This is a genomic window from Algoriphagus aurantiacus, assembly GCF_035156405.1.
Classification (GTDB): domain Bacteria; phylum Bacteroidota; class Bacteroidia; order Cytophagales; family Cyclobacteriaceae; genus Algoriphagus; species Algoriphagus aurantiacus.
This window is the reverse complement of sequence record NZ_JAXRUT010000016.1, coordinates 1-115,343: the sequence shown is the minus strand read 5'-3', so window position 1 is coordinate 115,343 and position 115,343 is coordinate 1. Positions and strand designations below refer to the sequence as shown.

Genomic DNA, 115,343 nt, shown 5'->3' with positions numbered 1-115,343 from the left:
TGAATATCCAAAGGGACTTCCTCCTTGTAGATTGATCGTGAACGATAGTAAACCGTAGGATTTCCATTCTGCCATATGACTCACAAACTCATCAGTATTTCGATCTGCATCCCACTCCTTGGTGTCTGGATATTCCCAGTTCTTGACAGTTTCCGGATTTAGGTCATCGAAAATCCCCTGAACCATCCTGGAATTCATCAGCAAGCCTTCAATCGGATTTCCTTCCCAAGTCTGACCAGCATAGGTCAACTCATTATTGATATAAAATTTATCAGAAGAGATCCTGACTGTCGTCTTTCGTGTAGTTTGACAAAAAGCAGTAAATACTGAAAAAACGTAAATGACAAATAAAAAGAATAAGGACTTGAGTTTCATAAGTGCTGGATTTTGGGTCAATGTTGCATTCCTAATTTCCAGTTTCTTTTGGACATCAGCCTATTATGCGCAATTTTTTTTCGCATCAAGGGCCAATATTATCTAAAGATCACTTCACAGGACATATTGATAAACTAAGCTTAACTCGCTTCATGAGTTGGAGCAATCGCTTTTTTCTACTTTTGAGACGTACAGCAACTTTTTAACTCCTTGCATTTATTTTTCGCCCCGATTCATTTCGGGGCATTTTCGCAAGGTGCACTTTCATCCTTTGGCTTTTTACTTCCTTCCCGTACCTTAGGATGGAAATCTTTGTTCCATGGAAATCACTACCCAAACACTAGCTTTTGACCGCAAAAATCTATCTGACAAAAAGCTGCTGGAGCTTTATGAATCACTTATAATACCCAGAAGAATCGAAGAAAAAATGCTGATTTTGCTTCGTCAAGGTCGGATTTCCAAATGGTTTAGCGGCTGGGGTCAAGAAGCAATTTCTATAGGGGTTGTAAATGCCTTGCAAGCTGATGAGTTCATCCTTCCAATGCATAGAAATCTTGGGATTTTCACTGGTAGAAACATGCCTTTAGAGCGGCTATTTGCTCAGTTCCAAGGAAAAAAATCTGGCTTCACTAAAGGCAGGGACCGCTCTTTTCATTTTGGATCTATTGAGCATCATGTAGTGGGAATGATTTCACATCTTGGCCCACAATTGGCAATCGCAGACGGAATTGCTTTGGCAGATAAACTTGCTAAGGAAAAGAAAGTGACTGTTGTCTTTTCTGGGGATGGAGCAAGTTCAGAAGGGGATTTTCACGAAGGCTTGAATGTGGCTGCGGTCTGGAAGTTGCCTGTGATTTTTGTGGTAGAACATAATGGCTATGGGCTGTCTACGCCAAGTGAAGAACAGTTTGCGTTCAAACATTTCACTGAAAAAGGACCTGGATATGGAATGGAAGCGATTCGAATTCAGGGAAACAATGTGCTGGAAGTTTATACTGCGATCAAAAGACTAGCTGAAGATATCCGTGAAAATCCCCGTCCGGTTCTGGTGGAAGCCATCACTTTTCGAATGCGAGGACACGAGGAAGCTTCTGGGACTAAATACGTCCCAAAACAGCTCATGGAAGATTGGAGCAAATTGGATCCCGTGGAAAACTACGAGAGCTATTTGGAAGAAATCGGGGTTCTAGATGAAATAGCAAAAGAACGCATCAACATACATGTTAAAAAAGCAATCAACGAAGCCTTAGAAATTGCTTTCGCAGAGGAAGCCATTTCTCCACATCTAGAAACTGAGCTAGCAGATGTCTATGCTCCTTTTTCTCAACACGTGATTTCCCCACCAGAAAATGGCGAAAAATCTGAAAAGCGCTTTGTAGATGCGATCAGCGATGGCCTACGCCAATCCGTGGAAAAGTACCCAAACCTTATTCTCATGGGACAGGATATAGGAGAATACGGGGGAGTTTTCAAAATCACGGATGGATTTAAAACTCAGTTTGGAGCTGACCGGGTGAGAAATACTCCGCTTTGCGAAAGTGCAATTATCGGTGCTGGACTTGGTTTGTCAATCAGGGGCTTTAAGGCGATGGTTGAGATGCAATTCGCAGATTTCGTAAGTGTAGGCTTTAACCAAATCGTGAACAACCTCGCCAAAATTCACTACCGCTGGAGCCAGCAAGCAGATGTAGTCATCAGAATGCCAACGGGCGCAGGAATGGCAGCAGGGCCTTTTCACTCCCAATCCAACGAGGCCTGGTTTTTTCATACTCCAGGTCTTAAAATCGTCTACCCCTCAAATCCCTATGATGCAAAGGGCTTGCTGAATGCAGCCTTCGAAGACCCAAATCCTTACCTCTACTTTGAGCATAAAGGAATGTATCGATCCATCTCCGCAGAGATTCCTGATGACTATTATACGGTTGAGATTGGCAAAGCGGCTTTGTCTGAAGTAGGAAACCAACTCTCTGTCATCACTTATGGAAAGGGCGTTCATTGGGCTACCAGAGCTGTGAAGGATTTAGCTATTTCTGCTGATATCCTGGATTTGCGTACTCTTTTACCTTGGGATAAAGAAGCGGTAACAGCAACTGTGAAAAAGACTGGAAAGGTTATTTTTCTTCAGGAGGACTGTCTGACAGGAGGAATCGGAGCTGAGATCTGTGCTTGGATTTCGGAGCATTGCTTTGAGTACTTAGATGCTCCGGTGATGCGTGAAGGAAGTTTGGATACTCCTGTTCCTTTTGCGCCAGCATTAGAAAAGCAATTTCTCCCTGTGGAAAGGTTTACTAAAAAGCTGAAGGATTTGATTGCTTATTAAGCCCACCTTTTCTAATACTTTAAATCTGAGCTCTGAGCAGTTCCAAAAACTTCCTGTCTAGCTTCTCTCCGTACCAATCTTCATAATCCACATCCTTTCGGCCAGAATTCATTACTCCGAAAGCTCCTGAAAATTCCCAGATCCCAAAACCAATTCCATTTTCCTTCAATACTGTAAGTACATCACCAAACCAACTTAAGAACACCTCATGTGGGGTTTCATTGTAACAACCGCATTCTCCACAATGCACACCTACTCCCTGATCGATCAAGGCTTTCCAAGGAGCATAGTATTCACGGATATTATCGATTCCCAAAACTCTTTCACCCTGTGTTAATGGCCAATCTACTGGCGGAACACTTTCCGGATCTTTATACACCCATCCAGCTTTGTAATGTGAAATCGGGAAAGGATGATATCCTCGACAGCTTTGCGCCAGCTCTAAATCCGCCAACTCAGGCATAGCCGTGCCCCCTCCGCCATTTCCATCTGCAATCACCAATCGCGATTTTTTCACGGATCTAATAGTATCCAAATCCGCTTCAGCTACGCGATGGTAATCTACCACATCCACTGGTCCTCCTGGACTATGCTGATCATTTGGATCTTCACGCTGATAAGGTTCATTGACTAGATCAAAGCTCAATTTCTTCTTAGAAATCCCTTTGTATCGGTTTGCCCACATTTCCCAATGTGCACAGAATGCATCTTGGGCCTCCTGATCTTTCCAGAGATTATAAGGCTCTTCGAAGCCGGCATTGATACAGAAACCAGGTGCCCTATGAAGATTCAAACTCACATGCAACCCCTGAGCGATACATCGCTCTACTAGTTCATCTACCTTTTCCAGTCGACTTTCATCAAAATTCAACACCTCATCCGGTCGAATCGGTCTAGATCGATCTATATCCAAATAGCTAGGATAAGAAATGGGAATGCGGGCAAAATCAAACCCCCAATCTGCAATCCATTGGATATATTCGGGTTTGGTAGGTCTACCCGCATTTGGATCATGAGAGAAAAAATCTAAAAGATTGAAGCCTTTCCATGCTGGAAGCTTGTTTTTGGACTTGATAACTTCGGCAAAAGCCTGAAGTGAAGAACCAGCAGCCAAGGTTAGTCCTGTGCCGAGCAAAGCTGATTTCTTAAGAAAATCCCTGCGGGAATCTGAGGTAGTCATGGGTTATTGTAGGTTTGAATGGCTCAAGATAATAAAGTCGTTCAGATCAGGCAGGAATTTCAAGGACAAATAACCGCACCTAGCATGATTTTATAAATCAACTAAACAAACCCCTATAGTTATCCCGTATGTAATACAAATTACTTTTTATGCGAAAACCTATACTTTTCTTTATCTGTTTCATTTTATCAACTCCGCTCCTCGCACAGTTCTTTATTGCAGGAGGACATTTAAACGGAGGTGTGCCGGTATCCGTTCTTAAAAAAGAAGTGGGTTATTTATTTTTCCCTTCCATTTCCGGGATAGCATTATATGAATTCAGGGATCACCCTATTCAGGTAGGATTAGAGCTAGTCTATGGAGTGTATGGAACCAAGGTAGAGGTGCGGGACGATCTTTACCCAGGATTTACAGAGAAATATAGGATCAGGCGAAACAATAATTATACTTCAGGAATGGCTGTATTCCGATACCTACCTTCTGTGACCAGCAGGATCACGCCTTTCGTTGAAATCCAAGCGGGAGCAAATTACTTATACTCAAGATTCAAAATACGCCCATCCTTATTTGAGGAACCAGTAGAAGCAGGCAAAGACATGGAAGATTGGTCATTTGGCTACAAGATCGGCGGAGGTGTTCAGTTTCCGATTCCAGGGATTGATGGAGGAAAGCTAGAATTGAGACTTAACTATCAAGATGGAGGAAATATGCGGTTCTTAACCAAAGATGACACTATCTATTTACCGGATAAAGGCAATGGAGAATTCGATTATAATCCCCGTCAAAGCCCACTTCAGCTGATCAATGCTTCCGTGGGGATAGTGGTGTATGATGCGTTTAGGTAAAAAAAACAGTTACCACTTGCGGTAGTCTGATTTGGTACGCAGACATAATGAAGTTGCAGTTAATCAACCAAAACTGGAAACTAAAATCATATCGGATCAACAGACACTAAGTAATACTTAAAAATATCCTCATCAGGATCTTTGGAAGATTGTATCAAGATTTTTCCTTCTACAGTTATATGGAACCATTTCAGATCAGGCTCGATAGCTGTGAGGTCAAACTCTCCAACTTTGTCAAATGAATTGTCAAATAACTCCAAGAATTTTTTATGGGAATCTTGTTGACTTTCAAAAACCATCCGGCACATCAACTTATCATTTAATCTGAATACCGCGTCGTAACTAACATCATTATCCCACTTGGATTTTATATCGAAAAACTCCTCCCAATCATTGATCCCACTAGTTTTTCCAGGTTGGTCTTTTTCAGTTTTAAATAGTTTGGATTCGTATTGAAAATCTGACTGCTCCAAGTCACCCAACTCAATCATATTTATTTTATTCATAAACGGATAGGATACGATAAGCATGGAATCAGAGAGAGTTAAATAAGGGGAAAAAGCATTTGAAACAGTAGTTCCCTTAGCGAAGTCAAAAGAAATCATGTGCTTAGAAATCTGCTCGGAATCAAATGAAAAAGAAATTTCTTCAAAGGATTCAAAATCATACTTCCACAGAGAAAACTTTTCCGTTTCATGATCTTCAATAATTACAGAAAGGAATTCTCCAGTAAATGGAGCTACCTGAAATACTCCATTTCTCCCTGCCCCTTTAATCGCCTTTAATGCTCCACTACCATCATCCAATACTTTGGTGATCTTTAAATGTACAGTCTCCCCATCTTTGAGATAAAAGATTTCATTTGGTGTAAAGAAGATAATTCTTTGCTTTGTGTAGTTGAAATGATAAAAACTAGGAATACTACCCGGCCCTTCGCGGGGAATCTCTAAACCAGGCACAAGTCGCTTTTTCTCTGGACTAAAAGAAACAGTATCCAATCGCCGAAGGAAGGTATTAAAAACCAAGAAAGACTCATTCTTCTTATCCAGTGGAGAAATAGAAAATGGCAGTTGCGAGGACATACCCACTTTGCCAAAGTCCAAGCTCATTTCCTCGCTGAAGGAAATTTGGTATTTAGGTACTGTGGATTTCTCCTCAGTGCACCCAAAGACAAGGGTGATAAATCCTAAATACAACAATATCTTCATGTACTTCTTACTCAATCAGCCAAAAATATAAGTAAAGCAAACTAAAGATTTTTAAAAGGGAATTAACTGTCGAGCAATTAAAATTTCTTTATCGCGAAAAATAAATTCACTCCTCCACTAACCTAATCTCATAAAACAGATTGTAATCCCGCTCTACTTCTCCATCAGCAGCTTTGACAATCAAGGTGCCATCCGGAAGACCCAAATTCACATTACCTTCTACCGGAAGTTCATTGAGGATTCCTATTTGCAGGTCCCCTTTTACAACTATATATCGTGGATTTCTATGCTTAGCATGTGCTTTTCTGTACTCTGGATCTTGTTGGTAATTCTCCCCTTTTGACCTATACTCATTATAAACATCTTCCGGAATTGCGGTATAAAAAATCGCCAAATGATACTCTCCAAAACTTTTCACATCGCTGAATGATGGATAGAGTAGGTATTCTCGAGATACATCAGGGATTTCCTGATCTCTATCAGGATGGGATAATTTTACTGATTTTTCATTTATCAATGAATTTCCTTCCAAATCATAAAGGAAAAGTTGATCTCCCATCGGAGGAAGAATTGCGGCTTTGTTCCGTTTAGTGTCAAATGTCAAAAATGGAAAACTTTGACCAATCCAACGTTTAGTCGTTCTTGGCACCCATGCTTCTGGATATAAATTCAAATAGGTAATAGAATCGCGATCTAAATCATAGAAATATCCTGTCTTCACTTGGTTATAAAATTCACCTCCAATTTTATCAGGATCTGCATCAGCAGGATTATAGGAATTCACTTCCTCACCAAGAATAAAATCCTTTCCGTCCTCATTCCAAATAGAGAATGTCTGTCGGTAAAAAGAAACAAAAATCGCATTCAAACCCACAGCTGGTCCTTTAATCTTTTCTATTTTAAGGAAGTCCCGATCAAACAAATGAAAGTCCATCGTAGCAGACAATTCTTTGAATATAAACCTATCCTTACCCAAAAACCTTCCTTCCCAAATCATCGAAACTTGGTTGGGACCTTCTCCTGCAAGTGCCACTTCTTCTATCATTTCCCCTTTTCCATTTACTATGAAAACTTTACCGCCACGACGCTCCTTCATAAGATATTGATCAAGATCATCTTGATAATCCAAGATCACCAAATCTTCCAATACGTCCACCATGATAGAATCAACCACTTCAAACTGAAGTTCTTGAGTTGGGCTAGTTGGAGTTGAAGTCGCTTCTTTTTCGGAGCAGGAAAAAAGCGTGATAGCAAAAAGTGTGGTAAGGATAAGAAAAAGGGATTTATTCATAGTAAGGAGTTAAAGGTTTTATGGTTAGTCGGGAAATGTGAAATTTATAGGACAAGCGCTCCGACATAAAATGAATCATCCCTGCAAATTTAAAATTGAACTTTAAATTTGCAGGGATGACAGGGCTAACCATTTATTTCAAATCTCGCGTCGAAATACCTAAGATATTAAATTTAACTGGCCAGTGTCCACTATATCACATTACAATTTTAGCAATACATCATTTCTCTACAAGCTAGTCCAAAAACTCCTGATAGTTTGGGAAAGATGGGTTTCCCACTGATTTCACGGGTAGAATTTTTTTCATTACTTGTGGTTTATTCCATATTGTAAACCTCTATTTTACTATTTACTTTATTGAATGCAAAAAGCTTGTTTTCTACGGCTGAAACGCTCAAGTATACTTTATCTGGTAAATCGTAGTAATCTGTAATTTCCCCATTTTCAACGTTTATCTTAATTATTTTATTAGGAGAAAAACTATCTGTATTTTTAATAATTCTACTAGTTAATAATAAATACAAATAATCATTGTCTAGGTATGAGTTTTGAATCATTACATATGAATCTGACCTTTCTCTTGATGTTTGTTCCAGGATTGCTATATTTTCTTTAAAATTTGATAATAGGTTTGGATAAGTGTAATTGTGGAGTAGCGATCCATCTGAAGTGTAAATGTTTATATTGCTGTTTTGACAATTAACAGTCAATATGTCTCCTTTTTTTGTTAGATGGAGGTTAGTTAAAGCATCATTCATGAATATCGAATTCCTATCATTAGTATCACCTGTATAATTGCCAAAATAGGATTTTGCATCTGTCTTATAATTGTATTTTATTATTGAATTGGCCCCGTCTAATGTATGAAAGTAGAAATAGGTACCATTTTTTGTAAACTCCCCATTAGCTAATGAAAATGGTTCCGGAGTTTTGAAGCTCAATAGGTAATTTCCATCTAGGTTATAAGCGTTTATTCTTTGGTTTCCAGAGTCTCCAACCCATAGCGTATCATTTTCAAATACTATCCGTTGTGGATCGTAATATTGACCTGGGCCGTCTCCCATTTCTCCAATTTTCTCTTTTAGAGCATAACTTTCTGATACTAGATATATAGTGTTTCCTGAAGTGTTTACTAATAGAAAGTTATCTTTATAAGCCACTATGTTTCTTATATCAAATAGATATGTTGAGTCATTTAAACTTTCATATTGAATAGTTGGACTTAATTGAGTCCAGTTTTCAAATTCTCTGTTTTTTGTCATACAACTTACTATACAAAATAGCAGTAATATTGAGTAGGTTTTTCTAAACATTTTAATATTAGGTTTAACACCAAGTGGATCTACCATCACAACTTACACTTGATCCTGAAAATCTATAGCAGACTTCTGTTCCAGTACATGAAATTGTCTTTTCAGCTGAACATATCACTGTGACACTACAAGAATAACCGCTTGAACTTGAACTAATTTGGGCAATTGCATCATTTGATATGGTTAGAAATGGATCTGTTGAGGCTTACTTTTACATTCATACATAGTGCTATCTCCACAGCCAAGCAACGCTAAAAATGCAATTACTAATACCTTCCTCATTGTTATAGATTTCTAAATTTTAACCGCTACCGATACCCATCGGGAGGTGCAAATATGCAGTTGTTGCGTTTTGGGAAATTTTAAAACACACATACAAAACCTTCGAAGTTCAAAAAACCTCAACCATTATCCAAAGCTTCCCCGCCGCGTCGCCGCGAGAATAACCCAATCACCCCTTTGCGCCTTCGCGGCTTTACGGGAGAGACATCCTTCACTACCGCCAGAGACTTCTTCCACAGCAATACCGGTAACACCCAAAACACCCCCAGCATACTGAACATCAATCCGCCAATTGTTCCAATGGCAAGTGAGAACCAGAAAACCTCATTTTGTCCTTCCATAATAAATGGAATCAAGCCAAAACAGGTGGACATAATCGTGAGCAAAATCGGAATCGCTTTTCCAGCTACAGACTTCAGCACATTTCGATTATATAACCCTTGGCTTCTATTGTTTAAGTCATTGACAATAAATATTCCGGCATTCACAGCCAGGCCTCCCAACATCACAAAAGCAGCATACCCTCCCTGATCAAAGTAAAAATCAAAGAGTGAAAAGATCAGAAACAAACCAATGAAACTAATCGGGATGAGCACGATGATGTAAATCGGCTGCTTTAGGTTCTCAAACAATACAGAACAAATCATAAATACCCCTATAATCAACAGCCCCAACAAGGAATATTGAAGCTTCTGCTGATCGTAGTTCCAGCTATAAGCATCCTTCTTTGCTTCATATCCTATCGGCATCGACACCTTCATTTCATCCAGCACTTCATCAAGGTACTCATCACCAAATTTCCTTGAACCCATGTATTCGAAGGCCACAATCCGGATGTATTGCCTATTTTCTTTATGTAGCGAATTAGTCGTGGTTTCTTTGGTTAGCGTTCCATAATCAGAAACTTTATAAATCTTATTTTCTCCTCCTATCAGACCTTTTTGCTCCATGTCAAACTTACTGAAGTCCTTTGATCTACGCTCTCGTATCATGAGCCCATAGTTTTTTTCCTCCAATGTCAAAAATGTCGATGTTCGCTGTGGTTTGGACATATCCTGAAGTGCGGTAAGTACTTCAAACTGATTTGTGTGCCCAAGCGCCATTCTATTCTGGTCGAGCCGAAGTACATATTCCTCCGTTTTCTGCTCACCATATCCTGCCCTCTCATTCGTTTTCACTTCCTGAATACGTTTGTGAAGCAAAAGCTTTTCTGCCAATACATTTGCCTGTCGCTCCAATTCATCAAAATTGTAGCCTTTCATTTTCACCCGATAGCTTGGAATCTGATCACTGGACCCTCCGGTGTAAAAACCTTGTCCTACTCCATAGATATTCCACTGAGCTCCACTCCAATCCGTAGATTTCACAGAAAGTTTCCCCTTCAGTTGGTAAGGCAAAGCTCCTGTTTCATATGCTTCTTCGAAGGTGATTTCTATACTTCCCTGCTGGCCGCTATAGACTGAAGTCACATACTGATCTATGCCTTGCACCCCCTTCAGGTAGGACTCAAACTCCCGCATAATAAAGTCCATTTGATCCAAAGTATTGCCAAATGGTAATCGGCAGTAGATATAAAGTTTTGTCTTAGCAGCCTCTCGGTAGCCGCTTTTCTCATACACCCCCCTTACAAACATTCGCATCGATCCGCCCAAGGCTTTGTCAACATATGGACGAATCTCTTCTTGATAAAAGGTATTCCCTACTGTCTTGTTGTACCACTCATGTTCATCCCATTTGGCAGGTAGAAAGAAAATCGGCAGCCCAAAAAGCAAGATAAGTAGTGAAATAAATGTCTTTCTATATTTCGCTGTCCAACCTATTCCTCTTTCATAGCTTCGCAAAGCTTTGACCCGCTTTCGCAATTTTGGAATAGTCAGTTTTCTCCCTTTGTTTATCGATTCTTTGAACAATACCTGATAAAAAGCTGGAGTGAAAACCAAGGCTATCAAAAGGGAAATTCCCAGCATTACGGAAACGACGATGGAGAATTCAGTGAGATTTTTTCTTTGTTCTTCAGGGAGAAAAAAGACAATCATTAATGCTGCTATGGTCGTCAGTGAGGCTGCCAAAAGTGCCAGGAATACTCGACGGTTTTTGTGCTTGTGCAGGTGGTCGATCATTATGATCGCATTGTCTACGATCAACCCAAAACTGATCGTCAATCCTGCCAAAGAATACATGTGAATATCCACTTTCAAGAAATATAACACAATGGCACAAAGGCTTAGATTAGCCAAGATTCCCAAAAAGAGAATACTCAAGTATTTAATATTTCTATTGATGAGAAAAATAAAAACCACCAAAATCAAGATTGAAAGTCCCGATCTCTTATAGATTTTATTCAGTTCCTTTTCCAAAAACTCGGTATCATCAGACTCCAAACTTACTTCAAAACCAGCAGGCAATGAGTTTTGAGCATCTTCTATAGCAAGTTTTAGCTTTTGTGCAAGCAATACCTTATTGACTCCATCGCGATTGTATACCGTAAGTGTGACCGAATTATTTCCATTTATTCTGTAATACCGGGTCGCTTCGGCTTCTTCCAAGGTCATACTCGCTACATCGCGGAGGCGTACCTCCATTCCTCCCGTTTCACTGATGACCAAATTCTCAAGCTGATCTTTGTCCTGAAGTGAACGATTTACCTGAACAAAGAGCGTTTCACCTTCATTATTCATCACAGCCCCTGGAAATGACAACCCAAATGCATTCCCAATACTTCTTTCCAACTGATTTTTAGTGACTCCAAAAGATTGCATTTTTTGGATATCGTAGGTCACAAAAAGCTGTAGATCATTTGCCCCGAGTACTTCCACTTGCTCTACATCTTGATAGCGAGTAAGTGCAGGTTTGAGAATATCCTCAGTTATTTTCTTGATTTCAAAAGAAGCAAAGGGACCATTTACACTATAGGTCAAAATCGGTGATTTTTCCTCCGATCTTGCTTGAGGAGATTGCGAAACTACAGGATAACCTACCCGCTGATCCATTTGTGGATAAATCTGCCGGATCATAGAGGAGATTTCAAACTTCTTCATCTCCATATCAGCCTTTTTGTCAAAGGTCAGGGTAATGGAACCATTGTTATAATTAGAACTAGAATTGATTTCTTTAAGCTCTGTCAATTGTGAAAAAGCACCTTCCAGTGGAGAAGTTGCAAGTTTCTCAACTATTTCCGGGGAAGCATTTGATATATTATACCCGACGGATAGAATAGGTGATCGCTCCCTCGGATTAAGATCTATAGAAAGCATAGGAATGACCGCCAATCCAAGGATGGAAACGACTACAAAGACTATCAGAATTCTGAAAGGAGTCATATTAAGTCGTTTTCAGAGATTTCTTAGAAACAGTAAACCAGTAAGCCAAAGGCACAAAGTACAAAGCTGTAAGGGTGCCTATAGTCAGACCACCGATTACCGCAAACACTAAAGGACGCTGCAAATCTGCTCCCAAACCACTGCTAAATACGATTGGTATCAGTGCTAAAATCGTCGTGATCGAAGTCATCAAAATAGGCTTAAGACGAATCTGCCCAGCTCTGTGAAGTGCCATTTCCAGTGCTTCAGTGGCCGAAACCGTATCTGACTCCACATAGGTTGCGCGGAGACGGTTGATCGTATCGATCTTGAGAATCGCGTCATTCACCATAATTCCCAGCATCACCACCAAGCCTATGGCAGACATCACATTGAGCGAAGCTCCAAAAAGCAACAGCACCAAAAATGCACCTCCAATTCCCAGCGGAAGCGTGAATACCACAATTAACGGCTGGATAAAACTCTCAAATTGCGCAGCCAAAATAAAGTACAGCAGCAAAACTGAAATCAATAAAATCCCGATCAACTGACGGACATTTTCCTTGTCTTTGAAATACTGCCCGACCATAGACACGCCGAGATTTTTTTCCTGACCCCAACGGATGTATTCACTTGCATTTTCATCAGGATTCTCGCTGGCCACATTGAGGGATTGATAAATCCCACCCTTATCAGCCGTCACATATTTGTAATGATCCTCGTATTGATACTCCACAAATTCCCCTAGAATGTAGGAAGTCGTATCAGAAGCAATCACTCTGGTATTACGCAAAATATCTTCAAATCGTGCATTTGTCTCTTTCAAACGGATTGGGGTGATCTCCCCAAAGCGTCTAATATCTGTGATAGTAAAGCTTCCAAATAGCCTAGAAATCTGGTTTTGTACTGCATCGACAGGAATCTGGTATGTTGCCATTTTATCTGCGCGAAGTGTAAAGACTACCGAAGCTTCCTTCTGCAATCCAGGACCACGTTCCCATTCCTGGGTCGGAAATTGGCTTAGCCAAGGATCCATTTTACTTTCAGGCACAGGTTCTTTTGCTTCTAGATCTTTCCATCTCACTTCGTAAAAAGGTATGGAGGAATTGAATAATTGATCAAAAGCATTTGGAGCATCGCCTAGCGTGAAAGATGCTTCCGGATAGTTATTTTTCAGGTAAGCCTCCAATTCCTTTATGGCAGATTCTTTTTCTTCTACCGTAGGAAAAAGGAAATAAAGCAAAGACTGCTGTATGGAATTCTCCCCATCGAAAAGTAAGAATTGCTTTACCCCTACATCCGCTTCAACTTGCGAATAACTTCCTTCCAGGCTCTTCAAAAGCGTAAGTACACGGTCTCTGTTTTCTGCAGCCGAAATCGGTTCACTCCAGTCCACATCCAGCGTTGCATCCAGTTTTTCGATTTCTGGCAAACCAGTAGTTTTTAGCACTAGACTGACTGCCAATCCAAGAGGGATTAAGAGAAAAAACACAAGCATAGCTATTTTTCTATTGCCTGTAATTTTGCGATAGCCAAATTCATACAAACCTAGAACCTTGCTGAAAAACGCGCCTTCTCCGTCATTGTAAGCTTTTTTGCTTCTCGAAAACATCAAGAAGTAAAGCATAGGAAGTAAGATAAAAGCCACAGCAAGGGAAACCGACAGAATCGCTGTCACTGCCACAGCCTGATCGAAGAATAAGGCTCCGGAAATTCCACTTAAAAAGACTAGCGGCACAAAAACTGCCAGAGTCGTAAGGACGGAACTGACCAGTGCTCCCATTACTTCGTCCACTCCTTCCACACATGCTTCGAAAAGCGGCAAGCCACTCTCCCGCTTTCGGGTGATATTATCCAAGACAATGATCGCATTATCAATCAGCATACCTATTCCGAGTGCCAGACCCGAAAGAGAAATGATATTGATAGAAAGATCAAAAAAGTAGAAAATCAAGAAACTGATCAATAAGGAAGACGGCAAGCTCACACCAATAATCAGCGGAAGCCTGTAATCTTTCATAAAAAGAAAAAGCACAGCAAATGCAAACACACCCCCAAATAGCAAGGAAGTTTCCAAGTTGGAAATCGCAGCATTCAGCAGGTTTGACTGATCTTGGGTAAGCTCAAACTCTACCTGAGGGTAATCCTCCCTGAACAATTCCAGAGATTTTTTCAACTCAGGTATCAGCTCATTCATTTTGGCGGAAGCCTGCTTGTGAACCGTAATTACCAGACTTTCCTGCATACCGAACAGGTGATAACCCAGTGTTTCCTGAGTCTCATAGCTCACTTCAGCCAGCTTTCCAAGAGGAATAATCACGCCCGAGGATGCTGCGACCGGCAAGCTCTCAATATCAGCAGGGGTATCTACTCTAGTCGCAAGGCGAAGGTAGTAGCGAAATTGACCGTCTTTTACAGAGATCCCAGGTAGTTCAGAATTACCTGATTGTATCGCAGAGATCACATTTTGCTGAGTCATTCCAAGAGCGGACAACGCCTCCTCATTTGGCTTTACAGTGATAATGCGCTCCTTCTTACCATTGATATCTACCAAAGAAACTCCCGGCAACTGTTCAATTCTTTTCTTCAGAACATTTTCTGCCAAAAGACTCACCTCAACTTCATCAGCACTTTCCGTGGGAACTACTTGAACACGCGCTACCGGAATATCAGAAGTGTTGATCCGTATAACTTCCGGGCGTCCCAGATCTTCGGGCAGACCATTTGTTAACCGGTCTATTTTTTCATTGACATCAATATAGGCCAACTCCATTTTCGTGCTGTAGTCGAAAGTCAATCGGATAGTTCCTACTTCTGAACCTGCTTTGGAGTCCATTTCTTCCAAACCATTTAATGTGATCAACCCCTCACGGATTCGACTCAGTACATTTTGCTCGATAGCTTCCGGAGAAGCATTCGGATAGTTGACTTTCACCACGATCTGCGGAACATCGATCGGTGGCAAAAGCGAAATAGGCAGCGTGCGTAAGACAATGAAGGCAAATACCATCAGCGCCATAAAAGTCATAAAAACTGCAATCGGCCGGGCCAGTAAAAATCTAACCATGGCTTATTCTTTTACGATTTGAACCGGAGCTTGATGGGCAAGTTGAAGGTTGTTGGAGGTGATTACTGTGCTATTATCTTCGATACCATCCAGAATCTCCACTTCTTCCCCATTGTCTTTACCCACTTCCACGTAGTTCCATTTGGACTCGTCATTTTCTATAGTAAATACCACTGCCCTACCCGATCTATAGACCAAGGCATCTTTTGGTACTACCAAGCTATTGTTTTGCGGAGCTCGAATTATGGCTCGTGCATTCATCCCAGGAAGAAGATTTTTATTTGCTGCCAAAGTGATAGAAACCTGCACTAGTCCGCTTTCATCTACTTTAGGATTGATACCCGTAACTCTTCCGTTTAGGGCTGTTTGTGTATCTGAAATTGGGTAAACTTCTGCTTTTTGATTAATGGATATAAGGCTTATGTCTGATTCCAGCACTTTTACTTTGAGAATAAATTCACTGGTGCCTAAAATCTGGCAAAGCTCTGTACTTGCCCCGACCAAACTTCCAGCCTTATACTTGAGGTCAGCCACTTGGCCTGAGATTGGAGCTTTTACCACACTACGGTCAAAACTCATCTGGGCTTCTTTAAGCTCAACCTCGCTCAGAAAAAGACCTGATTTTGCACGTAGCTGCTCATCCACCACAGCTTTTTGATCTGAGTTATCTGACTCAAACAAAGTTCCAAAACCCATCTTCATGGATTCATATTCAGCATTTGCATTGCGGAGGGAAATCTTTGCTTTTTCAAGTCTAAACTCCGCTTCAGTAGGATCAAGTTTGGCAATGACATCACCTTTTTTGACGTACTGTCCTTCCCGGACATTTACTTCAAGTAGATAACCGGCTTGCTCTATTACAGCCAGAACTTCCGCGTCAGCTTCAAGTTTGCCAGTGGCATTGATTAGATAATCGAAGCTTTTGCGTTCCGCTGAAGCAATATTGACTTCTGTTGCAGCGACTTCATTTCGAAAGGATTCAGTGGGAGCTTCTTCGACCTTTTCCTTATCTTCTTGACAGGCAGAGAAAAGGACTATTAAAAAACCGAAAAGTAGGAGAGTAGATTTTTTCATTTAAATAGTAGTTTCAGCAATTAAGAAACTAACAATTTCTTCAATGTCAAAATCTTTATTGCTGAAAGGATGTTAAAAAACGTAAAGATTTGAAAATTCAATGAAATTGTATCTGGTTGGCTATGATCGGTAATTGATTTTGGAGAAATATCAATTCCAGTCAGATCACCTACCTCAGACAGAAAAATCCAAATACCTACAGGCCATCTTTTAGCTTAAACTTCATGATGATGGTCTCTTCTAAATCTGTCTGTTTTAATAAGCTTAATAAATCCTCATCATAAACAGAACCAGACTTAATAGTTTCCATAATGTAATCATAATAAATTCCTACACTTTCTATATTTGATGCAATTAAAAAACTTTCAGACTCCTGTGAATAAGAAGCCATATTGTATGGGCCTTTGAAAAACAGTTGAAGGTACAAATCATCAAACTTTCCTTTTGCGGCATGTTTCATATTCAAATGCCCATATGTTTCACCATTTGCCAATCTTACCCCAAACGTGTAGCCATTGGATGAGCCTTCTCTAAAATGATAATAACATATAAATTCACCTTCCCCACCCAACTCGAACTTGGTCAATATATTCTCATTATTTTTATTTCTCTCACTTTCCTTAAATGCCATATAATTTGAAGAGGAAGACTCTGGAAATCTACCAGGAAAATTAATTTCATATTTAACAGAATCATCATCAGGCCCCTCACCTATTTTATAAATAATAGAGGATAGTGGATACGTATAATAATTACCATTAATAAAACCTGTGTAATTCATTGCCTGATAGTTTCCATCTTCAGCATAGGCCATTCGTTTATCTATCAAAACTCCATCTGGGTTATAAATATTGATATTAAAATTATCGTCTCCTTCAATCATATAGGAGTATAGAGCCACATTTCCGGAATTTAAGACACTTATTTGTGTTCCCCAGTCTTCCAGTTTTATTGTGCGGATAAATTCAAAATTTGAGGAGTCAAAAATATACACAGAAAAATCCCCTCTTGAATAAATATAAATCTGATTTTCGTGAACATCGAAATCAGATACTTCACTGAATTCAGCAGGCCCCTCACCTTGGTTGCCCACTAAGCTTAGAAAGTTTCCAGCTTTACTGAATGCAAAAACAACTCGCCTTTTGTGATCTAAGATAAAAAGCTTATTTCCTATTTCCCTTATTTTACTTGCCATTGTGATTTTCAGAGAATCGGGAGTTTTAAGTAAAAAAAACTCAGCTTCTGAAAACAACTCTCTAGGTGAAATCAAGGAATCAGTTTCTACAACTTTTGCAAAATCAATTACTTTTTGCTCAACCTTACTTTTCTCATTAGCTTCTTTTCTGCAGGAAGAAAATAGCGCAATTAAAAAACCGAATAATAAGAGAGCCGAGTTTTTCATTGAAGAAGTAGTTTCAGCAGTTAATAAACTAACTGTTCCTTCAAATAAGAAATCTATTCTGTATCAAGGAAGTTAATGATTCTAAAATAATGGAATTGACTTATCCATTTCCAATGGAGTAGGTATAATAGCATCTTCCACAGGTCGTAGCCGCATAGTAGCTGGTGGATCATCTCCAAAATATTCGATAAGTCGATCTATTTCATTAGGATTTTCTACTTCTATAGTTACTGTAGTAATTCCATCGTGGAGAAGACCTAACTGGGTACCGGCGGCTCTCGATAAATCAATAATACGCCTGGAGTTTTTTGGAAGTCGATCATTCACTCTTACCCAGACAAAATCGCCGGTGTCTGTCCGTGTGACTTTGACCCGGGTGTCGAATGGAAGAGTTTTATGTGCTGCCGTAAGGCTGTCCATATGAAAAATCTCGCCACTGGAAGTCTTTTTTAAATGAAATCGGCGACCATAAAAACTAGCAGTACCTTCTTGAATGACCAAGGCATCAAGAGCCATATCAGGCTGAGAATACTCCGGTATAAGTGACGCAACCAAAATAAGGAGCCAATTCCACATAGTATATCCTGAATTATCGCCTGCCATGTCAATAAAGATGCCAATTAATGTCATTTATATCAAATGGCTTGGAGCAAGTCAATCACAGAAGTACCTTAGTTATTCATTCATTTTTAGACACGGCATGATCAAAATTCTCCACACAGCAGATTGGCATTTGGGAAAAAGACTTCAGGAATTCTCCAGACTAGAGGAGCAAAAATTGGTTTTAGAAGAAATCAAAATTATCGCTGACAGGGAAAATGTAGATTTGATTTTACTGGCGGGTGATATTTTTGATACATTTAATCCAAGCCACGAAGCTGTAGAATTGCTTTACAAAACACTACGCAGGCTCACAAATGGAGGAAAGAGGCCAATTATTGCGATTTCAGGAAATCATGACAGCACACAGTTTGTCGAAGCTCCAGATCCATTGGCCAGAGAAATGGGTATTTTTTTCTATGGAAAATATGACACCGTAATCCCTACTGGAAAACTTGACAATGGTATAGAAATCACGCATTCCGACTTAGGTTTCGTAGAAATGAATCTCCCGAAATTTGATTTTCCTATCCGAATTATTTTGGCACCCTATGCTAATGAAGTCTCAATGAAAACCTACCTAGGAGAAGGAGATCGAGAAGAAGAATTCCGCAATCTGCTGGGAACAAACTGGAAGAAAATAGCTGATCATTTTTGCGATGAGAATGGAGTGAATTTATTTGCAGGGCATTTTTTCTTTATGAAAGAAGGAGAAAAACCAGAACCAGAACCAGAATCCGAGCGCCCAATTCTTCACGTAGGTGGAACACAGGCGCTTTTCACCCGCAATATTCCTCCACAAATTCAATACGCAGCTTTGGGACATTTGCATCGCTACCATGCTGTGGGACATGAGCATTGTCCCGTGGTCTATTCCAGTTCTCCTCTCGCCTACTCCTTTAGCGAAGCGGATCAACAGAAGCAAGTTGTAATCATCGAGGCAGAACCTGGCAAACCTGTCAATTATCACCCTATTGGATTGACTGAGGGCCGGCCACTCTACCGCAAAACCTTCAATAATCTTCCCGACACCTTAGCTTGGCTGGAGGAGAATGCTTACTGCTTTGTGGAATTGACTTACATCACAGAAAGCTCCATAGAAGCAGCTACCCGAAAAGCAATTATGAAAGCCCACGATGGTATTGTCAACTTAATTCCCCAGATCAAAAACCCTTTGGGACGTGAAAATCAAAGTTTGCAAGTGGAAGATTTGGGAAAGGACATGGAAAGTCTCTTCAAACTATTCTATGAAAGTGACAAAGGTCAGGAGCCCAATGCGGAGCTGCTCACAATCTTCAAAGAAGTCATCAGCCAAAACGACGAAGCATGATCCCAATTAAACTCGACATTCAAGGATTGTATTCCTACAAAGAGAAGCAGACTATTGAATTTGACAAGCTGACAGCGGCAGGACTGTTTGGGATTTTTGGTGCAGTCGGCAGTGGTAAATCTTCTATTTTAGAAGCTGTTCTTTTAGCATTATATGGCAGTACAGAGCGACTCTCTGATCGAGGAGAGAAAAACAGTATGGTCAATCTGCAAAGTGACTTATTGCTTATCAATTTCGAATTCAGCTCTGGTAGAAACAATGTAAAAACCTATTTGGCCCGCTATGCTGCGAAGAGAAATTCCAAGAATTTCGAAGATATCCGGACTGCAGAACACACGTTCTATGAAAAAGTAGATGGGAACTGGGAGCCGATAACTTCAAGAGCTGAGGAAATCGTCGGTATGAAAAAAGAACACTTCAAGCAGACTGTGATCATTCCGCAGGGAAAATTCCGTGAGTTCATCGATCAAAAGCCGTTGGATCAGGCGAAGATGATGAAGGAACTGTTCGGCTTGGAGCGATTTGACCTTTCATTTAAAGCAGGAATTCTCTTAAAATCCGCCAAAGAGCAAAAAATCCGACTTGAAACTCAATTGCAAGGTTTAGAAGATTTTACAGAGGATATACTCACAGAAAAATCAAATCAATTTTCTGATCTTAAAATCCAATCCGCTGAAGCTTCAGTGAAGCTAAAAAGTGCAGAATCGGATGTTCGCCTACAAGAAAACCTACGGGCTAAAAATCAGCAATTATTAAAATTCAGAACCGAGCGGGAAAGTCTTAATCATCAGCGCCCAGAAATAGAAAAGCAGCGTCAGTTACATTCAGAATTCATCAAAGCAAAAACCTATCTCCGCCCCGTTTGGGAACAGATTCGCGATACTAAAGCAGATTTTGAAAAGTATAAAGTAAGCGTGATTGACTGTGAGCGATTCAAAATTGAGTTTGCCAAGGAAGTAACGGAGTTGGAAGAACAAGAAGCAGAGCTCAAAAAGAAGAATCAGGAAAGGTCTCAGCGGGAAAGTAAAATCAGAGACCTGAAGAAAGTCATCGAAATTCAAAAACTGGAAACTCAAAGGGAATCGGAGAATTCCACTCTGGTAAATTTACAGCCAATCCTAGAGAGTAAAAGACAAGCTCAGAAGTCACTGGAAACAAAAATTGTTGAACTAGAAAGTGAAGCCGAAAATATCAACGCCTCTGACAGTTCTGATTTAGCACATCTGATCAGTTCTTCAAAAGAATGGAAGACTATTGAAAATCAATTGAGTAAAATTCAATTTGAAGCCAAAGAAGTAGATCAAGAACTAAATGTCTGTAAAGGAAAAAACACAGCGCTAAAATCTTCAATTCCCACTAATGAAAGTTCTTTCGAAACCTGGATAGCGACTCAGAAGACAACTATTCAAGAATTAGAAAAGCAACGGGATCTTTTGATGCAAAAGCAGGGACTTGCCGCACATGTGCATTTGCTTCATACTGGAGAAGCTTGTCCACTTTGCGGAGCATTTGAGCATCCAAGTCCACTTGAAGGTGATACTGAAAGTGGTTTGGAACAAAAAACTAGTCAAATACAAGATGCAAAGTTACTTCTTGAGCAAACCCAAGCTTCTAAAGCTGCTCACAATGAATTAGTCTTTCATCTAGAAAATCATCAAAAAAACCTAAGTTCTAAGGACAATCAAATACAAGATTTGAAGCAGAATCTTGCTGAAATAAAAACCAATTTATCACAAAGCAACATTGATTCGCAAGAGAGCTTGCTAGCTAAAATTCAAGCACAGGAGCAAAGCAATCAGACTCGTGAGCGACTTTCGCAAGAAGTGAAATCCCTACGGAAAACTTGGGAAACAGAGCGGAGATTTATTGATCAATCAGAAAAGGAGCTGCAACACGCACAGCTAAAACTACAATCAGTACTATCCAACATCTCCTCAAAGAAAGAAGAAATCAGAGACATGGCTTTCTGTAAACAATTTTTCAGCAGGGATTCTTCGCAAATCCAATCAGCAATAACCAAAGTAGAAAGAGATATTGAAGAAGCCCTTCAACTACTCGAAGGGAAACAAAAGCATCTTCGAGAGATACGCAGTAAGAGAGATATTAACCTGGCCGATTTGGAGAATTTCATAAATCACCGGGATGAAAGCCAACTCAAACTGCAAAAGTTGAATTCTGATTTTGAATCGCTGAAAATTCAGCATGGATTCACAGATGAAGAACGGTTGATCCGTTTATTCCATCACTCGATAGATGCGGAAAAAGTAGCTCGTGAAATCAATCAGTTTGATCAGGCGCTGGCCATCGCCGAGAATAGGATTCAAGAACTGGAAGCCGAAAATGGAGTTGTTGATTTTCAAGAGCAAGCATTCCAGGAGCTATTCTCATTCTTTGAAGAGCTGAAGATCAATGCAGAATCTCTGCAAAAAGAGGTTCATCTACTCGATAAGGAAATTCAGGAAGCCACAGCTAAACTTGCAGAAAAGAAGCTTCTTCAGGCTGATTTTGCCAAACTGGAGATCAGAGAAAGCTATTTGAAAGAGCTGGACAATATGTTCCGAGGCAGTGGTTTTGTGAAATTCGTGAGCTCGATTTACCTCAAAGAACTTTGCAATACTGCAAACGTCCGCTTTATGAAGCTGTGCAAAAACCAACTTAGTTTGGAAATCGACGACAACAATACATTTTGGGTGATTGATTACTTAAATGGTGGTAAAAGGCGATTGCTGAAAACACTCTCGGGAGGACAGACTTTCCAGGCATCACTTTGTCTTGCTCTGGCTCTGGCAGAGAAAGTAAAAGCGCTAAATCAGGCAGATCAAAGTTTCTTCTTTATGGATGAGGGATTCGGGGCTTTGGATAAAAATGCACTACGTGTAGTTTTCGAAACACTGAAGTCACTCCGTCACGAAAATCGGATCGTCGGAATCATCAGCCATGTGGAAGATCTACAACAGGAAATCGGAGTTTTTGCAACGATAGAATTAGACCCAGAGCGAGGGTCTCAAGTGAGCTATTCGTTCCGGTAAATATTCAACTTCGCTCACTGAGTAAATTTACTCAGAGTATTGAGTAAATTATTTATATCGCTTATTATCTATTGAAAATCAGTAATTTATAAGATAATTTTTAATACAAAAATCATGTAAATCGAGCTGTATACTACTTGTCTAGGATAATTAGCCTTTCAATTAAAAAAGACAGCCATTAGACTGTCTTTTTAACTGTATAAATCTAGCACATCCATCTGCAAGAACTCCTCCCAAGGAATACCATCCGAACCTATAACAAGTGACTTTTCTGGATGGTAGATTTTCGTGAAAGCATTTAGCCCCGTTAATCCGCCTACTTTAGAAGTCTTGACCTCAAGAGCAATTACACGCTTTTTATACTCCACGACGAAGTCAACCTCATCATTGCTTTCCCGCCAATAGTAAATATGCAACTTTCTCTCTTTGAAAGCCTGATTTATCAGATGCGCACCTATATTTATTTTATTATCAGGTATTTATGTAATAATTTTAAGTGATTTTATGTAAAAAAAAGTTTTGTTTCGGTTGTGGACAAAAAAATCCTCTAACAAGCTGCCAGAGGATTTTTTGAATTATAGAAAACCTATTTACAATATATTTTCGTTTACCCAATCGATTTCTTCCTTGCGGATGGTGTGATTTGAGTCTTTGAAAATCATCAATTTCATTTTTGCACCCATCCTGCTCAGTAGGGTTTCCGAATCATTTATTCTAGAAAGAGGCACGTGAATATCTTTTTCACTACTTCCAATAAAGATTTTAGTGCCTTCAAAATCACCAGAATATTTCTCCTCTTGAATCTCTTCGCCAATCAATCCTCCCGTGAAAGCAATAACTCCACCTAGCTTTTGGGCATTATGTGCAGCAAATTCAAGACTCAGACAAGCTCCCTGAGAAAAGCCAATCAGCACTACCTTTTCTGCAGAAATACCTGCTTGAGCGACTTTATTCCATGCTCCCTTTATCGTCTCCAACGACCCTGCTAATGCAGACTGATTTGCCTCATCTGGAGCCATAAAGCTATAGGGATACCACGTGCCCTCATCAGCTTCAGGAGCTAAAAGCGCATAATCATCTAACTTAAGGTACTTCGCTAGCGAAAGAATACTCTCTGCACTTGCACCTCTTCCGTGAATTAGAATCGCGGCCTTTTTTGCTTGTGCCAATGGAATTCCTCCTGTTATTATATCAGACATAAGATTCAACATTTAGCGAAACTGGAGTTAAACTTGATTCTAGTTTTTCTCTATTAGGTTCTGCCCAGTCAGGCAATTTGATCAATTCGCCCAAGTGAGCTTCGTCCTCGTCAATGGCAAATCCAGGTTCATCAGTAGCTACTTCGAAAAGAACTCCTCCTGGCTCTCGAAAATAGATGGACTTGAAGTAATTTCTATCCTTTACTTCAGTCACTTGATATCCATTACTCATCAAGAGCTCCTGAACTTGAAGTTGCGACGCGGCATTCTCTGTTCTGAAAGCAATGTGGTGCACAGTTCCAGCGCTTTGTGAGCCTCGGTTCCCAGATTTATCAATTACGATGTCCACAATATCACCAGGCTTGCCAGCTGTGCCATAACGGAATCTGCCATTTTCTTCCCCGATGAAATGATAATCCATGTGCTCAGTGAGCAACTTCTCAGTCAAATCTTTTGCCCGAAGATTTAATGTAGCTCCGTAAAAACCTCTAATAGAATGCTCGATTGGCACTTGCCCATAAGACCAGCCACTTCTATCATCCTGATCATTCGCTACCAGCTCAATCCCCATGCTGTCATGATCTTCGAAACGGATCAACTTATCACCAAATCGCGTCAGAGCATCAGACACGGGAATACCATATTTTTTTAACCGCTCTATCCAAAACTCCAAGGATCCCGCTGAGACAGAAAAGGCGGTATAAGTAACTTCACCAGCTCCTTTAGTTCCTTTTCTAGCACCAGTAAATGGGAATGTGGTAAATACAGTACCCGGTCTTCCCAACTCATCTCCAAAATAGAAATGATATACACCCGGTGCATCGAAATTGATAGTCTTCTTCACCAGTCTCAATCCAAGAATCCCGGTGTAGAAATCGATATTTGCTTGTGGATTGCCAGCTATCGCAGTGATGTGATGGATTCCAGTGATTAATGGTTTCATATGATTATAATTTGTCTTTTAAAGGCCATATGGAATCTCGCCGGATTTTAAAATCATCCCTCTGTGTGTCGGTTATGACATGCTCGATTTCATCTGTTTAAAATTTGTTTTCCAATGGTCATGTGGAATGCCCTATATAATCATCCCCCTGTGTGAGAAGTTTTTCTCATGGGCATTTCATAATAGTTATGGAAAATGGTTTAAGAAATTTTCAACCCTTCGGGGGCTATAATCTCCTCAGGTATTTATTGAGACCTTCGAGTACCTGTATCGGTACTCAAAAGTCTTTTTGCTAATTAAGCCTGCTTTACAAGCTGAACGTTCAAGATCAAGCGAACTTGATCACTTACGACTACACTTCCTGCTTCAGTCACTGCAGACCAAGAAAGTCCGAACTCTTTTCTATTGATTTTACCCTCAATCTCAAACCCTGCTTTAGTTTGTCCATAAGGATCACCAGCAACTCCACCGAAATCAACGTCTAGTTCAACGTTTTTAGTGGTTTCTCTCATTTTCAAATCACCTACTAACTTATAATCTCCACCAGAATTTTTGATTTTACCAGAGAAAGTCAATTTAGGGTGATTCTCTGCGTCGAAGAAATCAGCAGATTTCAAGTGATTGTCTCTGTCCTTTTGGTTGGTATCAATACTATTGATATCTGCGGAGAAAGAAACAGTTGCTCCATCGAAATCCTCAGAATCGCTCTCAGCAGATCCTTCGAAAGTCTTAAAATAACCTGTTACTGTAGAAATCACTAAGTGCTTTACTTTGAATGACACTTCAGAGTGTGTAGGGTCGATTGTCCATTTTGTAGTACTCATAATTTTTGTTGTTTTAGTTGATTTTTAGATTGTATTAATATTAAATGTATATACACGTAATAGTGCAAATTTTTTTAGCCTCTTAGTTTGTCAAGAAGATCATTCATCATAACCACCTCTTCCTGATTAAGTTTAACTACTTGATTATTGAATCCTTCCATATGAATCTGCAAATCATTCAGTATTTGAAGCCCTTTTTCAGTAATCAAAATATCCACTTGACGTCGATCACTTGGGCATTCCCTTCTTTCTACCAAATGCTTTGCCTTCAACTTGTCCACTAATCGACTAGCATTAGACATTTTATTGAGCATTCTATCCTGAATAGAAGACACTGTAGTAGGCTCCCCATTTTGACCTCTTAAGATCCTAAGCACATTATACTGCTCTGGAGAAAGATCAAAAGGCTTTAATATCCCATTTTGCGCTGACACCAAATAGCTGTGCGTATAGAGGAGATTAACCACTAATTTATTGTACGGGTCTTTGAACTCCTTCTGCTTGATTGCTTCTTCTAGGCTTCCCATATCTTTTGTTATTGTATTTAATGTATATACACATAAGTGTAGTAAAAGGTTTCAATTGTTGAAATCTTTTTTGAAAACAATTGAAAAATGACCTAGAATGAGGTCATTGGAGAATGAATTGAATTATGAAATACCCAAATCAGCTTCTCTCGATTAACCAGTCTCCTATCAGTCGATTGATTTCTTTAGGCTTTTCAATACAACTACTGTGACCAGCCCCCGGAATACTGTGCAGTTTCGATTTAGGAATTCCCATTTGAATAAATTTGGCTTTTACCGGCGTGGTGGCTACATCTTCATCCCCCACTATTATCATTGTAGGACAAGTAATCCCGCCCAGTTCATTTTCCACACCTTTCCTATAGATCACACCTTCCACTGCAGCAGAGATAGTTCTCTTATTCGATTTCAATTCTGATTTCCAATAATCTATTTTCTCAGAATTGAGCGAATTTTTGAGCCAGCTTTCCGCGAACATGATTTTCATGACTTTGCTTGATACTATAGGCATTATACCAAACCATTTCACTATTCCATTAAGGGTTTTGTACTTGGGAAGGTTTTCTACAGGCTCAGAATTTGCTGAAGTTTCCATAAGAATCAAGCTTTTAATCAGTTGTGGGAATCTGGACGCCAACCTCAGCCCTATAAAGCCACCCATCGAAAGACCAGCAAAATGTACTGGACCATCACATAATCGTTTGATCAATTCCGCTGCATCCTGACAAAGTGTATCCATATCAAATGGACCGGTTACTTCACTTTGACCTTGACCTCTATGATCATATGCAATCACTCGAAATCTCGATTGAAGGAATTCGATTTGATCTCTAAACATCTTATGACTCCAAAGCAAGCCATGTGAAAAGACGATCGTTTCCTCCCCAATTCCTTGGTCCGTGTAGAAAATATCAACTCCGTTTACATTGATTTGGGGCATACTGTTTTTTATTTGCGAGTGATCAACCCATTGAAGTATAGGCTGCGACCACTCTGTTCTAATTCAAACTCTGTTTACCAATCCAATCCCGGCTGCGTGATTGTAAAATTTTCTTTCTCTTTTTGCTTATCTACAATCGCTTTTACATCTTCCAAAAGCTTTTTAGCATCATAGACTATTCCGTCCTTCACTGTGTACTTTACTCCACCTACCCGTATCGGTTCATTATTTTCATCGATTCTTATTGCACCTGTACCATACAGAACCTTTAGGTTTTGTAATGGATTCTCCTCCAAAATCACAAAGTCAGCTAACTTCCCTACCTCCACAGATCCTATTTCTCTATCCATCCCAAGTAACTCCGCTCCGTAAAGAGTAGCAGATCGAAGCACTTCTAGAGGATGAAAACCAGCCTCTCTGAGCAATTCCAATTCACGTATATAGGCAAATCCATAAAGCTGATAGATAAATCCGGAATCAGATCCCGCGGTCACTCTACCCCCTTTATTCTTGTATTCGTTCACAAAAGTCATCCAAAGCTTATAGTTTTCCTTCCACAAAACCTCCTCCTCTGTAGTCCAATCAAACCAATAAGAACCATGGGACTGGCGACTTGGAGCGTAGAATCTCCAGAGTGAAGGAAGTGTATAGACTTCATGCCACTCGGCAGTACGAGCCCTCATCATGTCACGATTTGCTTCATAAATGTTAAAAGTAGGATCAAGAGTAAAATCCAATTCAAGCAATTCATTCATCACTTTATTCCAATGATCAGATCCCGGTTGGGCAGCTTGCTTCCAAAGTTTTCCAGCCTCGGCAAATCGATGCTGCTCATTTTGGTAATTGTAATCTAATCTGAAATCCTGAATGGTTCGATTCTCAAACAAGGCCTCGGGCAAACCATACCAATGCTCCATAGAAGTCAAACCAGCCTTAGCAGAATTCATTACATTCCAACGCGCCACATCCAACTGCTGATGATGCATCGCCGAGCGAAGTCCAATTCTTTTATTTTCCGATATTGCAGCTTCCATCACATTTGGATTTGCTCCAAAAAATTTAATTCCATCAGCACCTTTTTCCGCATTTTCATTTACCCAAGCTTTCGCTTGCTCAGCTGTTGTAATTGGAGATTCAGCTCCTTGCCCAAAACTGGTATAGGCCAGTATCCTCGGAGCGGTAATTTCATTAGCGGCTGATCTTTTCTTTTGATCCAGCACCCAGTCCAGACCGTTTCCTGCTGAAGGATCACGAATAGTGGTAATGCCATGCGCCATCCAAAGTTTAAAGACATATTCCGCAGGAGTGCCTTGACCTCTTCCGCCGATGTGTCCGTGAGAATCTACAAATCCGGGAAGCAAGTAGTGCCCTTCCAATTCATATACTTTATCGTCCGGACCTGCTTTTGGTCTACGGTTTTCATTGATAGGCATGCCAGGATAGCCAACTACCTGAATGTGGGCAATCCTATTTTTCTCCACTACAATATCTACTGGCCCCACAGGAGGTGCTCCTGTACCGTCAATCAGGATTACTCCTCTCAAAATCAATCGACCATATTGCCCATCTCCTTCGACTCTATCAGGAGCAGATTCTATTTGTGAAAAAGATGAAAAGGAGAGATATAAGCCAAAAATAACTAAGAGTAAAAGTCTTTTTTTCATAGGTGATGGTCTCATTCAGCCAGATAAGTTAAGTGAAATGTATCAACATAAAACCAAAAAGGATGTAGTTTAGGCACAAAAAAGCCCTGAGGGATTTCCAAAGGGCTTTTTTGAGAATTGTTGGTAGTTTTTATAAGTCTTTAAACTTCTCCATGATGTCTTCAGAAATTCCAGTAAAGGAATATCCACCATCATGAAAGAGGTTTTGCATTGTAACTAATCTGGTGTAATCAGAAAACATGGTCACGATATATTCTGCACATGCTTCTGCAGACGCATTTCCTAGTGGAGAAAGGGATTCTGCAAAATTGTAAAAAGAATCAAATCCACCAATTCCTGTTCCTGCCGTTGTTTTGGTAGGCGACTGAGAAATTGTATTTACCCTTACTTTTTTCAATTTTCCAAATCTATAGCCATATCCACGGGCGATGCTCTCAAGCAAAGCTTTGGCATCAGCCATATCTGTATAAAAAGGAAATACTTTCTGTGCCGCTATATAAGATAGGCCCACGATGGATCCCCACTCGTTCATTACATCTTGCTTCTCTGCCACTTGCATCATCTTGTGAAAAGAAACAGCAGAAACATCGTATGACTTCATAGCCCAATCATAGTTCAGATCGCCATAAGACCTTCCTTTTCTGATATTTGGAGACATCCCAATGGAATGCAAAAGGAAATCAAAATTTCCTCCAAGATACTCTTTGGCTTCTGTGTAAAGTTTTTCGATATCTTCTATACTTGTAGCATCCGCAGGAATCACTATGGTATCACATTCTTTTGCAAGGTCATTGATGGCACCCATACGCATGGCGATTGGAGCATTTGTCAATACAAATCTGGCACCTTGCTCTTTCGCTTTAAGCGCTGTTTTCCATGCAATTGAGTTCTCATCGAGAGCACCGGTAATGATTCCAAGTTTTCCTTTTAGCAAATTTTCTGGCATATAGCTAGGGGGTTATTTTCAAAAATATTGCCCAAAAATAGGAAAAAATAATCATTCAAGACCCGAAAATGCTGTAAGGCAAGAATTACCGGCGTAGCAGCTCCTTTGCGCTTTCTATAGCTGATGCAGATGGTGAGGCTCCCGCGATCATTTTTGCAAGCTCGAGCACCCGACCTTCTTGATCAAGAAGTTTGATTTTACTCACAGTTTTATCGGAAGAATTATCCTTGTAAACAAAATAATGAAGGTCGCCTTGTCCTGCCACTTGTGGCAAATGCGTAATGCAAATCACTTGGTGCTTTTTAGAAATATCCTGCATCATCCCGACCATCTTTAAGGCTACTTCACCGGAAATTCCTGTATCAATCTCGTCAAAGATCAAGGTAGGCATCGCCATTTTATCCGCCATCAAAAATTTAATAGCAAAAAGTAATCTGGAAAACTCGCCTCCTGAAGCCACCTTTTTTAATGGCTGTGGAGAAGATCCTTTATTTGCAGAAAACAGCAATTCGATTTCATCCATTCCATTTGCAGAAGGCTCAATTGATTTATGCTCCATTACAACTTTGGAATTCTCCATACCCAGACCCGCCAGCAGATCTTCCAGAGAACTTTGGAAATTCGTAAAACTTCCTTGTCTTTTTTTGCGAAGGACTTTTGCTGAATCGATTACTTGTGCTTTACTATCTTCCAGTTCTAGCTTTGCCTTTGCTAGCGTTTCGTCCAAATTTTGCACCTGAAACACTTTATCTGCCAGCTCCCTTTCCAGCTCCATCAACTCTTCCACTGACCCAACACCGTGCTTTTTCTGAAGTTGGTAAATCTTGCTGAGTCTATCCCTGATTTCATCCAGTTTCTCAAAATCAACCTCTACCCGACTATCCTCATCACCAAGTGTCTCTTCTATATCTTTCAATTCAATATTAACTGCCTGAAACCTCTCTTTCAGTGCAGCAAAAACATGCGCCAAACGCTCCAGGGATTGCATACCATGCTGAATTTGAGACAAACCTTGTATGATCCCGAACTGCTCATCCTGAAAAAGATTTAGCATTTCATAAATCTTTAATTTGATCTCTTCTGCATTCTCAAGGATTTCCTGAGTGGACTCCAGCTCAGCTTGCTCATTTTCCTTTAATCCTAATACGCTTAATTCTTCCAATTGAAATTGATTGAAATCAGCCTCCTTTTGCAATTCAATAGCTTTTTTACTGAGTTCTGTGTATGCCTTTTGTGCTTTTTGAAAAGTTTTATAATCAGTTCTGTACTTTTTAACTTCTTCTTTTGTCTGGGCAAATGCATCTATTAAGCTCAATTGGTAGCTTCCCTCCCCAAGCTGAAGCGTATCATGTTGGGAATGCACATCCATCAAATAGCTCCCCAAAGTTTTTAAAGCATCCAAAAGCACGGGCGTATCATTCACAAACGAACGGGATTTCCCAGCTGGGCTGATCTCTCTCCGTATGATGCAGGTAGGCTCGTAATCTAGCTCTGCTCGATCAAAAAAGTCTTTCAAGCCATAATTAGCAATATCAAATACTCCCTCAATGACACACTTTTTATCCTCATGAAGCAAAACCTTCGTATCAGATCTATTCCCAAGCAGCAAGCCAACAGCACCAAGCATAATGGATTTCCCCGCACCAGTTTCGCCGGTAATCATACTGAGTCCTGAACTAGGCTGCATATGCAGTTGGTCGATCAGAGCATAATTAGAAATGCTAAGAGATTTGAGCATGGTCAAGAGTTCGTTTGGGCAAAACTAAAAAATCGAGCTTAGCTTTTCAGCAGCTCATTGTACTTTCTCGCATTATTTGGATCAACTTCCAAAAGTAATTCGACAATCTCTGTCCGAATCTCAAGTGAAGCATTTTTCATAATTGAAGCAATTTCATCACTTTTGGCATCCATAAACGCGATAGTAAATATTCCATTCGGCTGAGTTTTATTGGCTTCTGCCAATATCCGGATTGCTTCTAAGATATTAGTGTATGCTTCTTCCGGCCGAATCTGGAGAATATCCAATCCCTGACGGTGATATAAATAATAGGCATCGCGAATCACAGAAAAAACCGAAGACGTATATATGTCATTATTTAAGGCATATCGATTCCGCCGATCTGAGGTACTTTGCCCCCATCCAGGCCGACCTGATTGCTGTGCATTGTTTACTATGTCATTTGCTGCCGCAAAGAATTCATCTCCACCACGACTTTCGTACGTGTCATAATCCAAGCCTAAAGCGATTTGCGCATAGAATGCCAGCAAAGAGCTGATATTATTCAAATAAGTAAACCGATTGAACTCCAGTGGTTGAGATTCTATATAATCAAAATTCCAGTTTCTGTCTGCAAAGTTAAAAACCAAACTCTCGTAGTTAGTCCCGTAAATGGGTCTAACGGTCTGGATCTGCACAGTTGCATTATATGTCCCAACTTGTGGGACATCATTGATCGTGATAAGTAGGTTTCCTTTAATTCTTTCCTCAGGACGAAATTCGTCTGTAGTCCAGGATCTACCATTGAGGAATTGCTCGAAGCTGGTCTTCATTTGCCTAAACACATCGGTATTCTGAATTCTTGCGCGGTCACTATTGATGATTACGGTAAAATTCAGCTCTTGAGAATATCCAATGAATGAATAGCAAAAGAAGAGTATAAGGAAAACCCCTTTTTTCATGTGATTATAATTGTTTTTCAAAGGTCATCCCGATAGCTATCGGGAGAATCTCTCAAGATAAATATCATACCACTTTGTATCCCTCTTCGTTATGCTCGATTTCATAGAGCTAAAATAGGAAATACAAAGGCTCATACCCAAACTGGGATATTTTTGATTTGATCTAGTATAAGATCTGCAATTTGATTTTTTGGAGCAACTTTCGATTGTACCGACAAGCCAGATGCATGAAAAATATGTACTTTATTTGTATCTAACTGAAATCCTGCTCCAGATTCATTCATTGAATTCAGAACAATCATGTCAAAATTCTTCTTGTTCAACTTCGTTTGAGCATTTTTAGCTTCATTTTCTGTTTCTAAAGCAAAGCCAATATGAACTTGGTTTTGCTTTTTCTTTGTGCCTAAGCTAGCAGCGATATCTACATTTTTGATTAAATCTATGGAAAGCGTGGCTTCGCTTTTTTTAATTTTCTCTGGAGATACTTTTGCAGGAGCATAGTCTGCTACAGCTGCCGCAAAAACACAAATATCCATTTGTCCGTGGATTTCATCAGCAGTTTGATACATTTCATTAGCTGATTTCACATCCTGCCAATGAAAGTTATCCTTGTTTACTTTCAATGAAATCGGACCAGATACCACAAACACTTCGGCTCCTCTAGAAAGAAAAGCATTGGCCAATGCAAGTCCCATTTTCCCACTCGAATGATTGCTAATATATCTCACCGGGTCAAGCGCCTCTTGCGTCGGTCCCATAGTGATCAACACTTTCTTCCCACTAAAATCAGACTTTACGGTAAAAAACTCTTCAACAATCGACATAATATGCTCTGGCTCCATCATCCGACCTTGACCCGATAATCCACTTGCCAGTTCCCCTGATTCTGCATCAAGGACAATATTCCCAAAAGAAGATAATTTTTGAATGTTTGATTGCACAGAATGATGCTGGTACATGTCCAGATCCATCGCAGGAGCCACCATCACTGGACATCTGGCAGATAAGTAGGTAGCAGTAAGGAGATTATCACAGATACCATTGGCAAATTTCGCAAGGGAATTCGCACTGATAGGTGCAACTAAAAATAAATCCGCCCAAAGTCCAAGCTCCACATGATTGTTCCAAACACCGGTTTCATCCTTTTGAAATTGGCTCAGAACAGGTCTCTTGGAAAGTGTGGCTAGGGTGAGTGGGGTAATAAAGTCAAAAGCAGAAGTGCTCATAATAATTTGCACTTCTGCTCCTGCTTTAATTAATAAACGAGTAAGAAAAGAAGACTTGTAAGCAGCAATGCTACCAGTGACTCCTAAAATGATTTTCTTACCCTTTAGGCTCATAGTATTATTCGCCTGTTGGTTCTTCTGGAAGTCTATGATATATTTTACCTTCCATGAATTCTTCCATAGCCAGTGTACTTGGCTTTGGCATTCTTTCATAGAACTTGGAGATTTCGATTTGCTCCTTGTTTTCAAATACTTCTTCCAAATTATCAACAGTAGAAGCAAATTCTGAAAGCTTAATATTCAACTCCTCCTTCAAGGTGTTGGAGATTTGCTTTGCTCTCTGCCCTACTACATGAAGAGACTCATAGATATTCCCTGTCTTATCAGCGATTTTATCAAGATCTCTTGTAATGATGGATGGATTAACTGCCATATTCTTATTTGATTATAGTTCTATTTAATTTCTACTTTTTCTAAAGGCTTATTCTCTAAAGCTTTTGCTTGTTGCTCAGCTAATCGATCTGCATATTCTTTTTGAAGAACGGTGTGCTCCTCCAACTCTTCTTTCGCGTTCGCTTCGATTTCTTTTACTTTGGCAGAATAGCCACTATTGGGATATCTGCGATAAAAAGATGTAGCAAAGCCTAACGCATCTTTCAATCTTTCTTCCTTTTTCAGGAAAGTACTATTCTCAGCATATCCAGTACTCACTTCCACAAGTTTGTAAGCAAGCTCTTCATTATGCTCACTGTCTGGGTAATCCTTTGCAAAGTTCTGAAAGTTAATAATGCATGCACGATAGTAGTCACCTGGATACAGTCCATCTTTTAGTCTGTAATACATAGATGACTCCATATACGCTTTCTGCTCAAATCTTCCTTGCAAATCAACTAGCATTTCCATTGCCCGCTCATAGCTTGCAGAAGCTGGGAATTTGGTCACAAACTGCTGAATCGCGGCAACTGCTTCCTGAGAACTCTGCTGATCAAGATTGGCGTCAGGAGCATCAAGGTAAAGAGCATATGCATTCATAAATAATGCTTCTTCTGCCAATGGGCTTCTATTGTATGTTCGATAGAAGTTGCTGAAATAACCAGCTGCCTCGATGTATCTCTTAGTCTTGAAATGGCAGTTAGCATAATTGTAATCAGCCAACTCAGCTTTTTCACTACCTCTAATTACCGGTAAAACCTTGTCATAAAGGATAATGGCCTTATTATATTCTCCTTCCTGATAGTATTTATTTGCACCTGCATACAGTTCCTCCCAGTTTGTGCTTTTCTCAAGCTTGTTGAATGGACCACAGGAACTTGCGGCAATTATAATAATAAGTAATAGAATGGATTGTACGCGCATGTTCATTTTCAAGACCGCAAATATACGGGTTAATTATTCGGATTCAAATGGATGATTGCTGGATAGACAAGTCTTACTTCTTGACAACGAGCTTCTTGGTCACAATATTTTTATTGTCCAAGAAAAGTGTGTAGAAATATATCCCAGGATTGAAATCAGAAACATTAATTGGCAAGGTGTTTCTTTTGGGATCAAGTTCGTAATCTGCTATTGGATTGCCAATGAAGCTATTTATTGCAATTCTAGCCTTAACAGACTGATTTTTTATGTTATAATCAAATTGAGCTATTCTCACACTAGGATTTGGATAGACGTCGCTAAGTACGATGTCCTTGTAGTCAAACTCATCAACTTTATTTGCCGGATCATCTACTTCATACCTAGCTTCAACGACAAATAAGTCTCTCAAATTGCTCTCACTTACAAATGATAAATCAAAAGACCCTCTAGTTTCAGCTATTCCCATATCAAAAACCAGATATAAATCTGTCAATAATTCACCTGGCTCTAGAGTCAGTTTAATCTTAGCAAGATCTTTTTTGGGATCGTAGCATTGATCTCCGATGCAAATTCTAACTCTCTGAGAAGATCCGATGTTTCCACGAAGACTTTTAAGAAGATATGTTTTGACTTGATTGGTTTCGTTTTGAATGATTACTGTTTTGCGTTGGGTTGATCCCAAATCGCCCCGAAATTCTATCCCATCACTCAGCACACGCACTTGTTGTGCTTCCGCAAATACGGGAACAAACAGCCAAAGCCATGTAAAAAATATGAGTAATTGTTTCATGTAAAGTTTTAATCGATAAGCCTTCAGTTGTTGTAACTGTATTAAATATACGGACAAAATTAAGCCAATGGCTATGCATTTTAAGAAAAATGCGGTTAAAATCTGTTAACCCTTATGAAATTTTTTTACTAGAAGCACGTTACCTATAGTCTCAAGGCTCCAATAGCGGCAATGGACTCTTTTTTTCTGGTTTCCAACCGCGTTTTTCTAGTGACTTTAGTATTTCTTCGTCGGTTGGCAAAATCAATTCTACCTCTGGAAGATTGAATAAATTTTCTGCTTCAAGATCAATTTCTTCAGGTTTTCTCCAAGCATTTATATCATCCATAGTTGGCCTTTCTTCAAATCTCCAATTAAACCCCTCTAGCCTGGAATTTTCTTCATTGATGAGTTGAAATGGAGTGAACTTTCCATCAGGTTTAATACCATAAGTTACACGCTGAATCGCACCATCTTTGAATCTGAGTTTGATATTGGCACTTAGAGTTTTATTGATTCCCTGAGAGAGCGTATCTGCCTGCAAAGCAAAGTACAGCGATTCTCCATTACCGTCTATGTCAATCTTGTCCATTTGACCATCTACAAAATAGCCAACCATACTTCTGCCCTTCATTTGATTGAAGTTCTTTATTGTATCCTGCGTGATCACAAAAACTTTATCCTTCATAAACACACGATCCAGCTCCTCATTAGCAATGTAAAAAACCATGCTATCGGCTGTAATCTGGCTTTTTTGATTCCACATTACCGGGTCTTTGTAAAGCTGAATAGACGAATCTGAATAATTATAAACCAATGAATCCGCTACACCAGACATATCTGTTTTCACCAACTTCACCTTACGAAATGCCAACAAATATTTCATTGAATCAGCTTCACCATCTTGAGAAATCAATGAGTCTGAAGCCATATATAGGGTGTCTTTTTCGAAATACCTTCTTACCAATGCATTTCCATGAACCAAACTATATTTTCGCTCATCCCAATACTCTCCCACATCTCCAAATACCTCTACTTGCCGCTCTTTATTGAGCACACTCACATTTTCTTTTCCTTCGTAGTATGCATCCAACTCACTGTAGAACAATTCCTTTGCTTTTATTCTACTCGTTTCTGTCTCTACAACTCCATCATAAAACCTAAACTTTTTTGCCTGAGTGTCATAAAAACTACCGTTTTGGGCATCAAGCGTATTGCCATCCTTTGAAATTAGATTCGTCAGCCCCTTTGTTTCCGCTGTTTTAGGTATTGTCATGTAAACCAAATCATTGGTTTTCATGGTGTAGTCGGGATTGACAAGCACCACATCCTTTTGGAATGTTATCCGTTCAATATTCACCTCATATTTACCACGCTCACTCGTCAAAACATTGACCGAATCGACTACTTTCCCATCGTTAAAATAATAAGCAATATTGCCAGCACGGTCATAATCCAGGTATTCGGTAGTCAGAGTGGTTTCTTGATTTGTAAAAACAACGCGATTTCTAAGCTTTGCCATTTTGGTATTGCCATCATACTCTGCATAGCCACTAGTCGTCTGCACAGGATCTTCTGTATCGACTATTCTCACATTCCCGAATAGACGTGCTTTGTTTTCCTTTCTGAAAAAATGTAAAGAATCACAATAAATCAATGTTTGCTGATGTTTCATCTCCACTGATCCCAAGAACCGTTCATATCCCTTTACCCCATCTCCGGCTAGTTCATCTGCTTTGTTAATCTCCAAAATGGATTTTTCCTGTGCCAGAGATGAAGCGGAAATCACCCAAAAAGACAGAAGGAAGAAGGAAATACGAAATAAGGCTGAAGTCATAGTTGCACGAATGTGGGCAAAATTAGCAGAAAATGATATTTTTGATCAATGGTTGAAGCTTTTATCCGGCATATCCGGAACAAATCAATTTTAGAACCCTCCAAAACTTACTTATTGGCAAGCAGTGGCGGAATGGACAGCATGTGCCTGGGCAATCTTCTTACCAAAGCAGCTATTCCTTTTGAAATAGCACACGTGAATTTTCAATTACGTGGAAACGACAGCGACGAAGACGAAGCATTTATCAGGAAATGGGCGAAGACTGAAGGCAAAATTATCCACGTTCATCATGCTGACACTTCCTCATATGCATCAGAAAGAAATATCTCTACGCAAATGGCAGCAAGAGAGATTCGTTATCAGTGGTTTGAAACCATAAGATCAGATCGAAACTTGGCAGGCATTATCATTGCTCATCACGAAGATGATCAGATAGAAACTATTTTTCTCAATCTACTTCGTGGCACTGGCATCGAAGGAATCTATGGAATGGCAGAGCGCAGAGGCTGGCTGATCCGGCCTATGTTGGCTTTTGGAAGAAAAGAAATCCAAGAATATGTCCTCGCTAATCACATCGAGTGGAGAGAAGACAGTTCAAATGAAAAGACCGATTACAAACGGAATAAGCTTCGCCACATCAGTTTACCCGCGATCTATTCTGTAAGCGATGATGCAAAATCAAATCTGCTGAGCAGCTTTGCAAGATTAAAAGACACTGGAAAGGCATTCAATGGACTATTTGAAAACTGGAAAAATGAAAAAATCAAAGAATCAGATGGGTTACAAATCCTTTCTACAACTGATATTCTAAGGGCCGCTGGAGCGGCATCGCTTCTGTACTTCTGGCTTCGTCCGTACGGCTTCAATTCTGATCAGGCGCAAGATGTTTTGGAAAGTTGCCAGTTAGGCGAATCTGGAAAGCTATTCGAAAGCCCAAGTCATTTACTCAATCTTGACCGTGATCAATTAATATTGGCACTTTTACCAAGTAAATTTTCTTCTATCTCTATTTCTCAAAGTGATATTGAGTTTCTTTTGCCTGAAGGAAAGTATGAAATCCTCAAATTAGAAGGCAAAGAAGACCTAGATAAAACACGACAAAATGCCATGCTCGATCTAGAGCGACTAAGTTTTCCTTTAGAAATCCGAGGCTGGCAAGAAGGTGATCGATTTATTCCTCTTGGAATGAAAAATGCCAAGAAAATCTCTGACTTTTTGATAGATTTGAAAGTACCTGTGGTAAAAAAACAATCTGTAAAAGTCTTACTTTCAGATGGGCAAATAGCTTGGGTTATTGGTTATAGAATCGCTGATTGGGCAAAATCAACAGCATCTACCAGAAAATTACTGTATTTAAAAAAGCGATAAGCAATGCGGAATCCATTTTCCAAAACATACACCGAGGCAGAGGAACAAATGTTCCATTTTCTTGGACAGATTAAGTTTTTCGAAAGCTTAAAAGAAAAGGAAATGGCTCGATTTATCCCTGCAATGCATCATCGAAAGTATGCGAAAGATGAAGTGGTTTTCTTCAGTAAAGACCCTAGTCAAGCACTTTACTTAGTCAAGAATGGGGAAATCAGCCTAACTATTGACATCAAAGACAATTTCGAGACTATACTTGAAATCAAAAAAGGTGAAGCATTCGGAGAAAACTCATTACTCGAAAATGCAAAGAGGACTTACACCGCACTAATTGTTTCTGACGAGGCCGAATTAATTGTAATTCCTCACTTTGCGATGCAGGAGATTTTTGACAGCAATCCTAAGATCAAAGCAAAAATGATGACCTCTCTCACAGAATACTACAACCTCAACAACCAGCGACTTTTCCGATCTTATAGGGAATCATTCGGCTTCTTTAGCCTTCGTCAAATGTTTGAATAAGCTGATTCAACTCACAAATCTCGCTTTTGTCAAAATACCTTAATTACTTCCAAACTATTCAGAGGTCTGTTTCGAATCCTAGGCATAGTTTAATAACTTAGCGCCGCTTTTAACGCAATATATTCAAATAATAATCTATAAATCTAATGAGCAAAGTAACCGTAGTAGGAGCTGGTAATGTAGGCGCAACTTGTGCCGATGTATTGGCTTATCGCGAAATCGCTGAGGAAATCGTTTTAATTGACATCAAAGAAGGAGTAGCTGAAGGTAAAGCACTTGATATCTTCCAGAAAGCACCTATCAACCAATACGATAGCCGCACCATAGGAAGTACTAATGATTATAGCAAAACTGCTAATTCCGACGTAGTAGTGATCACTTCTGGTCTTCCCCGTAAGCCAGGCATGACTCGTGATGACCTGATCGAAACCAACGCTGGCATCGTGAAGTCAGTGACTGAGAATGTAATCAAGCACTCTCCAAATGCAATAATCATCGTGGTATCTAATCCACTTGATGTGATGACCTACCAAGCTCATATCACTGCTGGTATATCTAGAAATAAAGTAATAGGTATGGCTGGCATTCTGGATACTGCACGTTACAGAGCTTTCCTAGCGGAGGAATTGAACATATCTCCAAAAGAAATCCAGGCAATCCTAATGGGTGGTCACGGTGATACCATGGTTCCTCTTCCTCGCTATACTACAGTCGCTGGTATTCCGGTAACTGAATTAGTAGCTAAAGACAAGCTTGATGCAATCATCGAAAGAACTAAGTTCGGTGGTGGTGAGCTAGTGAAACTAATGGGAACTTCTGCTTGGTATGCTCCGGGAGCTGCAGCTGCTCAAATGGTTGAGGCAATCTTGAAAAATCAAAGAAGAGTATTCCCGGTTTGTATCAAACTGGAAGGCGAATACGGTATCGATGATTGCTACCTTGGTGTGCCCGTGATTCTAGGCAAAAACGGTGTAGAGAAAGTATTGGAACTCGACCTAAATGAGGAAGAGAAAGCACTTCTTGAGACGTCTAGAGGTCATGTAAAAGAAGTAATGGAAGTTTTGAACAAGCTAGGTAAGTAATCCTAGTGTTTTTATATATCAGACCTGAGATTCTCTTGCGTTGACTGGGGTTTCTTAGGTCTGATTTTTGTGTAATATCGTCTGAATCATCCTTGAGCCTGTGAAGATCTGGAAAAGCCTACTTATACTTTTTATCTCCCTTATCCTTTTCGGAGGTGCTTTCTGGATCTACAAATCATACTTTTCTTCCCGCCAGGTCAATAGCTTGGAGGTTATCAGTCAGAATTCAGTATTCGTCTTTGAAACTTACGAAGGTGCCGATCAATGGAATAGCCTTGTCAATGATCCTGTATGGGAGATTCTAAAATCATTTCCAGCATTCCAAAGATTATCTGATCAACTCATCACGCTAGACAGTCTAAATGGCGGTTCTGGAGAAATTGCTAAATCCCTCAATGGTCAACAAGCAACTATTAGCCTTCATTCAACGGGTATTGAGACGTTCGAACTACTTTTTACCCTAAATCTCAGTCCATCAACCGCCACAGGATTCGTAGAAGAGATTAAATCACGTATTCCATCTGGATCACGATTCCAAACGAGGCAATATTCAGATAAAGATGTACTGGAATACTACGATTCGGAAAACAACCGTCAATGGAGCATTTCATTACTTGGCGATTTGGCTGTAATTTCTTCTTCTTCCTTCTTGGTTGAGGAAGCCATCCGATTCTATGTGAATGAAGATCAGCAAAGCTTTTACTCCTTATTTAAATCAATAGATTACAATTCTGATTCAAAAGGAAGATTATTACTATCTGGCAAGGGGCTTGCTAGCCTGTTGAAGGGAATCGGTGGACAAAGAGAAAGTACGGCGATTGCAGGATTGCAAATAATGCCTGGTGTAGCAGCTTTGGATTTAAATTTGGAAGAAAATCAAATGGTTTTCAAAGGCACAGTAGTCTATGAGGAAGACGTTGATTTCACCCCTTCCATTCAAGCCAACCTTGCTGCTATCGAAGAAGTAATCTCTAATCGTACGCTTGCACTCACCCAGATCAATCTAGAAAGCATATATGAGACTCAAAAAATCGTTAATCGTGCTTTTACAGCCAGAGCGACTTTTAGCGGAGAAATACAGCGAAAACTATTAGACAAAGGTTTCCTGGATACTTTTACCGGAGAATTGTATTTGCTGGATTTAGAAAATGCAGGAGGAGTAGACCAAAATCTGGCGCTATTGGCACGAACAAGAGATGCAGAACTTGCCATACAGCAACTCAAAGAATTTCAAGAAAGCGAAAGTGAGGAAGGCTCTGATTTCTATTCAGGATATGAGATCCTGTACCTTTCAGAGGAGGATTTCCCAGCACATTTATTTGAAGGAAAATTCCCGGAATTTGGACAAACGTTCATCACCTCTGAAAATAATGTGTTGATTCTCACCAATTCCCAACAAGCTATGAAGCTGGTCTTAGACGACATCAGGTCAGGGAGCACTTGGGGCAAATCTTCCAGAGCTCCTGAAGCAAAAAAGGATTTAAGCCCAACTTCAGGATTCAGTCGGATCTATTTAACAGATCATATTTGGGATTCATGGACTAAAAAAGCCAATCCTTCCTGGAGTTCTTTCCTTCAGAAATATGCCTCAGCATTTCAATCATTTCCCTGGGTTTCATTCAAAATCAATCAACTCCAGGATAGAACTGAAGCAACGCTGAGATTCCCTTATGATGGGGGCTCCCAACCAAAAATCGAAACTACAGATGCAATATCCTTGCAGCCGAGCAACAGGATATCTTTTGATCAGCCATTAATTTACGGTCCAAAATCCATCACCAATTATCAGGATAATACAGAAGACCTGCTAGTGCAGGATCAAAACAATGTCCTCCATCTGATCAATTCCGCAGGGCAGGAAGTTTATTCAGTGCAGCTATCAGGTCCGATAGTTTCGGATGCTTTTCAAATCGATTATTACAAAAATTCGAAACTTCAGCTTCTGGTGGCTACCGCTGAGAGAATTTACGGAATCGACAGATTAGGAGAACCGCTCTCTGGATATCCACTGAATATAAACGGCGAGAATATCACTCATCTCAATCTAGTTGACTACAGCAATTCAAAAGACTATCGTTACTTCGTCAGCACTGAGGCAGGCAACCTATTCTTATTGGATAAGACTGGTGCACAACTGGAAGGCTGGAATCCTAACCGGATAGGAGCTAAAACCATTGGCTCACCAGCTCACTACAGAGTTCCTGGTAAGGGAGACTATATGGTAGCTTTAACTGAAAATGGTAACCTCCAGCTTTTCAATAGAAGAGGTGAAAGTCAGGCAGGCTCTTCAATCAAGCTTGGGGCATCCTTTAATTCTGGACTGATTGCCTGGAGAAATCCACAATCAAGATCGACACAGCTCGTTGGGATCACTACAAACGGGGAAGTGATCCATTCCAATTTCAACGGAGAAATCGGCTATAGAAACCAACTAATCAAGAATGATCGTGACAGTGAGTTCCTGCTTGTTCCGGATCAGAAGCAAAACGACTTTGTCTTTATCTCCCGCCAGTTTAATGAAGTAAGTGTACTTGATCGAAGCGAAAAAATCCTTTTCAATACACGTGTATCAGATGAAAATCTACTTTATCAATATTTTGATTTTGGCTCAAACCGGCAATTGTTCGCTATCACAGATCTCAATCAAGCCTTTTGCTACCTGTATGATCTCAATGGAAATCTGCAAACTACTATGCCTCTGGAAAGTACAGGTCATATCCAGATTACCTATCAATCTTCTTTAGGACAGTATTTGATCAGGACCGTGAGCGGCTCCACACTTACGGAATTCCAACTGGCAGATTAGCCATCTCTGGTTTCCCTTGGGCATCGTCTCATGATTGGCTAACTTGCAAAAAATTACCTCAACAACTAATGCTGAAAAAGTACTTCCTACTTATATCCTTATTTATATGGGTTAACACTCACTCTTTTGCACAGCTGATTACAGACAATCAGGACATTTATAAAGTAGGTAATTCGGTCAACCTGAGCTCGCCATATCATACTACGCTCTCATTTTTTTATAACCTAGAGGAAGAGCATTATCAGCCAGAGAATGCTGCCAAAACACTTGACCTTTCAGATGTAGAAGATCAAAATGGCCAACGACTCGCCGTAAAATTGAAACAGATTTTTGAGGGTAAAGGGATTTTAATACGAACTAATGAGATTCCAAATGAGCAAAACTACTCTGACAGCTCCTCTGCAACCAATGAGAACATCTATTATTTCGACAAACAAAAGCTCCCGGGTATATTCCTGCAAAAATCCGGTGATAGCTGGAAATATTCAGCTTTCAGTGTAAGCCAAATAGATGAACTTCACTCAGAAACCTATCCCTATGGTACTGCAAAGTTGCTAAACGTTTTACCAAAGATTGGGAATCAAGAATATCTAGGACTGCATCTATGGCAATTGGTCGGCTTGTTTATCCTGCTTTTATTGGTTTTTCTTTCGCATTGGGTTTTCACATTAGTGGTGGATAAATTCATGCTTTACCTATTTAAGCGTTATGGCTATGGAAAAATAGGAGAAGATTACATCCTACCCGTAGCTAGAGTGATCAGCTTTTATTTAATAGTGGTATTACTCTCACTTTTCATCCGGGTTCTCCAGCTACCCATTGAAATTTGGTCATGGATAGTAATAGCTCTTCGTACATTAAAGCCATTCCTGATCACCATTATTTTCTACAAATTGGCAGATGTGGTGGCAGCATACTTTACCAAACTAGCCACTAAAACGGAATCTACGCTTGATGATCAATTAGTGCCTTTGATGCGAAAAACACTAAAGGCATTTGTGATCATTGTTGGAACTTTGTTTATCCTGAGAGATGGACTTAATCTTGATATTATCCCATTCCTCACAGGTCTTTCCATTGGTGGTGTAGCCATTGCTCTAGCTGCTCAGGACACGATCAAAAACTTCTTTGGCTCAGTCATGATTTTCATTGACAAACCTTTTCAGGTGGGCGATTGGATCACTTCAGGAGATATCGATGGTACCGTGGAAGAAGTTGGTTTTAGATCTACACGTATTCGTACGTTTAGAAACTCACTCATGTATGTCCCAAATGGGAAAATTGCTGATGCAGTACTGGACAATCATGGTTTGCGCCAATACAGAAGATTTTACTCGACTTTGACAATCACGTACGACACTCCTCCCGAGCTCGTTGATGAATTTGTCAAAGGTTTGAGGGAGATTGTCCTAGCTCATCCCAGCACTCGCAAAGATGTGTTTCACATCTACTTCAACAACTTGTCCTCCTTCAGTCAAGACATCATGTTCTACATCTTTTTTGAAGTACCTACCTGGGGAGAGGAATTGGAGTGCCGTCACCAGATTTTGATCCAGATAGTGAAGCTGGCCAATTCAATCGGCGTACGCTTTGCTTTCCCTACTCAGACCTTGCACATGGAATCTTTCCCTGAAAAGAAGACACTTGTGCCAGAGTATAATGGTGGGTATGAAACAAAAGTCACTGACTTTGTACAGCGTGAGTTAAAACGTAAAAACGAATAACGAAAAAGACTTTTACTTCACTTCAAAAGTTCGCAGGTAGTCTTTTGATTCCCCTTGTTGAGTTTTAGCCTTAACCTTAACCAGATACTTCCCTTTTAAATCTGGTGCTTTGACTTCAATAGAATTATTTAGAGAAGAGATTTCAGGAGTTTCCGACCAGTACAATACCGTTCTCCAGTCCATGATATTCTGATCTTGGCTTGGTGGAGCAAAGAGCGTTTCGGTGGATACAACTTTAGGTTGAATACCTTCATAATCGAGGTAAATCCCATTGGAAGGAATAGGAAAACCACCAAAGTCATTCTTATACGAACTGAAACTCATCACACCTGGAAACTTCTCTTCGTTTAAGTAAAAAGTACGGGTCAACACTTCAAGCTTTTCAAAACCAGAAGGATCAAATGCTGCCAGCATATCTGAATCAAAAACAGGTAATGCATCAATTAACATCAAAGGATTCGAATCAAAACCAGCATCCAGCACCTCATCCAAAGCCCGGAATTCTTTCTTCTTCTTCATCGTCCTTAATGCCACCTCAGGGACATATTCTTTGATGACTGTACCAACCGTTTCAAATCGGGTATAATCATCCAATAAGTAAGTTCGATCATCCATAAATCCCGTAACTACAGGAAATAAGCTTGCATCAAACTCATTGACGAAATAGGCTTCCACCTGTCCACCCTTCAGAAGTTCTTGAAGAAGATCCTGATCCGCGGGACTGATTTCAAGTTCAGGGAATACAAAACTGCTTTTAAAACTTGTAACAGGAGCAGGTGAAACAATCCCGAAGTCCAATAAGCTTCCATTTTCATCAGCCTGAGCAACAAGGAATTTCCAGTGTTTCATTCCCCCTGCATCAAAGTACATTGTGCCATCAGCATCCGGTCTATCTGTAAAAAGTGCAGATTTATCGCCATGAAGAGAGAGGTAGTACAATTGTGTTGTATCGACTGAAGCACCCTCTACTTTGGCTTCGATTATATGTCCAAACAACTCAGGAACTAATCTATGCTTCTCGATAGACTCATAAGCAGTCCCTGAGGGAATCTTCCCTTGATCAGTCAAAAAAGGATTTTCAGATGCTATACTTACTTCACTTATGTCAATACCAACTGGCAATTCTATTTCCATTATTTCCCCTGGTGCAATCACTTCCTGGGATAAAACTATTTCATTGGACCTTCTACGTTGAGACTCAAACTTTCGCTCAGAAACTACCGTAGGGGGGACATTTCTATTGAATACTGTAATGAATTGCTGTACTAAACCTTCTTCCAAGTTTTGATACGGACTTACTCTCGTAAAAACTCGAAGAAGGTAATTGTCTGATGGTAGATTAGTAGGAAGCTGAAGAAAGTTAAAGCTCTTTCCATCCACCAAAGGCATCTTTGCCATAGCAACTGACTCATTGTATCGATTAACCAGTTCTGCGTAGATAATCTTAGACTCTACAGGAGAATTATCCTGCAAAGCTTGACAAGCTATCCACACCCGCTCACCTCCAAAATAGATTGTCTTCGGAATGGAAAAATCCACTGTCTCAGCTTCAAGGTTTTGACTAGAAGCCACCTGAGAAAAGCTAAGACTTAGAAAAAGAAATGCGAATAATTTATGCGATAAGCTCATATTAATCCTCCCAGAAATCAGGTTTCACATTTGTCCCTCTCAGTGTACAATCTGAACAGCGGCGAATAGCCCCTCGATATCCTATCGGAGAATATGCTCCTTCAGGAACAATAGGTACTACAGGTATAAAACCCCCGCTTCCAAAGGATTGTCCATAATTTGCAATCAAAACCGTATCAGTTTCGACGAAACAGTTAAAGTAAGCAGGTTCTATTGCGGTCCATGGTAGCACTTCCCTAACTCCGATGAATAATCGTCTTTGCTTTACAGTTCCCAAGCTCACAAACCCCACCACAGGTGCATCAGGATTTTGATCATTCATTATATTTCCCCGGATGTTAGAAGGTAATGGGCTAAAAATAGAGCCTAAGTCATTTGTGTTTTTGCGGAGAATCTCCCAAAATTCAGAAGCTTTCTTATCCAAAGCTTTCTGGGAAATCAAAATGCTATAGCGCACAGAAAGACGCTCATCATCATGCAATATTTGAGTGATAGACTGTCTAAACACAAACTGATCTTCAAATCTAGATGAAGTCTCTAAGATCAAGTCAGCACTTACATCCCCTCTATAGCACATGTCTGTCCTTTCTTCAGGTCTCCTAATAACCACATCTTGCAGCTCTTCATCATATTTAAAAGAAGATGGGATTTTCGGTCGGAAAGCATAAGTTTCCTCAAATGTCCATAAGAAGTCATCTGCATTCTCATCTCCCTTTGTGGTCAAGTATACCTCAACTCCTAATTCATTCTTCACAAAGCCTACATCAATAATCTCAGGCGTAAGAATCGGCTTAATCAAATCTGAAGTGTAGGTTTTTCCCTCATTAGTAGATATGTAAAGTCTGTAATTCTGATCCTCAGGGATATCATAAGCAAATTCAAACTCTCCTGATCCCATATCAGTTAATGGGTATTCTTCTCCTGATTCTGATCTTAGATACACATCGGCACTCGGAACACTGGGCAAAAACGAATCATCTGTTTGAATATTCCGGGTATAACTGAGCTTCAACTTGCTTGGTAAACCCTCTGTATCCAAATACCCCTCCACTACCAATACAGAAAGATCCGCTGGTTCAATAACCGGATTGAAAGGCTCTCTACATCCACTAATGAATAGGATACAGAAAAATATAATAAGGACTAGTCTATTCATCAGAAACGGAAATTGTATGTTATAAATGGAATAGGCTGAGCAAAAATTGAAAGTTGATACCCCCTTAATTGGCCTTCTACTGGTGTGTAGTACACTGAATAAGGATTACTTCTACCCAACAGGTTATAAACTCCAAATGACCAGGACGAGTGAGCCAGTTTCTTGATTTTATGACTTCCTTCAATATTCACAGAAAAGTCCATTCTGAAATAATCAGGAATTCTATACGCATTTCGCTCAGAGAAATAAACCCGCTCCGAACCAGCATAATCAAACTTAGAGATCGGCAAAGTAATTGGTCTTCCTGTGCTATAGTTAAGATTCAAAGAAGTATTTACCCGCTTGCTCAACTCATAGTTAGCCGTGAGCACCAAGTGATGAGGCTGATCAAAATTGCTGGAATAAAAATCTCCATTGTTGATTTTCTCAATGCTTGGATCATCTGAGGTCTTCATTAAAGATCGGGAATAGGTGTAGGCCAAAGACCCTTGTAGTAACCCTGTACTTTTCTTCAAAAGAAGCTCCACTCCGTAAGCTTTCCCATCCGAATTCAATACGTCCTGTTCTATATTTTCATTAAGGATGATATTGGCTCCGGAGCGATAATCAAGCAGATTTGCCATATATCGATAGTAAACTTCCGTAGAAAATTCCACTTGATTTTTGGCAAGATTACGATAATATCCCAGCGAAGCTTGACCTCCAGTTTGTGGCCGGATATACGTATCGCTCAATTTCCAAGAATCCGTTGGGGCAATAGATGAAGTGTTTGACAGTAAGTGGATATTCTGTCGCATGGTGTTAAAACCTGCTTTCACAGAGGACTTATTGTCCAACGTATATCGAGCCGAAACCCTGAATTCTGGCCCATGATAGGTCTTCACTGTTTCACCATTGCCAAAAGTCTCCTCTCCTATTACATTACTTTCTGTAATTGGAGCCCCTGGCACATATTCATTCACTGTCATAGGACCTAGCAATTGATATAGCATGTACCTACCGCCGTAGCTCACGGACAGTTTTTCAGACACAATAAATTCATCTCCGAAATAAACTGAAATCTCGCGGGCATTTTCTTCGTCCAGTTCCTTTTCTATTACGATTGATTCTGGTCCATAAGGCCTATTACTTCCTGGATTCAATGAATACTGAATGCCATGAACCCCGAAGTTAATGATATGATTCTCGTTCTTTCTATATTCAAATTCCGCCTTGAGGAAAAGTTGATTAACGTCAAAACTAAAATCAAAGGAATTCAATGGGTTTTCCTGCCCAATAATTCCGAATTGATAATTATCACTTCCAACTGTAAATCTACCTTCCAGCTGGTCATTGAAAAAGTGTTTCCATCCCAACGCTACATTTATATTTTGGTAGGAATAAGTGGTATCTGGATCAAATCGAAAATCATCTTGACTTAAATACGCTGTCAACTCTAATGTATTCTTTTCATTGAGATTATGCTGAATATTCGCATTGATGTCATAAAAAGTGATTTTACTATCATTCAAATCGGCTTCATCATCCAAAAGATTCAATGCCCAATCCGAGTAAGTTGTCCTTCCTCCTACTATAAAATTCGTCTTCTCGCCGATAGGACCATCCAAACTCAATCTGCTAGTCAGAATGCCTAATCCACCAGAGCCTCCGATTTTGTCTTGTCTGCCAAATTTTGGATCAACTTGCAAGACCGAAGAAAGTCTGCCACCGTAATTCACAGGAACAGATCCTTTGTAAAGCTCCACACCATTAACTATGTCTGCGTTGAACGCAGAGAAAAATCCGAAGGCATGAGTAGGATTAAAAATCGTGGAATTACCATACAAAATCAAATTTTGATCCGCCGCCCCCCCACGCACATTAAATCCAGAAGTTGCCTCGCCTACGGTATTGACACCTGGCATAATCAAAATCCCTTTAAGAACATCTACCTCACCCAATACCGCGGGAAGTCTCTTCACTTCTGCAATACTGATGGACTGAACACCCATATCAAGTTTGTTCACATTAGACAATGCGCCAGAACTGACTACCACTTCATCCAGCGAAAGTATGGTCTCTTCAATACTCATATTAAGAACTCCGTCGCCTTTCAGATCAATTTGCCGCTGCTCCTGGAAGCCACCAATATTTTGCACCCAAATCGTATGTCTTCCTTTTGGAAGAGTCAGTTGGTACTTACCATTTTGATCCGTAGCTGCTTGATTATAGTCGATTTTTTCCAGAACTATAGCGCCATTCATTGGTTTCCCTGACTCTATGCTGGTTACTACACCACTTAAAATTGCTGTTTTCGATTGAGGGTTATCTGAAGATTTCCCTATGGTAAAGCGTTTGTTTTTGTCAAAAGCGCCTAATGAATCTCCAGCTTTTGCCAGATTATCCTGCCTCTCCTGAACCAAAAAATAATCAGTTGGAAATTCAACTTGTATTTTTTGACCTTTGCTTACCCAGATCCGATTAGATTTATCTATTGTATAAGTCAAGTCAGTCTCAGCAAAAACTTGATTCAAAATCATCTTGATATCCGAATTATTTGCCTGTAGGTTGACTTGAAGATTTTCTACATCTTCCTTTTTGTAGTAAAAACTAAAATCAGTATCAGACTCAATTTTCTCGACAAATCTTTCAAAGGACATTCCTATATACATTCCCGTCAACTTTGGGGTACTTGTCTGAGCTTTTAAATCAGCGAAAAAGCAAGAAACTAAAATCAGTAGTAGAATTTTTTTCATTCGACAAAACCGTTAAACGTATCAGCCTTACTTTCTCTTAGGGTAACCAATTCTAAAATGAATTTTTCTTTGTCCAGTGAGAAATAGAGAGACTTCCCTCTAAGATATTTTTTTGCTTCCCTCTTATTTAATCCCAAACTTTGAATTGCCTGCTTTTTCTTTCTAATAAGGACAAATTCATTATTGTGCCAATAGAAGTAATCGTTTTTCTCCACAAACTTATAGGTGTATTTACCTACCTCTTTTGTCGGGTCATTATACTTATAGTGCTTCATCAAGACTTTGATGTCACCATCTTTTATCACACGATAAAATCCATTCTTATGACGTGCATAAGACTCATTTCCTAGATATTTCCTAAACAAGCTACCGTCGTTGAGTTGGAACTCTTCAATTTTTTCAGGAGTAATTAAGATTTTTTGACGATATATCGGGTGAAACGTGATCAACACATCATCATGTTGATCGTATAGGAGCGGAACTTCAGTATAGCTTATATTATTAATGGATAACATTCCTTCTCCAAATGTCCTATCCAAATAATATGGATCACCCTCATAGTTTAAAGGAGGTTCTTTATACTGACCACCAGTAATCAATTCCTGGAAATATGGCAACTGCTCTTTGTATAAGGACAAATAGGTCTGTGACTGCCCAAATGAATTGGCAACACATATAAAAAACAGAAGAAAAGGTGTGAAAAAGTTTATTTTTAGCATATGTTCGACACTATACTAGATCAGATTAGCCTCTCTTTTACATGGAATAATTTGAACGGTAAATATAGTATATAGGTGGATTAAGCCACTCAAATTTTCAATAACCCTCAAATGAAAAGAAGAAACCTACTCAAATCTATTGCCCTAGGAGCGACTGCTCTTCCTCTGGCACCCGTACTTGCTTCTACTACGCAAAAGAATGAAGCAATGATACAATTTTCACTAAATACTAGCACTTTACGTGGTCAAAAACTTGATCTACCACAGATTATAGAAGTAGCAGCTAAAGCAGGATATGACGGAATAGAACTCTGGATCTCGGAGGTGGATGCCTACCTTAAATCCGGTAAATCTCTAGCCTCTCTTAAAAAACTGTTTACCGATGCTCAACTAATTCCTGTAAACGCAATTGGATTTGCACCATGGATGGCTCAGAATGTAGCGAAAAGCAATGAAGGTTTTGAGCAGATGGAAAAAGAAATGGGAATGCTGGCTGAAATAGGTTGTAAGCGAATAGCCGCACCTGCCATTGGCGCCACAGATCCCGTAGACTTGCTGGCTGCTGGTGAGCAATACGCTGAGCTACTAGCGCTGGGAAGAAAAACTGGCGTAATGCCGCAATTGGAATTTTGGGGAGCTTATGCTCCATTCCACCATCTGGGTCAAGCTTTAGCTACTGCATCGGCAGCAAATGATCCAGACGCTCGAATCCTTCCTGATATCTATCACTTATTCAGAGGGGGTTCTGGTTTTGATGGGCTAAAATTGATCAATGGAAATGCCATCGAAGTATTCCACATGAATGATTTCACTTCGAAACCCCGGTTAGAGCAAAAAGACAGCGATAGAATTTATCCTGGGGATGGCATAGCGCCATTAAAGGAAATCGCCGCAACGCTCAAAGCCATGGGCGGTACTAAGATCATGTCTCTGGAGCTTTTTAACGAAACCTATTGGGCACAAGACGCACAGGAAGTCGCCACTACGGGATTGAAGAAAATGAAGCAGTTCTTTTAAATGTCTCAAAAAATACATGCTATTTAAAAAAACCCTTCAAGCTTAATTTGAAGGAGTTTTTGCTGTTTAACCTTTAAAAAGCTTTTGCCGAAATCAACAACATTTCGTACAATTGACCAAAAAAACCAACCGTACTACCCTACGCTAGAGTTTTACAATCATGACCTTCGAGTCTATAAATCTCAGCTTAATTCTAATATCAAAAATCTTGGTTCTTAATCCTGCTTATCTACCTCCTTTAAAAAACTAATCAAGCCTGGGAAGAAATGCTCTGGATCATCATATTGGCTGAGATGACTTCCATTCGGACAAAGTAAAAATTGCCCATTGGGAAATTCCTTGGACATCCACTCCATATGAGCCGGATCCATCGTATCATGTGTGGCTCCGATGACTAAAGTTGGAACTGTGATCTTGTTTAGATCTGCTTTCCGATCCCATCCTGCCAGCGTTGCACCTGGAGTAATCCCGAACTCACTATACCCCTGCATATAGATATATACCTCAGGATTCACTTCCCCCATCATCTTTACTATCTCATCTGGCCATTCTTCAGTTGGCTTACGGAGCACATGAAAGGGATAATGATGTTCACCCAAAAGCTCCATATACCTGAAGTTTTCAAAATCTCCGGTTCGCTCGATCTCCATCAACTCTTCATAGACTTCTTTTGGCATTTGCGGGCCAAGGACTTCTTTGGCATATTTTTCGTAATCGTCCAGACTTGCCATCATATTGGAAATGATTAGTCCTTTGAGATTCTGCTGATGCTTAAGTGCATATTCTATCCCTAGCATTCCTCCCCATGACTGTCCATAGAGGTAAAAATTATCTTTATTTAGACCCAAGGCAACTCGTACTTGCTCCACCTCATTGACAAAACGGTCGATTGTCCAAAGTGTAGAATCGCTAGGTTGATCGGAATATGCTGAACCCAACTGATCATACCAAATGAACTCAATTCCTTCCTGAGGAAGATATTCTCTGAAATTCGAATACTGCTGGTGTGTCATCCCAGGACCACCATGGAGCAACAAGACTTTAATGCTAGGATTGTCTCCAACTCTCTGAGTAAATACGTGAAATTCTCCTCTTGAAGTTTGAATTGGAATCATTCTGACACCTTCCTCGATTTGCACTGTTGAGGAATCCGAAACGATTTGAACAGCATCAGTTTTTTTCCCTGAACAGGAAACTATTACCATGTAGGCGGAAACAATAAAGAAAGTAAGGTATTTCATGGGTTTGTAATTTGATTTTTTAAGACCACATAGCCTGTCCCGAACTTGATTCGGGAGAATCTCGCTTGGAGGATAATCATCCCTCTGTGTGTCGTCTTCGACATGCTTGATTTCATAACGTATAGGATTCTTATGCCTTTAAAAATAATAAATTATAGTAGAGTTCAGCTGGCTTAGTATAAAAATGAAAAAGACCGAAGATTTTATTTCTCCAGTCTTTTGATACTAAAATATAGATACTATCAAATTGTTACTAATTATACCTTCTCAATCCAATCTACACCCGTATCCTTCCAAGCCCGTTCATTTGCAGAGTTGATTACTGCTTCACAAACTTTTTGCGTCTCAAAAGCATCTCTGAAAGTAGGATGACAAGCCTCACCCGTCTCCAAACTATGGAAGAAGTCAGCTACCTGATGGATAAAGGAATGCTCATAGCCAATGGAAGTGCCTGGAATCCACCATCTGTCCATGTATGGATGATCGCCATCAGTCACATGGATAGATCTCCAGCCACGAACCTGCCCTTCATCTGCATGGTCAAAATACTCAAGACGAGTCAAATCATGTAGATCCCAGCGGATGGATGCATGCTCTCCGTTGATCTCAAAAGTATAAAGTGCCTTGTGACCTCTTGCATATCGAGTCGCCTCGAATAATCCTAAAGAGCCATTATCAAAGTGACAATGAAACACACAGGCATCATCGATAGTTACTTTTTTCTTTTCACCAGTGCCTTGATGAACTCGCTCTTTAATAAAGGTTTCAGTCATGGCAGAAACATCCTTGATGCCCCCATTCAGCCACATGGCCGTATCGATGCAGTGCGCAAGCAAATCTCCCGTCACACCAGAACCTGCTGCGTCAGCATCCAATCTCCATAGTGCATCACCTCCTTGAGGTAAATCCGGACTGATGGTCCAATCTTGTAGGAAGTTTGCACGGTAGTGAAAAATCTTGCCCAGTTTACCGGAAGCCACAATTTGCTTTGCCAAAGTCACCGCTGGCACCCTTCTGTAATTATACCATACCGTGTTTTTCACCCCCGCTTTTTCCACAGCTTTCACCATACCTTCAGCTTCCGCTACAGTTCTTGCCAAAGGCTTTTCGCAAAGAATCATTTTGCCCGCTTCAGCTGCAGCTATCGCAATTTCTGCATGGGTATCATTTGGAGTACAAATATCGACAGCGTCAATATCATCTCTCTTCAGGAGTTCTCTCCAGTCGGTTTCCACAGACTTATAACCCCATTGCTCTGCGAAAGCCTGCGCTTTATCGGCTCTTCTGGAGCAACAAGCCTGCAAAACTGGAACGTATTCGTACTCTGGAAAAAAGTCAGGTACTCTTTTGTAACCATTGGTATGTATCCGGCCCATCAGACCAGTTCCGATTAGCCCTATTCTTATATGTTTCTTTTCATTCATTATCTAAGTTGTTTATTGTTCTATTTCACTTCTGAATTCTTTATTCATCATTCGATATTCATCATTAATTAAAAAACATCCCAAGATTTAATTTCGAATGCCGAATACTGAATGCAGAATGATGAAGTATTCAAACCTACCACCCATGTGCATTCCTCACTTTGACCAGGGCAGCAAGAATATCATTCCAAGTTTGCTGATTGTTCATCACTTTATTTGGGAACATACATCCATCCCAGCAGATATGTTTAAAGGCTTTGGTCAACTCACCTTTCTCATCCCTAAGCCAGTATCCAGCATCATGTGCAATATCTAAAACACCATTTGGATCAGTGGCTTGGCAGTGTCTTCCAGTCTTATCGTGAGATCCTGAACCAAATACTGAACCGTCATTTTGAGCCACATGGAAATCGATCGTCCAAGGTCTAAGCGCATCCGTCACAGTTTTCAAAGCAGCTTTGACTGCTTCCCGGTCTTTTAGATCTGCGTCTTTGGGAAGAATTCTGTGTTCCGGAGCATTATAGCCCATGGTGTAGAGAAATGTATGAGACATGTCTGCTTGGAAACCAATATTCGGCCTGTCAACCATCTCAAGTAGTTCTACCATGTATTTCCAGCTGTGCATTGCTCCCCAGCAAATCTCGCCCTCGGCAGCAAGCTTTTCTCCATAATCAGCTGCTACATCACATGCCTCGCGGAATGTTTCAGCAATTATTTTGGTGTTTCCAGCTGGATCCTTTGCCCAGTCTTCCACGCCGGCTGCAGAATCAATCCTGACTACTCCATAATGACGGACACCCAGATCGCTGAGTTGCTTTCCGAATTCGCATGCCTTGCGCACCATATCTACAAAAGTCTTCCGCTGATCGGCCGAACCCATTGCGGAACCCGCCCATATTGGAGCGACTAAAGAACCGGCTACAAGGTTATGTTTTTGAAGTTTTTCAGCAAGAATCTTCGTTTCATCTGGATCATTAAGCGTGAAATGAGGTTCAAGCAAACCTAAGTCCAGGCCGTCAAATTTTACACCGTCAACTTCCGCTGCCGCTGTCATCTTCAGAAGTGAATCAAATGGAATTACAGGTTCAGAATCTGCGCCTTTGCCAACAATTCCTGGCCAAGTAGCATTATGTAGTTTTGGAAAATTATTTTGACTCATGGTATTAAGGGTTATTAATAGTTATTAAAAGCAGGAAGACCGAAGACAGATGACCGAAGTGGCCTTGACCAACATCCCATGTCCTCCCTGATTTATTATTTTATTTATTACTGTAGACCGAAAACTGATACTGGCTACTGTTTACTCCCAGACTTTCAAATCCGGATTATCAGGACCGAAGTGTTTCAACATTACAATAGGATCAGTCTTGGAATGGTTGCTGATTTTCACACCAGCTTGGGCCGCCTTTTCACTGACGAAATACTCATCATGTGTCAACTGGCCAAATCGAATAAGGGCAGGAGTTTCGATATCCCACTCATTCATCTTGCCATATCCCTGCATCATGATCATACCATAGGCAGCTGAATCTTTGATTGTCACTGTTTGACCTGGGTAGATCGTCAATTCTTTGGCACTATAATCATGGGATCGATAGCAAATCCAGCTATCATGATATCCTGCAGCATGCATTTCTTCTGCCGCACCTACTGGAATAGGCTCCATGTAGCGAGTCTCTAGCAAGTTAGGATTTACGTTCAGTTCCCAATCTATCATTTCTACCAACAGATCGTAATCGCCTACTCTATCTTTCGGAGTAGCATTCCAAAGTAGCTCATCTGGAATGATCGCCTCATTGACCAGAGACTGATACATCGCAAAAATATCTGAGGCCTTCTGTGGCTCATAGGTACATAAGGATCCTGGTGCATGAAGCATTCCAGGAGGAACGTCCCAACCGGTTCCTGGTTGAAGCTTAAATGCCTGAGAATAATTCGTAATCTTATTGTCTCCTTTATTGAAGTTCATCAGACATTCCTTAATCTGCTCCTTGGTTGTTCCCGGTGCAATCCCGAAGAATGTATAAGGAAAGTCTCCTCCGTGGTTGTTCAATTGGGGAGGATAATAATAAGCTTCTGGCTTACCATTTTGGCCAGTAAGTTTACCAAATTCATCACTTGGGTGAATATGATGAGGAAGAGGCCCCATATTATCAAAAAACTTGGAATACATAGGCCAGGACTTGTACTTGTCCCAAAGACGTCCACCGATGATTTCTCCTCCCAATTCATCTATCGAATCTTTCAAAAGAAACAACTCGGTCTTACCACCATCTTCATAAGCGATATGGCTTAGTCCTTCATTTTTGCTTGTAAGCGGGCCATTTTCCGCGGGTGTGGTCGAGGAAAACCAGCGTTCATCTATGCCTCCACGATTACCACCCAAGCAATAATAATCGTCTGGATGTAGTTTGATTCTTCTTCCCGGCACACAAAAAGACCGAGGCACCCAAGTTGGTGTTAATCTTAAAATTCCTTCTCCCTGTTCGAGGGCTTTCTTTGCTAAACTCATGGGTTTATTGATTTGAGATTTAATAGTTATCAGTTTTCTTTTTGAGTCTTACTCTTCGATATTCATTATTCGACAATCGATGTTCGACATTTTTAAATTTACATTTTGAATTCTTTTACTGTTTCTCCTTTTAGCACTTCCATTTTGATTTCATAAATCCTGCTTTCTCCAGGTTTCAATAAAATCAATGTACCATTTTTGCGCGCAGCAGCCTGCCCAATTGGAGGATTTGTTGCAGGTTCTAGGGCCGTAACATATTCATTTTTACCCCAGTGTTGCCAGTTGATAAGACATGGCATCTGTTTTTTGGAAAATGAGATACTTAATCCAAGTTTCAAGTCATCATTCATATATCCGCAGATGACCTGATCATTCTCATCGGTTTTTGGATCAATGAAAGCCACGTCTTCACCAAAAGCAGTGTGCTCGTCCAAAGGAGCAGCGCATTTAGTAAACTTATGATCCTTATTGAATGAGGAAAGTGAAGCATCGGCTTCTCTTGGCTGAATCTTACCTTTCCAGACTATCCTGGTGCCTTCATCGATTAATGGCCAACCACAATTGATATGATACAAGACCATGTGTGGTGCTGGCGAATTACCTCGATTGGTCACTTCGTCTTTGATGTGAATCGCAGCCGTCCCAATAGTTCCTGAGATGGTTCTCTTCAATTCCAGACTCGGACCAAAAGTCGTAGTCTCCCGGATTTTCCCCACGATTTCAAATTCCAGATTTCCCGAGTAAATATCCGGTTGCTTGATTGAAATCAGTTCCGCTGGAGTATTGCTGTAATTGCCATGTAACCCCCGGCTTCCAGTTTCATCCTCGTTGGGCGGTCCCATGGAAGAGATTCCACAGGTTGTCAGTAGCCCACCACCGAATGTCCTTAGCCAATCTATTCCTTGGTTGGAAAAAGGCTGAGAAGCTACATGGCCTGCATTACTGATCCACGCCAAGCTATGCTCATTATGAAAAGCATCCAAAATATCCATTCCCCTATCCAAAACAACTTTGAACCGAAGTCCCGTACCCGTATTAATCCAAGCTATGCGGGTACCACGTCCTGCGCCATTATCAAGTATTGAAGTTTCAATTCCGCCAAGCTGACGGAAATTGGATAATTTATCTTTCCAATTGGATGGATCTGAGAGGTTCATTCTGAGGTTGGAGACTAGTCTGTAATCTATTAAAAAGGCCTTCTGACACTGTCCTGCCCTATATGGGTTGGATCTAAAAGCTAGGGATTAAGTTATAAAAATAGTATGGTAGAAATACGCCACTGATATAAAAATTCCTCATACAGGTCCTTAGGTTCAAATCTCCCGAATTGGGTTAGACGGATTTGGTTCAAGTCTCCCGACTTGGACCCATCTCATTACAGTCTTCAGACTGACTTATTTTCTCTTAATTTATAAAAAACAACTCTCTTTGAAGTATCTTAATATCATCAGGTATTCATTTTTTAAAATGAGCAGAAAGTACAAAATACGAGATCAGGATAAACTTTATTTCATAACCTTCACAGTTGTAGAGTGGATCGATATTTTCACGAGGAGAGATTATTGAGACATCTTGATAGAGTCTTTAAAATATTGCCAAAGCTTTAAAGGCTTGGATGTATGTGCATACTGCATCATGAGTAGCCATATACACTTGATTCTAGGCAGAAGTGGTGATCAATCTCTGGAAAGTATTATACGAGATTTCAAAAAAATTCACAGCAATTGAGTTGTTTAAATCAATCCAATCATGTCCCACTGAAAGCAGAAAAGACTTTTTACTCTTCCACTTTAGAAAAGCTGGAATGAAAAATTCGAATAACTCAAACTTCCAGATTTGGCAGCAACATAGTCACCCTATTGAACTCAATACAAATGACAAAATCACTCGATGCCTGAACTACATCCATCAAAACCCAGTAGTTGCAGGGATTGTGTTCTCGCCTGAAGATTATGTTTATAGTAGCGCGTCGAACTATGCCGATTTGCCGGACAAATTAATCGATGTGCTTCTTATTGAATAATCTACCAATTTATTTTTCTTTTTTTAGTTGAAAGCAGTCGGGAGACTGCAGTTAACAAGGCACAAGTCAGGAAACTTGCGCCAATCCTGGTCTTTATGGTGAAAAGCAAAAGTGATGTAAAACAAAAAACATTCGAGATTTTGAAAACCTCGAATGTTAGTAATGGGAGCTTGATGGCTATTCTTCTTCGGCTTCTTCAAAAACGGCAATTTCCGCATCAAACTCTGCCTCCAAAAACTCATCTCTTGCTATCCAATATTCTGAAGTCGTCAATCTGTACTGATTTTCACCCAAATAGCTTAACTCCCAAATTATCGAATCTGCTTCCTCAAACTTGACTTTGCCTAGTAGGTGATCTGTAAACAGCCGCTTGATCAAGTTGCTGTCATTGAGCGTATGCTGCAAAGCCTTAAGTACGATTTCCTTAGTGACTGCTTCTGCATCCGAATCCTCGCTTCTAATATTCAATTCAGCGATTGTGGCTTTTGCACTTGGGAATTTGCCGTTGTAGGCCTTATGCAATAACTGGTTGATATTGAAAAGCTGATGATGGAGGCCTATTACCGGATATTCCTCAGAGATCTTATCCAATAGCATATCATGGGAAATCTGCTCAATCTGACCTTCATTGAGTTCATCCGAAAGTCTATAATCAAGTAGGATTGCTGCAGCTTCAGACGGTTCGAAATCAGAAATTGCCATAGTAAGAAGCTCTCTCAACTCAGCCGGGTTGGATTTTGCAGCATCTGGAAAACCAAAACGATCAAGCAATGCTATTAAATCTTGGTTGCTCCAACTTTCCGGCAATTCATCTACTGTGCTGACTTTGTTGATAATGATATGGTAATTCATAATTAGTGGTTTTAGTTTTTATAGAACTGTGTAGCTATTTGCTAACAAAGAGCCTGTAGGAAAAAGCTCCTCTAGCTTACCGTACTCTTGATTTTATAACGGACATTCTACAATTAGCGTTCGAGCAAGGAAGTATTCAGAATATAACCTAAAGGTTAGAATCACAAAAACGCTTCTTAAGTTGTCCGCAACTAGGTTTATTGTCAGATTTATATTTGTTAATGTTTGTGCATCGAAATTTTAGGACTTGGATAAATGCCAATAAAAAAAGCCCTTGCTTTTCAACAAGGGCCTTTCATGACCTATTCTAGCGAGCTGCCTACTGCTTCAGCATCAGATCTTTAAATTGAACCATCATCGGAGGACCAACGTGCACCTGTACACCAAGATATCCAGAATCCATTTTGTTTACTGCATCTTCATCATGGACTTCACTCATGAGTTGCCCATTGACAAAATGTTGCAGTACATTCCCTTTTGCAATGATATGAATGCTATTCCATTCACCCGCTTTGATCAGAGCACCCAGCTCGGCACGATCACCGATTTCTTTTTCTAGGTTGAGTCCTTTCCAAGCATTTCTTTCTACAAATTCACGGGTCCCCACTCCTTCTGGCTGAGTAGTTATCTTCGTTATTTGACCTCTGTAAGCAAGTGTAGTCCGCTTACGCTCTTCATAGTTCTGACCAGTGTAGTTGTTCTTCCCATCAATATCTGCCTGATAACCTTTCAAAGCAAAAGGAACATCCTCCACCATTTCGCTTCTGTAATTGATTCCAGAGTTGCCACTTTCAGAAATCTTAAACTCAGCTTTTAGCTCAAAATCACCCGGTTGTCCTCCTTGCCAAATCAGGAAAGTATTGGCTTTCAGCAAGGTCTCAGGAGTGATTTCACCCGTGATCGCTCCGTCCTTCACAGACCAATAAACAGGATCTCCTTCCCAACCTTGAAGGGTTTTGCCATCAAAAATTGATTCAAAATCAGCTTCATTAGCACTCATAGCTTCCACAGGGCTTGTTTTACTCTGTGTTTGCTGCTGGCAATTCACCAAGCCAATCACCATCATAGCCCCTATTCCGAGCACTTCGATTCTTAGCCATTTAGACTTTAATAGATTTTTCATTCTTCTGCTTGGACTTTTGTTTGATATACTTCATGATTTGGGTTGCCCGCTGAAATCAGGTAGGCCATCAAATCTTTTAATTCCTCTGGATTTAATCTATTGATCATACCCGGCATCATGATGGAGATCTTCGAATCTTTCACAGTGGACACATTACTTTTTTCAACTTTGCGAAGCACTTCAGGAGAAAAAGGATTTTGGGAAACCGAATAGCTGGTTTCATCTTCATTTACTATTCTTCCCATCACAGAGCTTCCGTCTTTTAGCTCAAGTACACTTGCTACGTATTGCTCAGAAATCTCATCACTTGGATTGATTGTCGCTTCCAAGATATCCTTTGGAGAGAATCGAGTTCCCAACTGAGTCAAATCCGGACCGATAATTCCACCTTCACCACCTAGCGTATGACAGGATAAACACTGAGCAGCAGCAAACATCGCTTTGCCTCTGGACAAATCTCTGCCACTTAAATTTAACATCAGAGAATCCGCTTCTTCCACTGTCCATCTTCTGCCAGGTCCCTCCGCTTGAATATCTGAATTCACCAAATCATTCCCATTCCCTGTTAGCAAGGCTGCGCCAGAAAGTTCATTGTATTTATCAAAATCATTTTTCGGAACATGCGCTAGCGCCATTTTCCTAGCTCTGTCAATAAACCCAACATAACTTCGGCCTCCCTTATATTTGAAAGCATCTTGAATCCAGCTGAAATATTTTTCATATAATTCAGGTGTCCAGCCTGTTTCCGCTCCACCCAAAACGGTGGCAAGGTAAGTTTGCTGAGCTGGAGGAACATTCGCAAGCATGTTTGCAATATCTAATCCATACTGAGGATTTCTCATGATCAGATCAGAAGAAGAGGTAAACGTCTTCTGATAGTCAGGATCATCTTTAGCATTTTCTAATAGTGCCAACGTCTTTTCTACAGCACTTGGCGAATCCAAATAAACAAGAAGTACTGCTAAAGCACGATCAAGATTATTGTTGTTAGCAGGGAAATTAGCATCTAAATAAGCTACCAAATCAGATTTTAGAGAACCTGATGGCTCTCCCTGTCTGGCTAGTATCAGCTCAAAAGCTCTAAGCAAGTCTTGCTTGCCTTTCTCATCTAATGATCCGTAATCAATTCCCATCAACGCTTGAATCATAGGTGTTCCCTGGCCCTTATCCGAGTGACGGGATAAGGCAATCATCGCTTGAGTTAATATCACTGGATCTTTTTCTGCCAATGCTTTTGCTTTCCAAGAACTGATAGGCTGATGTTCTACAGCTATTCTTGCAGCATACTGTACAAATCTATCTGAGTTCTTCAAGTTTGACCAGGCCAAATCAAGGCCTGAAGCTGGTGCTCCATCTACATGTAAAGCCTCGAGCTCTCGACGGGTTTTTGCCTCTTCCGGCAAATCGGCTAGGGTCAATGACCCCTCATTTCCTTCAATATCACCCTCATAATAAACTCTATAAAGATCTGACTCCAATCTTCTACCTCCAGTCATAAAGTACATCGCGCCGTCAGGGCCTATGATGCCATCAGTCAATGGAAGCGGAGAACCAGAGATGAATTCTTCTGCTTTTGCTTCATAGGTTCCGCCTTTTGGTGTCAAAGTCATGGAATAAATAATTCCAAAACTCCAATCAAATGCAAATAAGGAATTTCTGTATTTTGCAGGGAACTTCGCACCTGTACCAAACATCACATTCGTTGGTGAACCTTGTCCAATATTTAAAATCGCCGGTAAATTGTCTGGATAATTTGGAGACCACTTATGGTTACCAGTTCTCCAGCCATACTCACTTCCTGAAGTCACATGACATATTCTGGTTGGGCGGTACCAAGGCATCCCAAAATCCCATTCCATATCTGAATCATAAGTAAAAAGATCACCAACTTCATTGAAAGCAATGTCAAATGGGTTTCTGTATCCAGCAGATATCAGCTCCCAATTTTTACCTTCCGGATCGATGTTAGCTACCCATCCTCCTGGAGCCATTCTGCTATTAGCATGGCCTCTTGGATCTTTGATTTCAGGAAAAAGATTGTCTTCCTGCCATACATTCGGAAGTCGATATGCATCCATTTCCGGTACATCCGTGTGGTTTCCTGCTACTATAAATAGTGACTGCCCATCTGGTGAAAGCTTAATGCTATGCGGCCCATGTTCGCCAGGCTGCCCTGTAAACCCTTTGATCTTGGTCACTGATTCGTACTGATCATCTCCATCCAAATCCTGAATCCGGTAGAGCCCGGTACTCTCAGCAAATGTTTCATTTCCATTGTGATTTACCATCACATAGATGCTATTAAATGCATAAAGTAATCCTTGCGCATACCCCATCCCCACTTGTGGTTCGGCTACATTACCGATAATGAGTTTTTCTACTTTTGGAGCAAGAGAATCAGCTCCTATTGCAGGAATTTCCAGTCTATATAGAAACCCATACTGATCAGCAGTGATCAATCTGTTTTTGTCATCGAAAGTCATAGCAACCCATGACCCCTCATCCTTTTCTCCAGGACTTAGTAGATGCTCTGCTACGAAACCGTCTGGAAGCTTGAGCTTGTCCAGCTTAGGATTTCCGGTTAATTCCCGTTTGTTTTCATTCTTTTCCTCTGTAGTACAAGATACCGATACGAGTACAGCTGCAGAGAATAGAAATAAATTTCTTATTGAATTTTTGAGGTGCATAGGGCTAATGTTAATGGATAGCAATATTTAGAATTTTAAGTTGGGGATTAATTCTGCTATAATAAAACCACTCATGAAATATTACGGCTTTTTACACTATAGTTTTCAGTAAGACATTTAATCCAGCGGTAAATAAAATAACCCGACATCAAAAGCATTAACTATGCAGTTGATGCCGGGTAGTTGTATTTTATTTATTAGAAATAAGGAGTCAAAGCAGACTCGTCTGCAGGTAATGCGTAAAACTTGTTAAGGTTAGAGAACACATTAGGTCTTGGAACAGCGCCTTCTAGCGGTGGGTAATAATAATCCAGAGGATTAGCTACTATTCGCTGACCGTAAGGGACAATGATCTCCTGGATACGGTCTGTTCTCTGAATATCAAACCAACGCTTATTTTCAAAAGCCAGCTCCACTCTTCTCTCTTTGAAAATCGCTTCACCTAGAGCATCGCCAGAACCACCTACTGGATCTAAACCTGCTCGATCACGCACCTCATTCAGAAAGTTCAATGCTTCTCCGTCTTTACCTTGCTCATTAAGAACTTCCGCCATAAACAGCAATACTTCTGAGTATCGATAGATTGGGAAGTTAGTACCGGTATTATTGTGTTGAGAGTGTTTTTTAGCGTATTTCTTTATATACGGATAAATCTTGTCGTCTCTGAAACTATTGGATAAAAACACATACCCTATAGAAGCTTCTTCACGCAAATCCCCATCTTCATAAGCTGCAATAATATCCGGAGTTGGAATATTGTTTCCTTCGCCATCTATAGGCTGAGGATTACTAGTTCCGGTAATTGGTTCTAATTCCGTAGCCAATAATGGTCTAGGCAGAAATTGGTAGAAAAAGTTACCATTTAAACCAGCTGCACCTTCCAGAAACTGAACTTCAAATACAGATTCCGCATTGTTTTTATTGCTAGCATTATCTGAGAAAGCCATATCATAGCTCGGCATTAGCATATATTCTCCACTGGTGACAACCGGTCTCAAAATGGTCTCTGCATCTCCCCACTGCTTTAAATTAATAAATACATTAGCTAATAATGTTCGCGCTGCTCCCGAAGTAACTCTTCCTGGCTGTTGCTGGGATTTTGGTGGCAAAAGAGGAACTGCTGCCTCCAAATCCTGAACTATCTGAGCATAGACCTCAGCCTCAGTAGAAAGTGGTAATGCAGCCTCTTCACGTGTAGCTACTGGCACCAAATGTAATGGCACGCTACCAAAGTACCTTGCCAATTCGAAATAAGCATAGGCTCTTAAAAATAATGCCTGTCCTTTGACATTGTCTTTGGATGCCTGATCAAACGTCGCATCATCTATAAGTGCAAGAACCTGGTTGGCTCTGGAGATAATCAGATAATCTTGTCTCCATTGCTCAAGTACGTTACCATTTGCAGTAACTCCATTAGCTTCTGGTACTGCAAAATCAGCTAGATCTTCCTGAGGATCTACCGCTCCAAAGAGCACATTTCTACCGTAGTACGTATTATCCGAATGCATTTCTGCTAGTTTCCACGACCTGTCATTGACAATAGACCTCAACGGAGCATAGGCAGCATTTACTGCCTGCACGAAGTCAGTCTCAGTTTTGAAGAAAGTAGCAGAGCTCAATTGAGTTTCAGGCACTACCGTGAGGAAATCATCACAACTGGTAAGCCCCATACTTACTGCTAGTAATACAATTATATATTTTTTCATTTTTAATACCGTTTGATGTGAATAAATGTGTACTGATCTAGCAAAATTAGAAATTGATATTTGCACCAAAAGTGATCGTACGTGGTACAGGATATGCAGATAAGTCTACACCTTGGCTAAGGTTACCACCATCCCCATTTCCGTCATTCTGCATACTAACCTCAGGATTTGATCCTCCCCAATAATCGGTGAACACCCACATATTCTGTCCAGAAGCATACAGTCTAAGTGATTTTATTGTCTTAGGCAGTTTGGTAAATGTATATCCAATAGTGATATTTCTGATAGTTAAATAGGAAGCATCCCATACGAAATTGCTATTATTCCAGTCACGCTCTACACCCGTGACATTACCTCCGCCGACAGTAGTACCGAAAATACCTTCGCCCGGATCTTCTGGAGATTTAAATCTTCTGGATGCTTTTTCCACCATATTGAATACACCATCCAGATTCGCAGTGGAATACAAGTGTCTCATATACAACTGATTTCCTTCGGAACCTGAAATCGCAACACTTGCGTCCCAGTTTTTCCAAGCGAAATTGTTAATTAAACCATAAGTAAAATCAGGAAAAGGGTTTCCTATTATTGCTCTATCGTCATTATCACCACCATAAGTGATCACCCCATCTCCATTCACATCTTTCAGCTTAATACTACCTACTGTAGATCTACCAGGAATAATTGGTGAGTTTGCCAAGTCCTCGGCATTCATATAGTTACCTTCCTTCACCAAGCCATAGAATTGACCAAAAGGCTGACCTACTTGTGTGATGTGGTAAGAGCCATAGACTCTATCAATACCCTCTGCAAGTTCCATAACCTTATTACGGTTGAAAGAAAGATTGGCATTGGTAGTCCATCTAAACGATCCAGTTGTATTGACTGTATTGACTGCAAACTCATGCCCCCAGAAATGGATTTCACCAATATTGTCATTGTAATTAGTAAATCCTGACTCTCGGGGGATTTGTACTGCATAAAGTAGGTTAGTCGTGTTCTTTGTATAGTAATCATAGGTGAAAAGCACCCGATCATCCCAAAGACCTAATTCCAACCCCAAGTCAAACTGCGATGTAGTCTCCCAGCCAAGGTTAGTGTTGCTTAAGGAAGTAATAGCTGCACCAGGAACCACAGTTTCTCCAAAGACTGCATTGATCGTATTATTTACCAAAGCATATGAAGTATAATTACCGATATTATTATTACCTGTCACACCATAGCTTGCTCGTAGTTTGGTAAAAGAAATGGTAGAATTAGAATTCAAAAAGCCTTCATCGGATAGAACCCATCCTACGGAAGCAGAAGGGAAGACACCCCAACGATTATCAGAACCGAATCTAGAAGAACCATCCCCTCTTACCGAGGCCGTGAAGAGATATTTACCTTTGAAGTTATAAGTCAGTCTAGAAAACAAGGAAGTCAATGACCATTCACCTACTCCTGAGTTAGTACCGTTTCTGTTTATGTTTATAGCTCCCTGGATGGTAGGGATTCTATCATCGGCATATGTATCAGCTTGGATGCGTGTGTTCTCACTTCTGAATTTTTGGTTAGAAAATCCTCCCAATAGCTGAAAATTATGTTCTCCAATGCTTTTGGTATAAGTAGCTATGTTTTCATTTAGCCAAGATAAACGTTCATTATTTTGACGAATAGAAACTGCGACTGTTGGTATCGTAGTATTAATATTGGCAGTGGCAGTAGAAGGATTAAACCAGAAGTATTTCGAATTCCCTATCTCTGCATTAAATGTGGATTTAAGTGAAAGGCCTGGAATAGGCTTCCATTCTATATAGGTATTCGCTAAGACATTTAGTTCTTTGGTTTCATTTGTTATCTCCTGAGCAGATCGTACCCAGTTCGGATACGCAAAAATGTTCCCTGTACTTGAAGGAAGCTGATTAAATGTAGTCAACTCGCCATTTTCATCATATATAGGCATAATTGGCCAAGTATGAAGTGCATTGAAAAGGATACCCGTTCCTCTAGTTCCATCTGTACGCGGAGTATTATCAATAACATAGTTAGGAGCTACGTTTACACCTATATTCACTTTATCAGAAACTTGATAATCGGTATTCATTCTCAATGAGAATCTTGTGTAGTCAGAATTTATCACAACTCCGTCTTGGTCAAAAACCCCTGCTATAATCGCTGTGTTGACTTTCTCTTTGTTTGAAGTAACTGTAAGATTGTAAGACGTGATCGGTGCAGTCTGAAGCATGGCATCATACCAGTCATTTGTTTGACCTCTATATTGAGATGGATTCTGAAAAACATCCGGTACTGGTTGACCAGCTGCTGTATAGTATTCTTGCTTGAAAATGGCAAACTCTTCTGCATTCAACATTTCCAGACGTCCACTTTCTGGCACAGTCTGAAAACCAGTATACACATTCAAATTTACATTTGTCTGTCCTACTTTTCCTTTTTTGGTAGTAATCAGAACAACACCGTTTGCAGCTCGTGATCCGTAAAGAGAGGTTGATGCCGCATCTTTTAAAACTGTGATCTCCTGGATTTCATCTGGGTTGATGGAGTTAATATCTCCCGTAATAGGAAATCCATCTACTACATATAATGGAGAACTACCACCAGATACAGATAGCTGGCCTCTAATACGGACACTCATTCCTTGCCCTGGCTTACCCGTCGTTTGGTTAATCTGCACACCCGCCAATCTACCTTGAAGCTTTTGGGCTATCGAAGATACAGGCATATCTTTCAACTCCTCTTCACCTACCGATTGCACAGCCCCGGTCACTTCTCGCTTGACCTGACTACCATAGCCTACCACCACGACTTCAGAGAGATCTGAGGTGGAGTAACCTAAAGTAATTTGAATATTGGTACTCTCAGAAGTAACCACCACTTCATTGGTAGTAAATCCAATAAAGCTTACGACTAAGGTCTCTCCTACAGCTGCTTGGATTGAGAAACTACCGTCAATATCGGTAACGGTTCCTGTTTGGGTTCCTTTCACGTTAACCAGAGCTCCCGGAACGGGCTCGTTATCGCCCTCTGAGACGACGGTTCCTTGTACTGTTATCGACTGTGCATATGATGATGACACAGATACGATAAACAACGCCAATAAAAACCCTATAAACCGGGTTTTTATTAATAAGTGATAATTGTTTAGCATAGGGTTGGGTTTAAGTATTAATTATAAAACTCACACAATTAACCATTCCAAAACCCCTTTCCTATCCTGCACCATCCTGAATTACATACCCTTAAATATGTTTTTTGAAAATAATTAAATAACAGGACACCACAGGATAGATATATATGATAAATTGATTATAAACATAAACAGTAAGGGATTTAAACACCAACTGATTTATACATTCCACTTAACACTTATTATATAGTATACATATAAAATAGCACGTGGAAATAGCAATATGCAAATCTCCACAATTGATTATTCCAGCGTTTATTCCTATTATTAGCTGTTCATACGTTAGTAATAAAATGCTTAAGAAATCCCCCCTAGACCTCTTTGTCCTAGTACTATTGGGACTCCTCACTTTTCAATGCACTCAAAAAGAAACCATCGAATTAAAACCCAACGCTAGAATTGCCCTGATTGGCAATAACTTGGGATCCAGAATGATGGATTATGGCAGCTTTGAGACAGAGATGCATCTCAGATATCCTGACAAAAATCTCTACATCAGAAACCTTTCAGATCCGGGAGATACGCCTGGCTTTAGACCTAGATCAGGAACCAATGATCCCTGGGCTTTTCCCGGAGCTGCAGATTTTCAGGTTGAGTTTGCCACTCCTTCAGGCAGCGAAGGACATCTGGAAAAGCCTGATGAATGGCTGGCTAGACTACAAACAGACATTATTATTTCGTTCTTTGGCTACAATGAGTCTTTTCAAGGGGTAGATGGCTTGGAAAATTATAAGGCTGAATTAGACGCCTTTATAAAGCATACCCTGCGTCAGAAATATCATGACACGCTCTCCCCAAAATTAGTTTTAGTCTCTCCTATTGCTTTCGAAGATCTTTCAGAGAAAATAGATGTACCTGACGGAAAAGTAGAAAATGAAAATCTCAATCTCTACACTATTGCCATGAGTGAGATTGCAGAAAACAACCAGGTAATGTTTGTTGATGCCTACACTCCTAGCAAGCAATGGCATTTGGACACGGAAGAAGACCTGACCATTGATGGTTCACAGTTGAACGAAGCTGGTTACAAGAAATTAGCGGTGCTGCTGGCAGATGAGATCTTTGGCAAGCAAATAATCGAAAATGAAGCAAATCGGGAACTGGTACATGAAGCAGTGCAGGAGAAAAACTGGTTTTGGAGAAATGATTACAAAATTCCAAACGGTGTACATGTATTCGGTAGAAGATACGATCCATTCGGCCCTGACAATTATCCTTTTGAATTGGAGAAAATCCGTGAGTTGACTGCCATCAGAGATACCGCAATCTGGATGGCAAATCAAGGAGAAAAGAAAGATCTCGCAGCTGCCGATGCCAAAACTAAAAAGCTTCCTGAAGTAAAAACCAATTACAATCCAGAGCAAAACGGAAGTCTGGAGTATCTCTATGGAGATGCTGCTCTTTCCAAGTTAAAAGTAGCACCTGGATACAAAATCGAGCTTTTCGCATCCGAAGAAGACTGGCCAAATCTGGCAAATCCCGTTCAACTATCCTTCGACAATAAAGGCCGACTTTGGGTAGCGACCATGCCAAGCTACCCACATTACAAGCCCGGGGATTCCAGACCGGCTGATAAGCTGTTGATCTATGAAGACACTGACAATGACGGAAAAGCAGATAAGGAAACTGTTTTCGCGGATGACCTACACATTCCGGTAGGATTTGAATTGGCTCCGGAAGGCGTGTACGTTTCTCAGGGAAACAACTTAGTGATTCTCTATGATGACAATAAGGATGACAAAGCCGATCGTAAGGAGATATTACTAAGTGGGTTTGATGATCACGATACACATCATGCGATTTCAGCTTTTACTACGGATGAATCTGGAGCGATTTATATGGCAGAGGGAGTTTTTCTTCATAGTAATGTAGAAACCTCCTACGGCCCTGTTCGTGCGACAAACGGAGGGTTTTACAGATATACACCAAGTAGACATAAATTGGAGCGTGTAGCTCAGGTAAGCATTCCGAACCCATGGGGGATAGCTTTTGATGAGTGGGGACAAAACTTCTACGCTGAGACATCTGGACCGAATGTAAACTGGATGCAACCGGGATCCGTTTTGCCGCGCTATGGCAATGCCACTAATAAAGGTGCAAACCTGATCCAAAAGGATCAGATGGTAAGGCCAACTTCCGGTTTAGAGTTTATCTCCAGCAGACATTTTCCTGAAGATGTACAGGGCGATATGATTATCAATAACACCATCGGCTTTTTAGGTACAAAGCAGCATCAGATGATTGATGAGGAAATAGGATTTTCCACGAAGTGGAGACAAGACCTTCTCACTTCCACCGACAGAAATTTCCGTCCAGTAGATATGGAAATCGCACCTGACGGCTCATTATATGTGGTGGATTGGCATAATATACTGATCGGTCACATGCAGCATAATGCCCGCGATCCTTTACGCGATCATCAACATGGAAGGATTTATAGAATCACTTATCCATCCAGACCATTGGTAACTCCTGCTAAAATCGATGGGGCTAGCATCCCTGAGTTGATGGAGAATCTAAAACTGCCTGAGTATAGAACCCGATATAGAACCCGTCGAGAACTTCGGGGAAGAGACCAAACTGAAGTTGCAGATGCTGTGGCAGATTGGGCTAGTAAGTTGGATAAGAGCGATCCTCGATACGAGCATCATCTCTTGGAAGCACTTTGGGTAAGCTGGGGCATTAATAAAGTGAATCAAGACCTACTTACTCAACTCTTGAAAGCCAAAGATTACAGAGCCAGAGCAGCGGCGGTGAGAGTGCTTCGGTATACTGGTCACCAAGTCACCAATCAAAAAGAATTGATGACTGAAGCTATAAAAGATGAAAATGGCCGGGTAAGACTTGAAGCAATTGTAGCTGCATCTTGGATGCCGCGTGAAGAAGGTCTTGAAGTGCTTTCTGAAGCGGAAGGCTCAGAAATGGATCAGTGGATCGCTCCGGCTTATGAAGCTGCAGTGGCACATATTTCCGGGCTTTCTGTAAAGGAGAAAAAAGAAGAAGATATCAAGTCCTCTTTGACAGGCTCAGACAGAGAGTTATTTGTGCTCGGGAAAGAAATATATGCAAGAGAAGGCTTCTGTAGTACCTGCCACCAGCCTGATGGTCAGGGACTTTCTGCTTCTGGTTTTCCTCCGCTTGCCAGCACTCCTTGGGTGACAGGCAGTGAAGAGCGATTAATCAAACTCGTGTTGAAAGGTATGATGGGACCCATTACAGTACTAGGGAAAGACTATCCGGGACAGGTACCGATGACCCCTTTCGAAGGTATGCTGGATGACTCAGAAATAGCAGCAGTGTTGACATTTGTAAGAAACTCTTTTGGGAATTCCGCTTCAGCTATTTCCCCTGATCTGGTGAAGAAAGTAAGGGAAGAGGTCAAAGATCACACGGGGTTCTATCAACCTGCTGATTTGCTGAAAGCACATCCGATGGTGAAGTAGTTGCTCGGCCGCCGAGACGGGTCAGTTAAGACAATTTGGGTCATAAGGTGTTAGTTCCTTTTGACCCATTTTTTCAACACATCAATACAAACCCTTAGTTACCATGAATATAATCAAGCATAGCCTCCCCTTTTTCTTAGTTTCATTTCCCTTTCTGACTATTGCACAGGAAACTACCGTGAAATTCAAGAAGCAGGTAATAGCTTACGAAAGCACAGAATCTGTCGGGGTTTTCGATGTGAACAATGACGGATTCCTGGATTTGGTATCTGGGAGTTTCTGGTATAAAGGCCCTGGGTTCTTGGATAGGTTTCTTATTGGGCAAGTGAAGCGCTACGCAGAATATTACGAAGATTTCTCTACCATTCCGATGGATGTGAATGAAGATGGGAAAATGGATTTTGTGACCGGAGGATGGTTTGAAGGCAAGTTGGTTTGGAAAGAAAATCCAGGTGATGGAAGCGAGTGGCCTGTGCATGAAATTGCCACTACCGGAAATATAGAAACCAGTAGAGGTTTTGATATCGATGGAGATGGAGTAATAGAGATAGTCCCCAATACTCCCCGCAAGGAACTAGCTTATTATAAAAAGACCGGGGCAAATCAATTCGAGAAATTTCCAGTACATGACACGCAAGGCCATGGATTGGGCTTTGGCGACATCAATGGGGATGGTCGGGGCGATCTGGTTATTTCCGACGGCTGGCTCGAAGCTCCTGCTGATCTGGAAACAGGAAAATGGATTCACCACGCTGATTTTGAGTTGGGGGACGCCAGTATTCCAATGATTGTAGTAGATGTGAATGAAGATGGATTGAATGATCTAATCATCGGTCAGGCACATGGATTTGGATTGTTTTGGCTTGAGCAAAAGAAAGATGGGGAAAATAGAAGCTTTGTAAAGCATGAAATAGATTCATTTCAATCCCAGTATCACACGATGGAATGGGTAGATATTGACAATGACGGGCAAAATGAATTGATCACTGGCAAGCGCTATAGGGCACACAATGGCAAAGATCCGGGAGGAAAAGACTACGCTGGGCTATATTATTTCAAATGGAATGGAGAGTCATTCACCAAAAATATAATTAGCTATGGACCACTTGGCGAAGGAAAAGGTACTGGACTATATTTTTCGATTGCTGATCTGAATAAGGACGGATGGGAAGACATCGTAGTAGCGGGCAAGGACGGACTAATGGTTTTTGAGAATCTGGGCAGGCCTGAGAATTAAGCATCTCCCGCCCCCGATAGCTATCCGAAAGCGCGAAGGCTCATTATCATTAATTTTCTACTCTACCTGTGATCCACCGGACGGTATCCTCTAGATGATATTTTCAAGAAAATCCCCATCTTGAGTTCAAATTTGAATTTCATGAATCTTTTGGACCAGATCAAAAACGCCCCTGCGACCATTTCTTTTTCTGAGGTAATAGCACACATTGATGCCCATTTCGAATTTACACCCACCCGTTTTTTGAATGGAACCATAGTAAACGAAGCCGGACAAAACAACGGCAGTTGCAAGATCTTTTCCTTTGCAAAACTTCATAATTTGACTCCAATAGAGACTTTGGCACTTTTTGGTGACTTCTACCGAAAAGATGTCTTAGAAAATCCCGATGGAACAGACCACCAAAACATCCGGAATTTCATCCATTCCGGCTGGGAAGGAATCAAATTTGATGGAGAGGTTTTAAATTTGAGATAGTTATAATGAGTAACTTGAACTGGATTGAACCTATCAAAAGCTCTTATCTCTGCAACTTTCTCAACTGCCAAATTTTCCAATCTTTCAATTAACTTCAACAACAAACCGCTGATACCTCGTCATTGGATGCCCTCCATTGTCTTTGACTTCAGCTATTACATGAAGTTGGCCTTTTGAGTTAGGGTCAAGCTGAACCTGAACAGTATCCCCTTCTGCAATAAGTTTCGCTTCGCCGGAGTACGTTCCTACTTCCTTGTATATCCAAAATTTGGTTTCTAACGTATCTCCATCCGGATCGGAAGTTTCTACAGAAAGAGTTAGACTTTCGCCTGCCTTTGCCGAAGGCGAGTGTGTTCCTACCGCCTTCACCACCGGAGGATGATTTGCATCGGCATAATCCATCACACACCAATCTGCCCGTGCTGCAAAATCCTCCTGAATCGCCTCCACCCAGCGGATCTGTGGATAAGTTGTGTCTAGGGTATCCGTATAGGGATTGAAATCCCTAACATTTTCCCCATCTTCCCATCTGTTAGGCTGCTCTGCCGACTGAACTAATCGGCCGCCCCAGCCACCCCATTGGGGATTGTCCAAATTATCCAAACCCACATCGATAAGATGAAGAAATGCAGGAGAATCCCCTTCAGAGATGAAATCATAAATTCCAAATACCCCCCATTGTGTATTTTCCAGTTTCGTAGGATCACCATGAATATGCTCGTCGTCACCTTCCTGCTTTTGCCCATCGCCATAACTGTAATATTGCTTTAGCAAAGGCCCGTGATTGTTGATGATTTCATTCCCCATAAATTCACCTTCAAAGAGATAATGTTGGGGCTCAGGTACAGCAGTTTTCCACGGATAAGCAAAGCACCAAAATTGGTTGGAGTTATAGAAAATCTTCAGATCTGGCCAGTTGGGAGCAATGTATTTCCTGTACGTTGCATCCTGATCCAGGATTGCATAAAGAATGGCTTTGTCCGTCACTTTCTTATATACACTTTCCCATTCGTCCGTGTCTTTGTACTCATCCTCAATGGCTTTTAAAGCACGGGCAATAGTATTTGTCCCGCCCCAAACCTGCAAGTAAAGCGGCTCCATATCATCATCGAGCAGTTTTTCTTTGATAAAGTCTGAACCTTCTGTATCCTCTTCCATCTCTCCTTCGAAATCAATATTGCCTACTTTCACCAGGCTTCTCAGATGATTAGTTGTAGGAAAACCATCCGCATGCTGACTTAACTTCGGGTAAACTTCCCCGTAGGCATCAAGTAAAGGATTCATCCATTCTACTCCAGGCCATCTCAAATCAGGAATCGCTCCATACATAGTTTTGGTCATTTCCATCTCTGACGTGAAAAGCGTCCCTTCCCCATCTCCTTTGTAATGCCACATGGAGGAGGAATAAATCAAACCTTCGATCTGAAATTCATTTGCATATAGCAACATGCGGATAAAAGAATCGACATCGTCAATCTCTCCATCTGTGGTGACGATGGTACGGGGTTTTGCTGGTGCTTCATTGCTTTCTTCTTGGACTTCCGTTTTGGGATTGCAGGCAAAAAAAGTAAGCAAAACGAGCGAAAATATGATTTGCTTCGAAAGTAAATTCATAGGTGACTGGGTTTAGAATCAAAAATAGGGAATCTATGAAAAGTATTCAATTTTACTTCTCTTGGATATTCTAGGGTAAATTGTATCTAACAAATCTTTAACTCTTAAGTTAGGAAAAGCTATTTTTTAGCCCTAATCTTTCGAAGATGAGGTGATTATTCACAAGGTGTTTATATAACTTTAAACTACATGTATGCCGTCGATAGACCTAGCTAAATATACTTTGCAAATTTTCAAATAAGGCCAGCTCCTATTTGGGAGCAGATTGAAAAAATGCCATTTTTAAATTAATAATTGACAACAACTTGAACGCTATCGTTTTTTTTGATTCAGAAATAGACCCAAACACCTTTAAAATTCTTGATATTGGAGGAATCGCTGGAGACGGGAAAATATTCCATTATTCCAATACCAATCAGTTTATAGAATTCCTAAAAGGAAATAAGTATTTATGTGGGCACAATATTTTTAGCCACGATTTAAAACACTTAGGTAAGACCATAGCTCAAGCAGGCATTCAAGCATCGAATTGTATAGATACTTTATACCTGTCGCCGCTGCTTTTTCCTACCAAGCCTTATCACGCTTTATTAAAAGACGATAAGCTTCAAACGGATGAGACAAATAACCCCGTAAATGACGCGATCAAAGCCAAGGATTTGTTTTTTGACGAAGTCGAGTCATTTAGAAATATTGCCCCATCTCTTCAGCAGATTTTCTTTCTCTTACTTAGAGACCAACGAGAATTTCAAGGTTTTTTCAAATTCATAAATTTCACTTGTGAAGATGAAAATGTAAGTTCCATAATCCGTCAGCGATTTAAAGACACCATTTGCCAAAGTATTGATCTGGGAGAAATAATCTCAAAACATCCAATTTCACTGGCTTTTAGCCTGTCTCTTATTAATACGTTTAGCCAAAGCAAAAAGCACTTTTCCATTACTCCACCATGGGTGTTGAAGAATTTCCCGGAAGTGGAGCGAATTATGTTTCTGCTCCGAAGCTCGCCTTGTATCGAAAGCTGCTCTTATTGTAATCAAGCTTTGGATATTCACCGGGGATTGAAACGTTTTTTTGGCTATTCCTCTTTTCGATCATATGGTGGAGAACCCTTACAGGAAAAGGCAGTCCGAGCTGCAGTAGCGAACAAGTCCATTCTGGCAGTTTTCCCCACAGGAGGGGGAAAATCCATTACTTTTCAGGTTCCCGCCCTGATCTGCGGAGAATCATCCAGAGGATTGACGGTAGTGATTTCTCCACTTCAGTCTCTCATGAAGGATCAGGTAGACAACTTGGAAAAAGCAGGAATTACTGAAGCAGTGACGATTAATGGACTACTCGATCCAATAGAAAGGTCTAAATCCTTTGAAAGAGTGCAAGACGGCTCAGCCTCAATTATTTATATTTCTCCGGAGTCACTACGTTCCAAGACAATCGAGCGCTTGATTTTGGGCAGAAAAATCAGTCGCTTTGTAATCGATGAAGCCCACTGTTTTTCCTCATGGGGTCAGGACTTCAGGGTGGATTACCTCTACATCGGTGATTTTATCAAAAATATTCAGGAAAAGAAAAATCTGAGCTCACCCATCCCCGTATCTTGCTTTACCGCAACAGCTAAGCAAAAGGTAATTGAAGATATACGAGAGTATTTTAAGCGAAAGCTGAATCTCAATCTCCAGCTTTTCACCTCCAAGGTTTCTCGTACCAACCTCCAATATCAAGTTTTTGAAAAAGGGAATGAAGAAGAAAAATATCAAGCACTCAGGGACTTGATTGAGCTGAAAAACTGCCCAACTATCATCTATGTTTCCAGAACCCGAAAGGCGTATAAACTAGCCGAGCGTTTGCTAGCTGATGGCTATGAGTCCAAGCCCTACCATGGCAAAATGGACAAACAGGAAAAGTCGGAAAACCAAGACTCCTTTATCAATGGAAAAACCCAAATCATGGTTGCTACATCCGCCTTCGGAATGGGTGTAGATAAGAAAAATGTGGGTATGGTGATTCATTATGAAATATCCGACTCACTCGAAAACTACATCCAAGAGGCTGGAAGAGCTGGCAGGGATGAGAATATCTTGGCAGATTGTTTTGTGTTGTTCAACGAAGAAGATTTGAGCAAACATTTCGTCCTTTTGAATCAAACCAAGCTGTCCATTAAGGAAATCCAACAGGTATGGAAAGCGATCAAAGAGATCACCAAATTTCGACACACTGTTTCCAACTCAGCTTTGGAAATCGCCAGAAAAGCAGGCTGGGATGAAAATGTGGTAGAAATAGAAACCAGAGTAACCACTGCTATTGCTGCTTTGGAGGACGCTGGATATCTGAAGCGGGGACAAAATATGCCAAGGGTATTTGCCAACAGCATCCTGGCTAAAACTGCGCAGGAAGCTATCGATAAAATAAATAGTTCGGAGAGATTCCAAGAAAGACAAAAAGAACAAGGAGTCCGAATAATCAAAAAGCTATTTTCAAGCAAAAGTCGAAAGCATTCTAATGAAGAAGTTGCGGAATCAAGGGTTGACTACATTAGTGACCACTTGGGCCTTGTCAAAGAGGAAGTGATCAATATCGTCAACCTGCTCCGGGAAGAAAAAATATTGGCGGACGCAAAAGACCTTACAGCATTTATCAAACAAGGAGAAAATATCAACCGCTCGCTACAATTGGCGGAAACATATGGAAAAATTGAAAATCACTTACTTCCTATTTTTGAACAAGAGGAAAAGAATTTTCAAATCAAAGAGCTAAATGAGCAAATTGAAGCCTTAGGTATTGAAGAAGTCAGCCCCCAAAAGATCAAAATAATTCTCAATTTTTGGGCAATAAAAAATTGGATCAATCGCAAGGCGGATCCATTTTCCAAAAATCACATCTCAGTCATCACCCTTCACCCTAGAGAAATCCTCAAAGAAAAGCTCCAAAAAAGACATGTCCTGGCCAAGTTTATTGTGGAGTATCTCTTCCAGAAAAATCCAGTTAGCAGTGTGGATTTGACCTTGTGGAAGGAAGAGGTTTTGGTGGAGTTTTCTGTTTTGGAACTTCTCAATGCCTATGAAAAAAGCCAAGACCTCTTCAAACTGCCTGTTAATCTGGATGACATTGAGGACACGCTTTTTTACCTCTCAAAGATTGAAGCACTCAAAATCGAAGGTGGCTTTTTGGTAGTCTATAACCGCCTGACTATCGAACGGCTCGAACGGGACAATAAAAAACGCTTTACAAAAGATGATTATCAAAAGCTTCATCAGTTTTACGAAAATAAGGTTCAGCAAATTCACATAGTTGGCGAATATGCTAAAAAGATGATCCGAAATTACAGGGATGCCTTGCAGTTTGTAGAGGATTATTTCCAACTGAACTACGCCTCATTTCTTCGCAAATACTTCCCAGGCAGCAAATCTGATGAGCTCAGACTCAGGATGACTCCTGCGAAATTCCGTCAGCTTTTTGGTGAACTTTCACCAACCCAACTCAAAATCATCAATGACAACGAAACTAAATACATTGCAGTAGCAGCAGGCCCAGGCAGTGGAAAAACCAGAATTTTGGTCCACAAACTCGCCTCATTGCTCCTCATGGAAGATGTCAAACATGAGCAATTGCTGATGGTTACCTTTTCCCGGGCTGCCGCCACAGAGTTTAAGCATCGTCTTCTTGGACTGATCGGCAATGCGGCTAGTTTTGTAGAAATAAAGACCTTTCACTCCTATTGTTTTGATCTATTAGGGAAAGTAGGAAGTCTAGAAAAGTCTGGCGACATCCTAAAAAAAACCGTGGAAAAGATCCGGAAAGGCGAAGTAGAAGCAAATCGCATCACCAAAACTGTCTTGGTGATCGATGAAGCACAAGATATGGATGAGGATGAATTCGAGCTCATCAAAGCTCTGATGCATCACAATGAAGAAATGAGAGTCATCGCAGTGGGAGATGATGACCAAAATATTTATGAGTTCAGAGGATCCAACTCAGCCTATTTTGAAAAATTCATCAACGCTCCAAACTCTGCTAAATACGAGCTGGTGGAAAACTACCGCAGCCTGCCAAACCTGATCGAGTTCACTAATGATTGGGTTCAAAAAATAAGTCATCGACTTAAAAAATATCCAATCATGGCTAAGCAATCCGGCCATGGCAGCATCAAAATCATTCGCTATCAAAGCCCGACCCTATTAATTCCTGTTGTCCAACAAATCCTTTCTGTTGAACTAAAAGGCAGCACTTGCATTCTGACTAAAACCAACGAGGAGGCACTTCAATTGACCGGACTGCTTTTGAAAAACGGCGTAAAGGCAAAATTGATCCAGGCGAATGAGGATTTCAGCTTATACAATCTGGCAGAGGTAAGGTACTTTTTAGGTATACTTTTTTCCAATGCCGATACCTACCTTATTCAGGAAGAACTATGGGAGTTTGCAAAACGGGAACTGATCAAACGCTATCACAAAAGTGAAAAATTGGAGATCTGTCAAAGTTTAATCAGAGCATTTGAACTAAGCCAACCGAGGAAAAAATACAAATCTGACTGGGAGGTTTTTCTCAGGGAATCAAGATTAGAGGACTACCTCCAAAGTGATCAAGAAACTATTTTAGTATCCACGATCCACAAGGTTAAAGGAAAGGAATTTGACAATGTGTTTTTAATGCTCCAAAACTTCAAGGTTGGCAATGACTCGGAGAAAAGACTGCTCTATGTAGCAATGACCCGCGCCAAACAAAACCTCACCATTCATCTCAATTCTGGTTTTCTCGATGGTTTTTCCTCAAAAAACCTTGAGTGGATTGAGGATAAAGAAAGATATTCTACCCCTGATATTCTTACTGTTCAGTTGACTTTTAAAGATATCTGGCTGGATTATTTTATCAATAAGCAATACTACGTGTCCCAGTTAGTTTGCGGTGAAAAATTGGTTCTGAAAGGAACGGAATGTCTGACTCCCAGAGGTCAATCCATTCTGAAATTCTCCAAACAATTCGTACAAATACTGGAGCAACAGAAAGAAAAAGGATTTGAACCTAGATCAGCCAAGGTCAACTTCATACTCTTCTGGAAAAAAGAAGAAACCGGCCAAGAGATTCAGATAGTTCTTCCCGAGATTCAATTTGAAAAAGTGACGCCAACTATCTAATAACTAACCTCATCAAGTTGGAAAAATCTCTAACGCTTGCAAAACAGAACAATCAGGCTTGGTCAAAATGATCACCGAAATCTGTCGATTTGACTATTATGGACTCCAGTATCTAGCCTCTCGCCTACTTAATCCTATCCCCCTCCAAACTACTCACCTTCTCATCAAATCTATCACGCATTTCATTCAGCCTATTGCTGTAGCCCTTCTTTTTTGCTAGGTTTTTAATCTCCAATGGATCCTTATTCAGATCGTACAACTCTTCATGAGCCAGATCATCTTGATACCTAAAGTATTTCCAATCTTTCGTTCTTATGCCTTCACTGGCAGGAATGATTTTCACCTTCCAGAGATGCTCTGCCACGAATTCCTTTCTATGGATCGCTGGATCTTCACCATTCACATATCCAGCCAAGCCTAGCCCCTGATATTCTTGCGGAATATTTCCATTTGCAAACTCCAGGATGGTAGGCGCAATATCAATATTCAGCGCAAAGTCAGTGATCACTCTATGCCCTGGATTTCGCGGATCATATATAATCATCGGCACACGTAAGGAATTGTCATACATCAGCCATTTTCCTGCAAGTTGACGCTCCCCCTGGAAGTATCCGTTGTCTCCCATAAAGATGATAACCGTATTTTTATCCATTCCTTTTTCCTCAAGCGTCTTGCGGATTTTCCCGATTTCCATATCCACCTCTGAGATCATTCGATAATAGCCTTTCATGCTCTTTTGGTATTTCTCAGGCGTATCAAATCTCCAGTACCATCGCGTGCGGTTCTCTCCATTTTGTACATATTCCGGTTGCTGATCAAAGTATTTTTTCTCTGCCAAAAGTGGCTTTGGAAACACCACATCGGCATACAACTGATCCACATCGGCTGACCAGAAATACTGATCTTCGGCAGAATCATGCGCATGGGGAGCAGAGAAACTCAGTGAAAGCATAAATGGCTTTTCTGCAGATTGACTTTTGATAAACTCCTGCGCTTGATGAGATGTGTACTTTGTCAAATGAACCGTGTCCCCGTTGATCGTTTGATAGAAATAACCTCGTCTATCATCGAATTTGCCATTTCTATCGTAGTCATCTGCTACGTCAAATAACTCTGCGAAACCAGGATAATTCACGCCAAACTTGCCAAAAAACCCTGTTACATATCCTAACTTTCTCAAGTTCGCAGGATAGGAATTTTGGGCGTATCCCTCGTCTAGCACTTGTCCAAAAGTATAACCGTGTGTTCTTTCGTAAAGCCCTGTCAATACACTGGCACGACTTGCTGCACAAATCGGCGTAGTGACGAAAGCATTTTTGAAGTAAATTCCTTCCGCAGCCAACTTGTCCATTTCAGGAGTTTGGATAATTTCATTCCCAGAAAAGCCTAATGCATCCCAGCGCTGATCGTCTGTAAGGATAAAGATGATATTCGGTTTTTCTTGCTGCGCAAAAGCAGTCGAACTCAATAGAATCAAAAGACAAAAAAGTAGTTTCTGAAAGGGCAGGCTATTTTTCATAATTTCTAAAATAGAAAGTAATGACCAACCAAAGTATCCTGTACAGTCCTAAATTCCTTTTGTTAATTTACCACTTGATGAAAATTCAAAAACACTAACCCTCCACCAGAAGATTAGTACATTACTTTTCAAAAGGCCACTCTTACCCATTTCAATTAGCATAACTTTGGTAGAGGCAACTGCAAATAACAATTAGTAAACTAGTGTTTTCGAACCTTAGAAACATGCAAACCCACCACCTACTCATATTTCTTAGCTTAATAATGTTGAGTTGTTCTTCTCAAAAAAGTATATCCACTAAAGCCGAAGATAATATCTCCTCCACGGACAACTTTCACCTTTACCTATTGATGGGGCAGTCCAATATGGCTGGGAGAGGTAAGGTTGAAGCACTTGATACATTGACTCATCCACGGGTATATATGCTCGATAAAAATATGAATTGGGTTTTGGCCAAGGATCCCATGCACTTTGATAAATCCGTCGCAGGAACTGGCTTAGGGCTAACTTTTGGGAAAGTGATGACTAACGAAGATCCTAACATTAAAATAGGGCTTATTCCCACAGCAGTCGGTGGAAGCTCGATTAATCAGTGGTTTGCCGATTCTCTTTTCCAGCAAACAAATACCTATCCTTACGATGATATGATCCGACGAACCAAAAAAGCGATGGAATCAGGCACTTTAAAAGGAATATTGTGGCATCAGGGAGAATCCGATTCGAATACTGAAAATGACCTTAGGGAATACACCCAAAAATTTGAAGCAATGCAGGATTCGCTCAAGGCAGATTTGGGATTAGTATCTATTCCTATCGTCATGGGTGAACTAGGTTATTTTTTCTATCCTAAAGTTCCATTTGCCAAAGAAATGAATGGAGTAATCAGTCAAATTGCAGGCACGGACGACTGCATAGAATTGGTTACTGCGGAAGGATTAACCCACAAGGGCGACAGTATTCATTTCGATTCCGATTCATATCATGCACTCGGCATAAGATATGCTACTAAAATGCAGGAGATTCAATCCAAATGTTCCACCATTTTCAAAAAATAGACCTTAAATACCTCCCAAAATGAACCAAATCAAAACCTCTCTTAGTATCGCCTTTGTATTGCTCTGCACCAGTCTTTTGGCACAGCAAGATCTGAAAGCCTCTTATAATTACGGAAAATCTGTGGCTGTCTTCGGAGGCTCCGTTTCTGTGATTCCTGCGAGTGACAGTGCCAAAAACATGTGGAAAGACCGTCTGGGAATGACTATTATGAATTTTGGAGTTGGGGGAGCTGGGTTTTCATCACTGCAAGGAAAATCCCTTCAGCAACAAGTAGATGAGGCTGGAGTTTTTGATATTTACATACTTTGGGCTTCTACCAATGATTACACCAATCAGCGGGAGGAAGGCAGCTATACGGACTATACAGAGTTTGATAGCTTTGACAAAGAAAAATTGGTGACTCAAGCTGGAGGAATCAATTACTGCATCAAGAAAATCTATGAGATCAATCCAAATGCACAAATCTACTTTTTCACTTCAAGTAAGGCCTTTAATGATATCGGCGCCTATGATCCATTTACAGAAAATGGAATGGTGAGCTATATAGATGTGCAGAAGAAAATCTGCCAACTACATGGCATCCCCTATTTAGACCTGTTCACCCTAGGAGGCTATAATGTGTATAACAAGGCTCTGTACTACACTGATCCTATCCACATGAATGTGGCTGGATACAAAAAGCTTGGTGAGCTCCAAGTAGCTTTTTTAGCCTTTCCTTATTGAGGAAAAACACAGCATTTACACCTAAACACTCTTGAGAAAACGTATCAATAAAGAAACCTTAGTATTTGGTGGAAAAGCACTGAGTAGGATGATGGCTAATCATTTAATCCCTTTCCACTGAGAATTTGTGGGGTAAGCTTCTCTACTCTTGCTTCGCGGGTTTTGGCTTGTTTGGGTGCAGCAAAATGCAAGAGATACCCTCGTTGCCGTCCTGGAGTGAGTGCCTCAAAAGCATGTTTCAAATCAGGGTTTTCATCTAATTTTACTTGAAATTCCCCTGGGATGGCATACTCCTTCGTCTTTTTCAATGCTACCTTCAACCCGGCTTTCTCCACCTCAACAGCCTCGTAGATGTAGGCTTTCAAAATTGTCTTCATTTCTACGATTTCCTTTACATCGGTAAATCGAACCTGACGTGCTCCCTGCACATTCTCCGTCTGCTGGATTAGAATACTCTCAGCATCCTGAAGCAAAGCTCCTTTATGGAACAAAAGCGCACAGTATTCTTTGAATCCATGTATCAGCACCACATTGCCGCCTTGAAAGGTATAGCAGGGCACTCCCCATTTCAGTTCTTCTGTCAGTCCACAGTCTAGAAGCAGCGATCTCAATTGCCTGTATTCCTGTTGCCACTGAGAGGCTTTATCGAAAAAGAAGTCTACGGAATGATTCATTTTTATTTATTGGTATATTGAAATATTAGGTTCTCATTCTTTACTACTTCCATTAATGCAGTATGCACTCCAAAAGTTTTTTTGATATCATCCAAGTGCCTTGCCGCATTTCCCAACACTATTATACTCAAATCAACCTGTGGATAATAATAACAAGCGGAAGCAAAACCGGGGGCGTATCCCAAGGCTCCAATTTGGACATTTTCTTCCCCCATATTAAAAAGCAAACCGTATCCATATTCTATTTGCCCAAAAATTGGGTGAATTCTTGTTGCGTACCGCGTTTTCATTAATTCCAAGGTTTCTTTTTCTACCAATCTACCTGAAAAAAGTAAGTGATTCCATCTACTCAGATCTTCTGCATTTGAAATAAACGCCCCTGCAGCCACATAATTATCCAAACTGTTTGTCAAATATTCCAATGTCGTATTTTCTGTTTCTTCATATCCTCTCACAAGGTTCTTATACACTTTATTATCAGGATGAAAAGTACTGGACAACCCCTTTTCTGAAAAAAGTTGAGTTGATAAATCCTCGAAAGAATCCCCTATAATGTTTTCGAGAATTTTTGCCAACAATTCATATCCCAACTGGGAATATTGGAATTGGGAGCCTTGCTCAAATTCCAACGGCTGGTTTACATCCACTATCCCATGGGTATGTGTTAGCAAATGATGAATAGTTACGTTTTTAGACCAACTTTGATCAATTGAAGGAAGGTACTTCCCTATTTCATCATCCAGATTAAGATTTCCTTTCTCATATTCCCGAAGTACCAACACGGCGGTTATTTGCTTACTAATTGATCCAATGACGAATTGGTTGGCTTTTTCCATCAGTACGCTATCTTCAAAATTGGAATAGCCTTTAGCTTCGTGGAAAATAGTCGAAGTCCCTTCAGCTAACAGCACTACTCCATTAAAATTGCTGACCTCAATTATGGAGTCAATTTTTGATACTAATGCAGAATAGCGGTGCTTTTCAACCTGTCCTTTTGAAACGAAGGAATTTAAAAATAGCAGTAGAAAAAGCGAGAGATATAGTCTCATTCCCACCATCCATTTTGTTTTCGTATATATAAAATTTGTCCTGTGTGGTATGCGTTATGTGCAGTCATATTCAAAATTTCAGTGCTCCATTCCTCTAGTTGTTTTTCTGTTGCTTTTTCAGTTAACTCCTCCCATTCCAATTGAATACTATCCAGTTTTCTTATCGAAGTTTCCCACTCGTTTTTGTCTTTGAAAGTTACTTTGTTGTCCTCATTGAAATCCGAAATACTGTCCCCTTTAAATGCTTTAAGAACTCTTTCATTCCAAAAAATCAAATGTGAAACCAATTCCCCTATAGAATGATTGGCTGTACTATCTTTCCAATTCGATTGGTCAACAGTAAGTCCCTCTACAGCAATTTTTGCTGGCACAAACCATTCCTCATTTGTATAAGTATTTTTTAGTTGTTGCCCCAACAAGGATTTTATTTGCGATGTGTTCTCTTTTTCAGAACAACCCAATATCGAAAGCCCAAATCCCACTACTATTAAAATTAGTTTCATTTTATTTCAAGAGTGTGGCCTGTTTAGTGGCCTGTTTAGAAGCGAAATTTCACCCTACAACCCTAACAATGGTAGTTGCTTCACCTGATGGTAGGTCAATGCAGCTTTGATACAATTTTTCAATTCATCTTCTGGAATCTCATCATCCAGTTTAAAGACAATCGCCCGATTGCCTTCGTAGTCAAAAATCTCATCATAAGCCATCCGGAAACTGGGAACCAATTTGCTGGTGCATTTGAAATACATCGCGTATTGATCCGGGCTTTTTGCTTTCCAATCCATCCGTATGGTGCTTCCTTTTTTGGCGAGGTAACTAGGCTCTCCCCACTTGAGTGTTTCTTCTAAATTAGACAAACCAATTTCGGCTGCAACCTCCAAAATCAACCTTCGTAGGTGCAGCATCTTATCCCGGACAGCGTAAGGGTATTTTGAGAAAACAGATGCTACTTCAGGATTTGTTATCAATTTCATTTTACTGCATTTCAGCTTGATCTAATTTACCATTCATTTTCAGTCAGTTTAAGTCTAAAGCTATTCCTTGAGGTGTAAGGAACAAGCCGGGCAACTGTCATTACTCTTATTTCCTTGCTAGCAAACTATCCACTTCTAAGTATTTTTCCTTGAGCAAACTTAGTCCAAAAGCTGCGGCAGAAGCTGTGAATACAGAATAATCAAATCCGCTTTTGATACCGATGGAAAAGGTCATGGATAAAGCAAAAATAAGCAGTAGTATTCCACTTAGCTTAGCGAAAAGTTCTGTCCTAAATCCGATCAACAGGAAAAGGCCAAACACAATTTCTGCCGCAGTGGCAATAGCAGCAAGTGTGGGAATTGTGGAAATAGGCATCCAGGGATTGATGACCGCCGTGTAATCGACGAAACTTTGCCAATTACCCCAAACAGAAACTTGTGCAGGCCACATTCCAAATCGATCCGCCACAGCAGATAAAAATGACAGCGAAATCGCCAGTCTCAAAAACAGTTTGATGAGTTTATTTTCCATAGGATATTCCTTATAGCATAGTAAGTTTAAGAATCTGCTATTTTCCCCTTCAACCAAGCAAAGAAATCTTCAATGGAGTAGAATATTTCATCAGGCTTTAACGCTAGCAATTTTTTGGATTCCGCAGTTTCTGCCCATGCAGCAGCGACTGAGACGACACCGGCTTTTCTACTTACCACAATATCGCTTGGAACATCACCCACATAGATCACTTCCTCCTTGGAAACACCATCCAACTTTTCTAAAATATCCTGAATCCCCTCTGCCTTTCGTGACCCGGCAGGCGATCCAGCTTCTAGAAATTCGAACACGTTCTCAAACTGAAATTGCTTCAAAGAAATCATGGCACTTTTCCTCCCCTTTCCAGTTACAATGGAAACATGCACACCTTTTTCCTTCAAAAAATTTAATAGCTCTGCTATACCTGGAAACGGTGCAGGGCACATATGATGAGAGGCTTCATAATGAAGGAGATAATCTGCTACTCCCTTATCGTAATGATCTGGTGCAAGGGATCTAATAGTTCCTTCTTCGGAAGGGCCAAATGTTTCGATAATTTCCTCATCCGAGACGTGACGATTAACCAGAGGCTCGATGGATTGGCGAAATGCAGAAATACAAAGAGGCAAAGTATTCGCCACCGTGCCATCCAAATCAAAAATTACTGCTTTTATCTGCTTCATTACATACAAAATAGTTGAGCACTAATATAGGGGGTAGATTAAAAGGAATAAAACCAAAAGCCACCTGAAAAAGTCATTTTCTTAATTCCATATGCAAAATAGGATAGGGCTTACCAGTACCATCCAATTCTGATCTACCAATGATTTCAAATCCATTTTTGAGGTAGAACTCCAGCGCTTTCGGATTTTGCTCATTCACATCCACTTTGGTGACTTGCTGATTGCTGATCGCATTCGACAGCAAGGCTTTTCCAAATCCCTTTCCTGCCTGATCAGGGTGGACAAAGAGCATTTCCATATACCCCTCTGCCACTCCCGAAAAACCCAACATCTTACCTGAGTCAGCTCGCACACAGTTCAACTCCACTGCTTTCAAATACTCGTTTAAAATCAACGGTTTGAAAAATATGATATCTTCCTCCTGCAGAAAATCGTGCGTGGCCCTCACGGAGGCTTCCCACAGTTCTACGACTTCCGAATATTCGGATGGGGTAATTTCTGTAATGTTATACTTCATAAACTCTCGGATTGTGCCGCTCCATATAAAAATCGGGATTGGTCAGTGGAGTGAAACCATACTTTTCATAGAGCCAAGGGGCAGTATTCGTCAGAAGAATCCAGCGTCTTAGGTTTTGCAGTTCTTCATGTGAAGTAATGCACTCCATCAGCCACTTGCTTAAGCCAAGGCCACGGTACTTGTCGAGGATAAAAACATCACCTAAATAGGCAATGGTAGAGAAATCAGAAATTACTTTGGCATAGCCAATCTGTTTATTCCCATGATATATACCAAAATTGAGACAATTCTCTATGGCTTTGTTCACAGTCTCAAAACTTATCCCATTTGCCCAACCCGACTCGGTACTTAAAAAGCGGTGGACAAGTGCTCTGTCCAGCTTTTCCTTATCCGTTGAGATCAGATAGTCCTTCATTCGCAATTCCATGACCCTACATTTTATTCAGTTGACTTGTGACTTGAAAAGTACCCAGCTCTGTTTCGGATGCAAAGCTGAGAAAAATCGGAAAGAGTTTTGTAACCTTCATTAAAAAACTGTCCACCAAAGAATTCAACTCATCTGCTCCAATTCAAATAAAGTAATTTCAGGTCTCACATTTAATCTCACCTGCCATAGATGTCCTATTGCCCGATTGATATAAAGTGTTCTCCCATCTTTCAAATCAATTTCACCTGAAGAAAAGGTTGAATTCTTTACAGGCAAAATAGGGGGATCCAGAAAAGGTGGTTTCACCTGACCTCCATGTGTATGCCCCGACAATATCCAGCCTTGGTAGTGATTCCAAACATCAAGATCACAAACATCCGGATTATGGCATAGCACCAAGGAAGGTTGGGTAAAATCAGCCTGTTCCAAAATTTTGTCAGGGCTGAAATTTATCGCCCAATAATCATCCAGCCCAATGATATTCAATCCACTCACAGCTTCTTGTTCATTGGACAAGATCTGGATACCGGCATCATTTAGCTGGGATGAAATCTGGTTAGCCACATCCTGCTGGGACCAGTTTTTCCCATAGTCATGATTACCGAGAATTCCGAACGTACCCAACTTTCCTTTGACTGCATATGGCAGAACTTCTGCCAATTGACTGAATTGTCGCTCATCTTCATAGCTCACATAATCCCCGGTATAGACCACTATGTCAGGATTGAATTGCTGAGCCTGAACAAATGAATCTATGATATACTGATAGTCAAATCGATTTCCAATGTGCACATCAGAGATCTGCATCAATGTTTTACCATTTAGCGCATCAGGCAGGTTCTTCACCGGCATCTTTTTCTTCACAAATTCCAGCCAAAAAGGCTCCAGCTGCCAAGCATACAATCCCGTACCAACACCAATGCCAGCTGCCCCTAAAAGCGTATTTCTGATAAATTTCCTTCTTTTCATTAAGAGAGTCGAGTGATTGTTTTAAAATTTAAACTTATCTCCTTCGCCAAGGTCTGTGTCCTCACAGACCTGAAATTATCAGAAAGTGGTCTGTGTGACACAGACCTGGGCGCAGTTAAAAATTACTTTGATCTTTCCGCTCTTCATATATTTCCTGTCTTACACTTTCAATCTCATGGTTTAAAGCATCAAGATCTAAGTAATCGGTCTTAAATGACTTAAGGAGCTGAGTCAGCTTGGAATCAATTAATTCTTTTTCCAACTCTTTGGATAGGAGTAATTTTTGCCTTCTTGGCAATCTTTTTACAATGGAAAGGATTTTTTCAAAAGATAGATCAATCTGCAATTCCGTCTTCATCTTTTCAAAAAAATTATTGTTTTAACTCAAATTTTGGAATAGAATTAATCCCTACAACATCCATAATTTCAATTAAACCAAGCATTTCAGCGTTTTTTAAATCTTCTTTTGCTAATTCTAATTCTCCTATTTTTGAATAATATATATATCTCACATAATAGATTGTCGGATCTAATGAATTAAGGAGAATTGCTTTATCTATTTCCTCTAAAGCTTCGGAATATTCGGAAAGTTGGATTTTTGCTAAAGCAATATCTCCATATAAACTTGACTTGATTTCTACTGATCTAAAATTATCCAATTCAAGAGCTTTGTGAAAATCATCTAAGGCTCCATAGTAATTATTAAGCTGGGTTTTCTGTTGCCCTCTTGCATAAAATATACCTGCATCCAATGGATTTAAATCAATAGCTTTATTTAAATCTATTAACCCTTCGTAACCTGTTTTTATCTGTCCCCTTAAAAGATATGCTTCATAATCGTTAGGGTTAATATTTATTGCCTTATTAAGATACTTGATTGCCTCCTGTCGAAGATTTGGCTGAACAGACATGTATGAAGCCCCCAAAACATAAGACCCCGGATAATCTGGATAATCAGCAATCACATCGTCAATTATTTGTATTGCCTTTTCATAATTCTCTTCTAATCCATATTTTCTCGCATTATCCAAGCGATCTTGAATCATTGCTTCAGTTTCTTTGGGTTCACATGACCAGAAGAGTATAAAAATCAGAAAACATAATACACCGATTCTTTGCATTAACTATAAGATTTGGTTACATAAATTAGATAACTAAATTCTGAATAAACAACGTATTAAAAATAAATTTCAAATAATCTGCTCCAACTCAAAGAAGGTAATCTGCGGTCTCACCTTTAATCTCAGCTGCAATAGATGACCAGCTCAGCGATTTTTTGGAGAAATTATCCTCTCCTATCTGTATCATGTGGATTGGAAATTGCAATTTCTTTTAATGGCCGTGAGACATCCTTACTCCCCAGTCTGTGTCACAGACCTAAATTATTAAAAAGTGGCCTGTGCGACACAGGCCACGGCGCTAGCTTATAGGATTACTCCCTGTTATTGATTTTCTTCACTTAAACTACTTTTTTTCCCGTCCTTGAAAAAGCTAATACTTCTTCTCATCATCTATTTGGCGTTTATCAGCCTTGGACTACCAGATGCATTATTGGGTTCTGCCTGGCCGGCCATGTTTGAATATTTGAATGTTCCTGTGGATTATGCAGGGATTATTGCGATGATTGTGGCGGCAGGAACCGTTATTTCCAGCTTATTCAGTGGTCATCTGATCCAGAAGTTTGGAGAGGCAAAAGTGACTACAGTCAGTGTATTACTGACCGCAATTGCGCTCATGGGATTTGCTTATTCCCATCACTTCCTTTTCCTCTGCTTATTGGCCATTCCTCTGGGTTTGGGAGCGGGCAGTGTGGATGCCGCACTCAACAATTACGTGGCACTCCATTACCAAGCCAAGCATATGAATTGGCTTCATAGCTTTTGGGGAGTTGGAGCTGCAATAGGACCAATGATAATGGCAAGTTATTTAGCCAAAGGGGAGTCTTGGTCGCAAGGCTATCGCACGGTAGCCTGGATCCAAATAAGCTTGGTGGTAATCTTGATTATATCGCTTCCGCTTTGGACAAGAAAGCAGGTAACAGATGAGTCAGAACAGGAAGGAAACTCTAAAAATCTCCTCACCCTATTGAAAACAATGCCCGGGCTAAAACAGGGGCTGTTCATATTCTTTTGTTATTGTACTATTGAGGCAACTTTCGGTTTATGGGGAGCAAGTTTTTTGGTTTTCGAGAAAGGCTTCGCAGCAGATCAGGCAGCAAGACTGGTTGCCCTTTATTATGTGGGTATTACAGCCGGAAGAATGTTTTCCGGTTTCATGACTACCTATTTCACCAATCGCCAGTTGGTCTATTTGGGACAAGGCGTCATTGCCATTGGTTTGGTGTTATTGTTCCTACCCTATAAAGCAACGCTCTTACCAGGATTTCTATTAGTTGGGTTAGGATGTGCGCCGATCTTCCCAAGTCTTTTACATGAAACTCCGGTGAATTTTGGTGAAAAACACTCCCAAAAAATCATGGGAATGCAAATGGCCAGTGCCTATGTAGGAATTACACTGATGCCCTTCCTTTTTGGAAAAGTCTCCACGCTGGTAGGATACTCTTCTCTAGTTTCATTTTTGGGAATATTCCTTCTGCTGATGCTCTTCCTTACCAGAGCATTATTTCAAAAAGCGGGAAAGAAAATGGGGGCAGGGGAATCCTAGATTCTAATTGCAGGGGCATAATATTCAGACAACTTCCGTCCTATCTGAAACTAAAGCTTGCAGGGGAATGACAGGGAGTGTATTTTCAGGAGCTTTTTGAAGGATAGATGGGACAGTTTTTAATCTTTTGAAAAATCAAAAAGTACATCAATCGATTCAAAACAGGCCAATAGACACTCAAAACGTATATAAATAAATGAGTGGGCAAACATTATGAAAACGATAATAACGACATTAATTCTACTATTGTTTCAAACAAATCATTTTCTTGTGAATGCCATGAATATAAACTGAGAGAATTGGACAATGAAAGCTACGAATGGAGTGACTTGGTAATAATTGGAAACGTCATAAAGACGGGAACAAATTATCAAATACAAGTAACTGAAATACTGAAAGGAATTGTAAGCAAAGAGAAAATTTATGGGACGACTATAACTGAAGATAGACTATTTGATGGTTGTTCATTTTTTCCCAGACAAAAGGGAGAATATATTTTCTACCTCAAAAAGACTGAGAAAAGTGATCAACCTTTTTACTTGTACTCTCAGTGTTTAGGAACAAGACCTTTGAGTTTTGACTCATATCCAATTCCTTTAAGGACAGACAAAAGCAAAACTGAATTAATTGTGGAAACTGAAAATTGGATAGAGGAATTAAGAAAAAGAAAAAAATAACGATTTGCCAACAATACATATAGCTTATGGCGGGCGAGGCGGTAAATCACCAGAGCTCAAATTCATGAGATTGAAACAAACTACTATTAATTACCTCACTTGTAGCTACTGTAAGTGTGAACACATGCGGATGCTTTTCCATTGACAGTCTATCTGCGACCGAACTTATGAGTGAGGTTGAATTTGTAATCATTGGTCACGCAGTTAAGAATGTTGGACTTAATACCGAAGTAAACGGTATGTGGGATCAACATAACCGAGGATATAACGTCTTATTTGAGATCGATTCTGTCATCAAAGGGAACCTAGAATCAAAAATGATCATAGTAAAACAATTTGGTGGAAATTGCGATCAAATCTTCAAGTTTGGTGAGCCATATCTAATTGTCGGAAATCAGCTTGAGGAATTTGTCAACAAGACTCCAAAAAGGAGAAAACCCAAAAAAGGAGAAATTCCTCCCGCATCAATGCCTTCCGTATATTCTAAAACTGCAATTTTCTATGACAGTAGTGATGACGAAGTAAATTATTGGCAGGAACTGGCGAACGAACAAATCATTCTTAACACCTCAATGTGTTCCTCGCTACTTTCTGGGCAACTGAAAAAACGGAATAACTTTCTCACAAAACACAACTAGTCATCTATCGCAGACACCACGCCCACCATACTATCTGCTGTTCCATAATAAAGCAACCATGTACCTTCGAAATAAACCAAGCCTTCTAGAAAAGTAGTTCCCTCAGGGTATTGTCCTGATTTTTCAAACGCCAGTGTAGGTTGGATAAAGGGCGTTTCTACCCGATCGATCAATTTCCAAGGCTCCGTAGCAGAGAAGAGTGCCTGTCCTCCGGTATAGACCCTGTTCCCCAGATTTTTCACTCCTACCTGTTGTGAGTTGCCTGCATTGTAGAGTACTACAATTCCATCTTTGGTCAGCACCGGAGGAGGGCCTGCCTCTACCAACCAAGAATCAAAATACCCCGGCCGTGGACTGAGCACCGGAACCCGGTTTCCCTCGTGATTTTCTACCGGCTGCCAATGGATCAAATCCTCCGAAGTAGCCAGCCAGATATGGGGCACCCCATAATACATCCAATATTTCCCATCTATTTTAGCGGCTGTTAACTTACCATCTTTCAGTTCAGTCACGATTGCACCGGATTTGGATTCCGAATTATGATATTTCCCATCCTTCCAATCTTTGAAAATCGGCCCGTGTTTTTCCCAGTTTCGCAAATCTTTTGAAGTGGCGACGGCCAGTCTTGGCACATCCCGATTCCACTGCGTATAGGTCAAGACATACAGCCCCTCAGTGGTTTCTACGATCCGGGGATCCTCAGTCCCACCTGTCCATTCAAATTTCTTTTGATTGTCGTCTTTGGGATAAAATATCGGTTCATCCTCCCGTTCAAAAGCAAAGCCATCTGCTGATGCGGCCAAACCTATCCTAGAGGTATGTCCACCGATTTCTTTTTCTCCGAGTTTTTCTTCCGCCCGATAGAGTACATATACGCTTCCGTCCCGGGCGATAGCAGCAGGATTAAAGGTAGCCATGGACTCCCAAGCTACAGTTTTACCAGTCATAGGATCTACAAAACTGGTTGTAGACTGCGGAGCTATAATGGGCGTGGCTCCTTCAGGTCTATGAAAAGGTCCCAGCATCCAGGGTTTTTCCTGGGCTTGTAGAGCAAAAAAAGAAAATAATAGCAGGATGAATGAAATCGACTTCTTCATTTGAGTTGGGTTTATTTCCCTCAAGGTAAACCCAAGAATGCTGGAAAAAAAGTCAGCCATAGCCGACGTTTAAATACTGAGCTATGGTTAGTTTTCTTCTGATTGGATGGCTTCAGCTATTTGTCAGTATGACTGGATACACCCTTCGATTCATTTACATCAAATTCGAAATAAACGAACGTAGTTTCGAATATTTCGTATATTTGAAAACAACAACGATAATAGACATGAACACTAGTGATGACATAGAAAGACCTTCAAAAGAAGAGCAAAAAGCAGCCATGGAGTCTTATGATGCATTGGCAGCAGCATTGGATCAAATTCATTCTGATTATCCTGAAATTGAAATTGAAGAGACTAGCGAGAGAATTAAGATTCCAATGAAAGCACTGCAACTTCTAGCTAAAATCCTTAAGGAAACCAGCCAGGGTAAGCCGGTATCAATCGTTCCTATTGCAACTGAAATCACTACTCAGGCAGCTGCGGAACTTATAGGGTGCTCAAGACCTCATTTGGTAAAACTACTTGAAAACGGGGAAATCAGCTATACCAAAATAGGTAAGCACAGAAGAATCAAGTATCAGGACATCATTGATTACAAAAGAAAAATGAAAGCCGACCAACGCAAATTACTTATAGAAATCATGAAAGCTGACGAAGAAACAGAGTTATATGATTCATAGTGTCAGATTCACCTGTGTTCTTGACACCAATGTGATTTACCCTATTGATATTAGGGATCTACTTTTTTGGTTTGCCTCATATGACCTTTTTACACCTAAATGGAGTAAGCATATATTCTGTGAATGGGAGAATGTAATGAAACGAAAAGGCATTTCCGACGAAGAAATTAAAAAGAGATTGAACAAGGCGCAACTCGCTTTTCCAGATGCATTAGTTGATAATTATGAGACACTTGTCAACTCTTTAAAATTGCCTGATGAAAAAGATAGACATGTCTTGGCGGCAGCAATTAAAACCAATGCGAACATCATAGTCACCAATAACATGAAGGATTTTCCCAAAGAATATCTGGCAAGCTTTGGGCTTACAGCAAAGACTGCAGATGACTTTATAACAGATACCATTGACCTAAATACTGACCTTGCATTAGAAGCTTTTAGAGCATTGGTATTAAATAGGACCAATCCTAATTTAGATGAATATGAGATTTTGGATCGCTTCCGTAAAAATGGATTGATAGATTCAGCCAATTATTTGCATGCTCTTCTTTGAACCACATAGAGTAGACGGCTATGAGTTAAAAAGCACAAAAAACTATCTTTAGAAACCGAAACCGATCTATAAAAACATTTTAACTCCCATGAACAATACAGACTTTATCATCAATTCCATCAGAAAAACATCAGGAGAGCCCAACTGGCAGGAATTGCTGGAAACTATTATTTCATCGTTTGATTGCACCACAGGGACTATCCACACACTTGACCCTACGACAAATCTATTGGTACTCAAATCCCAAAAAGGAATTCCCGACTTCCTATTGCCGAAAATGTCTACAATTCCTATCGGTAAGGGAATGGCAGGAATCGCAGCCGAACGGAAGGCTCCTGTAGAAATGTGCAACTTGCAGACCGATGATTCCGGGGTTGCCCGTCCGGCCGCAAAAGAAACCAAAGTGGAAGGATCTATCGCCGTTCCTATGATGCTGGAAGGGGAATTGTATGGAACCTTGGGCATTGCCAAGCCGGAGCCGTATGATTTCACCAAATCAGAAAGTGATGCATTGTTAACCATAGGAGAGGAAATAGCCAGAAGCATTAAGAACTAGACCTTATCCTAGCATCTGTGATTCCATCCTCAGCCCCCCCTGCCCCCTGAACGTAGACCATACGTTTGACCAGGAGTTTGTAACTACACCTTTTTATTTTTAAGACTTTGTAGTCAAAAAATATTAGGAAACTCACTATCATATTCTAAAACGATTACAATGGTTATTTGGCCTCCTCCGCAAGTGATATATTGTTCAGACAACTTTGATCAATCTGATATTTAGGCTTTTAGGGGAGTGAAATGAAGTATATTTTCAATAACTTTTTGGAGAAGATCTGAGAAAGTTTTTAATCCGTTAAAAAAGGCAAAAAGGTGGATCTTTCGATCCAAAACAGAAAAGTAGATATACAAATGATATATAAATAAACAAGTTTGATCTCATTTTGCTGTAACGACAACATTCAACTCCACGATATGAAAATCTCATCAGTAATACTCTCCATATTTTTAATTGTCTTTTCAATAAGCGGGTGCCAGAATAAGAAATCCAAAGTTACGGACAACTTAGAAGATCTAGACCTTCTAAGAGGAGACATAACACTCTGCGGTGGTGGGGATTTTGGAGAAGTCAGTTTCGCCCTCTCATGTAATGTAGATATAAGGCAGACTTTTGATTTAGCTATTTCCCTCTTGCACTCCTTTGAATATGAGGAAGCGGAAAAAGCATTCGTAAAAGTAATAGATGCTGACCCGGAATGCGCTATGGCCTATTGGGGGGTAGCAATGAGCAATTTTCACTCTCTTTGGCTGCAATCAGGAACTGACTATCTCAATAAGGGAACAAAAGTGCTGAAAATTGCAAGCACAACTTCTAAAGGGGAAAGGGAAAAAGCCTATATCAATGCACTAGCAGGTTTTTACAATAATTGGGAAACGTTGAGCCATAAGGAGCGTGTTCAGAATTACGAGCAGGAAATGTATAAAGTATATCAAAAATATAGCGAAGATGAAGAAGCAGCAATTTTTTATGCGCTTGCATTGCTTGCAACGGCTGACCCAACAGATAAGTCTTACCGGGTTCAGCGTAAATCAGGAGCGGTTTTGGAATCAATCTATCCAAATCAGCCCAATCATCCCGGAATTGCGCATTACATCATTCATAATTATGACTATCCTGAACTGGCAGAGTTGGCATTACCCACTGCACGCATGTACGCCCAAATTGCTCCAGCTTCGGCTCATGCGCAGCATATGCCCTCTCATATTTTTACACGACTAGGATTATGGGATGAGTCAATAAGTTCCAATATCAAGTCGACAGCCTCAGCACTCTGCTATTCAGAAAGCATCGATCCTGCTGCTCATTGGGATGAGGAACTCCATGGCATGGACTATCTGGTTTATGCATATTTGCAAGTAGGTGATAATCAACAGGCCAATGCGCAGTATGAATACTTAAAAACTTTTAAAAAAGTATATCCTGTTAATTTCAAAGTAGCATATACTGCAGCGGCAATACCGGCACGAATAGCTCTGGAAAACAAGAACTGGAAAGCTGCGGCCAATTTAGAAAAGCCAGTTCTAAACTTGGATTGGAATATGATGCCCTGGCAAGAGTCAATATTGTATTTCGCAAGAGCTATGGGAGCAGTGCGGCAAGGAGACGTTCCAACCGCTCAGAAGGAATTAGCTAATCTATTAGCTAACCGTGAGAAATTGATACAGGCTAATGACTTGTATAAGGCAAATCAGGTTCATATACAGATTAAAACAATAGAAGCTTGGATAGCACTTGCTAATGAAAACCAATCTACAGCCATCGCATTAATGAGAGAAGCCGCTGAAATGGAATACGGCACAAATAAGCATCCTGTCACTCCCGGAGAAATATTACCCGCGGGGGAGTTGCTAGGTGACCTTTTATTGACTTCTAACCAGCCAGCTGAAGCATTGAAAACCTATGAATACGACCTGAAGCAACACCCAAATAGATTTAATGGTATTTATGGAGCTGCTTCTGCTGCGAAAAGTTCTGGCAATACGAAACTAACTGAAATATATTTCAGGCAATTGGTTGAATTAACAAAGAACTCAAAAGTAGATAGGCCGGAAGTTGTTGAAGCTAAAGAATACCTGAGAACACTAAACGAGATCTATTCGAGTAGCCGGCCGTGAGCCATAAGCCATAAGCCCTCAGCCTGTCCCGCCCAAGCGGGAGTGCGACTACGCCACGGCGTGACAGGTCTCACACCACCGATTCCGAAAGCTTTAGGGAGATCTTGTATCTACCCCCTGTTCATTGAATTTCAGGTTTGAATTTCGAGTAATTGACCATACGTTGGAGTAAGTGTGGTTTTAGCTACACCTTTTTATTTTTTGGAATTTGCAATTCAAGAATCAGTTTCGAATGATCGGGATCACCTTCTAAAACCATTGAAATGGTTTTTTGGTAGCATCGCATACTGCATATCCCGCCTCCACGATAGATATCGGGATTAACGGTGGGCTATGGTCAGTGGTCTGCTGCTTGGAATGGCTTCAGCCATTTGCAAAGAATGAAGTGCTACTTCGTTAGTCAATATTTATTTCTAATAGCTAAGATAACTTGGGTCAAACTAGTTTCTTAAGCTTTTTGGAGAGGGAAATGAAATGCATTTTCAGTAACTTTTTAGAGAAGATAAAAAAAACGGCTTGCAATCCGTTAAAAAGGTATATCTATTGATCCAAAACAGGACTTAAGAAATCGAGCATGACACTAGCGTCACACAGAGGGATGATTATCCGTAATGCGAGATTCCATAGCCTGCCCCGACCAATCGGGGTGACCTATTAAAAAACAAATTATAAACAGATGAAATCGAGCTTGACTCAAGTGTCACACAGGAGGATATTTAATAACCCCTGTAAGTCAATCGACTATTTCAGAAGAAGAACTAAAAAATTTAACTTATAATCATATGAAATGCCCATGAGAAAAACTTCTCACACAGGGGGATGATTATATAGGGCATTCCATATGACCATTGGAAAACAAATTATAAACAGATGAAAAGGAAGTTATAAAATTTCACGGCATTGGAAAAAGCACGATACCAAAACTTCAAAAATTACTGACTGACAACAAGCTATCATTTAAGTTAAATACAACGAAATAAAAAAACGAACCGCTAAAAGCACCTACACACAAGTGATGGCTCAGTGGTTAAACCAAGCTTTCCGCTCAATCGTAACAAGTAGTGCATCTATCAATGTTTTTGTTTGGCTGACAGTGAAGTGCTTTTAAATCACCACCTTCGGGAAGTGGCAAAACATTATGGGCGAGCCTAAAGGATAACATGAAAAGTAAGAAACAAAACTTAAACATTTTAGGATTAAAGGTTACAGACCATATTAGTGCAATGTTGGCATATTGGGACAAAAATATGATTTGTCGATTCGCAAACTCTGCCTATGTTGAGTGGTTTGGAAAAACGAAAGAGGAGATGGTAGACAAAATCACCATTAAAGAATTGTTGGGACCTTTGTATGAAAAGAATCTTCCCTTCATTTCTAAGGCTTTGAAAGGAGAAATTCAAACCTTTGAAAGAGAAATCCCCTTGCCTACAGGAGGCATCAGACACTCTTTGGCTAATTATTACCCAGATATTGATAATGGAGAGGTAATGGGTTTTTTTGTTCACGTTGCAGATGTAACACCCTTAAAATTAATGGAGATAGAATTGCTCAAAACAAATAAAAAAGTACTAGAGCAAAATAAACGACTCTTGAATTTTTCCAATATTGTTTCTCATAATTTAAAATCATACTCGAATAACCTTTCATCTATTCTCAATTTATATAGCTCAGCTCCTTCAGAAGATGAAAAAAATAGAATGTTTGATCTTCTTGAAAGTATTTCAAAAGGTTTTAGCTCAACAATAAACCATTTGAATGAAATTACAAAATCACAAAACCTTGCTAAATTAAATCCGGAACAAATTAATTTGAATGAACTTATCTCAAAATCAAAAATGACATTGCTTGTTCAAATCCAGTCCACCAACGCAATTATTAAAAATAATATAGATATGGGAATTAACATATTTGCTAACCCTGTCTATATGGAAAGTATTATCCTGAATTTATTGACGAATGCTATCAAATATAGACAGGAGACCAAACCGCCAATTATTGAACTTACCGGCACTCAGGAGTCGGGTAAAACAATTCTAAAAATAAAGGACAATGGTAAAGGAATAAATTTGGAAAAACACGGTGCGGATCTATTCGGAATGTATAAAACATTTCACGGAAATCCGGATGCTGAAGGTATAGGTTTGTTTATCACCAAATATCATATGGAGACGATGGGAGGACAAATCGAAGTTGAAAGCAAAGAAAATGTAGGAACCACTTTTACACTTACTTTTAATTAAAAAATTGACAAAAGTCCAGCCCATAACAGTATCCTAAGACGACTTTTCAAACATTAAAATGAACCGTATGTAACTATTTAAACAAACATCAAAATGAGAAAACTAATATTCTTTATGCATACATCCCTTGATGGTTTTGTGGCAGGACTTCAGGGAGAACTGGACTGGATAATTATTGAGGATGAGATATTTGATTTTGTAGATACTATGACCGCCAAAGCTGACGCCGCCCTTTATGGAAGAGCGACTTATGAAATAATGCAGAATTATTGGCCAAATGCTGGCAAACAACCCAACGCATCAAAACACGACAAAACACATTCGGCTTGGTACAGCAACGTTACAAAAGTTGTTTTATCAAAGACGATGAGTGAAAAAGGGCTTGACAATACCACAGTTATTGGCGACCAACTTGCAGACAACATAACTAAACTAAAGAAACAAGACGGGAAAAATATTTTAATTTTTGGAAGTCCATCCGCTTCACATTCACTGTTAAGTCAAGGTCTAATTGATGAGTTTTGGTTATTTGTTAATCCAGTGTTATTGGGACAGGGTATTCCGTTATTTAAAGGTGCGACCGAAATGACTAAACTGAAACTTATAGAATCTAAAACATTTTCTTGTGGAGTAATTGCTCTTCACTACGAGACAAATCGCGGTTAATGAGACAATTGCGACAACGAAAGACAAAGGGATTAGTGCTGATACTCGTTATCTGACGATAAAACAAACATTAGTAAGCCTTAAATATCAACACTATGGCATTCATTATAAATAGAAAAGATTTCGAGACTCAGGAAGAATTCTCAAAATCCGGTCGAGGTTGCGCGACCAAGGTCCCAACACCAATAGAAATATTGCGAGTGGATAGTGAGATTTCTGACAACAAACAACGCAGAATTCTATTTGATGAATTGTCAATTGAAATAAGATTTCACCATGTTACCTATGGTGCAAGAGGAATGATTACCAAGGAACAAAGGGAAAAACAAGTAGCCTTATTAAATGATGCTTTCAATGGGGCAGGATTAACTTTTAACTATGATGAGTCTAACGTACAGTTCCAGGATAATTACAGTTGGTATCTTATGGGCCATGGATCCGCAGCAGAGCGTCAAGCTAAAACAGAACTAGGAGAAGACACCAGAAAATACCTGAATTTTTATACTGCTGGTCTACAGGCTGGACTTTTAGGTTGGGCGACCTTTCCATTTGACCTAGCTGGCGACCCTGTTCTAGATGGAGTAGTAGTACTAGATGAGTCACTGCCAGGCGGAACTGCTGCACCTTATAACTTAGGAATGACAGGCGTACATGAGGTTGGTCATTGGCTTGGTCTTTATCATACTTTTCAGGGAGGTTGTAATGGAATAGGTGATTACGTACATGACACTGCGGCTCATAGAGAGGCTAATTTTGGAAAACCTGAAAAAAACAAACCTCACAATGCATGTGAAAACGGTGAATTTGCTCCTATTCACAATTACATGAACTACGTGGATGATGATTGGATGAATGAGCTGACGCTTGCCCAGACAACCAGAATTAAGGAACAGATCATGATGTATCGCACAGGTTTGCTAAATAGATAGCTAGGAGATAAAATAACGATTCTACAAAACAAAGTATTAGGTTACATCTCCGAGAAGCACTTCATCTATTACTTATATTCTAAAACGATTTGATTATGAATATACGGCCAGTTAAAACAGATCAAGATTTCACTTGTGCTATTAGCAGGATTGAGGATTTATGGGGAGCTAAAAAGGATACTCCTGAAGGCGATGAATTAGACCTATTAGCCACCTTAGTTAAATCTTATGAAATGAAACATTATCCGATAGCGCCACCTGACCCGATTGATGCCATAAAATTCCGCATGGATCAAATGGGAATGACTAAAGCTGATATGGTAAAATATCTTGGTAGTCAGAGTAGGGTAAGTGAAGTTCTAAATAGAAAGAGAAGCCTGACTTAGGGTATGATCAAATCACTTTACAAAGGATTAAAAATACCGGCAGAAGTTTTATTAGCTTGATTTACTATTAAATCCACTCACGTGAATCGCCATTCGTTTCTCTTTTCGCCGGCGTTCGTGTCTCGACGATTGGGTACGCTAGATGAAAAATACAGGCTAATCATCGGTGTATCTGGTGAATAGGGTCTTTAAAATTGAAAATACCTGCCCTTCACCCATACCTGAAAGGTAATTTCAGACTAAACCCCAACAATATCTCCTTTAAAAGATTCGAGAATAGTTATAACTTCATTCTTTTCCTTTTCCCCAATTCCATTGTTGTCCAGGGCCCATACCATATCATCGGTAGCACTCTCCCATTCTTCCATATTGATTTGCATGCCCGTATGTGCAGTACGCATATCCCTGCCTCTGTATTCATGAGGTCCTCCCGTCCCCATAGAGAAGAACTCAAAAACTAATCTTTTAAGCTTGTCCATATCTATGTTCTTGAAATGATAGCCAACAAGAGGATTGTTGAAGTTTTTATCCAGTACATCGTTGACAATTTTTATAATACCTGATTCTCCACCTAATCTTTCATAAAGTGGCTTCTGAGGGTTCGCGCCGGTGCTATCCATATCTTAACTGATTTTGAAGTGATCATTTATTTAAAGTTTTATACATTTTATTGTCTTTGCAGGCTGACCAAAAACTGGATAAATTATTCTAAAAAAACTCATTCTTTACTTTAAAGCTATGCTGCATTTTCTTCCCATAATGGCTTAATATTTTGGTTTATCCTGAATAAATTGGAAGGATCGTATTTAGCTTTAATTTCTGTCAGCCTTACCTTCGTCACAAATTCCGAGTACTCCTGAGTTACGCCCTACTCCTCTGATCTATAGCAATAGCTTCCCATAGGCTTTATCTTTTGGCTTCACTAGCGGTAATTAATGCCCCGTTTAAGATCGTTCAATACGACACTGGTCATAAAACAATTATTGGCTTTGAACAAATCAAATATATGGGGATAATAGAATAAAATCTTTGCTAAAAAGTTCAAAAAAATATCTTAAAAGCTCATTTTAATGCAATGGAGAAATCTACAACTATAAAAGTGCAGTGAAGAAAATTGGAGGTCAGCCATTTCAGAGAAGTATTATAGGAATATAAAAATAAGCCTAATCTTCCCGATTATCAGTTGTAATTTCCAACCTCTTCGAAATTTTAAGGTTAAAACATAATCAGATATTTAACTAAAAATTGAGTTTTACTTTAGCCAGAAACAATATGCTTTTTACCGGTGGTAACTAAACCTAATCTATAATACAGCGTGTTTTCTTGATAATTATGTTGTCAAAACATTTGTTTTATTTTTTCGGTACTGTAATGGTGGCATACCATACCTTTCTTTGAAGACCCGGCTGAAATGAGTAGCACTTTCAAAGCCACATTCATCAGTTATCTCATTAATGTTTTTAGCGCTTGTTTCAAGCAGGTGGGATGCATATACAAGTCTTTTCTGGAGCAACCACTTACCAGGCGAAGTATGGTACAATTGGGAAAATTCCCTTTTAAACGTTGCCAGACTTCGATGAGAAAGGCGTGCTAACTCCGCAAGAGATAAATTAAAAGTGTAATTAGCCTCCATAATTTCCGGCAGAGACGGCTTACTTCTTTCACTGATGCTACTAACATAGGAAAGCAATGCTTTATTGGCCGGATTTGAAAAAATAGTAAATAAAAGCTCTTTAAACTTAAGCTCAAGCAGACTTTCTGCCGGAGGTGGTTGCTGGGTAAAGTACGGGATAACACTATAAAAAAAGGCACGGGTAGATTTACTTACATTTATCTCCAGGAGAATTTCAGAAGATGGAGGTGGTAAATTCTTCATGGGCAGGAAGGCTCTATATTCCTTAAATGTTTGCTGCATGAAACCATCAGGTATATAAAAGCAAAGCACCTCCCATTCTGCTTCAGTAAACCGCTCCTGATGGTAAGCAGTTTTCTTCAAAAGGATGGCTTTACCTTCTGTGAGAAGCCAAGACTTTTCCCGATGGTAGATCTTTTTCATTCCCTCCAGTACAAACATGATCTTATTGCAGTGTGTGAAAAGATTTACTTCTCTTTCGACCTGGGGACACCTGTAGTATAAAAAAAGTAAGTCCTTCACTGCTAGTTGTGTAAACTCACGAGGGTGCTCTACCTGAAAATCGTATGTATTGAGCATAAACCACTTATTTAGGTGAATTCCAACTTAGTATACAATTCTTATTATAATTTACCTGTTTCCTGGACAATTTCAAGTAAAAATTAATATTTACATCGCGTCATTCCCTTGGTGCTTTCCTTGATTCAGCTAAAGCAAGCCGTGATTTGAAATTGACGGTTGAAAATGACTTATTTCAAAAAATTGGAGACAAAAATACTTCGAGATATAGGTAAAGACAAAGCCTAGACTGAAGTCTAGAACCGCGCCGCCGAGAGTGACTCCACGAACGACTTTTCGCTAACAAAACAGCAGTCAGGAGACTGCATTTTGATGGTCCAAGTCATAAGAATTGGACCAGCTAAGATTCTACGTACTGCTTCTGGAGAAGCAGCACAGCGCTAAACTAGCTGCGCTCTCTGCGAAAACCTCTGTGCCCACTGCGGTTAAAACTATGGTAGCAGATTAAATCCCCCATAAGTCAAAATAACCGTGTTCTCATCGAACGATTCATTTGGCAACAACTCAATCATTCCCTCACTCTCCAAGCCTGTTTCAACAGCTAGTTTCTCAAGTTTGAATCCAGTCTCGTCCTTTTCCCGCTGCACCAGCACATAGCTTTCACCCTCGGATACCACCACCGAAGTCACCGGAACTACCCAGGCTTCTTTGGGGTCTTGGATCAGTTTGGCTTCCAAAAACATCCCCGGCACAAGCAAATCCTCTTCTTTTTCATCAGGCAAGTGTGCATGCACATTGATCTGCCGCTCGTTATTGATCGACTGTCCAATTACAAAAACTTCTGCTTCAAGAACTTTCCCTGGCAAATCGGGAATGGAAACCTTCACTTTTTGCCCCTTATGGATATTCGCAGCATCCTTCTCGAATATCACCAACTCTATATGCAAATGCTCTTTGCTAATGATGGTCATGGCCTTCCCTCCAACTGACAAAAACGATCCCTGCACCAAATGAATACCATCTACAAACCCTGAAATCGGAGAAAGTACAGGGACTTTAGATCGAATATTCTCGGGTTTCAATTGATCTACATTGATATTGATCATTGCCAATTGACGCTTCAAACTTTCTGCCTTGGCTTTGGTAGATTGAAAATCTGCCTCAGCTTTTAGGTATTTTTTCTGAGAGGAAATTTTCTCACCAAACAATGTCTTTTGCCGGTCATATTCAGCTTGCAAATAGCTTAACTGACTATTTGCCTCAAGGAAATCCTGCTGCAAACGGATGAAATCTGGATTCTCAAGATAGAAAAGCACCTCACCTTTCTTTACAGGTTCACCTTCCAGCTTATTTAGACCACTGACATAGCCTCCAAAAAAAGCCGAAATCTCCTGAATTCCTTCCACAGGAACTTTCACCATTCCCTGCACAGACAAGCCTTCCGAGAATTCCTCCAGTTTTGGGCTTCCCCAGGTCATTTTCATCGTCTCAAACTGCTTCTGAGAAACCATAATATATGGGCCTGAGGATGTGCCTGCTTCCACTTCAACACCCACAGCTTGAGAAGTGTCTGATCCGTTGCATTGGAAAAACAACAGGCTGCTCGCAATAAGTGCAGAAGACAAGATTGATTTTATAGTGTAATTCTTCATCAGTTCAGAAGGTAGTTGATGTCCAAAATAGTTTGTTGATAGGCAAATTTGCTCTGCAGGTATTGTAATGTGATCGTCCTGGAATTCTCGATTAGTTGGACATATTGGAGAAAATCGATTTCTCCTTCCTGATAGGATCGCTGAGCTTGATCGAGGATTTGAAGCGAAAGTGTTTTGCCCTCCTCCTCATAATAGGTGATGACTCGAATGTTTTGATCAAACTGGCGACGCAGCTGCTGCGCACGACTTTCCAACTGATTTCTATATTGCTCAGCGTCAAGCTGGACTTTTTGTTGCTGATATTCGCTGGTCTTGATTTGGGATTTTTGTGCCCCGAAGAAAAGAGGAACCGCTATTCCCGCTTGAAACCCCGGATACACCTTTGCATTTGCACCTGGGTTAGTACCACGGAACACGTCCATGGTGATATCCGGCAAAAGCTTTCGCTTTTCAGCCTGAATCTGATACTCAGATTGATTGACAGCACTTTCGTAATATTTCACTCCGGGATGCGAAGTCCAGTCCTGCATCAATGAAGTATCCAATGATATCTCCTCTTCGGCCAGCACAAGCTCCCCCTCCCAATTCAACAGGAGCTTTAGCTGATCCAATGCCATCAGGTAGTTTTCTTTGGCTTCACTTTTCTTCAAGCCAATCTCCTGACGCTTGCCTTCAGCCGTCAATTTCTCCAGGTAATTACTTTCTCCTGTTTCAAATTTTCTCGTAGCAGCACGGGAAAATTCAGCATATAGAGAGTCCAGGTAATCGTAGTTTCGTATCAAATCCTGCCAATACATCACAGTTATAAATCCCTTACTGATCTCCCCTTCCAGCTTTCTCTTTTGGAGTTCAAACTGGCTGAGCTGCATCTCTGCCTCAGCTTCCAAGGCATTTTTCTGCGCTCCATAGAGCGTCGGAAAAGCAAAGCTTTGACTAATGCCCCATCTCCTGTTATAGACTCCATTTTCAGCGAGGTCATTTTTATCTTCCGCATAGTAGACATTGGTTTTGCTAAGATTCCAGCCTTGGCCGATCTTTGCATTGGCTATCTCTATGGATTTGTCGGCAGACTGAAGAATGAGATTCCGCTCAAATCCTATTTCTACTGCCTGAGCTAGCGTCAATGGCGTCTCCTGAGCTTTCACGGAAAAGGACATCAAGGAAATCAGTACCAAAGAAGTCAAGACTTTTTTGGAAGAGGAAGAAGATGCTCCCGATTTTCTTTTGAATAAAACATACAGCACAGGAAGTACGATCAGAGTCAGAATAGTAGCAGATATTAATCCACCAACTACCACTGTTGCTAATGGACGCTGCACTTCCGCTCCGGCAGAATTAGAGATTGCCATAGGCAAAAAGCCAAGCGCTGCGGCCGCAGCAGTAAGCAGTACAGGTCTTAAGCGCTCTTTTGCTCCTTTAATTACTAAGTCCTTGATATTGATGTAATGAGATTCCATGGATTTGAAATGTTCGATTAGTACTATTCCATTCAGCACCGCAATACCGAAAAGGGCAATAAAGCCCACGCCTGCCGAAATACTGAATGGCATGTCTCTAGCCCATAGGAGTAGAACGCCACCTATTGCCGAAAGAGGGATTGCTGAATAAATCATCAATGCATCCCGGGTAGAGGAGAAAGCAAAATAGAGTAGAATAAAAATCAAGAATAGGGCAACCGGCACAGCTACCATCAGCCTATTTCTGGCTTTCTGTAAATTTTCAAACTGTCCACCATAGTCCACGCGATACCCTTCCGGTACATTGACCTGATTGGTAACTATCCCTTGAATATCATCCACTACGGACTGAAGATCTCTATTCCGTACATTCACGCCGATCACCACTCTACGCTGGGTATCATCCCGAGAAATCTTGGCTGGACCTTTAGTATAGCTGATTGTTGCCAATTCAGACAGTGGCACTGACCCTCCATTTGGAAGCTGGATAGAAGCCTGCTCCAGATTACGGATATCCTTGCGGAAAGGCTCTGCAAATCTCACAACAAGGTCAAATTGCCTTTCACCTTCGAATACAGTTCCGGCAGTCTTCCCGGCAAAGCCCATAGTCACGACCTCATTCAGATCAGAAATATTCAATCCGAACTTGGCGATTTTGCCTCGGTTGTATTCGATTTTCATCTGTGGCAACCCATCTACTTTTTCCAAAATAATATCCGCAGCACCTTCCACTCCCTGTATTGCAGCTTCAATTTCCTGTGCTGTTTTCAGCAGGATATCCAAATCTTCTCCGAAAACCTTAATAGCCAAATCAGCTCTTACGCCTGTGATCAGTTCATTAAATCTCATTTCTATAGGCTGTGTAAATTCAAATTCCATCCCAGGAATTATTGTCAACGCTTCTTTAAATTTCTCAGCAAGCTCGTCCTTGGTCTCCACCGTGGTCCATTCTGATCGAGGTTTTAAAGTCACAATCACATCACTTTCTTCCATTGACATAGGATCGGTAGGAATCTCGGCAGCCCCGACTCGGGTCACAATCTGATTCACTTCAGGAAATTGCTTTAGGATTTTCTCAATCTCGGTGATCGTTTCTACAGTATTGGTCAGGGTCGTGCCGGTTTTCAAAAATGGCTGAATCACAAAATCCCCTTCGTCCAGCGTAGGCACAAACTCAGAACCCATTGTGGAGAAAATCAAGATCGTTCCGACCAACAATCCAAAAGCAGAGATCAATACCACTTTGGTATGATCCAAAGCCCAAGTAAGCGCAGGCTCGTAAACCTTGGTGATCCCTCTAATGATTCGTGTTGAAATGTTTTTAGGACCTGGAGGCGTTGTCTTAAGGAAAAGAGCTGATACTACAGGAACGTAAGTCAATCCTAGAATCATAGCCCCAATCAAAGCAAAGGAGAACACTTCGGCCATTGGGCGAAACATTTTACCTTCTACTCCTGAGAGTGATAAAATCGGGATAAATACGATGATAATGATGATCTGTCCAAAAATCGCAGAATGCATCATTTTGGAAGCACCCTTGAAAGAGATCTCATCCTTCTTCCCTTGTTTTTGATCCTTGGAAAGTCCTGCCAGCTGATGATCAGCTCTAGTGAATTGGAAGGCAATATATTCCACTATAATCACTGCACCATCGATGATTATCCCAAAATCAATCGCTCCCAAACTCATCAAATTGGCATCGACTCCGAAGATGTACATCATCGAAAGCGCAAAAAGCAAACTCAATGGAATCACTGAGGCGACCACCAGTCCAGATCGGAAATTGCCCAGAAGCAACACTACCACAAAAACTACAATCAGACAACCCAAAATCAGGTTTTCTGCGATAGTAAAGGTTGTCCTACCGATCAACTCAGATCTGTCCAGAAATCCATTGATGACAATACCCTCCGGAAGCGAAGTTTTCATTTCTTCCAACCGAGTCTTCACCCGATCAATCGTTCCTTTGGAATCAGCACCTTTGAGCATCATCACCTGACCCAGGACTTTTTCTCCCTCCCCGTTTGCAGTGATCGCCCCAAATCTATTCGCATGGCCAAAGCCAACTTCTGCAATATCCCTAATGTATACAGGAGACCCATTTCTGACATCAACAACTATATTTTCTATATCTTCCAAGCTGGTAACCAACCCTTCACCACGAATAAAAAAGCTCTCGTTTGTCTTTTCTATATAGCCTCCGCCAGCAATAGAATTGTTCATTTCCATCGCGTGAAATACATCAGCAATATCGATTTGCATCCCCTTCAATCGCTCAGGATTGATGGCTACTTCATATTGTTTCAGATAGCCACCCCAGGTATTCACTTCAACTACACCTTCTATACCCGAAAGTTGACGTCTCACAACCCAATCCTGAATGGTACGCAGATCGGTAATGGAATACTCACTTTCATAGCCTGGTTCTACATCGATCACATATTGATAAATCTCTCCAAGCCCTGTTGAGATGGGCCCCATTACAGGGGTTCCAAAACCTGCAGGAATGCTTTCTTCAGCCATTTTAATCCGCTCTGCAATCAGCTGTCGAGGGAGATAGGTCCCCATTTTGTCTTCAAAAACAATGGTAACTACCGAAAGTCCGAACTTGGAAACTGAGCGGATCTCAATCACCCCAGGAAGATTTGCCATCTCCAGCTCTACCGGATAAGTCAGGTATTTTTCTACGTCTTCAGTAGCGAGATTTCTGGAAGTGGTGATCACCTGCACTTGATTTGTCGTCACATCGGGCACTGCACCAATCGGCAAATTGCTCAAAGCAAAAACCCCAAAACCTATCCAGGCTAATATAAAAATGAATATGATGAGCTTATGCCCAATACTCCATTGTATAATCCGGTCTAACATGCTATTGGTGATAATTGAATTGCAAAAATCGACTAATAGCTTCTCAACACCCTAAAAACTCCCTTAAGATTGTCTTAAATCTCTGCGCTAAAAAATCAAACGAAACGCACTTCCTTCGCCTTTCTCGCTTTCCACCTCCACTTCAATATCAGATTCAAGCGCGAGTTTCTTCACTATTGCAAGCCCAAGACCTATTCCCTGAACATTGCCTCCAGTGTCATCCATTTCTCTATAAAAAGGATCAAAAATCTTGTCCAAAGCATCTCCAGCCATCCCTTTCCCTTCATCTCTGACAACTATAAATGGCGCTCCCTCATGACTTCCTACCTGTATGAGAACTTTGGTAGTTGGAGCTGAGTATTTGATAGCATTTTGAGTGAGATTATTTAGTATCATCTGAAGTGATTTCTCATTGACTAGCCTAAAAAGCGGTTTGGAAAGATTAGTCTCAAATACGATTTGCCTTCCTGACTCCTTCTCTGATTGCTGCGCAAAATTTCGGGTAAAAGAAATCAATTCCACTTCATCTCTGCTCATTTTCCCTTTTCCAACTCTTGCAAGCGAAAGCAACTGATCTATCATCTCCGACATGCGGTCAATACTTCCCAAGGCCATTTTGATCTTTTCCACATATTCATCCGATGTTCTCGGCTTGCGGATCAACACTTCGAGCGTACCCCGCAAAACGGCCAGAGGAGTTCTTAACTCATGCGAAGCATCAGAAGTGAATTGCTTCTCCCTAGTCAATGCTTGCTCCAATCTGGCTAGCAGCTCATTGATCGAGCGTGTAAGCTGGGCGATTTCATCGTTTGGATCGGCTACCGGTATTCGTTCATTGAGGTTACTCTGTGAAATAAGATTGGTCTTCTGTATGATCTTCTGAATTGGCTGAATACTTTTTCCTGCCAAAAACCTCATGGACAAAAACAAGGAAATCAGAATACCGGGATAGAGCAACAGCAAGATATTTCTGAGGTTTGTGAGCAATTCCCTGGCATCTTCAAATGACTTCGCCACCAGCATATACCCTTCCTGCTTTCCGACATGATTCAGTGGAATCTGCATCTGACGCACCTCTCTGCTGCTCGTTTTTAGTGTCCAAGCTTCGTTATTTTTTGCCCGTTCCGGATAAAAACTCAAGTGGTTTTCACCGAGGTTTGGGGATCTATCCATGGAATGTCCCTGCATATCCACGATCTCTATAAAGATAGGATTGAGCTGAATCTGGCTATGCTCCTGCTCCAGCCACTCATCCTTATGGACAAATCTTATCTCACCGTTAACCAAAAAAATCTGCCCTACATGCTTATCTGTCTCCAGTTTCAGCTCCCGATCTATACTCTGAACCACCGTATAATTCACCACCAGATAAATAATTGCAAAAACGATCAGCACGATCAATGCCGTGACCAGCGTAAGTCTGCGCGCTATCCTTTCTTTGTAAGAAACATTCATAAATCCTTAGCGATATAACCTATACCCCGGACCGTATGGATATACTCCTCATTGGTATTGAAATGCAGCTTTTTTCGTAGTGAATTCATAAAAACATCAATCACACCTGTATTATAATCAAAGTGAATATCCCAAACCTCCTCGATGATCTGAGTGCGTCGGCATACTTGATTTTTGTTTTTCATCAAGTATTCCAGTAAAGCAAACTCTTTTTGGGTCAGCTGAATTTCTTCTTCACCTTTGAGCACCAAATGTCTGCCGGTGAAAAGGGTAATCGGACCAAGCATATATTTCTCTTCCGAACTTCCCTTTGTCCTCAATTGAACTCGAATTCTCTCCAATAATTCTTCGAAATGAAAAGGCTTTTTGATGTAATCATTCGCTCCGGATTGTAGTCCGGTAATTGTCTCATCCACTGTGTCTTTTGCCGTGAGAAAAATTACAGGTGTGTCTGCAAATTGCTTTCGGAATTCCTGACATACTTCTACCCCGCTTTTCAATGGAAGCATCCAATCCAGGAGCAAAAGATCATAATCTCCAGTAAGCGCAAGCTGAAGCCCTTTTTGACCATTTTCAGCGACATCCACAGTGTAGGACTCTTCTTCCAACCCTTGCTTTAAAAATCCGGATATTCCCGGTTCATCTTCTACGACTAGAATTCGCATGATTTGTCATTCTATTTTAACCACAAAGAGCACAAAGGTCACGCAAAGGTCGCAGTTAAGCTTTATTGAAGAGCTATGGGATTTCCACAATTGACCTTGAATTCTCTTTCTTTGTTGTTTTTGCTACGCAAAAGTTAACAATTCAATCCAAGCTCTGTAATTCTGAAGCTTAAGATTCTCTTAAAGTTTTGAAGGAATCATTAAAGTGAGCTTGCAGAAAGCAAAAAGCACTCAACGAAGATAGTTAATAGAAAAAACACATATCTGCGTCCAGCTTGTTGAGAAGCAGGACAACAGAAGAAATAGTGCCACCGTGAAAACCTCTGTGTCCACCGTGGTAAAAAAAAAGACCTTCCGAAATTAGAAGGTCTCCTTAATGTTTTATGCCATTTCTGCCACTTGTCGCACGGCAGGCTTCTTCTTAGATGGTTTTTTCTTTCGCTTATTCCACCAAATCAATGTTCCTGTAATAGGCAATGAAGTCGCTATCAAGCAAGCTACAAACCATAGAAATTTCGAAAACTGACCAAATATATCTCCCACGTGAAGGGACTTCACTGATCTACCTATTTGCTGACGGAACGGTAAATCCGAAAACAAATTAGCCTCAGTAACAGATAAATCCGCTGATGACAAAGTCAACTGATCCGAGCCAGATCTTGCAAAAAAACCTGTTCTATACTTACTCACATTTATTGGATCAGATGCTTTGGATGGAAGAGATACTCTGATGTTCCCCGTATAAGGAAGCTCGGCATTGGTCTTGGCAAAAATATCCTCTAGAGAAACTATAGGAAGAGATGCTTCTGAAATGGCTACTTCAGCTTTTGGCTCATTTCTGGATCTTTCGGCATTCTCACCTCTGGGAGCAGGCTCTTGATAGGTGTCCCAGGTTTTTTGCCATCCTTCTCTATACCAAGAGTATGACCAAAACGGCCCTGTAGCACCCATGATAAATAAGAAAATCAAAGAATAAAAAGCCAGTGTATTGTGAATGTCATGGTTAACCCGCTTCCAATTAGCCGACCATTTGATTTTCAACCCTTGCTTCCAGCTTTTTACTTTATTGGGAACCCATATCACAATACCAGTGATCACTCCTAAAAGAAAGAGTAACGTAGCTACACCATTGATAAATCTTCCCAAATCACGGTTACCCATGCTTTCCAGGATTGGCTCTTCTATTCTATCCAAAAGTAACCATCTATGAAGACTGAACATGTAGCCCATAAATTCCGCCGTCTTGGTACGATCAGATGTATTTCCCAATACTTCTGCAGTATATGGGTTCACAAAATAGGTACTTCCCCGACCCTCTTCTCCTTCTTTTTTCACGGTAAACTGGACCGAGCGATCAGCCTCTTCATTCCACATCAAACCTACCACATCTGAATCCGAGCTGTTTTCCAAAGCACTCTTCAATTCATCCGCAGACATCCTCTCACCAGATTCCTCCACAAAGTAAAGTTCAGAATCCATAAACTCTCGGATCTCAGTATTATACACATATATCGTCCCACTGAGACAAACTGCAATCACCACAAGACCTGAAATCAGTCCAGCATAAAGGTGGATTTGGTCAAAAATATTTCTGATGCTTTTCCAAGCAGTAGATTTTTCTGGCTTCATAAAATAGTCATTTGAATAGGAAGGAGAATTTTTCTTGGAGCAAAAATAAGAAAGATTTATATTATTTAGATTTAATCTAATAAAGAATTACTGTCATCCGAGTAAGTTTTTGATAGTCTAAAATAGTGGGTTTTCTGGCTATTTAGGGTGATTTTTCTTTTTTTCTCAAAACACCCCCCTGCTCACTTTCGAAAATAT

Annotated in this window: 89 protein-coding genes (1 of these 89 running past the window's edge); 28 read left to right on the top strand and 61 right to left on the bottom strand. The window is 40.4% G+C overall.

Features of this window, described 5'->3' with window-relative positions:
• Positions 1-375, bottom strand: partial view of a hypothetical protein gene (locus SYJ56_RS16145; RefSeq protein WP_323835861.1) — the 5' portion only. 720 nt of this gene lie to the left of the window's left edge; the window shows 375 of its 1,095 coding nt (coding positions 1-375); it begins with the start codon at positions 373-375; its stop codon lies off the left edge, out of view.
• 319 nt (positions 376-694) lie between these two features.
• On the opposite strand from SYJ56_RS16145, the gene SYJ56_RS16140 reads away from it, so the two are divergent.
• Complete coding sequence (locus tag SYJ56_RS16140; protein WP_323835859.1) at positions 695-2,695, top strand: alpha-ketoacid dehydrogenase subunit alpha/beta; 2,001 nt, start codon at positions 695-697, stop codon at positions 2,693-2,695.
• A 19-nt stretch (positions 2,696-2,714) separates the two neighbouring features.
• Here the strand turns inward: SYJ56_RS16140 and SYJ56_RS16135 are convergent, their stop codons facing one another.
• Positions 2,715-3,875, bottom strand: a complete 1,161-nt coding sequence (locus SYJ56_RS16135) for a cellulase family glycosylhydrolase (protein ID WP_323835857.1) — start codon at positions 3,873-3,875, stop codon at positions 2,715-2,717.
• A gap of 149 nt (positions 3,876-4,024) precedes the next feature.
• On the opposite strand from SYJ56_RS16135, the gene SYJ56_RS16130 reads away from it, so the two are divergent.
• Positions 4,025-4,720 carry a hypothetical protein gene (locus SYJ56_RS16130; RefSeq protein ID WP_323835855.1) on the top strand — a complete coding sequence of 232 codons (696 nt, stop codon included), beginning with the start codon at positions 4,025-4,027 and terminating at the stop codon, positions 4,718-4,720.
• 86 nt (positions 4,721-4,806) lie between these two features.
• Here SYJ56_RS16130 and SYJ56_RS16125 read toward each other — a convergent pair whose 3' ends face one another.
• From SYJ56_RS16125 to SYJ56_RS16090, 8 genes are all read right to left on the bottom strand, one after another.
• A complete protein-coding gene (locus SYJ56_RS16125) occupies positions 4,807-5,928 on the bottom strand; it encodes a hypothetical protein (RefSeq protein ID WP_323835853.1) in 1,122 nt (373 codons plus the stop codon).
• Between the two features lie 106 nt (positions 5,929-6,034).
• Complete coding sequence (locus SYJ56_RS16120) at positions 6,035-7,219, bottom strand: hypothetical protein (protein ID WP_323835851.1); 1,185 nt, start codon at positions 7,217-7,219, stop codon at positions 6,035-6,037.
• A gap of 317 nt (positions 7,220-7,536) precedes the next feature.
• Positions 7,537-8,481, bottom strand: coding sequence for a 6-bladed beta-propeller (locus SYJ56_RS16115; protein WP_323835849.1), 945 nt, complete (start codon positions 8,479-8,481; stop codon positions 7,537-7,539).
• A gap of 452 nt (positions 8,482-8,933) precedes the next feature.
• On the bottom strand, positions 8,934-12,134 hold the full coding sequence (locus tag SYJ56_RS16110) for an efflux RND transporter permease subunit (protein ID WP_323835848.1): 3,201 nt from the start codon (positions 12,132-12,134) through the stop codon (positions 8,934-8,936).
• Between the two features lies 1 nt (position 12,135).
• A complete protein-coding gene (locus SYJ56_RS16105; RefSeq protein ID WP_323835846.1) occupies positions 12,136-15,180 on the bottom strand; it encodes an efflux RND transporter permease subunit in 3,045 nt (1,014 codons plus the stop codon).
• A gap of 3 nt (positions 15,181-15,183) precedes the next feature.
• On the bottom strand, positions 15,184-16,254 hold the full coding sequence (locus SYJ56_RS16100; protein WP_323835844.1) for an efflux RND transporter periplasmic adaptor subunit: 1,071 nt from the start codon (positions 16,252-16,254) through the stop codon (positions 15,184-15,186).
• A 196-nt stretch (positions 16,255-16,450) separates the two neighbouring features.
• Entirely contained in the window at positions 16,451-17,656 is a 1,206-nt protein-coding gene (locus SYJ56_RS16095; protein WP_323835842.1) for a 6-bladed beta-propeller, read from the bottom strand.
• Positions 17,657-17,737: 81 nt separating this feature from the next.
• Complete coding sequence (locus SYJ56_RS16090) at positions 17,738-18,286, bottom strand: septal ring lytic transglycosylase RlpA family protein (protein WP_323835840.1); 549 nt, start codon at positions 18,284-18,286, stop codon at positions 17,738-17,740.
• Between the two features lie 70 nt (positions 18,287-18,356).
• On the opposite strand from SYJ56_RS16090, the gene SYJ56_RS16085 reads away from it, so the two are divergent.
• Both SYJ56_RS16085 and SYJ56_RS16080 read left to right on the top strand, forming a co-directional pair.
• A complete protein-coding gene (locus tag SYJ56_RS16085) occupies positions 18,357-19,586 on the top strand; it encodes a metallophosphoesterase family protein (RefSeq protein WP_323835838.1) in 1,230 nt (409 codons plus the stop codon).
• Positions 19,583-22,615, top strand: coding sequence for an SMC family ATPase (locus tag SYJ56_RS16080; protein WP_323835836.1), 3,033 nt, complete (start codon positions 19,583-19,585; stop codon positions 22,613-22,615). The genes SYJ56_RS16085 and SYJ56_RS16080 overlap by 4 nt, the downstream gene beginning before the upstream one ends.
• Positions 22,616-22,806: 191 nt before the next feature.
• Here the strand turns inward: SYJ56_RS16080 and SYJ56_RS16075 are convergent, their stop codons facing one another.
• From SYJ56_RS16075 to SYJ56_RS16005, 15 genes are all read right to left on the bottom strand, one after another.
• Positions 22,807-23,058 carry a DUF4143 domain-containing protein gene (locus SYJ56_RS16075; protein WP_323835892.1) on the bottom strand — a complete coding sequence of 84 codons (252 nt, stop codon included), beginning with the start codon at positions 23,056-23,058 and terminating at the stop codon, positions 22,807-22,809.
• A 147-nt stretch (positions 23,059-23,205) separates the two neighbouring features.
• A complete protein-coding gene (locus SYJ56_RS16070) occupies positions 23,206-23,814 on the bottom strand; it encodes an alpha/beta hydrolase (RefSeq protein ID WP_323835834.1) in 609 nt (202 codons plus the stop codon).
• Positions 23,807-24,757 carry a ring-cleaving dioxygenase gene (locus tag SYJ56_RS16065; protein ID WP_323835832.1) on the bottom strand — a complete coding sequence of 317 codons (951 nt, stop codon included), beginning with the start codon at positions 24,755-24,757 and terminating at the stop codon, positions 23,807-23,809. The genes SYJ56_RS16070 and SYJ56_RS16065 overlap by 8 nt, the downstream gene beginning before the upstream one ends.
• Before the next feature lie 296 nt (positions 24,758-25,053).
• Positions 25,054-25,581 carry a YceI family protein gene (locus SYJ56_RS16060; protein WP_323835830.1) on the bottom strand — a complete coding sequence of 176 codons (528 nt, stop codon included), beginning with the start codon at positions 25,579-25,581 and terminating at the stop codon, positions 25,054-25,056.
• 74 nt (positions 25,582-25,655) lie between these two features.
• Complete coding sequence (locus tag SYJ56_RS16055; protein ID WP_323835828.1) at positions 25,656-26,108, bottom strand: MarR family winged helix-turn-helix transcriptional regulator; 453 nt, start codon at positions 26,106-26,108, stop codon at positions 25,656-25,658.
• A gap of 139 nt (positions 26,109-26,247) precedes the next feature.
• Positions 26,248-27,048 carry an alpha/beta fold hydrolase gene (locus SYJ56_RS16050; RefSeq protein ID WP_323835826.1) on the bottom strand — a complete coding sequence of 267 codons (801 nt, stop codon included), beginning with the start codon at positions 27,046-27,048 and terminating at the stop codon, positions 26,248-26,250.
• A 74-nt stretch (positions 27,049-27,122) separates the two neighbouring features.
• Complete coding sequence (locus tag SYJ56_RS16045) at positions 27,123-28,712, bottom strand: amidohydrolase family protein (protein ID WP_323835824.1); 1,590 nt, start codon at positions 28,710-28,712, stop codon at positions 27,123-27,125.
• Between the two features lie 130 nt (positions 28,713-28,842).
• Positions 28,843-29,658: an enoyl-ACP reductase FabI gene (locus tag SYJ56_RS16040; RefSeq protein ID WP_323835822.1), complete on the bottom strand. Its 816-nt coding sequence runs from the start codon at positions 29,656-29,658 to the stop codon at positions 28,843-28,845.
• Between the two features lie 85 nt (positions 29,659-29,743).
• Positions 29,744-31,396: a DNA repair protein RecN gene (recN, locus tag SYJ56_RS16035; protein ID WP_323835820.1), complete on the bottom strand. Its 1,653-nt coding sequence runs from the start codon at positions 31,394-31,396 to the stop codon at positions 29,744-29,746.
• Between the two features lie 38 nt (positions 31,397-31,434).
• Positions 31,435-32,337, bottom strand: a complete 903-nt coding sequence (porD, locus tag SYJ56_RS16030) for a type IX secretion system protein PorD (RefSeq protein WP_323835818.1) — start codon at positions 32,335-32,337, stop codon at positions 31,435-31,437.
• Between the two features lie 131 nt (positions 32,338-32,468).
• The gene (gene coaBC / locus SYJ56_RS16025) at positions 32,469-33,677 is read right to left on the bottom strand and encodes a bifunctional phosphopantothenoylcysteine decarboxylase/phosphopantothenate--cysteine ligase CoaBC (protein WP_323835816.1); all 1,209 of its coding nucleotides are present in this window, start codon (positions 33,675-33,677) and stop codon (positions 32,469-32,471) included.
• Between the two features lie 4 nt (positions 33,678-33,681).
• Positions 33,682-33,996: a DNA-directed RNA polymerase subunit omega gene (locus tag SYJ56_RS16020; protein WP_323835814.1), complete on the bottom strand. Its 315-nt coding sequence runs from the start codon at positions 33,994-33,996 to the stop codon at positions 33,682-33,684.
• A 20-nt stretch (positions 33,997-34,016) separates the two neighbouring features.
• Positions 34,017-34,925: an outer membrane protein assembly factor BamD gene (locus tag SYJ56_RS16015; RefSeq protein ID WP_323835812.1), complete on the bottom strand. Its 909-nt coding sequence runs from the start codon at positions 34,923-34,925 to the stop codon at positions 34,017-34,019.
• A gap of 67 nt (positions 34,926-34,992) precedes the next feature.
• Positions 34,993-35,709, bottom strand: a complete 717-nt coding sequence (locus tag SYJ56_RS16010; protein ID WP_323835810.1) for a T9SS type A sorting domain-containing protein — start codon at positions 35,707-35,709, stop codon at positions 34,993-34,995.
• A gap of 151 nt (positions 35,710-35,860) precedes the next feature.
• Complete coding sequence (locus SYJ56_RS16005; protein WP_323835808.1) at positions 35,861-37,525, bottom strand: OstA-like protein; 1,665 nt, start codon at positions 37,523-37,525, stop codon at positions 35,861-35,863.
• 48 nt (positions 37,526-37,573) lie between these two features.
• Here SYJ56_RS16005 and tilS point away from each other — a divergent pair, with 48 nt between their 5' ends.
• The 5 genes from tilS (at position 37,574) to SYJ56_RS15980 (ending at position 45,024) form a co-directional block, all read left to right on the top strand.
• The gene (gene tilS, locus SYJ56_RS16000) at positions 37,574-38,893 is read left to right on the top strand and encodes a tRNA lysidine(34) synthetase TilS (RefSeq protein WP_323835806.1); all 1,320 of its coding nucleotides are present in this window, start codon (positions 37,574-37,576) and stop codon (positions 38,891-38,893) included.
• A 3-nt stretch (positions 38,894-38,896) separates the two neighbouring features.
• Positions 38,897-39,412 (top strand): Crp/Fnr family transcriptional regulator, encoded by a 516-nt coding sequence (locus tag SYJ56_RS15995; protein ID WP_323835804.1) that lies wholly within the window; start codon positions 38,897-38,899, stop codon positions 39,410-39,412.
• A 146-nt stretch (positions 39,413-39,558) separates the two neighbouring features.
• Positions 39,559-40,494 carry a malate dehydrogenase gene (gene mdh / locus SYJ56_RS15990; RefSeq protein ID WP_323835802.1) on the top strand — a complete coding sequence of 312 codons (936 nt, stop codon included), beginning with the start codon at positions 39,559-39,561 and terminating at the stop codon, positions 40,492-40,494.
• A gap of 100 nt (positions 40,495-40,594) precedes the next feature.
• Positions 40,595-43,300 (top strand): hypothetical protein, encoded by a 2,706-nt coding sequence (locus SYJ56_RS15985; protein ID WP_323835800.1) that lies wholly within the window; start codon positions 40,595-40,597, stop codon positions 43,298-43,300.
• A gap of 68 nt (positions 43,301-43,368) precedes the next feature.
• Complete coding sequence (locus SYJ56_RS15980; RefSeq protein WP_323835799.1) at positions 43,369-45,024, top strand: mechanosensitive ion channel family protein; 1,656 nt, start codon at positions 43,369-43,371, stop codon at positions 45,022-45,024.
• Positions 45,025-45,036: 12 nt separating this feature from the next.
• On the opposite strand, the gene SYJ56_RS15975 is transcribed toward SYJ56_RS15980, so the two are convergent.
• Genes SYJ56_RS15975 through SYJ56_RS15960 form a run of 4 tightly spaced genes read right to left on the bottom strand, consistent with a single transcriptional unit; the run spans position 45,037 to position 51,263 of the window.
• The gene (locus SYJ56_RS15975) at positions 45,037-46,596 is read right to left on the bottom strand and encodes a hypothetical protein (RefSeq protein ID WP_323835797.1); all 1,560 of its coding nucleotides are present in this window, start codon (positions 46,594-46,596) and stop codon (positions 45,037-45,039) included.
• A gap of 58 nt (positions 46,597-46,654) precedes the next feature.
• On the bottom strand, positions 46,655-47,809 hold the full coding sequence (locus SYJ56_RS15970; protein WP_323835795.1) for a DUF4249 domain-containing protein: 1,155 nt from the start codon (positions 47,807-47,809) through the stop codon (positions 46,655-46,657).
• Positions 47,809-50,544, bottom strand: a complete 2,736-nt coding sequence (locus SYJ56_RS15965) for a carboxypeptidase-like regulatory domain-containing protein (RefSeq protein ID WP_323835793.1) — start codon at positions 50,542-50,544, stop codon at positions 47,809-47,811. Before SYJ56_RS15965 ends, SYJ56_RS15970 begins: the two co-directional genes overlap by 1 nt.
• Complete coding sequence (locus SYJ56_RS15960; RefSeq protein ID WP_323835791.1) at positions 50,541-51,263, bottom strand: hypothetical protein; 723 nt, start codon at positions 51,261-51,263, stop codon at positions 50,541-50,543. The genes SYJ56_RS15965 and SYJ56_RS15960 overlap by 4 nt, the downstream gene beginning before the upstream one ends.
• 111 nt (positions 51,264-51,374) lie before the next feature.
• On the opposite strand from SYJ56_RS15960, the gene SYJ56_RS15955 reads away from it, so the two are divergent.
• Positions 51,375-52,280, top strand: coding sequence for a sugar phosphate isomerase/epimerase family protein (locus SYJ56_RS15955; protein ID WP_323835789.1), 906 nt, complete (start codon positions 51,375-51,377; stop codon positions 52,278-52,280).
• 215 nt (positions 52,281-52,495) lie between these two features.
• Here the strand turns inward: SYJ56_RS15955 and SYJ56_RS15950 are convergent, their stop codons facing one another.
• The 5 genes from SYJ56_RS15950 to SYJ56_RS15930 all read right to left on the bottom strand — a co-directional run bounded on the left by SYJ56_RS15950 (position 52,496) and on the right by SYJ56_RS15930 (position 58,614).
• A complete protein-coding gene (locus SYJ56_RS15950) occupies positions 52,496-53,521 on the bottom strand; it encodes a proline iminopeptidase-family hydrolase (protein WP_323835786.1) in 1,026 nt (341 codons plus the stop codon).
• A 257-nt stretch (positions 53,522-53,778) separates the two neighbouring features.
• Positions 53,779-54,945, bottom strand: a complete 1,167-nt coding sequence (locus tag SYJ56_RS15945) for a Gfo/Idh/MocA family protein (RefSeq protein ID WP_323835784.1) — start codon at positions 54,943-54,945, stop codon at positions 53,779-53,781.
• A 136-nt stretch (positions 54,946-55,081) separates the two neighbouring features.
• Positions 55,082-56,104: a sugar phosphate isomerase/epimerase family protein gene (locus tag SYJ56_RS15940; protein ID WP_323835783.1), complete on the bottom strand. Its 1,023-nt coding sequence runs from the start codon at positions 56,102-56,104 to the stop codon at positions 55,082-55,084.
• Between the two features lie 141 nt (positions 56,105-56,245).
• A complete protein-coding gene (locus SYJ56_RS15935) occupies positions 56,246-57,457 on the bottom strand; it encodes a hypothetical protein (RefSeq protein WP_323835781.1) in 1,212 nt (403 codons plus the stop codon).
• Between the two features lie 98 nt (positions 57,458-57,555).
• Entirely contained in the window at positions 57,556-58,614 is a 1,059-nt protein-coding gene (locus SYJ56_RS15930) for an aldose 1-epimerase family protein (protein ID WP_323835778.1), read from the bottom strand.
• A 478-nt stretch (positions 58,615-59,092) separates the two neighbouring features.
• Here SYJ56_RS15930 and SYJ56_RS15925 point away from each other — a divergent pair, with 478 nt between their 5' ends.
• On the top strand, positions 59,093-59,185 hold the full coding sequence (locus SYJ56_RS15925) for a hypothetical protein (RefSeq protein ID WP_323835776.1): 93 nt from the start codon (positions 59,093-59,095) through the stop codon (positions 59,183-59,185).
• Positions 59,186-59,657: 472 nt separating this feature from the next.
• Here the strand turns inward: SYJ56_RS15925 and SYJ56_RS15920 are convergent, their stop codons facing one another.
• The 5 genes from SYJ56_RS15920 to SYJ56_RS15900 all read right to left on the bottom strand — a co-directional run bounded on the left by SYJ56_RS15920 (position 59,658) and on the right by SYJ56_RS15900 (position 68,996).
• Entirely contained in the window at positions 59,658-60,332 is a 675-nt protein-coding gene (locus SYJ56_RS15920; protein WP_323835773.1) for a hypothetical protein, read from the bottom strand.
• Positions 60,333-60,651: 319 nt separating this feature from the next.
• Positions 60,652-61,455 (bottom strand): 3-keto-disaccharide hydrolase, encoded by an 804-nt coding sequence (locus SYJ56_RS15915; protein WP_416377807.1) that lies wholly within the window; start codon positions 61,453-61,455, stop codon positions 60,652-60,654.
• Complete coding sequence (locus SYJ56_RS15910; protein WP_323835771.1) at positions 61,452-64,142, bottom strand: c-type cytochrome; 2,691 nt, start codon at positions 64,140-64,142, stop codon at positions 61,452-61,454. The genes SYJ56_RS15915 and SYJ56_RS15910 overlap by 4 nt, the downstream gene beginning before the upstream one ends.
• A gap of 197 nt (positions 64,143-64,339) precedes the next feature.
• Positions 64,340-65,848, bottom strand: coding sequence for a RagB/SusD family nutrient uptake outer membrane protein (locus tag SYJ56_RS15905; protein ID WP_323835769.1), 1,509 nt, complete (start codon positions 65,846-65,848; stop codon positions 64,340-64,342).
• A 46-nt stretch (positions 65,849-65,894) separates the two neighbouring features.
• Entirely contained in the window at positions 65,895-68,996 is a 3,102-nt protein-coding gene (locus SYJ56_RS15900) for a SusC/RagA family TonB-linked outer membrane protein (protein WP_323835767.1), read from the bottom strand.
• A gap of 332 nt (positions 68,997-69,328) precedes the next feature.
• Between SYJ56_RS15900 and SYJ56_RS15895 the strand changes: the two genes are divergently transcribed.
• The 3 genes from SYJ56_RS15895 to SYJ56_RS15885 all read left to right on the top strand — a co-directional run bounded on the left by SYJ56_RS15895 (position 69,329) and on the right by SYJ56_RS15885 (position 74,192).
• The gene (locus tag SYJ56_RS15895) at positions 69,329-72,478 is read left to right on the top strand and encodes a PVC-type heme-binding CxxCH protein (RefSeq protein WP_323835765.1); all 3,150 of its coding nucleotides are present in this window, start codon (positions 69,329-69,331) and stop codon (positions 72,476-72,478) included.
• Positions 72,479-72,581: 103 nt separating this feature from the next.
• Positions 72,582-73,715 carry an FG-GAP repeat domain-containing protein gene (locus SYJ56_RS15890; protein ID WP_323835763.1) on the top strand — a complete coding sequence of 378 codons (1,134 nt, stop codon included), beginning with the start codon at positions 72,582-72,584 and terminating at the stop codon, positions 73,713-73,715.
• Between the two features lie 141 nt (positions 73,716-73,856).
• Positions 73,857-74,192 carry a HopJ type III effector protein gene (locus SYJ56_RS15885; protein WP_323835761.1) on the top strand — a complete coding sequence of 112 codons (336 nt, stop codon included), beginning with the start codon at positions 73,857-73,859 and terminating at the stop codon, positions 74,190-74,192.
• A gap of 84 nt (positions 74,193-74,276) precedes the next feature.
• Here the strand turns inward: SYJ56_RS15885 and SYJ56_RS15880 are convergent, their stop codons facing one another.
• Positions 74,277-75,806 (bottom strand): DUF1593 domain-containing protein, encoded by a 1,530-nt coding sequence (locus tag SYJ56_RS15880; RefSeq protein WP_323835759.1) that lies wholly within the window; start codon positions 75,804-75,806, stop codon positions 74,277-74,279.
• 305 nt (positions 75,807-76,111) lie between these two features.
• Here SYJ56_RS15880 and SYJ56_RS15875 point away from each other — a divergent pair, with 305 nt between their 5' ends.
• Entirely contained in the window at positions 76,112-80,938 is a 4,827-nt protein-coding gene (locus tag SYJ56_RS15875) for a RecQ family ATP-dependent DNA helicase (protein ID WP_323835757.1), read from the top strand.
• Positions 80,939-81,062: 124 nt separating this feature from the next.
• Here the strand turns inward: SYJ56_RS15875 and SYJ56_RS15870 are convergent, their stop codons facing one another.
• Positions 81,063-82,457, bottom strand: coding sequence for a sulfatase family protein (locus SYJ56_RS15870; RefSeq protein WP_323835755.1), 1,395 nt, complete (start codon positions 82,455-82,457; stop codon positions 81,063-81,065).
• Between the two features lie 224 nt (positions 82,458-82,681).
• Between SYJ56_RS15870 and SYJ56_RS15865 the strand changes: the two genes are divergently transcribed.
• Together SYJ56_RS15865 and SYJ56_RS15860 are read left to right on the top strand one after the other, a co-directional pair.
• Entirely contained in the window at positions 82,682-83,512 is an 831-nt protein-coding gene (locus SYJ56_RS15865; RefSeq protein WP_323835753.1) for a sialate O-acetylesterase, read from the top strand.
• A 19-nt stretch (positions 83,513-83,531) separates the two neighbouring features.
• On the top strand, positions 83,532-84,236 hold the full coding sequence (locus SYJ56_RS15860) for an SGNH/GDSL hydrolase family protein (protein ID WP_323835751.1): 705 nt from the start codon (positions 83,532-83,534) through the stop codon (positions 84,234-84,236).
• Positions 84,237-84,331: 95 nt separating this feature from the next.
• Here SYJ56_RS15860 and SYJ56_RS15855 read toward each other — a convergent pair whose 3' ends face one another.
• From SYJ56_RS15855 to SYJ56_RS15805, 11 genes are all read right to left on the bottom strand, one after another.
• Complete coding sequence (locus SYJ56_RS15855; protein WP_323835749.1) at positions 84,332-84,910, bottom strand: YdeI/OmpD-associated family protein; 579 nt, start codon at positions 84,908-84,910, stop codon at positions 84,332-84,334.
• 2 nt (positions 84,911-84,912) lie between these two features.
• A complete protein-coding gene (locus SYJ56_RS15850; protein ID WP_323835747.1) occupies positions 84,913-85,959 on the bottom strand; it encodes a serine hydrolase domain-containing protein in 1,047 nt (348 codons plus the stop codon).
• Positions 85,956-86,462 (bottom strand): DinB family protein, encoded by a 507-nt coding sequence (locus SYJ56_RS15845; RefSeq protein ID WP_323835745.1) that lies wholly within the window; start codon positions 86,460-86,462, stop codon positions 85,956-85,958. Before SYJ56_RS15845 ends, SYJ56_RS15850 begins: the two co-directional genes overlap by 4 nt.
• A 54-nt stretch (positions 86,463-86,516) precedes the next feature.
• Positions 86,517-86,933: a DUF1801 domain-containing protein gene (locus SYJ56_RS15840; protein ID WP_323835743.1), complete on the bottom strand. Its 417-nt coding sequence runs from the start codon at positions 86,931-86,933 to the stop codon at positions 86,517-86,519.
• Between the two features lie 106 nt (positions 86,934-87,039).
• Complete coding sequence (locus SYJ56_RS15835) at positions 87,040-87,465, bottom strand: DoxX family protein (protein WP_323835741.1); 426 nt, start codon at positions 87,463-87,465, stop codon at positions 87,040-87,042.
• A gap of 26 nt (positions 87,466-87,491) precedes the next feature.
• A complete protein-coding gene (locus SYJ56_RS15830) occupies positions 87,492-88,148 on the bottom strand; it encodes an HAD family hydrolase (protein ID WP_323835739.1) in 657 nt (218 codons plus the stop codon).
• A gap of 73 nt (positions 88,149-88,221) precedes the next feature.
• A complete protein-coding gene (locus SYJ56_RS15825; RefSeq protein ID WP_323835737.1) occupies positions 88,222-88,665 on the bottom strand; it encodes a GNAT family N-acetyltransferase in 444 nt (147 codons plus the stop codon).
• A complete protein-coding gene (locus SYJ56_RS15820) occupies positions 88,655-89,092 on the bottom strand; it encodes a GNAT family N-acetyltransferase (protein WP_323835735.1) in 438 nt (145 codons plus the stop codon). Before SYJ56_RS15820 ends, SYJ56_RS15825 begins: the two co-directional genes overlap by 11 nt.
• A gap of 123 nt (positions 89,093-89,215) precedes the next feature.
• Positions 89,216-90,061: a metallophosphoesterase gene (locus SYJ56_RS15815; protein WP_323835733.1), complete on the bottom strand. Its 846-nt coding sequence runs from the start codon at positions 90,059-90,061 to the stop codon at positions 89,216-89,218.
• Positions 90,062-90,176: 115 nt separating this feature from the next.
• Positions 90,177-90,419, bottom strand: a complete 243-nt coding sequence (vap15, locus tag SYJ56_RS15810) for a type II toxin-antitoxin system VapB15 family antitoxin (RefSeq protein ID WP_323835731.1) — start codon at positions 90,417-90,419, stop codon at positions 90,177-90,179.
• A gap of 13 nt (positions 90,420-90,432) precedes the next feature.
• Complete coding sequence (locus SYJ56_RS15805) at positions 90,433-91,182, bottom strand: tetratricopeptide repeat protein (RefSeq protein WP_323835729.1); 750 nt, start codon at positions 91,180-91,182, stop codon at positions 90,433-90,435.
• Positions 91,183-91,543: 361 nt separating this feature from the next.
• Here SYJ56_RS15805 and SYJ56_RS15800 point away from each other — a divergent pair, with 361 nt between their 5' ends.
• The 3 genes from SYJ56_RS15800 to SYJ56_RS15790 all read left to right on the top strand — a co-directional run bounded on the left by SYJ56_RS15800 (position 91,544) and on the right by SYJ56_RS15790 (position 94,040).
• Positions 91,544-92,725 carry an MFS transporter gene (locus SYJ56_RS15800; protein ID WP_323835727.1) on the top strand — a complete coding sequence of 394 codons (1,182 nt, stop codon included), beginning with the start codon at positions 91,544-91,546 and terminating at the stop codon, positions 92,723-92,725.
• A 299-nt stretch (positions 92,726-93,024) separates the two neighbouring features.
• Positions 93,025-93,402: a hypothetical protein gene (locus SYJ56_RS15795; protein WP_323835725.1), complete on the top strand. Its 378-nt coding sequence runs from the start codon at positions 93,025-93,027 to the stop codon at positions 93,400-93,402.
• Positions 93,403-93,569: 167 nt separating this feature from the next.
• Positions 93,570-94,040 carry a hypothetical protein gene (locus SYJ56_RS15790; RefSeq protein ID WP_323835723.1) on the top strand — a complete coding sequence of 157 codons (471 nt, stop codon included), beginning with the start codon at positions 93,570-93,572 and terminating at the stop codon, positions 94,038-94,040.
• Here SYJ56_RS15790 and SYJ56_RS15785 read toward each other — a convergent pair.
• Positions 94,037-95,137, bottom strand: coding sequence for a glycoside hydrolase family 130 protein (locus tag SYJ56_RS15785; RefSeq protein ID WP_323835721.1), 1,101 nt, complete (start codon positions 95,135-95,137; stop codon positions 94,037-94,039). The genes SYJ56_RS15790 and SYJ56_RS15785 overlap by 4 nt on opposite strands.
• Before the next feature lie 83 nt (positions 95,138-95,220).
• Between SYJ56_RS15785 and SYJ56_RS15780 the strand changes: the two genes are divergently transcribed.
• The 8 genes from SYJ56_RS15780 (at position 95,221) to SYJ56_RS15745 (ending at position 103,267) form a co-directional block, all read left to right on the top strand.
• The gene (locus SYJ56_RS15780; protein WP_323835719.1) at positions 95,221-95,820 is read left to right on the top strand and encodes an excisionase family DNA-binding protein; all 600 of its coding nucleotides are present in this window, start codon (positions 95,221-95,223) and stop codon (positions 95,818-95,820) included.
• The gene (locus SYJ56_RS15775; RefSeq protein WP_323835717.1) at positions 95,810-96,373 is read left to right on the top strand and encodes a PIN domain-containing protein; all 564 of its coding nucleotides are present in this window, start codon (positions 95,810-95,812) and stop codon (positions 96,371-96,373) included. Before SYJ56_RS15780 ends, SYJ56_RS15775 begins: the two co-directional genes overlap by 11 nt.
• A gap of 88 nt (positions 96,374-96,461) precedes the next feature.
• Positions 96,462-96,929, top strand: coding sequence for a GAF domain-containing protein (locus tag SYJ56_RS15770; protein ID WP_323835715.1), 468 nt, complete (start codon positions 96,462-96,464; stop codon positions 96,927-96,929).
• A 416-nt stretch (positions 96,930-97,345) separates the two neighbouring features.
• Complete coding sequence (locus SYJ56_RS15765; RefSeq protein WP_323835713.1) at positions 97,346-99,046, top strand: tetratricopeptide repeat protein; 1,701 nt, start codon at positions 97,346-97,348, stop codon at positions 99,044-99,046.
• Positions 99,047-100,206: 1,160 nt separating this feature from the next.
• Complete coding sequence (locus tag SYJ56_RS15760) at positions 100,207-101,286, top strand: PAS domain-containing sensor histidine kinase (RefSeq protein ID WP_323835712.1); 1,080 nt, start codon at positions 100,207-100,209, stop codon at positions 101,284-101,286.
• A gap of 93 nt (positions 101,287-101,379) precedes the next feature.
• Positions 101,380-101,952, top strand: coding sequence for a dihydrofolate reductase family protein (locus SYJ56_RS15755; protein WP_323835710.1), 573 nt, complete (start codon positions 101,380-101,382; stop codon positions 101,950-101,952).
• A 95-nt stretch (positions 101,953-102,047) separates the two neighbouring features.
• Complete coding sequence (locus SYJ56_RS15750; RefSeq protein ID WP_323835708.1) at positions 102,048-102,881, top strand: zinc metalloprotease; 834 nt, start codon at positions 102,048-102,050, stop codon at positions 102,879-102,881.
• Between the two features lie 95 nt (positions 102,882-102,976).
• Positions 102,977-103,267, top strand: a complete 291-nt coding sequence (locus SYJ56_RS15745; RefSeq protein WP_323835706.1) for a helix-turn-helix domain-containing protein — start codon at positions 102,977-102,979, stop codon at positions 103,265-103,267.
• Between the two features lie 239 nt (positions 103,268-103,506).
• Here the strand turns inward: SYJ56_RS15745 and SYJ56_RS15740 are convergent, their stop codons facing one another.
• The 8 genes from SYJ56_RS15740 to SYJ56_RS15710 all read right to left on the bottom strand — a co-directional run bounded on the left by SYJ56_RS15740 (position 103,507) and on the right by SYJ56_RS15710 (position 115,145).
• Entirely contained in the window at positions 103,507-103,887 is a 381-nt protein-coding gene (locus SYJ56_RS15740; RefSeq protein WP_323835704.1) for a group I truncated hemoglobin, read from the bottom strand.
• A 116-nt stretch (positions 103,888-104,003) separates the two neighbouring features.
• Complete coding sequence (locus SYJ56_RS25940) at positions 104,004-104,108, bottom strand: BBE domain-containing protein (RefSeq protein ID WP_416377806.1); 105 nt, start codon at positions 104,106-104,108, stop codon at positions 104,004-104,006.
• Positions 104,109-104,597: 489 nt separating this feature from the next.
• On the bottom strand, positions 104,598-105,341 hold the full coding sequence (locus SYJ56_RS15735) for a helix-turn-helix domain-containing protein (protein ID WP_416377805.1): 744 nt from the start codon (positions 105,339-105,341) through the stop codon (positions 104,598-104,600).
• A 569-nt stretch (positions 105,342-105,910) separates the two neighbouring features.
• Positions 105,911-107,071 carry an efflux RND transporter periplasmic adaptor subunit gene (locus SYJ56_RS15730; protein WP_323835701.1) on the bottom strand — a complete coding sequence of 387 codons (1,161 nt, stop codon included), beginning with the start codon at positions 107,069-107,071 and terminating at the stop codon, positions 105,911-105,913.
• Positions 107,071-111,396: a CusA/CzcA family heavy metal efflux RND transporter gene (locus SYJ56_RS15725; protein ID WP_323835699.1), complete on the bottom strand. Its 4,326-nt coding sequence runs from the start codon at positions 111,394-111,396 to the stop codon at positions 107,071-107,073. Before SYJ56_RS15725 ends, SYJ56_RS15730 begins: the two co-directional genes overlap by 1 nt.
• Before the next feature lie 87 nt (positions 111,397-111,483).
• Positions 111,484-112,851: a sensor histidine kinase gene (locus tag SYJ56_RS15720; RefSeq protein WP_323835698.1), complete on the bottom strand. Its 1,368-nt coding sequence runs from the start codon at positions 112,849-112,851 to the stop codon at positions 111,484-111,486.
• Entirely contained in the window at positions 112,848-113,516 is a 669-nt protein-coding gene (locus SYJ56_RS15715; RefSeq protein WP_323835697.1) for a response regulator transcription factor, read from the bottom strand. Before SYJ56_RS15715 ends, SYJ56_RS15720 begins: the two co-directional genes overlap by 4 nt.
• A 381-nt stretch (positions 113,517-113,897) precedes the next feature.
• Entirely contained in the window at positions 113,898-115,145 is a 1,248-nt protein-coding gene (locus SYJ56_RS15710; RefSeq protein WP_323835695.1) for a PepSY-associated TM helix domain-containing protein, read from the bottom strand.
• Between the last annotated feature and the right edge of the window lie 198 nt (positions 115,146-115,343).

Excerpts from the sequence above, each read along its gene's own strand:
- SYJ56_RS15775 (WP_323835717.1), top strand. The coding sequence starts at position 95,810 with ATGATTCATAGTGTCAGATTCACCTGTGTTCTTGACACCAATGTGATT.
- SYJ56_RS15920 (WP_323835773.1), bottom strand. The coding sequence starts at position 60,332 with ATGAATTACCATATCATTATCAACAAAGTCAGCACAGTAGATGAATTG.
- SYJ56_RS16100 (WP_323835844.1), bottom strand. The coding sequence starts at position 16,254 with ATGAAAAAATCTACTCTCCTACTTTTCGGTTTTTTAATAGTCCTTTTC.
- vap15 (WP_323835731.1), bottom strand. The coding sequence starts at position 90,419 with ATGAAGACGGAATTGCAGATTGATCTATCTTTTGAAAAAATCCTTTCC.
- SYJ56_RS15790 (WP_323835723.1), top strand. The coding sequence starts at position 93,570 with ATGAGTGAGGTTGAATTTGTAATCATTGGTCACGCAGTTAAGAATGTT.
- SYJ56_RS15910 (WP_323835771.1), bottom strand. The coding sequence starts at position 64,142 with ATGCACCTCAAAAATTCAATAAGAAATTTATTTCTATTCTCTGCAGCT.
- SYJ56_RS16095 (WP_323835842.1), bottom strand. The coding sequence starts at position 17,656 with ATGAAAAACTCGGCTCTCTTATTATTCGGTTTTTTAATTGCGCTATTT.
- SYJ56_RS15715 (WP_323835697.1), bottom strand. The coding sequence starts at position 113,516 with ATGCGAATTCTAGTCGTAGAAGATGAACCGGGAATATCCGGATTTTTA.
- SYJ56_RS16130 (WP_323835855.1), top strand. The coding sequence starts at position 4,025 with ATGCGAAAACCTATACTTTTCTTTATCTGTTTCATTTTATCAACTCCG.
- SYJ56_RS15730 (WP_323835701.1), bottom strand. The coding sequence starts at position 107,071 with ATGAAGAATTACACTATAAAATCAATCTTGTCTTCTGCACTTATTGCG.
- SYJ56_RS15760 (WP_323835712.1), top strand. The coding sequence starts at position 100,207 with ATGAAAAGTAAGAAACAAAACTTAAACATTTTAGGATTAAAGGTTACA.
- SYJ56_RS15880 (WP_323835759.1), bottom strand. The coding sequence starts at position 75,806 with ATGAATTTACTTTCGAAGCAAATCATATTTTCGCTCGTTTTGCTTACT.
- SYJ56_RS15785 (WP_323835721.1), bottom strand. The coding sequence starts at position 95,137 with ATGAAGAAGTCGATTTCATTCATCCTGCTATTATTTTCTTTTTTTGCT.
- SYJ56_RS15725 (WP_323835699.1), bottom strand. The coding sequence starts at position 111,396 with ATGTTAGACCGGATTATACAATGGAGTATTGGGCATAAGCTCATCATA.
- SYJ56_RS15860 (WP_323835751.1), top strand. The coding sequence starts at position 83,532 with ATGAACCAAATCAAAACCTCTCTTAGTATCGCCTTTGTATTGCTCTGC.
- SYJ56_RS16020 (WP_323835814.1), bottom strand. The coding sequence starts at position 33,996 with ATGGCAGTTAATCCATCCATCATTACAAGAGATCTTGATAAAATCGCT.
- SYJ56_RS15765 (WP_323835713.1), top strand. The coding sequence starts at position 97,346 with ATGAAAATCTCATCAGTAATACTCTCCATATTTTTAATTGTCTTTTCA.
- coaBC (WP_323835816.1), bottom strand. The coding sequence starts at position 33,677 with ATGAGCCTAAAGGGTAAGAAAATCATTTTAGGAGTCACTGGTAGCATT.
- SYJ56_RS15935 (WP_323835781.1), bottom strand. The coding sequence starts at position 57,457 with ATGAGTTTAGCAAAGAAAGCCCTCGAACAGGGAGAAGGAATTTTAAGA.
- SYJ56_RS15755 (WP_323835710.1), top strand. The coding sequence starts at position 101,380 with ATGAGAAAACTAATATTCTTTATGCATACATCCCTTGATGGTTTTGTG.
- SYJ56_RS15745 (WP_323835706.1), top strand. The coding sequence starts at position 102,977 with ATGAATATACGGCCAGTTAAAACAGATCAAGATTTCACTTGTGCTATT.
- SYJ56_RS16140 (WP_323835859.1), top strand. The coding sequence starts at position 695 with ATGGAAATCACTACCCAAACACTAGCTTTTGACCGCAAAAATCTATCT.
- SYJ56_RS16065 (WP_323835832.1), bottom strand. The coding sequence starts at position 24,757 with ATGAAACCATTAATCACTGGAATCCATCACATCACTGCGATAGCTGGC.
- SYJ56_RS15850 (WP_323835747.1), bottom strand. The coding sequence starts at position 85,959 with ATGAGACTATATCTCTCGCTTTTTCTACTGCTATTTTTAAATTCCTTC.
- SYJ56_RS15895 (WP_323835765.1), top strand. The coding sequence starts at position 69,329 with ATGCTTAAGAAATCCCCCCTAGACCTCTTTGTCCTAGTACTATTGGGA.
- SYJ56_RS15905 (WP_323835769.1), bottom strand. The coding sequence starts at position 65,848 with ATGAAAAAATATATAATTGTATTACTAGCAGTAAGTATGGGGCTTACC.
- SYJ56_RS15930 (WP_323835778.1), bottom strand. The coding sequence starts at position 58,614 with ATGAACCTCTCAGATCCATCCAATTGGAAAGATAAATTATCCAATTTC.
- SYJ56_RS16050 (WP_323835826.1), bottom strand. The coding sequence starts at position 27,048 with ATGCCCCAAATCAATGTAAACGGAGTTGATATTTTCTACACGGACCAA.
- SYJ56_RS16070 (WP_323835834.1), bottom strand. The coding sequence starts at position 23,814 with ATGTCTGATATAATAACAGGAGGAATTCCATTGGCACAAGCAAAAAAG.
- SYJ56_RS15750 (WP_323835708.1), top strand. The coding sequence starts at position 102,048 with ATGGCATTCATTATAAATAGAAAAGATTTCGAGACTCAGGAAGAATTC.
- SYJ56_RS15950 (WP_323835786.1), bottom strand. The coding sequence starts at position 53,521 with ATGAAATACCTTACTTTCTTTATTGTTTCCGCCTACATGGTAATAGTT.
- SYJ56_RS15840 (WP_323835743.1), bottom strand. The coding sequence starts at position 86,933 with ATGAAATTGATAACAAATCCTGAAGTAGCATCTGTTTTCTCAAAATAC.
- SYJ56_RS16080 (WP_323835836.1), top strand. The coding sequence starts at position 19,583 with ATGATCCCAATTAAACTCGACATTCAAGGATTGTATTCCTACAAAGAG.
- SYJ56_RS16085 (WP_323835838.1), top strand. The coding sequence starts at position 18,357 with ATGATCAAAATTCTCCACACAGCAGATTGGCATTTGGGAAAAAGACTT.
- SYJ56_RS16090 (WP_323835840.1), bottom strand. The coding sequence starts at position 18,286 with ATGACATTAATTGGCATCTTTATTGACATGGCAGGCGATAATTCAGGA.
- SYJ56_RS15805 (WP_323835729.1), bottom strand. The coding sequence starts at position 91,182 with ATGCAAAGAATCGGTGTATTATGTTTTCTGATTTTTATACTCTTCTGG.
- SYJ56_RS15965 (WP_323835793.1), bottom strand. The coding sequence starts at position 50,544 with ATGAAAAAAATTCTACTACTGATTTTAGTTTCTTGCTTTTTCGCTGAT.
- tilS (WP_323835806.1), top strand. The coding sequence starts at position 37,574 with ATGGTTGAAGCTTTTATCCGGCATATCCGGAACAAATCAATTTTAGAA.
- SYJ56_RS15855 (WP_323835749.1), bottom strand. The coding sequence starts at position 84,910 with ATGAATCATTCCGTAGACTTCTTTTTCGATAAAGCCTCTCAGTGGCAA.
- SYJ56_RS16040 (WP_323835822.1), bottom strand. The coding sequence starts at position 29,658 with ATGCCAGAAAATTTGCTAAAAGGAAAACTTGGAATCATTACCGGTGCT.
- SYJ56_RS15970 (WP_323835795.1), bottom strand. The coding sequence starts at position 47,809 with ATGAATAGACTAGTCCTTATTATATTTTTCTGTATCCTATTCATTAGT.
- SYJ56_RS16120 (WP_323835851.1), bottom strand. The coding sequence starts at position 7,219 with ATGAATAAATCCCTTTTTCTTATCCTTACCACACTTTTTGCTATCACG.
- SYJ56_RS15845 (WP_323835745.1), bottom strand. The coding sequence starts at position 86,462 with ATGAAACTAATTTTAATAGTAGTGGGATTTGGGCTTTCGATATTGGGT.
- SYJ56_RS15710 (WP_323835695.1), bottom strand. The coding sequence starts at position 115,145 with ATGAAGCCAGAAAAATCTACTGCTTGGAAAAGCATCAGAAATATTTTT.
- SYJ56_RS15890 (WP_323835763.1), top strand. The coding sequence starts at position 72,582 with ATGAATATAATCAAGCATAGCCTCCCCTTTTTCTTAGTTTCATTTCCC.
- SYJ56_RS16125 (WP_323835853.1), bottom strand. The coding sequence starts at position 5,928 with ATGAAGATATTGTTGTATTTAGGATTTATCACCCTTGTCTTTGGGTGC.
- SYJ56_RS15960 (WP_323835791.1), bottom strand. The coding sequence starts at position 51,263 with ATGCTAAAAATAAACTTTTTCACACCTTTTCTTCTGTTTTTTATATGT.
- SYJ56_RS16010 (WP_323835810.1), bottom strand. The coding sequence starts at position 35,709 with ATGAAACAATTACTCATATTTTTTACATGGCTTTGGCTGTTTGTTCCC.
- SYJ56_RS16045 (WP_323835824.1), bottom strand. The coding sequence starts at position 28,712 with ATGAAAAAAAGACTTTTACTCTTAGTTATTTTTGGCTTATATCTCTCC.
- SYJ56_RS15830 (WP_323835739.1), bottom strand. The coding sequence starts at position 88,148 with ATGAAGCAGATAAAAGCAGTAATTTTTGATTTGGATGGCACGGTGGCG.
- SYJ56_RS15900 (WP_323835767.1), bottom strand. The coding sequence starts at position 68,996 with ATGCTAAACAATTATCACTTATTAATAAAAACCCGGTTTATAGGGTTT.
- recN (WP_323835820.1), bottom strand. The coding sequence starts at position 31,396 with ATGCTCAAATCTCTTAGCATTTCTAATTATGCTCTGATCGACCAACTG.
- SYJ56_RS15735 (WP_416377805.1), bottom strand. The coding sequence starts at position 105,341 with ATGTTTGTACTGGAGGGAATGAAAAAGATCTACCATCGGGAAAAGTCT.
- SYJ56_RS16015 (WP_323835812.1), bottom strand. The coding sequence starts at position 34,925 with ATGAACATGCGCGTACAATCCATTCTATTACTTATTATTATAATTGCC.
- SYJ56_RS15835 (WP_323835741.1), bottom strand. The coding sequence starts at position 87,465 with ATGGAAAATAAACTCATCAAACTGTTTTTGAGACTGGCGATTTCGCTG.
- SYJ56_RS15825 (WP_323835737.1), bottom strand. The coding sequence starts at position 88,665 with ATGAAGTATAACATTACAGAAATTACCCCATCCGAATATTCGGAAGTC.
- SYJ56_RS16105 (WP_323835846.1), bottom strand. The coding sequence starts at position 15,180 with ATGGTTAGATTTTTACTGGCCCGGCCGATTGCAGTTTTTATGACTTTT.
- SYJ56_RS15915 (WP_416377807.1), bottom strand. The coding sequence starts at position 61,455 with ATGAAAAATCTATTAAAGTCTAAATGGCTAAGAATCGAAGTGCTCGGA.
- SYJ56_RS15740 (WP_323835704.1), bottom strand. The coding sequence starts at position 103,887 with ATGGATAGCACCGGCGCGAACCCTCAGAAGCCACTTTATGAAAGATTA.
- SYJ56_RS15770 (WP_323835715.1), top strand. The coding sequence starts at position 96,462 with ATGAACAATACAGACTTTATCATCAATTCCATCAGAAAAACATCAGGA.
- SYJ56_RS15955 (WP_323835789.1), top strand. The coding sequence starts at position 51,375 with ATGAAAAGAAGAAACCTACTCAAATCTATTGCCCTAGGAGCGACTGCT.
- SYJ56_RS15940 (WP_323835783.1), bottom strand. The coding sequence starts at position 56,104 with ATGAGTCAAAATAATTTTCCAAAACTACATAATGCTACTTGGCCAGGA.
- SYJ56_RS15865 (WP_323835753.1), top strand. The coding sequence starts at position 82,682 with ATGCAAACCCACCACCTACTCATATTTCTTAGCTTAATAATGTTGAGT.
- SYJ56_RS16055 (WP_323835828.1), bottom strand. The coding sequence starts at position 26,108 with ATGGGAAGCCTAGAAGAAGCAATCAAGCAGAAGGAGTTCAAAGACCCG.
- SYJ56_RS15995 (WP_323835804.1), top strand. The coding sequence starts at position 38,897 with ATGCGGAATCCATTTTCCAAAACATACACCGAGGCAGAGGAACAAATG.
- SYJ56_RS15820 (WP_323835735.1), bottom strand. The coding sequence starts at position 89,092 with ATGGAATTGCGAATGAAGGACTATCTGATCTCAACGGATAAGGAAAAG.
- SYJ56_RS15720 (WP_323835698.1), bottom strand. The coding sequence starts at position 112,851 with ATGAATGTTTCTTACAAAGAAAGGATAGCGCGCAGACTTACGCTGGTC.
- SYJ56_RS15780 (WP_323835719.1), top strand. The coding sequence starts at position 95,221 with ATGGTTAGTTTTCTTCTGATTGGATGGCTTCAGCTATTTGTCAGTATG.
- SYJ56_RS15885 (WP_323835761.1), top strand. The coding sequence starts at position 73,857 with ATGAATCTTTTGGACCAGATCAAAAACGCCCCTGCGACCATTTCTTTT.
- porD (WP_323835818.1), bottom strand. The coding sequence starts at position 32,337 with ATGAAAAAAGGGGTTTTCCTTATACTCTTCTTTTGCTATTCATTCATT.
- SYJ56_RS16115 (WP_323835849.1), bottom strand. The coding sequence starts at position 8,481 with ATGACAAAAAACAGAGAATTTGAAAACTGGACTCAATTAAGTCCAACT.
- SYJ56_RS16060 (WP_323835830.1), bottom strand. The coding sequence starts at position 25,581 with ATGAGTACTACAAAATGGACAATCGACCCTACACACTCTGAAGTGTCA.
- SYJ56_RS16005 (WP_323835808.1), bottom strand. The coding sequence starts at position 37,525 with ATGACTTCAGCCTTATTTCGTATTTCCTTCTTCCTTCTGTCTTTTTGG.
- SYJ56_RS16110 (WP_323835848.1), bottom strand. The coding sequence starts at position 12,134 with ATGACTCCTTTCAGAATTCTGATAGTCTTTGTAGTCGTTTCCATCCTT.
- SYJ56_RS15945 (WP_323835784.1), bottom strand. The coding sequence starts at position 54,945 with ATGAATGAAAAGAAACATATAAGAATAGGGCTAATCGGAACTGGTCTG.
- SYJ56_RS15925 (WP_323835776.1), top strand. The coding sequence starts at position 59,093 with ATGAGTAGCCATATACACTTGATTCTAGGCAGAAGTGGTGATCAATCT.
- SYJ56_RS15815 (WP_323835733.1), bottom strand. The coding sequence starts at position 90,061 with ATGAAAAGAAGGAAATTTATCAGAAATACGCTTTTAGGGGCAGCTGGC.
- SYJ56_RS15980 (WP_323835799.1), top strand. The coding sequence starts at position 43,369 with ATGCTGAAAAAGTACTTCCTACTTATATCCTTATTTATATGGGTTAAC.
- SYJ56_RS15870 (WP_323835755.1), bottom strand. The coding sequence starts at position 82,457 with ATGAAAAATAGCCTGCCCTTTCAGAAACTACTTTTTTGTCTTTTGATT.
- SYJ56_RS16135 (WP_323835857.1), bottom strand. The coding sequence starts at position 3,875 with ATGACTACCTCAGATTCCCGCAGGGATTTTCTTAAGAAATCAGCTTTG.
- mdh (WP_323835802.1), top strand. The coding sequence starts at position 39,559 with ATGAGCAAAGTAACCGTAGTAGGAGCTGGTAATGTAGGCGCAACTTGT.